87 protein-coding genes, 1 tRNA gene and 1 pseudogene (1 of these 89 running past the window's edge) are annotated in these 115,343 nt (G+C 71.7%); 33 read left to right on the forward strand and 56 right to left on the reverse strand.

The annotated features are described in order from the left end of the window. Window positions 1-83: 83 nt before the first annotated feature. The gene (locus AB0M08_RS16060) at window positions 84-1,265 is read right to left on the reverse strand and encodes an ROK family transcriptional regulator (RefSeq protein WP_364493190.1); all 1,182 of its coding nucleotides are present in this window, start codon (window positions 1,263-1,265) and stop codon (window positions 84-86) included. Between the two features lie 173 nt (window positions 1,266-1,438). Between AB0M08_RS16060 and AB0M08_RS16065 the strand changes: the two genes are divergently transcribed. Beyond that, a complete protein-coding gene (locus tag AB0M08_RS16065; RefSeq protein ID WP_364493192.1) occupies window positions 1,439-2,950 on the forward strand; it encodes a glycoside hydrolase family 3 N-terminal domain-containing protein in 1,512 nt (503 codons plus the stop codon). A 157-nt stretch (window positions 2,951-3,107) separates the two neighbouring features. On the opposite strand, the gene AB0M08_RS16070 is transcribed toward AB0M08_RS16065, so the two are convergent. Next, window positions 3,108-8,048 carry an NAD-glutamate dehydrogenase gene (locus AB0M08_RS16070; RefSeq protein ID WP_364493194.1) on the reverse strand — a complete coding sequence of 1,647 codons (4,941 nt, stop codon included), beginning with the start codon at window positions 8,046-8,048 and terminating at the stop codon, window positions 3,108-3,110. 214 nt (window positions 8,049-8,262) lie between these two features. Between AB0M08_RS16070 and AB0M08_RS16075 the strand changes: the two genes are divergently transcribed. After that, window positions 8,263-10,164, forward strand: a complete 1,902-nt coding sequence (locus tag AB0M08_RS16075) for a penicillin-binding transpeptidase domain-containing protein (RefSeq protein ID WP_364493196.1) — start codon at window positions 8,263-8,265, stop codon at window positions 10,162-10,164. Window positions 10,165-11,739: 1,575 nt separating this feature from the next. Here the strand turns inward: AB0M08_RS16075 and AB0M08_RS16080 are convergent. The 4 genes and pseudogenes from AB0M08_RS16080 to AB0M08_RS16095 all read right to left on the reverse strand — a co-directional run. Further along, a pseudogene (locus AB0M08_RS16080) lies at window positions 11,740-12,642 on the reverse strand (arginase family protein); the annotation flags it as partial. A gap of 65 nt (window positions 12,643-12,707) precedes the next feature. Then, window positions 12,708-13,640 (reverse strand): tetratricopeptide repeat protein, encoded by a 933-nt coding sequence (locus AB0M08_RS16085; RefSeq protein ID WP_364493198.1) that lies wholly within the window; start codon window positions 13,638-13,640, stop codon window positions 12,708-12,710. 74 nt (window positions 13,641-13,714) lie between these two features. Further along, window positions 13,715-15,388: a methylmalonyl-CoA mutase family protein gene (locus AB0M08_RS16090; protein WP_364493200.1), complete on the reverse strand. Its 1,674-nt coding sequence runs from the start codon at window positions 15,386-15,388 to the stop codon at window positions 13,715-13,717. A gap of 161 nt (window positions 15,389-15,549) precedes the next feature. Next, the gene (locus tag AB0M08_RS16095; protein ID WP_364493202.1) at window positions 15,550-16,737 is read right to left on the reverse strand and encodes an NAD(P)/FAD-dependent oxidoreductase; all 1,188 of its coding nucleotides are present in this window, start codon (window positions 16,735-16,737) and stop codon (window positions 15,550-15,552) included. Between the two features lie 56 nt (window positions 16,738-16,793). Here AB0M08_RS16095 and AB0M08_RS16100 point away from each other — a divergent pair, with 56 nt between their 5' ends. Beyond that, window positions 16,794-17,375, forward strand: coding sequence for a PadR family transcriptional regulator (locus AB0M08_RS16100; RefSeq protein ID WP_364493204.1), 582 nt, complete (start codon window positions 16,794-16,796; stop codon window positions 17,373-17,375). Here the strand turns inward: AB0M08_RS16100 and meaB are convergent. Together meaB and AB0M08_RS16110 are read right to left on the reverse strand one after the other, a co-directional pair. Beyond that, window positions 17,368-18,336 carry a methylmalonyl Co-A mutase-associated GTPase MeaB gene (gene meaB, locus AB0M08_RS16105; RefSeq protein ID WP_364493206.1) on the reverse strand — a complete coding sequence of 323 codons (969 nt, stop codon included), beginning with the start codon at window positions 18,334-18,336 and terminating at the stop codon, window positions 17,368-17,370. The genes AB0M08_RS16100 and meaB overlap by 8 nt on opposite strands. Before the next feature lie 82 nt (window positions 18,337-18,418). Next, the gene (locus tag AB0M08_RS16110) at window positions 18,419-19,600 is read right to left on the reverse strand and encodes an acetyl-CoA C-acetyltransferase (RefSeq protein WP_364493208.1); all 1,182 of its coding nucleotides are present in this window, start codon (window positions 19,598-19,600) and stop codon (window positions 18,419-18,421) included. Window positions 19,601-19,682: 82 nt separating this feature from the next. Here AB0M08_RS16110 and mce point away from each other — a divergent pair, with 82 nt between their 5' ends. The 5 genes from mce (at window position 19,683) to AB0M08_RS16135 (ending at window position 26,221) form a co-directional block, all read left to right on the forward strand. After that, window positions 19,683-20,192 carry a methylmalonyl-CoA epimerase gene (gene mce / locus AB0M08_RS16115; RefSeq protein WP_364493210.1) on the forward strand — a complete coding sequence of 170 codons (510 nt, stop codon included), beginning with the start codon at window positions 19,683-19,685 and terminating at the stop codon, window positions 20,190-20,192. A gap of 260 nt (window positions 20,193-20,452) precedes the next feature. Further along, entirely contained in the window at window positions 20,453-21,769 is a 1,317-nt protein-coding gene (locus AB0M08_RS16120) for a cell division protein DivIVA (protein WP_364493212.1), read from the forward strand. A 234-nt stretch (window positions 21,770-22,003) separates the two neighbouring features. Next, complete coding sequence (locus AB0M08_RS16125; protein ID WP_364493435.1) at window positions 22,004-23,650, forward strand: Laminin subunit beta-1; 1,647 nt, start codon at window positions 22,004-22,006, stop codon at window positions 23,648-23,650. Between the two features lie 125 nt (window positions 23,651-23,775). Then, a complete protein-coding gene (locus AB0M08_RS16130; protein ID WP_364493214.1) occupies window positions 23,776-25,071 on the forward strand; it encodes an AI-2E family transporter in 1,296 nt (431 codons plus the stop codon). Window positions 25,072-25,114: 43 nt separating this feature from the next. After that, window positions 25,115-26,221 (forward strand): alcohol dehydrogenase catalytic domain-containing protein, encoded by a 1,107-nt coding sequence (locus AB0M08_RS16135; RefSeq protein WP_364493216.1) that lies wholly within the window; start codon window positions 25,115-25,117, stop codon window positions 26,219-26,221. A 58-nt stretch (window positions 26,222-26,279) separates the two neighbouring features. Here AB0M08_RS16135 and AB0M08_RS16140 read toward each other — a convergent pair whose 3' ends face one another. Together AB0M08_RS16140 and AB0M08_RS16145 are read right to left on the reverse strand one after the other, a co-directional pair. Then, entirely contained in the window at window positions 26,280-27,074 is a 795-nt protein-coding gene (locus AB0M08_RS16140) for an alpha/beta hydrolase (protein WP_364493218.1), read from the reverse strand. A gap of 55 nt (window positions 27,075-27,129) precedes the next feature. Next, window positions 27,130-27,348: a hypothetical protein gene (locus tag AB0M08_RS16145; protein ID WP_364493437.1), complete on the reverse strand. Its 219-nt coding sequence runs from the start codon at window positions 27,346-27,348 to the stop codon at window positions 27,130-27,132. Window positions 27,349-27,510: 162 nt separating this feature from the next. On the opposite strand from AB0M08_RS16145, the gene AB0M08_RS16150 reads away from it, so the two are divergent. The 4 genes from AB0M08_RS16150 to AB0M08_RS16165 all read left to right on the forward strand — a co-directional run bounded on the left by AB0M08_RS16150 (window position 27,511) and on the right by AB0M08_RS16165 (window position 32,718). Then, window positions 27,511-29,004 carry an aldehyde dehydrogenase family protein gene (locus AB0M08_RS16150; protein WP_364493220.1) on the forward strand — a complete coding sequence of 498 codons (1,494 nt, stop codon included), beginning with the start codon at window positions 27,511-27,513 and terminating at the stop codon, window positions 29,002-29,004. Window positions 29,005-29,013: 9 nt separating this feature from the next. After that, window positions 29,014-29,652: an ATP-binding cassette domain-containing protein gene (locus tag AB0M08_RS16155; protein WP_364493222.1), complete on the forward strand. Its 639-nt coding sequence runs from the start codon at window positions 29,014-29,016 to the stop codon at window positions 29,650-29,652. After that, complete coding sequence (locus AB0M08_RS16160; RefSeq protein ID WP_364493224.1) at window positions 29,649-31,154, forward strand: DUF6297 family protein; 1,506 nt, start codon at window positions 29,649-29,651, stop codon at window positions 31,152-31,154. Before AB0M08_RS16155 ends, AB0M08_RS16160 begins: the two co-directional genes overlap by 4 nt. A gap of 226 nt (window positions 31,155-31,380) precedes the next feature. Next, the gene (locus tag AB0M08_RS16165; protein WP_364493226.1) at window positions 31,381-32,718 is read left to right on the forward strand and encodes a DUF3500 domain-containing protein; all 1,338 of its coding nucleotides are present in this window, start codon (window positions 31,381-31,383) and stop codon (window positions 32,716-32,718) included. A 322-nt stretch (window positions 32,719-33,040) separates the two neighbouring features. Here the strand turns inward: AB0M08_RS16165 and nucS are convergent, their stop codons facing one another. Beyond that, the gene (nucS, locus tag AB0M08_RS16170) at window positions 33,041-33,700 is read right to left on the reverse strand and encodes an endonuclease NucS (protein WP_364493228.1); all 660 of its coding nucleotides are present in this window, start codon (window positions 33,698-33,700) and stop codon (window positions 33,041-33,043) included. Between the two features lie 53 nt (window positions 33,701-33,753). Here nucS and AB0M08_RS16175 point away from each other — a divergent pair, with 53 nt between their 5' ends. The 4 genes from AB0M08_RS16175 to AB0M08_RS16190 are packed head-to-tail and all read left to right on the forward strand — an operon-like array spanning window position 33,754 to window position 39,117. Continuing rightward, window positions 33,754-34,374: a DUF4126 domain-containing protein gene (locus AB0M08_RS16175; RefSeq protein ID WP_364493230.1), complete on the forward strand. Its 621-nt coding sequence runs from the start codon at window positions 33,754-33,756 to the stop codon at window positions 34,372-34,374. A gap of 8 nt (window positions 34,375-34,382) precedes the next feature. Beyond that, window positions 34,383-35,741: a hypothetical protein gene (locus tag AB0M08_RS16180; protein WP_364493232.1), complete on the forward strand. Its 1,359-nt coding sequence runs from the start codon at window positions 34,383-34,385 to the stop codon at window positions 35,739-35,741. Between the two features lie 57 nt (window positions 35,742-35,798). Further along, window positions 35,799-38,378, forward strand: coding sequence for an FtsK/SpoIIIE domain-containing protein (locus AB0M08_RS16185; protein ID WP_364493234.1), 2,580 nt, complete (start codon window positions 35,799-35,801; stop codon window positions 38,376-38,378). Continuing rightward, on the forward strand, window positions 38,365-39,117 hold the full coding sequence (locus AB0M08_RS16190) for a hypothetical protein (protein ID WP_364493236.1): 753 nt from the start codon (window positions 38,365-38,367) through the stop codon (window positions 39,115-39,117). Before AB0M08_RS16185 ends, AB0M08_RS16190 begins: the two co-directional genes overlap by 14 nt. Before the next feature lie 47 nt (window positions 39,118-39,164). On the opposite strand, the gene AB0M08_RS16195 is transcribed toward AB0M08_RS16190, so the two are convergent. Next, window positions 39,165-40,013 carry a 3-hydroxyacyl-CoA dehydrogenase family protein gene (locus tag AB0M08_RS16195; RefSeq protein ID WP_364493238.1) on the reverse strand — a complete coding sequence of 283 codons (849 nt, stop codon included), beginning with the start codon at window positions 40,011-40,013 and terminating at the stop codon, window positions 39,165-39,167. Window positions 40,014-40,133: 120 nt separating this feature from the next. On the opposite strand from AB0M08_RS16195, the gene AB0M08_RS16200 reads away from it, so the two are divergent. After that, on the forward strand, window positions 40,134-40,484 hold the full coding sequence (locus tag AB0M08_RS16200) for a hypothetical protein (protein WP_364493240.1): 351 nt from the start codon (window positions 40,134-40,136) through the stop codon (window positions 40,482-40,484). A gap of 26 nt (window positions 40,485-40,510) precedes the next feature. Here the strand turns inward: AB0M08_RS16200 and murA are convergent, their stop codons facing one another. Beyond that, on the reverse strand, window positions 40,511-41,800 hold the full coding sequence (gene murA, locus AB0M08_RS16205) for a UDP-N-acetylglucosamine 1-carboxyvinyltransferase (RefSeq protein ID WP_364493242.1): 1,290 nt from the start codon (window positions 41,798-41,800) through the stop codon (window positions 40,511-40,513). Between the two features lie 110 nt (window positions 41,801-41,910). On the opposite strand from murA, the gene AB0M08_RS16210 reads away from it, so the two are divergent. After that, complete coding sequence (locus tag AB0M08_RS16210; RefSeq protein ID WP_364493244.1) at window positions 41,911-42,489, forward strand: cob(I)yrinic acid a,c-diamide adenosyltransferase; 579 nt, start codon at window positions 41,911-41,913, stop codon at window positions 42,487-42,489. Next, complete coding sequence (locus AB0M08_RS16215; RefSeq protein ID WP_364493246.1) at window positions 42,486-42,872, forward strand: VOC family protein; 387 nt, start codon at window positions 42,486-42,488, stop codon at window positions 42,870-42,872. Before AB0M08_RS16210 ends, AB0M08_RS16215 begins: the two co-directional genes overlap by 4 nt. A 110-nt stretch (window positions 42,873-42,982) precedes the next feature. Here AB0M08_RS16215 and AB0M08_RS16220 read toward each other — a convergent pair whose 3' ends face one another. The 14 genes from AB0M08_RS16220 to glyA all read right to left on the reverse strand — a co-directional run bounded on the left by AB0M08_RS16220 (window position 42,983) and on the right by glyA (window position 54,819). Beyond that, complete coding sequence (locus tag AB0M08_RS16220; RefSeq protein ID WP_364493248.1) at window positions 42,983-43,789, reverse strand: PhzF family phenazine biosynthesis protein; 807 nt, start codon at window positions 43,787-43,789, stop codon at window positions 42,983-42,985. Window positions 43,790-43,850: 61 nt separating this feature from the next. After that, a complete protein-coding gene (locus AB0M08_RS16225; protein WP_364493250.1) occupies window positions 43,851-44,318 on the reverse strand; it encodes a DUF2550 domain-containing protein in 468 nt (155 codons plus the stop codon). 10 nt (window positions 44,319-44,328) lie between these two features. Continuing rightward, window positions 44,329-44,610, reverse strand: a complete 282-nt coding sequence (locus tag AB0M08_RS16230; RefSeq protein WP_364493252.1) for a F0F1 ATP synthase subunit epsilon — start codon at window positions 44,608-44,610, stop codon at window positions 44,329-44,331. A 55-nt stretch (window positions 44,611-44,665) separates the two neighbouring features. Continuing rightward, window positions 44,666-45,721 (reverse strand): LCP family protein, encoded by a 1,056-nt coding sequence (locus tag AB0M08_RS16235; protein WP_364493439.1) that lies wholly within the window; start codon window positions 45,719-45,721, stop codon window positions 44,666-44,668. Between the two features lie 288 nt (window positions 45,722-46,009). Further along, on the reverse strand, window positions 46,010-47,455 hold the full coding sequence (atpD, locus tag AB0M08_RS16240) for a F0F1 ATP synthase subunit beta (RefSeq protein ID WP_364493254.1): 1,446 nt from the start codon (window positions 47,453-47,455) through the stop codon (window positions 46,010-46,012). Then, window positions 47,452-48,384 carry a F0F1 ATP synthase subunit gamma gene (locus AB0M08_RS16245; RefSeq protein ID WP_364493256.1) on the reverse strand — a complete coding sequence of 311 codons (933 nt, stop codon included), beginning with the start codon at window positions 48,382-48,384 and terminating at the stop codon, window positions 47,452-47,454. Before AB0M08_RS16245 ends, atpD begins: the two co-directional genes overlap by 4 nt. Window positions 48,385-48,386: 2 nt before the next feature. Further along, window positions 48,387-49,952: a F0F1 ATP synthase subunit alpha gene (atpA, locus tag AB0M08_RS16250; protein WP_364493258.1), complete on the reverse strand. Its 1,566-nt coding sequence runs from the start codon at window positions 49,950-49,952 to the stop codon at window positions 48,387-48,389. A gap of 95 nt (window positions 49,953-50,047) precedes the next feature. Then, complete coding sequence (locus AB0M08_RS16255) at window positions 50,048-50,866, reverse strand: F0F1 ATP synthase subunit delta (protein ID WP_364493260.1); 819 nt, start codon at window positions 50,864-50,866, stop codon at window positions 50,048-50,050. Beyond that, on the reverse strand, window positions 50,866-51,420 hold the full coding sequence (locus AB0M08_RS16260; protein ID WP_364493262.1) for a F0F1 ATP synthase subunit B: 555 nt from the start codon (window positions 51,418-51,420) through the stop codon (window positions 50,866-50,868). Before AB0M08_RS16260 ends, AB0M08_RS16255 begins: the two co-directional genes overlap by 1 nt. Before the next feature lie 30 nt (window positions 51,421-51,450). Then, window positions 51,451-51,675 (reverse strand): ATP synthase F0 subunit C, encoded by a 225-nt coding sequence (locus AB0M08_RS16265; RefSeq protein ID WP_364493264.1) that lies wholly within the window; start codon window positions 51,673-51,675, stop codon window positions 51,451-51,453. An 81-nt stretch (window positions 51,676-51,756) separates the two neighbouring features. Then, window positions 51,757-52,545: a F0F1 ATP synthase subunit A gene (gene atpB, locus AB0M08_RS16270; RefSeq protein ID WP_364493266.1), complete on the reverse strand. Its 789-nt coding sequence runs from the start codon at window positions 52,543-52,545 to the stop codon at window positions 51,757-51,759. A gap of 15 nt (window positions 52,546-52,560) precedes the next feature. Then, on the reverse strand, window positions 52,561-52,794 hold the full coding sequence (locus AB0M08_RS16275) for an AtpZ/AtpI family protein (protein WP_364493268.1): 234 nt from the start codon (window positions 52,792-52,794) through the stop codon (window positions 52,561-52,563). A gap of 204 nt (window positions 52,795-52,998) precedes the next feature. Beyond that, the gene (locus AB0M08_RS16280; protein ID WP_364493270.1) at window positions 52,999-53,502 is read right to left on the reverse strand and encodes a hypothetical protein; all 504 of its coding nucleotides are present in this window, start codon (window positions 53,500-53,502) and stop codon (window positions 52,999-53,001) included. Window positions 53,503-53,511: 9 nt separating this feature from the next. After that, entirely contained in the window at window positions 53,512-54,819 is a 1,308-nt protein-coding gene (gene glyA / locus AB0M08_RS16285; protein WP_364493272.1) for a serine hydroxymethyltransferase, read from the reverse strand. An 82-nt stretch (window positions 54,820-54,901) separates the two neighbouring features. On the opposite strand from glyA, the gene AB0M08_RS16290 reads away from it, so the two are divergent. Beyond that, window positions 54,902-56,350, forward strand: coding sequence for an SDR family oxidoreductase (locus AB0M08_RS16290; protein WP_364493274.1), 1,449 nt, complete (start codon window positions 54,902-54,904; stop codon window positions 56,348-56,350). Window positions 56,351-56,852: 502 nt separating this feature from the next. Here AB0M08_RS16290 and AB0M08_RS16295 read toward each other — a convergent pair. From AB0M08_RS16295 to prmC, 4 genes are read right to left on the reverse strand one after another with little or no spacing between them, the layout of a single operon-like run. Further along, window positions 56,853-57,842, reverse strand: coding sequence for an L-threonylcarbamoyladenylate synthase (locus AB0M08_RS16295; RefSeq protein WP_364493276.1), 990 nt, complete (start codon window positions 57,840-57,842; stop codon window positions 56,853-56,855). After that, window positions 57,839-58,435: a phosphotyrosine protein phosphatase gene (locus AB0M08_RS16300; RefSeq protein ID WP_364493277.1), complete on the reverse strand. Its 597-nt coding sequence runs from the start codon at window positions 58,433-58,435 to the stop codon at window positions 57,839-57,841. The genes AB0M08_RS16295 and AB0M08_RS16300 overlap by 4 nt, the downstream gene beginning before the upstream one ends. Window position 58,436: 1 nt before the next feature. Next, window positions 58,437-59,081, reverse strand: coding sequence for an L-threonylcarbamoyladenylate synthase (locus AB0M08_RS16305; protein WP_364493441.1), 645 nt, complete (start codon window positions 59,079-59,081; stop codon window positions 58,437-58,439). A gap of 24 nt (window positions 59,082-59,105) precedes the next feature. After that, window positions 59,106-59,978: a peptide chain release factor N(5)-glutamine methyltransferase gene (gene prmC, locus AB0M08_RS16310; protein ID WP_364493278.1), complete on the reverse strand. Its 873-nt coding sequence runs from the start codon at window positions 59,976-59,978 to the stop codon at window positions 59,106-59,108. An 83-nt stretch (window positions 59,979-60,061) separates the two neighbouring features. Between prmC and AB0M08_RS16315 the strand changes: the two genes are divergently transcribed. Both AB0M08_RS16315 and AB0M08_RS16320 read left to right on the forward strand, forming a co-directional pair. Next, window positions 60,062-61,558, forward strand: a complete 1,497-nt coding sequence (locus AB0M08_RS16315; RefSeq protein ID WP_364493279.1) for a GGDEF domain-containing protein — start codon at window positions 60,062-60,064, stop codon at window positions 61,556-61,558. 2 nt (window positions 61,559-61,560) lie between these two features. Further along, window positions 61,561-62,910: a PQQ-binding-like beta-propeller repeat protein gene (locus tag AB0M08_RS16320; RefSeq protein WP_364493281.1), complete on the forward strand. Its 1,350-nt coding sequence runs from the start codon at window positions 61,561-61,563 to the stop codon at window positions 62,908-62,910. 7 nt (window positions 62,911-62,917) lie between these two features. Here the strand turns inward: AB0M08_RS16320 and prfA are convergent, their stop codons facing one another. Next, entirely contained in the window at window positions 62,918-64,009 is a 1,092-nt protein-coding gene (gene prfA, locus AB0M08_RS16325; protein WP_364493283.1) for a peptide chain release factor 1, read from the reverse strand. A gap of 81 nt (window positions 64,010-64,090) precedes the next feature. Continuing rightward, window positions 64,091-64,315, reverse strand: a complete 225-nt coding sequence (rpmE, locus tag AB0M08_RS16330; protein ID WP_133874661.1) for a 50S ribosomal protein L31 — start codon at window positions 64,313-64,315, stop codon at window positions 64,091-64,093. Between the two features lie 211 nt (window positions 64,316-64,526). Between rpmE and AB0M08_RS16335 the strand changes: the two genes are divergently transcribed. From AB0M08_RS16335 to AB0M08_RS16345, 3 genes are read left to right on the forward strand one after another with little or no spacing between them, the layout of a single operon-like run. Next, a complete protein-coding gene (locus AB0M08_RS16335; RefSeq protein WP_364493285.1) occupies window positions 64,527-65,597 on the forward strand; it encodes an RNA ligase in 1,071 nt (356 codons plus the stop codon). Beyond that, entirely contained in the window at window positions 65,594-66,490 is an 897-nt protein-coding gene (locus AB0M08_RS16340; protein WP_364493287.1) for an AAA family ATPase, read from the forward strand. Before AB0M08_RS16335 ends, AB0M08_RS16340 begins: the two co-directional genes overlap by 4 nt. Continuing rightward, window positions 66,491-67,114 (forward strand): RNA ligase family protein, encoded by a 624-nt coding sequence (locus tag AB0M08_RS16345; protein WP_364493289.1) that lies wholly within the window; start codon window positions 66,491-66,493, stop codon window positions 67,112-67,114. Window positions 67,115-67,307: 193 nt separating this feature from the next. Here the strand turns inward: AB0M08_RS16345 and AB0M08_RS16350 are convergent, their stop codons facing one another. From AB0M08_RS16350 to AB0M08_RS16370, 5 genes are all read right to left on the reverse strand, one after another. Next, the gene (locus tag AB0M08_RS16350) at window positions 67,308-68,477 is read right to left on the reverse strand and encodes a nitric oxide synthase oxygenase (RefSeq protein ID WP_364493291.1); all 1,170 of its coding nucleotides are present in this window, start codon (window positions 68,475-68,477) and stop codon (window positions 67,308-67,310) included. Window positions 68,478-68,608: 131 nt separating this feature from the next. Beyond that, window positions 68,609-70,660, reverse strand: coding sequence for a transcription termination factor Rho (rho, locus tag AB0M08_RS16355; protein ID WP_364493293.1), 2,052 nt, complete (start codon window positions 70,658-70,660; stop codon window positions 68,609-68,611). A gap of 295 nt (window positions 70,661-70,955) precedes the next feature. Continuing rightward, on the reverse strand, window positions 70,956-71,900 hold the full coding sequence (gene thrB / locus AB0M08_RS16360) for a homoserine kinase (RefSeq protein ID WP_364493295.1): 945 nt from the start codon (window positions 71,898-71,900) through the stop codon (window positions 70,956-70,958). A gap of 20 nt (window positions 71,901-71,920) precedes the next feature. Then, a complete protein-coding gene (locus AB0M08_RS16365) occupies window positions 71,921-73,165 on the reverse strand; it encodes an MFS transporter (RefSeq protein WP_364493297.1) in 1,245 nt (414 codons plus the stop codon). A gap of 78 nt (window positions 73,166-73,243) precedes the next feature. Further along, complete coding sequence (locus AB0M08_RS16370; protein ID WP_364493299.1) at window positions 73,244-76,480, reverse strand: efflux RND transporter permease subunit; 3,237 nt, start codon at window positions 76,478-76,480, stop codon at window positions 73,244-73,246. 201 nt (window positions 76,481-76,681) lie between these two features. Between AB0M08_RS16370 and AB0M08_RS16375 the strand changes: the two genes are divergently transcribed. Next, window positions 76,682-77,065: a MarR family transcriptional regulator gene (locus tag AB0M08_RS16375; protein WP_364493301.1), complete on the forward strand. Its 384-nt coding sequence runs from the start codon at window positions 76,682-76,684 to the stop codon at window positions 77,063-77,065. Here the strand turns inward: AB0M08_RS16375 and thrC are convergent. Genes thrC through argS form a run of 5 tightly spaced genes read right to left on the reverse strand, consistent with a single transcriptional unit; the run spans window position 77,051 to window position 82,853 of the window. Next, window positions 77,051-78,100 (reverse strand): threonine synthase, encoded by a 1,050-nt coding sequence (gene thrC, locus AB0M08_RS16380; RefSeq protein ID WP_364493303.1) that lies wholly within the window; start codon window positions 78,098-78,100, stop codon window positions 77,051-77,053. The genes AB0M08_RS16375 and thrC overlap by 15 nt on opposite strands. 30 nt (window positions 78,101-78,130) lie before the next feature. Beyond that, complete coding sequence (locus tag AB0M08_RS16385) at window positions 78,131-78,508, reverse strand: VOC family protein (protein WP_364493305.1); 378 nt, start codon at window positions 78,506-78,508, stop codon at window positions 78,131-78,133. Further along, the gene (locus AB0M08_RS16390) at window positions 78,508-79,788 is read right to left on the reverse strand and encodes a homoserine dehydrogenase (protein ID WP_364493443.1); all 1,281 of its coding nucleotides are present in this window, start codon (window positions 79,786-79,788) and stop codon (window positions 78,508-78,510) included. Before AB0M08_RS16390 ends, AB0M08_RS16385 begins: the two co-directional genes overlap by 1 nt. 14 nt (window positions 79,789-79,802) lie before the next feature. After that, complete coding sequence (lysA, locus tag AB0M08_RS16395; RefSeq protein ID WP_364493307.1) at window positions 79,803-81,188, reverse strand: diaminopimelate decarboxylase; 1,386 nt, start codon at window positions 81,186-81,188, stop codon at window positions 79,803-79,805. Window positions 81,189-81,191: 3 nt separating this feature from the next. Then, complete coding sequence (argS, locus tag AB0M08_RS16400; RefSeq protein WP_364493309.1) at window positions 81,192-82,853, reverse strand: arginine--tRNA ligase; 1,662 nt, start codon at window positions 82,851-82,853, stop codon at window positions 81,192-81,194. Between the two features lie 76 nt (window positions 82,854-82,929). On the opposite strand from argS, the gene AB0M08_RS16405 reads away from it, so the two are divergent. The 3 genes from AB0M08_RS16405 to AB0M08_RS16415 all read left to right on the forward strand — a co-directional run bounded on the left by AB0M08_RS16405 (window position 82,930) and on the right by AB0M08_RS16415 (window position 84,547). Then, window positions 82,930-83,745 (forward strand): DUF3105 domain-containing protein, encoded by an 816-nt coding sequence (locus AB0M08_RS16405; protein WP_364493311.1) that lies wholly within the window; start codon window positions 82,930-82,932, stop codon window positions 83,743-83,745. Further along, complete coding sequence (locus tag AB0M08_RS16410; RefSeq protein ID WP_364493313.1) at window positions 83,745-84,410, forward strand: DUF305 domain-containing protein; 666 nt, start codon at window positions 83,745-83,747, stop codon at window positions 84,408-84,410. The genes AB0M08_RS16405 and AB0M08_RS16410 overlap by 1 nt, the downstream gene beginning before the upstream one ends. Window positions 84,411-84,475: 65 nt before the next feature. Then, a tRNA-Arg gene (locus AB0M08_RS16415) sits at window positions 84,476-84,547 on the forward strand. A gap of 283 nt (window positions 84,548-84,830) precedes the next feature. Here AB0M08_RS16415 and menC read toward each other — a convergent pair. The 6 genes from menC to AB0M08_RS16445 form a co-directional block, all read right to left on the reverse strand. Continuing rightward, the gene (gene menC / locus AB0M08_RS16420) at window positions 84,831-85,946 is read right to left on the reverse strand and encodes an o-succinylbenzoate synthase (RefSeq protein WP_364493315.1); all 1,116 of its coding nucleotides are present in this window, start codon (window positions 85,944-85,946) and stop codon (window positions 84,831-84,833) included. A 23-nt stretch (window positions 85,947-85,969) separates the two neighbouring features. Continuing rightward, window positions 85,970-86,776: a GNAT family N-acetyltransferase gene (locus AB0M08_RS16425; RefSeq protein ID WP_364493317.1), complete on the reverse strand. Its 807-nt coding sequence runs from the start codon at window positions 86,774-86,776 to the stop codon at window positions 85,970-85,972. 335 nt (window positions 86,777-87,111) lie between these two features. Then, on the reverse strand, window positions 87,112-88,056 hold the full coding sequence (locus AB0M08_RS16430; RefSeq protein WP_364493318.1) for an SCO2521 family protein: 945 nt from the start codon (window positions 88,054-88,056) through the stop codon (window positions 87,112-87,114). Further along, on the reverse strand, window positions 88,040-89,077 hold the full coding sequence (locus tag AB0M08_RS16435) for an SCO2522 family protein (RefSeq protein WP_364493320.1): 1,038 nt from the start codon (window positions 89,075-89,077) through the stop codon (window positions 88,040-88,042). The genes AB0M08_RS16430 and AB0M08_RS16435 overlap by 17 nt, the downstream gene beginning before the upstream one ends. Beyond that, window positions 89,074-90,009, reverse strand: coding sequence for an SCO2523 family variant P-loop protein (locus AB0M08_RS16440; RefSeq protein WP_364493322.1), 936 nt, complete (start codon window positions 90,007-90,009; stop codon window positions 89,074-89,076). The genes AB0M08_RS16435 and AB0M08_RS16440 overlap by 4 nt, the downstream gene beginning before the upstream one ends. A 2-nt stretch (window positions 90,010-90,011) precedes the next feature. After that, the gene (locus AB0M08_RS16445) at window positions 90,012-91,856 is read right to left on the reverse strand and encodes an SCO2524 family protein (protein ID WP_364493324.1); all 1,845 of its coding nucleotides are present in this window, start codon (window positions 91,854-91,856) and stop codon (window positions 90,012-90,014) included. 238 nt (window positions 91,857-92,094) lie between these two features. On the opposite strand from AB0M08_RS16445, the gene AB0M08_RS16450 reads away from it, so the two are divergent. Further along, window positions 92,095-97,068 carry a pentapeptide repeat-containing protein gene (locus AB0M08_RS16450; RefSeq protein ID WP_364493326.1) on the forward strand — a complete coding sequence of 1,658 codons (4,974 nt, stop codon included), beginning with the start codon at window positions 92,095-92,097 and terminating at the stop codon, window positions 97,066-97,068. Window positions 97,069-97,093: 25 nt separating this feature from the next. Here the strand turns inward: AB0M08_RS16450 and AB0M08_RS16455 are convergent, their stop codons facing one another. The 4 genes from AB0M08_RS16455 to AB0M08_RS16470 are packed head-to-tail and all read right to left on the reverse strand — an operon-like array spanning window position 97,094 to window position 104,294. Then, window positions 97,094-101,089, reverse strand: coding sequence for an SAV_2336 N-terminal domain-related protein (locus AB0M08_RS16455; RefSeq protein WP_364493328.1), 3,996 nt, complete (start codon window positions 101,087-101,089; stop codon window positions 97,094-97,096). Beyond that, complete coding sequence (locus tag AB0M08_RS16460) at window positions 101,086-102,105, reverse strand: MoxR family ATPase (protein WP_364493330.1); 1,020 nt, start codon at window positions 102,103-102,105, stop codon at window positions 101,086-101,088. The genes AB0M08_RS16455 and AB0M08_RS16460 overlap by 4 nt, the downstream gene beginning before the upstream one ends. Beyond that, on the reverse strand, window positions 102,092-103,960 hold the full coding sequence (locus tag AB0M08_RS16465; RefSeq protein WP_364493331.1) for a trypsin-like peptidase domain-containing protein: 1,869 nt from the start codon (window positions 103,958-103,960) through the stop codon (window positions 102,092-102,094). Before AB0M08_RS16465 ends, AB0M08_RS16460 begins: the two co-directional genes overlap by 14 nt. A gap of 4 nt (window positions 103,961-103,964) precedes the next feature. Then, on the reverse strand, window positions 103,965-104,294 hold the full coding sequence (locus tag AB0M08_RS16470) for a CU044_2847 family protein (RefSeq protein WP_364493333.1): 330 nt from the start codon (window positions 104,292-104,294) through the stop codon (window positions 103,965-103,967). 523 nt (window positions 104,295-104,817) lie between these two features. Between AB0M08_RS16470 and AB0M08_RS16475 the strand changes: the two genes are divergently transcribed. Genes AB0M08_RS16475 through AB0M08_RS16485 form a run of 3 tightly spaced genes read left to right on the forward strand, consistent with a single transcriptional unit; the run spans window position 104,818 to window position 109,374 of the window. Further along, window positions 104,818-105,177 (forward strand): hypothetical protein, encoded by a 360-nt coding sequence (locus AB0M08_RS16475; RefSeq protein ID WP_364493335.1) that lies wholly within the window; start codon window positions 104,818-104,820, stop codon window positions 105,175-105,177. Window positions 105,178-105,179: 2 nt separating this feature from the next. Continuing rightward, entirely contained in the window at window positions 105,180-108,908 is a 3,729-nt protein-coding gene (locus AB0M08_RS16480) for an AAA domain-containing protein (protein ID WP_364493337.1), read from the forward strand. Between the two features lie 4 nt (window positions 108,909-108,912). Further along, complete coding sequence (locus tag AB0M08_RS16485) at window positions 108,913-109,374, forward strand: hypothetical protein (RefSeq protein ID WP_364493339.1); 462 nt, start codon at window positions 108,913-108,915, stop codon at window positions 109,372-109,374. A 46-nt stretch (window positions 109,375-109,420) separates the two neighbouring features. Here the strand turns inward: AB0M08_RS16485 and valS are convergent, their stop codons facing one another. The 3 genes from valS to AB0M08_RS16500 form a co-directional block, all read right to left on the reverse strand. Then, window positions 109,421-111,991, reverse strand: coding sequence for a valine--tRNA ligase (gene valS, locus AB0M08_RS16490; protein ID WP_364493341.1), 2,571 nt, complete (start codon window positions 111,989-111,991; stop codon window positions 109,421-109,423). Window positions 111,992-112,030: 39 nt separating this feature from the next. Continuing rightward, entirely contained in the window at window positions 112,031-113,911 is a 1,881-nt protein-coding gene (gene glmS, locus AB0M08_RS16495; protein ID WP_364493343.1) for a glutamine--fructose-6-phosphate transaminase (isomerizing), read from the reverse strand. A 97-nt stretch (window positions 113,912-114,008) separates the two neighbouring features. Continuing rightward, window positions 114,009-115,343 carry the 3' portion of a bifunctional polysaccharide deacetylase/glycosyltransferase family 2 protein gene (locus tag AB0M08_RS16500; protein WP_364493345.1) on the reverse strand. 813 nt of this gene lie beyond the right edge of the window, so only the last 1,335 of its 2,148 coding nucleotides appear in the window; the start codon falls outside the window, past its right edge — the gene reads right to left on this strand; the stop codon is at window positions 114,009-114,011.

The raw sequence follows: 115,343 nt of genomic DNA on the forward strand, positions 1-115,343 counted from the left end.
GGGTGGGCATGCAGGGCATAATGGTTCACCGCCCTGCATGCCCACCCTCCGCCCCCAACCGTCTCAGGGTGAGTGCAGACGCTTCAGTCCGTAGTCGACCCAAAAACATCGTTGCGGACGGCGTCGAGGGCTGTGTGGAGGGCACCGTGGAGGACGGGCTCGGCGGAGACGCCGGTGACGACGACCTTCGGGGAGACCAGGGTGATGGCGGCGACCTCGCGCTCGACGCGTTCGGCGAGGGACGGGCCGGCGGCGCGGCCGACCTCGCCGGCCAGGACCACCAGGGGCGGGTCGAGGACCAGGCAGACGGCGGCCACACCGAGGGCCAGGCGGCGGGCCAGTTCGTCGAGGACGGGCTCGCCGGGTTCGCCGGCGGCCACGGCGGCGCGGATGACGTCGGCGGCCTCGGCGCCGCGGAAACCGTGCTCCCTGCCGATCGCCTTGACGGCCTCGGCGCCGGCCAGGGTCTGGAAGGCGCCCTTGACGCCGCGGCCGCGGGCCGCGTTGTGCGGGACCTCGGCGCCGGCCACCGGGAGGTAGCCGATCTCGCCGGCCGCGCCGGTGGCGCCCTGGTGGAGGCGGCCGTTGATGACGCTGGCCAGGCCGACGCCGCGGCCGATCCAGACGAGGGCGAAGTCGCTGACGCCGGTGGCGGCGCCGGTGGTCTGTTCGGCGACGGCGGCCAGGTTGACGTCGTTGCCGAAGACGACCGGGGTGCTCAGGTCGCGGCGCAGGTCGGCGAGGAGGCCCCGGTGCCAGCGCGGCAGGTCCCAGGCGAAGGAGATCTCGCCGGACTCGGGGTCGACCAGGCCGGGGGTGCCGAGCACGACGCGGCGTACCGAGGTGATGTCGGTGTCGGCGTCGGCGGCGGCCTGGATGACGGCGCGGTGCACGACGCCGACCGGGTCGTCGGTGTCCTTGGTGCTCAGTTCGACGCGGCCGGTGACCGTGCCGGTGATGTCGGCGCAGGCGGCGACCACGCAGTCCGGGCCGACGTCGACGCCGATCACGTGGGCGCTGGTCGGGGTGACCGCGTAGAGCTGGGCGTTGGGGCCGCGGCCACCGGCCTGCTCGCCGACCCGGCGGACCAGGCCGCGCTCCTCGAGACGCTCGACGAGCTGCGAGGCGGTGACCTTGCTCAGACCGGTGAGCTCGCCGAGCTGGGCGCGGGTCAGTGGGCCTCGCGCGAGCAGGAGGTCGAGCGCCGCGCGGTCGTTGAGGGCGCGCAGCAACCGGGGCGTGCCCGGAAGGCGGGTGGCGGCCATGGTGTTTGTCCCCTAAATGATTAGGAATCTTTCCTGTTACGGTGTCGGCGCTCGAAACGCAGCCGCAGCGTAACGGGGCGCAAGGGCACCCGTCCGTACGGTGGTCATCGACTCCGAGCGATCATGGCAGCTCGGCGCCCTCGGAGGCCAGCGGCCGTCAGCGGAAGGACACCATGAGTATCGACCCGGCGTTGCGGCGGCTCGCGCTGAACACCCTGCTCGCGGCCTTCCCCGGCACCACCGCGCCGGGCTGGGCACGGGACCTGCTCGCGGACGGATTGGCTGGTCACACTCTCTTCGGGAGCAATGTGGCGGACCCGGAGCAACTGGCCCGGCTCACCGCGGAGCTGCGCGCGGCCCGGCCGGACGCGGTGATCGCGATCGACGAGGAGGGCGGCGACGTCACACGGCTCGGGCACCGGACCGGGAGCGCGTACCCGGGGAACGCGGCGCTCGGGGCGGTCGACGATCCGGGGCTGACCCGGGAGGTGTACGCGGCGATCGGGCACGAGCTGGCCGCCGCCGGGGTCACCCTGAACCTGGCGCCGGACGTCGACGTGAACACCGCCGCGCGGAACCCGATCATCGGCACCCGGGCGTTCGGGGCGGAGACCGCGCTGGTCGCCCGGCACACCGGCGCCGCGGTCGAGGGGCTGCAGTCGGCCGGGGTGGCGGCGTGCGCCAAGCACTTCCCCGGGCACGGCGCCACGGTCACCGACTCGCACCTGGAGCTGCCCACCGTGGACGAGCCGCTGAGCGTGCTGCGGGAGCGGGACCTGCCGCCGTTCGCCGCGGCGATCGCGGCCGGCACCCGGGCGATCATGAGCGCGCACATCCGGGTGCCGGAGCTGACCGGGGACGCGCCGGCGACGTTCAGCCGGGCGGCGCTCACCGGCCTGCTCCGCGGCGAGTACGGCTTCACCGGCGTGATCGTCACCGACGCCCTGGAGATGCGCGGCGCGGCGGGCACAGCGGCGAGGGCGGGCGCGGCGGGGGCCGGCGGCGGGCGCGGAACAGAGGGCGCGGCGGGTGGGGGTGTGCCGCGAGCGGCCGTGGCGGCGCTGGCGGCCGGGGCGGATCTGCTCTGCGTCGGTGCCGTGGTCGATCGGGAGCTGGTGGAGGCGACGGCCGGGGAGATCGCCGAAGGCGTCCGGGACGGGCGTCTGCCTCTTGAGCGATTCGAGGACGCGGTCGAGCGTACGAGAGGAATGGCAGGAGAGAACGCGGCGCGGCAACCGGCGGGACGCGGACCGGAAGCCTGCGGTCTCGTCGCCGCGAGGCGCGCCCTTCTCGTGGAGGGTGACGTGACCGCGATGCGGAAAGCGCTGGTGGTACGGCTGGTGACGGGGCACTCGATCGCGGAGGGGCGGGTGCCGTGGGGGCTGCGGCCGTTCCTCGGTGGGCGGGAGCAGATCGACGCCGTCGCCGGTGAGGTCACGCCGGAGAGCCTGATCGCGCGGGCCGGGGGCAGGCCGATCCTGCTGGTCGGGCGGCGGGTGCACCAGGGGGAGGCGACCCGGGAGCTGGCGCGGGGGCTGGCCGCGGCGCACCCTACCGGCGTGCTGGAGATGGGGTGGCCGTCGGCGTGGCGGCCCGCCGGGGTGCGCGCCTTCCTGGTGACGCACGGGGCGAGTCTGGTCAGCGCCCGCGCCGCGGCGGAAGCCTTGTGGGGGCACCCAGAGTGAGGGCATGCCCGGAAAAATGGGCATAATGCGTCGGCCGAACGGACAGAACGATTACGCAGCGCTTCCACATGGAGATGTGGAAGCCTAGCGTCGTACGTCGAGTGGGACCGGGGAGACGTCGGGTTCGGGGGCTACGGGAGCAGCCCCCGAACCCGGCTCAGCCGGCTGCCGACGTCTTGACCAGCGTGCGGATCTGGCGCAGCAGCACCGAGAGCGCGGCCAGGTCGGCGGGCGATTCCCCGACGTCACCCATCGCGTTGGACGCGCGGGCGATCGTCGCCGCGTTCACCTGCTCCCACTCGGCGACCCGTTCCTCCGGCGTCGCGTCCGCCGGCGTCGACTGCAGCACCTCCGCGGTGAGTGCGGCGAGCGCGGCGTAGAGGTCGTACCGCAGCGCCATCCGGGCCAGCGTCTGCCAGCGGTCGTTCCGCGGCAGCTTGGAGATGTGCGAGAGCAACGCGTCCACGCCGAAGCGCTCGGAGAGGACGAAGTAGACCTCGGACACCTCGGTCGGCTCCCGGCCCACGGCGGTCGCCGTCTCCAGGATGTCGAGCAGGCCGAACCCGTAGAAGACCCGGCTCACCGCGTCCGCCAGGTGTGGCGGCATGCCCTGGCCGGCCAGGGTGGCGATCCGGTTCTCCAGCGCCCGCCGCTCGGCACCGACGATCACCCGGGGCAGCTGCGGCAGCAGGGTCGAGACGCCGGGGCCCAGCTTGGCGATCTCGCCGGCCACGTCGATCGGCGAGCGCCGGGTGCTGACCAGCCAGCGGACCGCGCGGTCGAGCAGCCGCCGGGTCTCCAGGAAGACCAGCGTCTGCGCGGGCGTCTCCACCCGGTTGTCCAGCGCCTCGGCCGCCGCCCAGATGCCGGGGAGGCCGTAGACGTCGCGGACCACCACGTAGGCCCGGATGACGTCGGCCGCCGACGCGCCGCTCTCCTCCATCGCGCGGAAGACGAACGACGTGCCGCCCCGGTTGACCACCTCGTTGACCAGCGCGGTCGAGATGATCTCGCGGCGCAGGCGGTGACCGGTCATCCGGCTCGCGAAGCGCTCCCGCAGCGGTGTGGGGAAGTACTTCGTGAGCACGGCGGTGGTCCAGGCCTCGTCGACGAGTTCGTCCGCGAGCACCTCCCGCTCCAGGGAGATCTTCACGTACGCCAGGAGAACCGCGAACTCGGGCGGCGTCAGGCCCTCGCCGGCCTCGTACCGAGCGGCCAGCTCCCGGTCGGTGGGCAGCGCCTCCAGCTCCCGGTTCAGCTCACCGCGCTGCTCCAGCGAGAGCAGCATCCGCCGGTGCACCGGGAGCAGCGAGTGGGCCTGCGCCCGCGCGTTGCCCAGCGCCGTCGCCTGCTCGTAGTTGTCCCGCAGCACCAGCGCGCCGACCTCGTCGGTCATCGCGGCCAGCAGCTCGTCCCGCTCGGCGAGGGTGAGCTCGCCGTCGACGACCGCGCCGCCGAGCAGGATCTTGATGTTGACCTCGTGGTCGGAGCAGTCCACCCCGGCCGAGTTGTCGATGAAGTCGGTGAAGACCCGTCCGCCGGCGCGGGCGAACTCGATCCGGCCGCGCTGGGTCAGGCCCAGGTTGCCGCCCTCGCCGACCACCTTGACCCGCAGGTCGGCGCCGTTGATCCGGATCGCGTCGTTGCCCTTGTCGCCGACGTCGGCGTGCGACTCGGAGCCGGCCTTGACGTAGGTGCCGATGCCGCCGTTGAAGTACAGGTCGACCGGCGCCCGCAGGATGGCCCGCATCAGGTCGGCCGGGCTGACCGCGCTCTTGGACGTGTCCATCCCGAGCACCGCGCGGACCTGCGGGCTGACCGGGATCGACTTCGCGGCCCGCGGGTAGACGCCGCCGCCCGCACTGATCAGGGACTTGTCGTAGTCGTCCCACGAGGAGCGCGGAAGATCGAAGAGCCTCTTGCGTTCCACGTACGACGACGCGGCGTCCGGGCTCGGGTCCAGGAAGATGTGCCGGTGGTCGAAGGCCGCGACCAGCCGGATGTGCTCGGAGAGCAGCATCCCGTTGCCGAAGACGTCGCCCGACATGTCACCGACGCCGACCACGGTGAAGTCCTGCGTCTGGGTGTCGGTGCCGAGGTCGCGGAAGTGCTTCTTGACCGACTCCCACGCGCCCCGGGCGGTGATGCCCATCTTCTTGTGGTCGTACCCGGCCGAACCACCGCTGGCGAACGCGTCGCCCATCCAGAAGTCCTTGCCGACCGAGATCTCGTTCGCGATGTCGCTGAACGTCGCGGTGCCCTTGTCCGCGGCGACCACCAGGTACGGGTCGTCGCCGTCGTGCCGGACCACGTCCACCGGCGGCACGATCTTGCCGCTGTGGATGTTGTCGGTGACGTCCAGCAGCGCGGTGATGAAGCGCTTGTAGCACTCCACCGCCTCGTCCCGGTCGCCCGGCTTCTGCTTGAGCACGAAGCCGCCCTTGGCGCCGACCGGCACGATCACCGAGTTCTTCACCATCTGCGCCTTGACCAGGCCGAGCACCTCGGTCCGGAAGTCCTCGCGCCGGTCCGACCAGCGCAGGCCGCCGCGGGCCACCGCACCGAAGCGCAGGTGCACCCCCTCGAAGCGGGGCGAGTAGACGAAGATCTCGTACTTCGGGCGGGGCTGCGGCAGGTCCGGGACGGCCAGCGGGTCCAGCTTCAACGCGATGTACGACTTGGGCCGCCCGTCCGCGCCGCGCTGGAAGAAGCTGGTCCGCAGGGTGGCCTGGATCAGCGTCAGGTACGAGCGCAGGATCCGGTCCTGGTCCAGGCTCTCCACCTGGTCGAGCAGCGCGGTGATCTCGCCGGCCAGATCGGCCGCGCGCCGGTCCCGCTCGGCCTCGCCGATCGGGATCTGCGGCGAGAACCGGGTCTCGAAGAGACGGACCAGCAGGCGGGCGATCTCCGGGTACGCGATGAAGGTCGACTCGACGTACCGCTGGGAGAAGACGTTCCCGGCCTGGCGCAGATACTTCGCGTACGCCCGGAGCACCACCACCTGACGCCAGGTCAGCCCGGCACGCAGGACCAGCTCGTTGAAGCCGTCCACCTCGGCCTCGCCCCGCCAGGTGGCCGCGAACGCGTTCTCCACCTGCGGGCGGACCTCGGCCAGCTCACGGTGCACCTTCGGGGGGCGCAGACCGAAGTCGTAGAGGTAGATCAGGCCGTCCTCACGGCGGATCTCGTACGGCCGCTCGTCGCTGACCTGGACGCCGAGCGAGTGCAGCACGGGCAGGACCGCGGAGAGCATCATCGGCTCGCCGTACCGGTAGACCTTGAAACGGATGTCGTGGTCGTCCGGCTCGGGCTCGCCGTCCGTACCGAGCCGGCGCCGGCGGTACAGGTGCATCTCCAGCTGGCCGGGCTCCTCCAGCAGCTCCAGCTTGGCCAGGTCCTGCATGCCCTCGTACGGCGTGTGCCCGTTCTTGTAGCTCTCCGGGTACGCCGTGGCGTACCGGTTGAAGAGGTCGCGGGCCGGCTCGTCGCCGAGTTTCCGCTCGAGCACCAGCGAGAAGTCGTCGTCCCACATCCGGGTGGCGTCGGCGAGCTGCTCGGCGAGCGCGTTCGGGTCCAGCGGCCCGGGGGGCGCCGCCGGATCCGTACGCACGATGAAGTGCACCCGCGCCAGCAGGCGCTCGGTGACCCGGGTGGTGTAGTCCACCCCGACGCCGTTCAGCTCGCGGAGCAGGATCTCCTGCATGCGCAGCCGGTTGCCGGTGGTGAACCGGTCGCGGGGCAGGTAGATCAGGCAGCTGATGAACCGGCCGTACCCGTCCCGGCGCAGGAAGAGGCGCAGCTGACGGCGGCCGGCCATCCGCAGCACCCCGATGACCGCCTCGTACAGGTCGTCGGTCTTGATCTGGAAGAGCTCGTCCCGCGGGTACGTCTCCAGTATCTGCAGCAGGTCCTTGCCGGAGTGGCCACGCGGCGACAGACCCGAGCGGTCCATCACCTCCATCACCTTGCGCTTGACCACCGGGAGCTCACGGACGCTGGTCCGGTACGCCGAGGAACTGAACAGGCCGAGGAAGCGGCGCTCACCGGTCACGTTGCCGGCGGCGTCGAAGCACTTGACGCCGATGTAGTCCAGGTACGCCGAGCGGTGCACGGTGGCCCGCGAGTTCGCCTTGGTTATCACCAGCAGGCGCTTCTCCATCGCCCGCTCGTACGCCTCCCGCGCCATGGTGTCGAGCCGCCGCGGCTGGCTCTCCCCGCGCAGGATGCCCAGGCCGCTGCCGTGCACCGCGGTGAGAACGCCCTCCGCCAGCCGGTACTCGCGGTAGCCGAGGAAGGTGAAGTGGTCGTGGGCGAGCCACTTGAGCAGCTCGATGGTGTCGGTGACGTCTTTCTCCGGCACCGGCGGACCCTGCTCGGAGCCCCGGGCGGTGGCCAGCTCGTCCGAGATGACCAGCGCGCGCTGACGCATCCGCTGCCAGTCCTCGACCGACTCGCGGACGTCGGTGAGCACCCGGCGCACCTCGTTGGTCAGCTGGTCGCGGGCGTCGCCCCGGCGGACCGGGTCGATCTCGATCCGGATCCAGCTCTCCACCACGTCGCCCTCGATGGCGTCGTCCGGCTCGACGTCCGCCTCCAGCTCGCTGAGCGCGCCCAGCGGCTCCCGGCGCACCACGATCAGCGGGTGCACCATCAGGTAGACCTGCAGGTTGTGGGCGGTCAGCAGCGCTATCACCGAGTCGACCAGGAACGGCATGTCATCGGTGACGATCTGCAGGACGGTGTGTCCCTGCGGCCCGCGCGGCTCGGTGACCGCCAGCTTCAGCTCGCCGGGTAGCCGGTTGCGGGCCAGCTCGCGGTGCTCCACCGCGGCGGCGAACATCTCGTCCGGCGTGTACCCGACCAGCTCCTCGTCGGGCGCGAACCGCCAGAACCGGTCGACGAGCGACGCGGTGGTGTGGTCCTCGCCGGCGCGCTCGACGGCCTGAGCGACGAGCCGCTCGGCGTTCGGAAGGGGCTCGTCGAGCTCCCCGTCGATGGACGCTCCCAGATGCCCGGTGAGGGCGAGTCCGGGGCCGGGCACGAGATCCTCGGGCACGGTCTGATCAGAATCGGTCGCTGCCTCGTCGGCGACAGCCATGGCCTGGCGCTCCCCTCACCCACCACACTGTGGGCTCGAACGTGTCGGGCACAGCCTAGAACGCCCGGGGTGCAGCCCTTCACACCCCGGGTGTGCCAGCCCAGCAGATGGGCAGTTATGCGCTGTTTGCCCCCTGCCGGGGCGGCGGCTACGTGCCCTTCCCTACTACGGTGCGTTCAAGCCGACCGATCACTTACCCACCGAGGGGACCCTCATGCGCCGCACGACAGCCGGCCTGACCGCGCTGCTCCTGCTCACCGCGGGCGGACTGGCGGGCTGTTCGAAGCCGGATCCCCAGGACAGCGCGCTCGCCTTCGTCAACGGCTGGAAGAACGGCGATCTCAACGACGTGGGCTTCGTCACGGCCGGGGGCGCCAAGGTCTCCGCCGACGAGGTGCTGACCGAGATCAAGAGCTACTACGGCGACCTCAAGGACCAGCCGCTCTCGGTCACCATCGCCGGCGACCCGAAGGTCCAGGGCGACATCGCGACCACCCCGCTGGACGTGGCGTGGACCCTGCCGGGCGGCGTCACGTGGAAGTACCAGACCAGCGTGCGCTCCATCCTCAAGGACGACGACTACCAGGTGATCTGGGAACCCGCGGTCCTCTCGGCCGATCTCGAGCAGGGCGAGAAGTTCCGGCTCAAGCGGGTCACCGCCGAGCGCGGCACCATCCTGGACGGCGCGGGCAAGGCGCTGATCAGCAAGCAGGACGTGGTCGTCGTCGGGGTCACCCCGCAGAAGATCAAGGACATCGCGGCGCTGACGAAGTCGCTCACCGCGGCGTTCAAGGAGGTCGACGTGGACATCGACCTCTCCGGCCTCAAGGACCAGGTGGCGAAGGCCGACGACGGCGCGTTCATCGACGTGGTCACGCTGCGGCGGGCGGCGTACGACAAGATCCGGGACGAGGTGCGGCCGCTCTCCGGCACCGTCTTCCGGGAGGAGAGCCGGCTGCTGGCGCCGACGTCGTACTTCGCCCGGGCACTGCTCGGCCAGGTCGGCGACGCCACCAAGGAGGACCTGGAGAAGCGGCCCGAGACACTCGCCCTCGGCGACCAGGTCGGGCACGGCGGGCTGCAGGAGAAGTACGACGACCAGTTGCGCGGCGCCCCCGGCCTCCAGGTGATGGTCTCCGCGGAGGCGGCCGACGAGTCGGTCTCCGAGGACCCGGTCTTCACCTCGGAACCGGTCACCGGCAAGGACATCACGATCAGCATCGACCGGACGGTCCAGACCGCGGCCGACGCGGCGGTCTCGACGGAGAAGCAGCCGAGCTCGCTGGTCGCGATCAAGGTGAGCGACGGGTCGATCCTGGCGGTCGCCAACGGGCCCGACGGGACCGGCGTCGACACGGCGCTCACCGGGCAGGTGCCACCCGGGTCGACCTTCAAGATGATCTCCGCGTACGGGTTGCTCCAGAAGGGAGCCGTCACGCCGGACACCGTGGTCGAATGCCCGAAGACCCGGACCGTCGAGGGCCGTACGTTCAAGAACTCGGACGGCGAGGTGCTGGGGAAGGTCCCGTTCCACGTGGACTTCGCGAAGTCGTGCAACACGGCGTTCGTGGGGCTGTCGTCGAAGCTGGGCGCGGACGGGCTGCAGTCGGCGTCGAGCGCCCTCGGCATCGGCGGGACCTGGGATCTCGGGATCACCGCGTACACCGGCAAGGTGTCGGACGGATCCTCGGCGACCGAACTGGCGGCGGCGACGTTCGGGCAGGGCAGCACGGCGGTCAGCCCGGTGGCGATGGCGGCGGCGACGGCCGCGGTCGCGAACGGGACGTTCCAGGCGCCGAAGCTGGTCCTCGATCCGGCCCCGCAGGCCGCGGCTGCCGGCCAGGCCCTCGACGCGGACGCGCTGACCGGGCTGCGATCGATGATGCGCGAAGTGGTCACCGGGGGGACCGGGACCGGGCTGAAGGGCGTTCCGGGCGGGGCGGTGTACGGCAAGACCGGCACGGCGGAGTTCGAGGACGGCAATGAGCAGACGCACTCGTGGTTCGTGGGGTACCAGGGGGATGTGGCCTTCGCGGTGATGGTGCAGAAGGGCGGGGCGGGGTCGGAAGCGGCGGTGCCGATCGTCAAACGGTTTCTCGCTTCCCTGAGTAAGTAGGGGTTGCTCGGCGTGGGACGGTTGGGGCAGTTGGGTGGACATACAGGGCTTTAAGAGCGTTTTTATGCCCTGTATGCCCACCCAACTGCCCCAACCTTGCGGGGTTTTAGGTCGCTCCTTCGTCGTGGATGCTCGGGGGGCGGGTGCGGGGCTGGGCTTGGCGGTCGCCTCGCGCGCCGGGGGAGGGCTGCCGCGCGGTGGGTGCGGGGAGGGAGTGGCTCACCCGGGCCGGGCTGGGTGGTGGGGCAAGCGGACGAACCGCGCCGCTCGCCCAGCCGCGTCCCCAGCCCCTGCGTCATCACAGGCCCTGCGCCACCCCAGGCCGTGTGTCATCCCAGGCCGTGTGTCATCCCAGGCCGTGTGTCATCGCTGGGCTGCGCGTGCACGTGGGCGGCGGCAGGTGGGCGGTGCGTGCACGCGGGCGGTGCGGGGTGGGCTGTGGGTGCGCACGATCAAGCCGGGGCAGGGGCGGCGGGTGCACACCGACCATGATCGTGTGCACGGGCTGCCGTCAGGAGGGCGGCAGAACGACACGGGCGCTGATCGTGGATCCCCGCCGCCTCCATAGAGCATGATCGTGGGCTCGGACCGCTCGCGGTTGCGCGACAGCCCTTCGATGATGTCTGGCCGTGCGGCCTGGAGTCAGGCGGCGCCGGGGGTGAAGCCTGGGCCCGGGGTGGGGAGGGTGAGACCGCCGGCTGCGGGTGGGTCGGCGGGCGGACGTGGGCGGAGCATGCCGGGGCGGGTCGCCGGGAGCGGCTCCGAGTCGAGCAGCGGGGCGGTACCGAGCGGGCGGGTCAGCAGCCGGATGTCACGGTCGGGCGCGGGAACGGTCTGCGGGGCCCCGATCGCAAAGGTCTCGACAGGCTCCCCCGATTCGTCCACCTCACCCGCACCCACGTCACCCGTGTCACTCGCCCCGACCGCGTCGCCGGCTTCGGCCGCGTCGCCGGCTTCGGTCACGTCGCCAAGTTCGGTGGCGTCGCCAAGTTCGGTCGTGTCGCCCGCTTCGGCGCCGTCGATTGGTTCGGCGCCGTCGATTGGTTCCGCCTCGGGTCCCTCTCGGTGGCGATCTTCCGCTTGCCTGCTCACCTCGGCCCGCGCCGTCTCCGTGCCTGCGGCGGCCTGTGGCGTTCCTGCCTCTACCTGCGTGTCGGCGTCAACCCGTGCCGCCTCCGTATTCGGGGCCGCTTCCGTCTCCGGCTCTGCGCCTGCCTCTTGTTCTCCCCCCGCAAGCTCTGCCTCTGCAAGCTCTGCCTCTGCAAGCTCTGCCTCTGCGGAGTCGGCGACCTCCAACTCAACGGACAAATCCGAAATTTCGGAAATGTCGAGGAGTGCTTCATGGTCGGGGGGCACTTCACCGCGGGGGCCGCTGAGAAGGTCCGCCGACGGGGCGCTCCCGGTGCTCCCGGCGGCAGCGCCGGCCGTGCCGGGGGTGGTGATGTCGATAGGGGTTGCCGGGGGGACGGAGAGCGGGACGGAGGGAGCCGTGGCCTCTGAGAGCGGGGGCGGAGTGGGGTGGGTGGCCAAGTCCTGGCGGGCGGCGATCAGGTCGGGGCGCGGGGTGGTGGCCTTGACCGGGGCCAGGCCGGCCACCACCGCGGAGGCGATCTCGGCGGCGTAGCGGCCGTCGGGGTCGTAGTCCGGGTCGAAGACCGTGAGCTCGACGCCGAGGCAGTGCGGGGACTCGACCAGGCCGGCCAGGAGGAGTTCGAGCTCGGGGAAGGCGATGCCGCCCGGGTCCGGGGCGTCGACCGCGGGCATCACGGCCGGGTCGAGGACGTCGACGTCGACGTGGACCCAGTAGCCGGCGCAGTCGACCAGCTGGTCACGTGCCCACTGGGCACTCCGCGCGGCGCCCTCGGCGCGCAGCATCGGGACCGGGCGGGTGATGATGCCGGCGGCCTGCAGGTCCAGGCGGTACTCGTCCTGGGCGCGGATGCCGAGGACCACCACGTCGATGTCGCGGAAGTACGGGCGGCGGCTCTCGATCGCGGCCAGGTCGGCCTGTCCGCGGCCGGTGACCAGGGCGAGGTCCTCGCCGGCCGCCGCGCCCACGTAGGAGGCGTTGCCGGGGTGGCGGAAGTCGGAGTGGCCGTCCACGAAGACCAGGCCGATGCGGCCGCCGACCGCCTCGCCCAGGCGGTGCATGGCCAGGCCGGAACCGATCAGTATCGAGCAGTCGCCGCCGAGGACCACCGGGAACTCGCCGCCGTCGATGATCGCGCCGATCCGGTCGGCGAGGGCACGGGAGTACGCCGCGATCTCCGGAGCGTGGGCCACGCCGTCGCCGGGGCGCCAGTCGCCGGGGTCGTACCGCGGCGGGGTGAGGCAGCCCGCGTCCCGGGCGCCGAGGCGGGGCAGCAGGCCGTGGTCACGCAGGGCGCCGGGGGCCTTGGCGCAGCCCGGCACCGACGTGGCGGTCGGCGGGCGGAGGCCGAGATTGGACGGCGCGTCCAGAACGGCGATGCGTCGCACGACGGCCTCCCCGGGTGTCGTGGTGCGGGTCCGCGCCGGCCGCGCGGACCCGTTTCAGTTGACGATCAGAACAGCGCGCTGGCGAGCGCACGGCGAGCGCCGGCCACCGCCGGGTCGTCCGGGCCGGCCACCGCGAAGAGCGAGAGCAGGTGCTTGCGTACGGCTTCCCGGTCGTCGCCCGCGCTCCGCTTGACGAGGGCGACCAGCCGCGCGTACGCCTGATCGGCCTGCCCGTTGAGCACCTCGACGTCGGCCGCGAGCCGCTGCGCCTCGACGTCCTCCGGGTCGGCGGCGGCCCTCGCCAGCACGGAGGCCGGGTCCTGCCCCTCGATCCGGCGGTAGAGCTCGACCTGGGCCAGCCCCGACTCGGCGGCGGCGTCCGCGGGCGACTCGGCCAGGATCTTCCGGTACGCCGCCTCGGCCGCGTCCAGGTCGCCGACCATCAGCGCGTCGTCGGCCGCGTCCAGCCGCGGGTCCTCGGGCGCCTCCACGGCGACCCCGGCGGCCTTGAGTACCGCGTCCACGTACTGCCGGATCTGGCTCTCCGGCAGCACCCCGGTGAAGCCCTCGACCGGCTGCCCGCCGATCACCGCGAGCACCATCGGGATGCCCTGCACCCGGAAGACCTGAGCGAGTCGCGGATTGGCGTCCACATCGACCTTGCCGAGCACCCAGGTGCCCTGCGCCTCGACCGCGAGCCGCTCCAGGATCGGGGAGAGCTGCTTGCACGGCTCGCACCAGTCGGCCCAGAAGTCCAGGAGCACCGGTGTGGTCACCGACCGCTCCAGCACCTCGGTCTGGAAGTTGGTCTCGGTGACGTCGATTATCGTCGTCGGCGCCAGGCCCGGAACAGTGCCGGGGACCCCGCCGGCCGGTGCCTCACCGGAGGCGGCGGGACGACTCGGCGCGGCCGGCTTGGCCGGCGCCGAGGGACGCAGCGCGCTGAGGTCGACCGCGCCGCGGGTGAAGATCGACGGAGTGGTCCGTGGGTCGCTCATGGTTACTTAGTCTCGCACGCTGTCCGCGCTGTTCGCGCCGCCGCCGGGCGGGCGATATCGGACGTCACAGAACGTCAGAAGCGGGCCGGTTCCCGGTAGACCCCCCACTCCTGTTTGAGCACCCCGCAGATCTCGCCGAGAGTGGCCTCCGCGCGGGCCGCCTCGAGCATCGCCGGAATCATGTTCCCGTCGCTCCGGGCGACCGCCACCAGCTGTTCCAGGGCGTCCTTCACGCGTACGTTATCCCTCGCCTCTTTGCGAAGACCCAGCTCGCGCCGCTGCACCACCTCGACCTCGTGCGAGACGCGAAGGATCTCCAGATCCTTCGCCACGGTGCCGGTGTGCGCGTTGATCCCGACGATCCGCTTGGCGCCGTTCTCCACCGCCTGCTGGTACGCGAACGCCGCCTCCGCGATGTGCGCGGTGAACCACCCGTCCTCGATCCCGCGCAGGATGCCCGCGGTGATGCTGCCGTCGTGGCCCAGCTCGCGGATCCGGGTGAAGATCTCCTCCGCCTCGGCCTCGATCCGGTCGGTGAGCGCCTCCACGTACCACGAACCGCCGAGTGGGTCGGCCACGTTGACCACACCCGTCTCCTCCATCAGCACCTGCTGGGTGCGCAGGGCGATCTCGGCGGACTCGTCGGTGGGCAGCGCGAGCGTCTCGTCGAGCGCGTTGGTGTGCAGCGAGTTGGTCCCGCCGAGCACCGCGGCGAGCGCCTCGACGGCGGTGCGGACCACGTTGTTGACAGGCTGCTGCGCGGTGAGCGAGACACCGGCGGTCTGCGTGTGGAAGCGTAGCCACTGGGCCTTCTCGCTGGTCGCGCCGTACTCGTCGCGCAGGTGCCGGGCCCAGATCCGGCGGGCGGCGCGGAACTTGGCGATCTCCTCGAAGAAGTCGACGTGCGCGTCGAAGAAGAAGCTCAGCCCGGGGGCGAACAGGTTGACGTCGAGCCCGCGGGAGAGCCCCAGCTCGACGTAGCCGAACCCGTCGGCGAGCGTGTACGCCAGCTCCTGCGCGGCGGTCGCCCCAGCCTCGCGGATGTGGTATCCGCTGACCGAGAGCGGCTTGTAGCGCGGGATCTCCCGGGCGCAGTACTCCATCAGGTCGCCGATCAGGCGCAGGTGCGGCTCGGGGGCGAAGAGCCACTCCTTCTGCGCGATGTACTCCTTGAAGATGTCGGTCTGCAGGGTGCCGTCGAGCCTGCTCGGGTCGGCGCCCTGCCGCTCGGCGGCCACCAGGTACATGCAGAAGACCGGGACGGCCGGGCCGGAGATGGTCATGCTGGTGGTGACGTCCTGCAGCGCGATGTCCCGGAAGAGCACCTCCATGTCGGCCGCCGAGTCGATCGCCACGCCGCAGTGGCCGACCTCGCCGAGCGAGAAGTCGTCGTCGGAGTCGCGGCCCATCAGCGTCGGCATGTCGAAGGCGACGCTCAGCCCGCCACCGCCGGCGGCCAGGATCATCTTGTACCGCTCGTTGGTCTGCTGCGCGTTGCCGAACCCGGCGAACTGCCGGATCGTCCAGGCCCGCCCGCGGTATCCGCTGGCGTGCAGACCGCGGGTGAACGGGAACTCGCCGGGCCAGCCGATCCGCTCGAAGCCGGGCCAGGAGACGCCCCCGGGCGGCCCGTAGACCGGCTCCACCGGATCCCCGGAGAGCGTGGTGAAGTCGGCGTCCCGCTTGCGGGCCGCGTCGTAACGCCGCTGCCAGCGTTCCCGGCCGGAGGCGATCTCGGCTGCGTCCATGCGGCAATCCTAGAGGCAAACTGAACGATCGCTAAGGGTCTGGAGAGACAAGGGTTTTCCCTCTACCGAGAAGTTCCGGTAAACGGAAGAGTCGGGGCAGAACCCTTCCATCCCCACCGGCCCCGGCGGAGCCCGCCACTCTGCCGGGGCCTCCGGGTCCCTCAGGCCGCGACCCGGTGATCGAGGATCCAGGCCTGCGGATTCCCGTCCCGGTGCAGCCGCCGCATGATCATCGGCAGCATCGCGTCCCGGATCGCCGAGCCCACCGGCCCCAGCGCCTTGCCGCCGCTGCCGCGCCGCCCCTCCGCGACCACCCGCTCCACCCGCCCCCGCCGCGCCCTCTCGTAGGCGGCCAGCGCCACACCGACGTCACCGTGCGCCCGCAACTCCGCGCCGAGCTGGGCCGCGTCCTCCAGCGCCATCGCCGCGCCCTGCCCGGCCGAGGGCGCCACCGCGTGCGCCGCGTCGCCGATCAGCACCGTCCGGCCGTCCTGCCAGACCGGGACCCGCCGCAGATCGTCGGTGTTCCACGGCCCGACGATCTCGTCGCTCGCCCGGATGATCTCCGCGGCCGGGCAGGACCGGTCACCCTCGAAGAGGTCGAGCAGGTAGGCGCGCCAGCCGTCCGGGGTGAACTCGCCGGGCGCGGCCGGGCGCCTGCGCGGCGGGTTCGCGAACCACCAGACCGAACCGTCCGGTGCCGTCGTCCAGCCGAAGAACGAGCGCCGCCCGAAGGCCATCCGCATCACCCCGGGCGGCGGCGCCAGGTCCGCCGCCACCGGCCCGGCCGTGAAACCCCCGGTGTTGAGCAGGCCGAGATAGGTCGGTTCCGGGCCGTCCCCGTTCAAGATCTTCCGAGTACGGCCACGGATTCCATCGGCGCCTATGAGAAGCCCGGTCTCCTTCCGGCTCCCGCCGGCGAACCGGGCCACGACCACGTCCCGGTCGCGCTCCGCCGACTCGAGCGCGGAGCCGTAGACGACCGGGATCCCGCAGTCCTCGACCACGTCCCGCAGCGCGCCGTACAGGTCGGCCCGCCGGATCGTGGTGGTGACCGTCCCGTCCGGCAGTGGCCCGCCGAGCGGCAGCGCGGCGAGCACCCGCCCGGACGCCCCGAGCAGCTCCAGCTCCGGCGTGGCGAACCCGCGGGCGAGCACCCGGTCCGGGTCGAGCCCGATCGCGCGCAGGGCGTTCAGCCCGTTGACCGCGACGGTGAGGTAGGCGCCCAGCTCATGGGCCGCCCGTTCGTGTCGTTCGTGGATCACCGGGTCGAACCCGGCGCGCTGGAGGGCGACGGCGGCCGCGGCACCGGCGATGCCGCCCCCGACGACGATCGCTTCCTTAGTCATAAGATGACTATCCATAGAATGACCACGACCCGTCAAGGGGTTCTAGGCTGACTGGCATGAAACGGTCCCCACTGGCGATGCTGCTGCTGGCGCTGCTCGTGGAGGAGCCGATGCACCCGTACCGGATGCAGCAGGTGATCAAGGAACGCGGGCAGGACCAACTGGTCAACGTCGCCCAGCGCAACAGCGTCTATCAGGCCCTCGACCGGCTGGTCCGGGAGGGAATGGCGCGGCCCGGCGGGACCAGCCGGGAGGCGGGACGGCCGGAGCGGACCGTCTACGAGGTCACCCCGGAGGGCTCGGCGACGCTGCGCCGCTGGCTGCTGGAGATGCTGCCGGCACCGGCCCGGGAGTTCCCCGAGTTCCCGGTGGCGCTCGCCTTCCTGCCGCTGCTCACCCCGGCCGAGGCCGCGGAGCTGCTGGAACGCCGGCTCGGGGCGGTGACCGAGCGACTGGCCGCGATCGACATGCAGGCGCCGCCCGGCCTTCCCCGGATCTTCCTGATCGAGGACGAGTACCGCGTGGCGCAGCTGCGGACCGAGGCCGACTGGCTGCGGCGGGTGGTGGCGGACCTCCGCGAGGGCGTCCTGAGCTGGGACCTCGCGATGATCCAGGAGACCAAGGCCCGGTTCAGCTGACGGCCGACTCCAGACCGGCCAGCAGTTCGGCCGCCGCCGCGTACGGATCGAGCTTGCCGTCGACGACCCGGGCGGCCAGGTCGTCCAGCGCCGTACCGCCGCGCAGGTCGCCGATCCGGGCCCGCAGCGTGCCCAGCGCCAGGGCCGCGACCTCGGCCGCCGCGCGGCGCTCCCGGCGCGCCCGCAGTTCGCCGGAGCCCTCCAGCCAGGCGCGGTGCTTCCCGATCGCGTCGACCACCTCGTCCAGGCCCTCGCCGCGGACCGCGACCGCACGGACCACCCGCGGCCGCCACTCCCCCGGCGCGCGCTCGCCCAGCGCCAGCATCCCGTTGATGTCCCGGTACGTGTTGTCCGCGCCCGGCCGGTCCGCCTTATTGATCACGAAGACGTCGGCGATCTCCAGCACGCCCGCCTTGACCGCCTGGATCGCGTCGCCCATCCCCGGCGCGAGCAGCACCAGCGTGGTGTCGGCGAGTGAGGCGATCTCCACCTCGGCCTGCCCGACGCCGACCGTCTCGACCAGGATCACGTCACAGCCGGCGCCCTCCAGGACGCGTACCGCCTGCGGGGTGGCCGCGGAGAGCCCGCCGAGCCGCCCCCGGCTGGACATCGAGCGGATGTAGACGCCCCGGTCCGCGGTGTGCTCCTGCATCCGGACCCGGTCGCCGAGGATCGCGCCGCCGGTGAACGGGCTGGACGGGTCGACCGCGAGCACGCCGACCCGCCGTCCGGCCGCGCGCAGCGCCCGGACCAGCTCGTTCGTGGTGGTCGACTTGCCCACCCCGGGCGCGCCGGTGAGGCCGACGACCTGGGCGTGCCCGGCGTACGGCGCCATCGCGGCGGCGACCTCGGGCAGCGCCGGGTCGCCGTTCTCCACCAGGCTGATCAGCCGGGCGACCGACCGCGGATCACCCTCCCGGGCCTTGGCGACCAGGGAGGGCACGTCGTGCACTCGCCTCACGCGGCCGGCACCCCCCGCCGCACACGGGCGGCACCCCGCATCAGGCGGCCGGCACCCTGCCGCGCGCCGACGGCGACCCGCCTCACGCAGCCGGCACCTTGATGATCAGCGCGTCGCCCTGCCCACCGCCGCCGCAGAGGGCCGCCGCGCCGGTGCCACCGCCGCGGCGCCGGAGCTCCATCGCCAGGGTGAGCACCAGACGGGCACCGGACATGCCGATCGGGTGACCGAGGGCGATCGCGCCGCCGTTCACGTTGACCCGCTCCTCCTCCACCTTGAGCTCGCGCATCGACTGGATCGCCACCTGCGCGAACGCCTCGTTGATCTCGATCAGGTCGAGGTCCTCGACGGCCAGGCCGGCCTTGGTCAGCGCGTGCCGGATGGCGTTGGCCGGCTGGGACTGCAGCGAGCTGTCCGGTCCCGCGACGTTGCCGTGCGCGCCGATCTCGGCGAGCCAGGTGAGCCCGAGCTCCTCGGCCTTGGCCCGGCTCATCACCACGACCGCGGCGGCGCCGTCCGAGATCGGCGACGCGCTGGCCGCCGTGATCGTGCCGTCGGCGGTGAACGCCGGGCGGAGCTTCGCCAGCGACTCGGCGGTGGTGCCCGGCCGGACGCCCTCGTCGGTGCCGACCGGCTCGGTGGCGCCCCTCACGCCGGACGGCACCGGCGCGATCTCCTCGGCGAAGCGGCCGGACTCCTGCGCGGCGGCGGCCCGGCGGTGGCTGAGCGCGGCGAACGCGTCCTGCTCCTCCCGGGTGATGCCCAGCCGGGCACCGCTGACCTCGGTCGACTCGCCCATCGAGACGCCGGCCCACGGGTCGGTCAGGCCGTCCAGGGCCATGTGGTCGCGGACCGTCACGTCGCCGAACTTGGTGCCCCGGCGCTGGTCGATCAGGTGCGGCGAGTGGGTCATCGACTCCATGCCGCCGGCCACCACGATGTCGTACTCACCGGCGCGGATGAGCTGGTCGGCGAGGGCGATCGCGTCGATCCCGGAGAGACAGACCTTGTTGATCGTCAAGGCCGGGACGGTCATCGGGATGCCCGCGGCGACCGCCGCCTGCCGGGCCGGGATCTGGCCGCAGCCGGCCTGCAGCACCTGGCCCATGATCACGTACTGGACCTGATCGGCGGCGACGCCGGAGCGCTCCAGGGCGGCGGCGATGGCGTGCCCGCCGAGGGCGGTGGCGGAGAGGTGCTTGAGGTTCCCGAGCAGACGCCCCATCGGGGTACGGGCGCCACTGACGATCACGGAACTGGTCATCGATATTGTCCGATCTGGGACGGCGGGGCACGGGGCGGTACCCTGAGAACCTTAACGATGGGTCAGGATCGAGACTAACCGCATGACGGACGACACATCGAGTAGCGCCGCACACGACGGCGACATTGTCACCGACAAACCTGGCACATTCGCGGACGTCGCATTGCTCCGCGTCGACCATGTCGGCGTGGCCGTGCCGGACCTCGACGAGGCCATCCGCTTTTACGGCGAAAACTTCGGTTTGCGTTGTGTGCACCAAGAGACCAATGACGAACAAGGCGTCCGCGAGGCGATGCTCGCGGTCGGCGACGGCACCGGCCCCCGGATCCAGCTGCTGGCCCCCGCCCGGCCCGACTCGGCGATCGCCAAGTTCCTCGACCGCAGCGGCCCCGGCCTGCAACAACTGGCGTACACGGTGGCCGACGTGGAGGCCGCCGCGGCCGCCCTGCGGTCCCGTGGGATGCGCCTGCTCTACGACACTCCCCGGCGCGGCACCGCCGGTTCCCGGATCAACTTCGTGCACCCCAAGGACGCCGGCGGGGTCCTGGTCGAGTTGGTGGAGCCGGCGCGGGCGGGTACCCCGCACGGGTGATTCACGCTGACGGCGCGTCGCGAGCCTGGCAGGATCAGGGGCATTGAGCAGGACCGACGACCGCTCCCACCGGGTCGCGTTCCTCCGGAGCCCCGACTTTCCAGGTGGGCGAGGGGAGGACGCCGGACCGGCCGGTGAGCCACCGGTGTCCTCCGAATGGCCCGGGGGTCGGCTGCGCTCCAGGTCAAAGCTGATCTACATTGGGTCTCCATAGGCATCTCGGCCTTGCATGTCCACCCCCTCTTCGCCAGGATGGCGCAATGCCCCAGCAGCAGGATCAGAACCTGGCCTTCTTCGAGACCGCGAACACACAGCACGACTTCACCGTCGTCCTCCGCGGTTATGACCGACACCAGGTCGACGGACACATCGGCCGGCTGCTCGCCGCGCTGAACCAGTCCGAGCAGGCGCGCGGCGAGGCCGAGCAGCGGATGAACGACGCACAGCGCCGCCTCCGCCAGGCCGAGCAGCGGCTGAACGCACTCGAGCAGAAACTGGCCGACAGCAACAAGCTGCTGGAGGAGAACAATCGGCCGACGCTCTCCGGGCTGGGCACCCGGGTCGAGCAGATCCTGCGACTCGCCGAGGAGCAGGCGAACGACCACCGCAGCGAGGCCAAGCGGGAGAGCGAGGGCATCCTCTCCGCCGCCAGGCTGGAAGCCCGCGAGATCACCGACAAGGCGCGCGCCGAGGCCGCCGCGATGAAGGCCACCGCCGAGCGCGAGGCCGGCCAGCTCCGCACGCACGCCGAGCGCGAGGCCGCGGAGACCCGGGTGCAGGCCCGTCGCGAGGCCGACACGCTGCGCTCCGACGCCGACCGCGAGACCAAGCAGTTGCGTACGGTCACCGCGCACGAGGTCGCCGAGCTCAAGTCCACCGTCGAGCGGGAGGTCGCCTCGCTGCGGGCCACCGCTGAGCGGGAGATCACACAGGCCCGCGCCAAGGCAGCCCGCGAGGCCGAGGAGAAGCGCGCCGAGGCCACCAAGCTGCTGACCGACGCCCGTGACAAGCGCGACAAGGACCTCCAGGCCCTGCAGCTCGAGATCGCCGAGCGCCGGGAGAAGGCCGAGACCGAGGAGTCGCAGCGGCACGCCGCCCAGGTCGCCGCCACCCAGAAGATGGTGGCCGAGGCCGAGCAGCGCGCCCGGGCCGCCGAGGAGCGGGCCAAGGAGATCTCGCAGAGCGCCGAGAACCGCCGGCTCGAGTCGGAGCGGAACGCCGCCGAGACCGTCGACAAGGCCCGCAACCTCGCCGAGAAGACCGTCACCGAGGCCCGGTCCGAGGCGAACCGCCTGCTCAGCGAGGCGCGTACCGAGGCCGAGCTGACCACCCAGGCGGCCCGCCGCGAGGTGGAGGACCTCACCCGTCAGAAGGACGCGGTCACCAGCCAGCTGGGGCAGATGCTCTCCGGCCTCTCCGGCCTGGTGCCCGGGAAGCCGGCCGCACCGGCCGCCGTGGCCGAGCCCGCGAAACCGGCTGCCGAGGCGCCCGCCCAGCGTGCCCCGGAGGCCGCGGCGGAGCCCGAGGAGGAGGCCGAGTCCGGCGACGAGCCGGTGGCTGCCAAGACCAACTCCTGAGTCAACCCGGACGGTTCTCAGGTTGCGGACTCCGCCGGAGTACGCGACGGTGAACCGACCGGTGGACCGCGTGCGAATCAGGCCGTACCGGAGCTTCTCCGGCACGGCCTGTTTTGTTTGCGCGCGTAGCCTGGGTTCTGCTCGCAGGCCAAGGTCTGACAAATCGCAATCAAACCGCATAGTCCCGTCAGCACGGTGTGTATCGACGCGCCACAGGACCATGCGTATGTGAGGATGGAAAGCATGTCGCACGGCGGTGAAATCTTCGGTCTCGGCGGAGACGCGGCAACCGAGCCGAGCTTCGAGACCGCCCTGCGGGGGTACGAGAAGAAGCAGGTCGAGCGGTATGTGGCCCGCGCGGAGAACGAGATCGCCGCACTGGCCGCCGAGCGGGAGCAGGCCTACTCGCAGATCCAGGCGATGGCCGCGCAGATCGAACGGCTGCAGCAGGAGATCGTTCAGGCCCGGCGGAACACCGGGATCACCGGCGAGGTCTCCTTCCGGCACCTCGGTCCCCGGGTCGAGCAGATCCTCGCGCTCGCCGAGGAGCAGGGCGAGGCGATCAAGGCGTCCGCCACCGACGACATCGCGAGCCGGCTCGCCGAGGCGGAGCGGATCCGGGCCGAGGCCGAGGCGCACGCCCACGACGTGATCCGGGACTTCGAGATCGCGCTGGCCGCCCGCCGCGCCGAGGAGGAGAAGGCCGACGCCGCCAAGCGGACCGCCACCGACCAGGCCGTGCAGGCCGCGCGCCGGCAGGCCGAGCAGGCCCTGGCCGCAGCGAAGCAGTCGGCCGAGCAGACCGTGACCAGCGCGAAGCAGTCCGCCGAGCAGACCGTCCAGGCCGCACAGCAGGCCGCCGAGCAGAGCCGCAAGGAGAGCGAGGCGCTGCTCCAGCGGTCCCGCGGCGAGGCCCAGCACCTGGCCGACAAGACCTCGCAGGAGACGCAGCGCGCCCGCGCCGAGGTCGAGGGCTACGTGCAGTCCACCCGGACCCAGGCCGAGCAGGAGATCAAGGCCCTGCGGGAGGCCGCGCACCAGGAGGTCACCGCCCAGCGCACCCAGGCCGACCGCGATCAGGCCGACCAGAAGGCCGCGGTGGAGCACGAGCTCGCCCTGCGCCGGCACTCGGTCATCGAGGAGCTCGCCGAGATGCGCGGCAGCGTCGAGAAGCAGTGCGCCGACCTGCGCAGCGAGGCGGACAAGTACGCGGAGGAGGTGCTGCGCCGCTCCGACGAGCAGGCCACCGCCACCCGCAAGGAGATGACCGCCCAGCAGGAGAGGATCGGCCAGGCCGGCCGCGAGCTGGACGCCACCCTGGGCAAGGTCGCCGAGGCCGAGCAGCGCCTCGCCGCCGCGCAGGAGCAGGCACAGTCCGGCGAGAAGGAGGCCGAGCGGATCGAGCAGCGCCTGGCCGAGACCAAGCGCGCTCTGGAGGCGGAGCTCGTCCGGGTGGCCGAGGCGCAGCGGGCCGGCGAGGCCGCCGAGCGGCACGCCGCCGAGGTTCGCCGTCAGGTGCAGAAGGAGGCCAAGCGGGTGGCCGAGCTGGCCGCCGCCGCGGTGCTCGCGGCCGCCGCCTCCCCGGAGGACCTGCAGCCGGAGCCGGTGCCCGCCCCCGAGACCGACGACAAGGCCACCCCCTCGGCACCGGCGGAGAAGGCCGTCGCCGCGGAGAAGGCCGTCCCGGTGGAGAAGGCCGTCCCGGTGGAGAAGGCCGTCCCGGTGGAGAAGGCCGTCCCGGTGGAGAAGGCCGTCCCGGTGGAGAAGGCCACGCCCCTGGAGAAGCCGGTTCCGGCGGAGAAGGCCGCCACCGGCAAGGTCAGCGCCTCGGCCAAGGTCGCGGTCCCGCAGGCCAGCCGGGTCTCCGCCGACGCGGAGTAACGGCGGCACCGGCGCCGTCCCCCGGCCCGGATGCCTTCCCCGGCCCGCCGATCGTCGTCCGCGGGCCGGTGGCGCGGATGGGATAGCCTCCGGGCACTTCCCGTCCGCAGTGGAGAGGTCACCCGATGTCGTCCGACCAGCACGCCGACCCGGCGGCCGAGGTCACCCCGCCGGTCCCGCAGCACCGCGAGCCGTCCGACGACGCCGCCGAGCCCCGCCGTCACGACGCCGCCCCACTTCCCGCCACGCCTTCCCGAGCCGCCACGCTCGCCGAGCACGCCGCTCCGGCTGAGCACGCCGCTCCTGCCGAGGGTGCCGCGCCTGCCACGGCTTCGCACGATGCCGAGGTGGAGCGGGGAGAGGTCGGGAAGGGGCGGTTCGGTGCACCGGGGCGGCCGCTGAACCGGCGCAGCCCGTTCCTGTTCGGCTTCCTGTTCGGGCTCGGCGCGATCGCGGCGTACGCGTTCTTCCTGGGCTTGCGGAACGCCGCCTCGATCCTGGTGCTGATCTTCATCGCGCTGTTCCTGGCGATCGGGCTGAACCCCGCCGTGGTCCGGCTCACCCGTTGGGGCGTCCCGCGCGGGCTCGCCGTGACGATCGTCTCACTGACCGTGGTGTCGCTCCTCGCCGGCGGGCTGATCGCGCTGATCCCGCCGCTGGTCACCCAGACCACCGAGCTGATCAACAACGCTCCCGAGACGATCGAGGAGCTGCGCCGCAGCGAGACGGTGAACGACCTGGTCCAGCGGTACGACATCGTCGGCAAGGTGCAGAACGCGGTGAACGCCGGCACGGTCGGCAACGCGCTCGGCGGGGTGGTCGGCGGGGCCAAGCTGCTCTTCGGGACGATCTTCAACATCCTGACCGTGCTGGTGCTGACCATCTACTTCATGGCCGCCTTCGAGCGGATCAAGAAGACCGGGTACTCGCTCGTCCCGGCCTCCCGGCGCGACCGGGTCCGCCTGCTCGCCGACGAGATCCTGGCGAAGGTGGGCGCGTACATGGTCGGCGCGCTGGCGATCGCGATCCTGGCCGGGGTGAGCACCTTCGTGGTGGCGCTGGCGCTGCACCTGCCGTACCCGTTCGCCCTCGCCGTGGTGGTCGCGGTCTGCGACCTGATCCCGCAGATCGGCGCCACCCTCGGCGCGGTGATCGTCAGCCTGGTCGGCCTGGCCTCCTCGGTCACCGACGGCGTCGTCTGCATCGTGTTCTTCATCATCTACCAGCAGGTGGAGAACTACCTGATCTACCCGGCCGTGATGCGCCGCTCGGTCAAGGTCAGCGACGTCGCGGCGGTGACCGCGGCCCTGCTCGGCGTGGCCCTCTTCGGCGTGGTCGGCGCCCTGATCGCCATCCCGATGGTCGCCGCGGTCCAGCTGATCACCCGCGAGGTCCTGGCCCCGAGCATGGACCAGCGCTAGCGCGGACCGGCCACCGGGCGCGGAGTGCTGGCAGGATGCGGAGATGCGTGCCATCGTTCTCGACGCCGCCCGTGCCCGCCCCGAGGTCCGGGAGGTGGCCGAACCCGTCGCGCCACCCGGTGGGGTGGTGGTGCGGGTGGCGGCGACCGGGCTGTGCCGCAGTGACTGGCACGGGTGGGCCGGGCACGACGACGACATCACGTTCCCGCACGTCCCCGGCCACGAACTCGCGGGCGTGGTGGCCGAGGTGGGCGCCGGCGTCGAGCGGTGGGCCGTCGGTGACCGGGTCACCGTCCCGTTCGTCTGCGGGTGCGGCCGGTGCGAGTGGTGCCGGACCGGGCAGGCACAGGTCTGCCCCGAGCAGCGGCAACCCGGTTTCACGCACTGGGGGTCGTTCGCCGAGAAGGTCGCACTGCACGCCGCCGACACCAACCTGATCGCCCTGCCGGAGTCGGTCGGCTTCGCCGCCGCGGCCGCGCTCGGATGCCGCTTCGCCACGGCGTTCCGGGCCCTGGCCGGCCGCGCCCGGATCGTCCCGGGCGAGTGGGTGACCGTGATCGGCGCGGGCGGCGTGGGCCTCAGCGCCGTGATGATCGCGCATGCCCTGGGCGCCCGGGTGATCGCCGTGGACCGGAACGCGGAGGCACTCGCCGCCGCCACCGCTCTCGGCGCGGCCCACACCCTGCTCACCGGCGGGCCGGCGGAGAAGAGCGGCACCGACGGCCGAGCGAAGGGGCACGCCGGCGGCGGACCGATCGTGGTCGGCGACGTCCCGGCGGCGGTCACCGAGCTCACCGGCGGGGGCAGTCACGTCTCGGTCGACGCGGTCGGCAGCGAGCGGGCCTGCGCCGACGCGATCCTGAGCCTCCGCCGCCGGGGCCGCCACGTCCAGGTGGGACTGCTGCCGCCGGTGGACGGGCATCCCCGCGTCCCGATGGCCCGGGTGATCGGCTGGGAGCTCGACGTGCTGGGCAGCCACGGCATGGCGGCGGCCGACTACCCGGCCATGACCGCGCTGATCGAAAACGGTTCGCTCCGGCCGGACCGGCTGATCGAGCGGACCGTCGGGCTCGCCGAAGCCGCCGACCTGCTGCCCGGTTTTGATCAGGCCACGGTGGCCGGGATGACGATGGTCGACCCGGCCCGCTGACCGCTGGCCCACTCCAGGCCCGGCCCGGCCGCGGGCCCACTCCCGGCCCGACCGCGGGCTACTCCGGGCGGGGGACCTCCACCTCGGAGAAGGCGGCCACCGTACGGTCCGCGTACGCCGTCGCGTCCCCGGTCTCCATCGGACCGTCCCAGGTACGCGGCAGCGGGGTCGCCACCCCCGGCGCCACCCGCTGGACGATCTCGTCGAGCACCTTCTCCGCGTCGCCGACCCAGAGGTGCTTGGCGCCGGTCATCGGCACCACCTCGGCCTGTGGGATCGCGGCGAACCGCTCCTTCGCCTCGACCGGCCGCAGGTAGTCGTCGAACTCCGGGATCAGCGCGGTCAGCGGCTTGCCGTCCGCGGCCCAGGCGGCCAGGTGCTCGGGACGGGAGAAGCGCAGCGGCGGGGAGAGCAGGATCGCGCCGGTCACCGCGGGCTCGAGGCCGTACATCAGGGTCAGGTCGGTGCCGAAGGACCAGCCGAGTAGCCAGATGTTCGGCAGGTCGGCGAACTCCGCGTACTCGACGGCGGCGGCCACGTCGAAACGCTCGTCCACGGCGGAGGAGAACGAACCGCCGCTGGTACCGCGTACCGAGGAAGTGCCTCTGGTGTTGAAACGCACCACGGCGAGCCCGGCCAGGGCCGGGAGCCGCCACGCGGCCTTGCGGAAGACGTGGCTGTCCATCATCCCGCCGTGCGTGGGCAGCGGATGCAGGCAGACGAGGGTGGCCACCGGCTCGCGGTCCAGGGGCCGGGCCAGCTCACCGACGAGGGTGACGCCGTCCGCGGTGTGCAGCTCGATCTCCTCCCGGTGCGCGGGCAGGATCGAGTTGGCACGGATCGGGTTACTCATATCAAGGACAGCCTTCAGTCGTTTCTCAGGGTGGTGGGTGGGGCGGTCGGATGGTTCACCCATAGCGCGGGGCGTTGCGCGAGCGCTCCACACCCGGGGTACGCCGGTCACGCGCGCGCCAGCATCCCGTGTGCCAGTGGCGGCGGTCGGCACCCTCGCCGTAGCCGTCGGCGGGCCAGGCCACCACGTGCGCCACGCCCGGCCGGATGTCCTGCATGCAACCCGGGCATTTGTACGTCTTCACCGCCGCCGCGCCGAAGATGTTCCGCACCATCCACTCGCCGTCCTGCCACTGCTGAACGCGCTGCTCGGTGATGCCGGGACGGTCCGGGCGCGGATCATCGGCGGCGCGCTGGCGGGAACGGTTGCGACGGGGGCTCACGAGTTCAAGAGTACGTAGTGACTCACCAGTAACAATCGACCTAGACTCCTGTCCATGACCGCGACGCGCGTGCCCGGCCTGCCGGTGATCGAGGACGGGCAGCTGATCTCCACGAACCCGGCGACCGGCGAGGAGGCCGGCCGGGTACCCGTGGCCGACGAGAAGGCGGTGATCGCCGCCGTCGAGCGCGCCCACGAGGCCGCCCTCTGGTGGCAGGGCCTCGGCTGGGAGGGGCGGAAGGTCCGGCTGCTGCGCTGGCGCTCGCTGCTGGTCGAGCGGATCCAGGAGCTCGCCGAACTGACCCACCGGGAGGCCGGTAAGCCGGTCACCGACGGGATCATCGAGATCACCGCCGCGGTCGAGCACCTGGACTGGGCGGCGAAGAACGCCAAGCGGGTCCTCGGCCCCCGCCGGGTCCGCACCCGCCTGCTCCTCGCCGAGCACTCCGGTCACCTGGAGTACCAGCCGTACGGCGTGGTCGGCGTGATCGGTCCGTGGAACTACCCGATCGTCACCCCGATCGGCCCGATCTCCGGCGCGCTGGCCGCCGGCAACGCGATCGTCTTCAAGCCGAGCGAGTACACCCCGGTGGTCGGTCAGTGGCTCGCCGACTCGTTCGCCGAGGTGGTCCCGGAGCACCCGGTGCTGCAGACGGTGCACGGCCTCGGCGACGTCGGCGGGGCGCTCTGCCGGGCCGGGGTGAACAAGGTCTCGTTCACCGGCTCCACCGCGACCGGCAAGAAGGTGATGGCCGCCTGCGCGGAGAACCTGGTGCCGGTGGTGATCGAGGCGGGCGGCAAGGACGCGCTGATCGTCGACGCGGACGCGGACGTCACGGCGGCCGCCGAGGCGGCGGTCTGGGGCTCGATGACCAACGCGGGGCAGACCTGCATCGGCATCGAGCGGGTGTACGCGGTCGCCCCGGTCTACGACCGGTTCGTCGACGCGGTGGTGGAGAAGGCCGGGAGGCTGCGTACCGGCGAGGAGATCGGCCCGATCACCATGCCGAAGCAGCTGGAGATCATCCGTGACCACATCGAGGACGCGCTCGCCAAGGGAGGCCGCGCGGTGCTGGGCGGGGCGGAGGCCGTGCAGGCCCCGTACGTCGCCCCGACGGTCCTGGTCGACGTGCCGGAGGACTCCTCGGAGATCCGCGAGGAGACGTTCGGCCCGACGCTGACCATCACGAAGGTGCGGGACGCCGACGAGGCGGTGCAGAAGGCGAACGACACCCCGTACGGCCTGGGCGGCGCGGTCTTCGGCAAGCGGAACGGCATCCGGATCGCCCGGCGGCTGCGCTCCGGCATGGTCGCGGTGAACGGCACGCTCACCTTCGTCGGCATGGGCAACCTGCCGTTCGGCGGCGTCGGCGAGTCCGGGTTCGGCCGCATCCACGGCGAGGACGGGCTGCGCGAGTTCGCCCGGCCCAAGGCGATCACGGTCCGCCGGGCGAGATCCCTGCTCCCGGCGATGACCTTCGAGCGCACCCCGGCCCAGGTCCAGCAGATCGTCAAGGCCCTGCGCCTGCTCTACGGCCGCAAACCGTAGGCTGAGCGGGTGGTCGATCACCCGGCGGTACAGGTCACGGATCTCTTCGTCAGCTACGGCGCGACGCCGGTGCTCGCCGGCGCCACGCTCACCGTGCCGGCCGGCACCGGGGTCTGCGTGACCGGTGAGAACGGCATCGGCAAGTCCACCCTGCTGCGCTGTGTGAGCAGCCTGCAGAAGCCGGACTCCGGCGAGATCCGGGTGCTCGGCGCCACGCCCGGCGACAGCCCGGAGTTCTGGCGCGCCGTGGTCACCACGGTCGAGCCGCCGACGTGGTACCCGGGTCTCACCACCCGCGAGCACGCCGAGCTGGTCTGCCGCGCCCACGGCCAGGACCCGGACGAGGCCGGCATCGACGAGGCGCTGGAGCGGTTCGGCCTGAGCACGCACGCCGACGCCATCCCGCCGTCGCTCTCCTCCGGCCAGAAGCAGCGGCTCACCCTGGTGATGGCCCTGGTCCGCCCCAGCTCCCTGCTCATCCTCGACGAGCCCGAGCAGCGCCTCGACCCGGACGGCCGGGCCGCCGTCGCCGAGATGCTCGCCGACTACGTCGCCACCGGCGGCTCGCTGCTGATGGCGAGCCACGACGACAAGTTCGCGGTGGCCTCCGGCGCCGAGCTGACCACGATGGAGTCGCTGCACCCATGACCGCGACGAGCGTCCCGCTGCGGCCGGTCCGCCGCTGGATCCACCGCCGGCAGGTGTCCCACCGGGAACGCGGCGCGACCCTGGGCAACGTCTACTTCGCCGTGCTCTTCGCCGCGGTGGTCGGCGGCATGGTGCACCAGCAGCTCGCCGCGGTCTTCTGGCCCGGCCACCCGAACCTCGGCGCCGCGCCCGCCCTCGCCCTGGCCCTGGTCGCCGCCGCGCTGCTGGTCCTCGCGCTGCGCCGGTTCGGCCCGGTCACGCTCAGCCGCCCGGCCTCGTCCTTCCTGCTCACCGCCCCGGTGAGCCGTCGCCGCCTGCTGCTGCCCTCGCTCTGGCTGGCCGCGATCGGCGCCGCGATCCCGGCCGCGCTGGCCACCGTCGCGCTGCTCGGTCACGCCGCGCCGCGCGATCTGCCCGCCGCGTCGCTCGCCGTCACCGTCGCGGGCGCCGGGATGGTGGGCATGGGCCTGCTGCTGCTCGCCGCCGCCGGTCAGCGGGGCCCGCGCTGGGCCGCGGTCACCGACCGGCTGGCCTCGCTCGCGGTGGCCGCCGGTCTCGCCGCGCTGGTCGCGCTCACCGCCGGCTGGGATCCGCCCGTCCCGTCGGCGTGGCCGCCGGTGCCGTCGCTGGTCACCGCCGTGGGCGCGGTCACCGCGGTGGTCGCCGGTGCCTTCCTGCTGACCGTACGCAGCCTCGCGCGCACCCCGAACGACCGCATCCTCGAGTCCGCCAAGACCGCCGGAACCCTCTTCGACGCGGCGTTCGGCATGGAACCCTCGTTCGTCACCGACATGATCGAGCGGCGGTACTGGGCGCACCGGCGTCTCACCTCGGCCCGCCCGCCCGCCTGGCTCCCGGTGCTGACCGGCCAGGACCTGATGCTCGCCCTGCGCCGCCGCTCCCGCCTGCTCTGGCTGGCCGGCACCACCACCCTCCCGCTGCTCCTGCGCTCCGCGCCGTCCTGGGTCACCGCGCTCGCCGTGCTGCTCGGCGCGATGATCGCCGGGACCACGTCGACCGGGAACATCCGCACCGACTCCGGCAACCCGGTGCTGAGCCGGATGCTCGGCATCACCTCGCGCCAGGCCCTGATCCAGCGCGCCGCCGTACCCGCCGTGCTGGCCACCCTCTGGGCGACGACCGCGCTGGTCCTGCTCCAGATCGCCGGCGACCTCCCGCCCGGCCAGTGGTGGATCCTCGGCTTCCCGGTCGGCCTGGCCGGCGCCACCGCGGCCGTCCGCAAGGCCCGGGTCGGCTTCGTCCGCAACGACATGCTGCCGCTCGACACCCCGATGGGCACCATGTCGACCGGCCCGCTGGCCAACGCGATCGCCGGCCCGGACGCCCTGGTCCTCGGCGTTCCGCTGGTCTTCGCCCTCGGTGCCGGCTCGGCCCTCTCCCCCGACCTGGTCCTGATCCAGGCCGCGCTGGCCCTGATCGGCGCCCGCGGCTACCTGGTCTGGACCACCGACACCGACCGGGTCGAGCTCACCACCCGCTGACCATTCCTATGTGAATACAGTGCGATTCCTTTCCCTTTTCTGTGCGCGCGATTCCCCGATGTTTTTCGAGTTCGGTATTGCCATCGATGAATATCGTTGTCAATGTTGTCGACGATGATGCAAGCGATCGACGGGTTCCGATCGCTCGCCGAATGGCGCCGCCTCACGGCCACGGGGACTGCGGGGTCACCGACAGCGGGGCGGCGGACTCGACAAGGAGCTCCGGGTGACCTCAGTACACTCCCGCGCCACGAGATGGCGCCGGATCGGTGCCGCCACCGCAGCGGCCACCGCCCTCCTGATCGGCGGTAGCGGGTACACCGCGGCGGCCGCTCCGGCCGACGGCCAGAACCCCATCCAGCCGTACAAGGGCGCTCCGGCGCGCAGGGGCGTACCGGCCGTGGTGGCGGCCGCCGGCGCGTTCCTCGCCACGCTCAGCGACGACCAGAAGGCCGAGGCGCTGCAGGACCTCACCGTGGAGAACGCCACGGCCTGGTCCAACCTGCCGTGCGCGGGTACCTGCCGCCCCGGCATCGGCTTCGGCACGCTCTCCACGGACCAGCTGGCCGCCGCGAACGCGGTGCTGGAGGTCGCCCTCGGTTCCGGCGGGCAGACCGGCGTCAGCCAGGTCACCCAGATCCTCAAGGCCGACGACGTGCTCGCCGCGAACGGCGGCAACGACGGCGGCCCCGGCGGCCCGCCCTCGACCGACCCGACCGCCACCGCCGACCCGACCGCCACGGCCACCGCCGACCCGACCGCCACCGCGGAGCCGACCGCGACCACGACGGCCGACCCGACCGAGACCACGACGGCGGACCCGACGGCCACGGCCACCGCGACGCCGACCGACCTGCCGACCGACCTGCCGACCGGCGGGCCCGGGGGTGGCGGCGGGCCCGGCGGTTTCGCGTACGGCAGCGGCTACTACTTCCTCGCGTTCCTCGGCACCCCGTCGCTGGACGGCACCTGGCAGCTCCACTTCGGCGGCCACCACCTCGCCGTGAACATCACCTACTCGCACGGCCGGGTCAGCGGCTCCAGCCCGTACTTCGTCGGTGTCGAGCCGACCAGCTGGACCGACGACGCCGGCACGGGCTACGCCCCGCTGGAGATCATGCGCTCCGGCATGGCCGACCTGCTGGCCAGCCTCACCACCGAGCAGTCCGCGGCCGCCGCGCTCACCGAGTCCTACGGCGACGTGCTGGTCGGTCCGGGCAAGGACGGCCAGTTCCCCGAGGTCAAGCAGGGTGTCGCGGTCAGGGACCTCACTTCCGCGCAGAAGCGGCTGGTGATGGCCGCGATCCTCCCGTGGGTCGCGGTGGTCGACGACGCCACCGGCCACAAGATCATGGACGTCTACCGGAGACAGCTGGACCAGACGTACGTCGCCTACTCCGGGAATACCGGCCTGAGTACGCACGGCGACTACGTCCGGATCGACGGCCCGGGCGTCTGGATCGAGTTCATCTGCCAGAACGGGGTGATCTTCCGGGACCAGATCCACTACCACACGGTCTACCGGGACCACACCCACGACTACGGCGGCGAGTTCACCTTCTGATGCCGGCGCCACGACTCGCGTACCTGGCCGGGCTCGTGGCGACGACCGCGGCGGCGCTCCTGTTCGGAGCCCCACCCCACAGCCCTGCTGATCGCCCTGTCGACGGCCTCAGCAGCCTCGCTGACCTGGACGATCGCAGAACGCCAGAGAGCGGAACGACGCGACGCGGAACGACGCGACGCGGAAGCGGAACCCGCCCCACAAACCGCGACCGGGCAAGGTCTTGGGCGGGGGATCGCTCACGCAGGGATCAAGCCTGACCTCCCGGAGTGAGCGATCCCCCGCCCAAGACCGCCCACATAGCGAGGGTGAGCGAAACGGATCAGAAGAGCGTGAGCTCATCCCGCTCCATGCCACGAAGCTTGTCGTAGTCCACCACGACACAGCGGATCCCCCGGTCGGTGGCGAGCACCCGGGCCTGCGGCTTGATCTCCTGCGCCGCGAACACACCCTTGACCGGCGCGAGCAGCGGATCCCGGTTCATCAGTTCGAGGTACCGGGTCAGCTGCTCCACGCCGTCGATCTCGCCGCGCCGCTTGACCTCCACCGCCACCGAGCCGCCCTCGGCGTCCTTGAGCAGCAGATCGACCGGCCCGATCGCGGTCATGAACTCGCGCCGGACCAGGGTGTGCCCCTCGCCGAACGTCTCCGGGTGCTCCGCGAGCAGTTCCTGGAGGTGGGCCTCGACGCCGTCCTTGACCAGCCCCGGGTCGACCCCGAGCTCGTACGAGGTGTCCTGGAAGATCTCCTCGAGGGTGATCCTCAACTCCTCGCCGGCCTTGTTGACGACCTTCCACACCCCCGGCGACTCCTGCAGCTTGCAGGGCGGGCTCATCCAGTTCAGCGGCTTGTACGCACGGTCGTCGGCATGGATCGAGACCGACCCGTCGGCCTTCACCATGAGCAGCCGCGTCGCGAGCGGCAGGTGAGCGGACAACCGTCCGACGTAGTCCACGGAGCATTTAGCGATGACGAGACGCACCCGAAGACCGTAGCCGACGAGCCGGACGAGCGTGCCGGTGCCATGCTGGCATCGTGCTAGAAGCATTGACCGGTACCGGACTGGCCGCATCAGCCGGCCTGAATGCCTACATCCCCCTGCTGACCATGGGCCTGCTCGCCCGGTACTCCGACTACATCGATCTCCCGTCCGGCTGGTCGTGGCTCGCCAACGGCTGGACGCTGATGATCCTGGCCGTGCTGCTCGCCATCGAGGTGGTGGCCGACAAGGTCCCGGTGGTCGACCACTTCAACGACGCCGTGCAGACCTTCGTCCGCCCGACCGCCGGTGGCCTGGCGTTCGGCGCCGGCTCCTCGTCCGAGACGGTGACCGTCGCCGACCCGGGCAGCTTCTTCTCCTCGCACCAGTGGGTGCCGATCGCCGCGGGTGTGGTGATCGCGCTCGGCGTACACGGCATGAAGGCCGCCTCTCGCCCAGTGGTCAACGTGGCCACGGCCGGTTTCGGCGCGCCGATCGCCAGCACCGCCGAGGACTTCTCCAGCGTGGTGCTGTCGCTGCTGGCCATCGTGCTGCCGGTGCTGGTGCTGGTCGGTCTCGGCGTGCTGGTCTGGGCGGCCGTCTGGGTGTTCCAGCGACGACGCCGGCGGAGGCAGGAACGCCTCGCCACTGCCGAAACCCGGCAACTCTTTGGTTGACTCTCCGGGTGCCCGCGATCGCCGTACCCTCCTTCGCCCTCGTCGTCTGGATGGCCGGCTATCTGGTCGGGCGTGATCCCGGCCGGCCCGGCCTCCGCTGGGCGGGTGCGGCGCTCGGTGCGTACGCGATAGGCATCGTGACCTGGACCGTCGCACCCGGCTCGGCCGTCGCCGAGGTCCTGGTCTGCCTCCCCGCGCTGGGCTGGGCCGCGGCGGTGGTGTCGCTGCTGCCGCTCTCGCCCCGGGAGCGGCGGCCGATCGACCGGGGCGCGCTGGTGCTCGGCGCGCTCTTCCTGGTCCTGATGGTCCTGCTGCCCGGCGCGGGCCGTCTCGTCGCGCTCACGCCGCTTCTCGGCGCTCTGGTCATGCTGCTCCGCCAGAGCGACGCGGTGGTTCCGCGCCGTCTCCCGCTCGCCCTCTCCGTCATGGCCTTCCTGTACGCCGTGGGCCTCGTGGTCCTGCTCGCCCCCGATCTGCCCGGCGCCCTCGGTGACCCCGTCGCGGCCGGCGGCTCCGTCGCGGCCGGCGACCCCACCCTGGCCCTGGCCGCCGTCGCGCTGGACCTGCTCGCCTTCGGCTATCTGATGGCGGTGGAGCACGCGCTGGCCACCGGCGAGCGGCTCCGTCCGCACCTGCGCCGCTCGCTGGCGACCGCTCTGGCCGTGACCGCGGTGGCCGGCGTCCCCGCGGTCCTGACCATCCTGTCCGCTCCTGATCAGCACCTCGTGGTGCTGCTCCAGTTCGTGCCGGTCGGCGTGCTGGCGGGCGCGGCGGGCCTGACCAACCGGGTGCGCCGCCTGCTGGACCGGCTGGCCCTGGCCGGTGACGGGCGGCTGCGCGGCGACCGGGCCGTGCTCTTCGTCAACGCGGACGCGCTGCTGCGCCGCCGGGACCAGCACCGGCTGACCGAGATCGGCGAGCCGGAGTTCCTGCGGCTGACCCGCCGTGCGCTCGCCGACTTCAACGACCTGGACCGGCTCTCCCGCAGCCCGCTGACCGATCTGCCGGTGGTGGCGCGCCGGCTGGCCGGGCGGGGCGACGACCAGCCACGGGCCCGGGCGCGCGAGTTGCGGGCGGTGCTCCGGGAGGCCGTGTCGGCGCTGCGCCCGCCGGGACCGTTCGACACCGGGGAGGATTGGCGGTACTACAACGCCCTGCAGTTCTGCGGTGTCCTCGGGCTGAACCCGTACGCGAGAAGGCTCCGCACCGACGGCCTGAACCGGGAGGGCCGGGTGGCGATGGACTGGTTCCGCCGGTACGTCGAACGGGACACCATGCGCCAGTGGCAGCGGGAGGCCGCGATGACCGTGGCCGGGCGCCTCTGGGCCGAGATGAACGGCGCCGACATCACGACACGCAGCAGCTAATCCCGCAAAACGGTCGAAAATCGCTAAAATCCCCCCACATGGATACCGGGGGGTCGCGTGGGTAGTCACCGCAACGCGCTGGTCGCCGCGGTCTCGCAGGAGCTCGCCGAGGCACGCGGAAGCGCCCGGGCTCTGCTCGCCGCCGCCGAGTCGGCGCGCGGCGAGGCGCAGAGCCGGCGCAGTTTGGTCCGTGACGCGTACGCCACGTGTCTCCATCAGCTCGCGGCGGCCCGGGAGTCGGCCCGCGACGACATCCAGCGGCGCTACCGCGGCGAGGCCACCCGCCTCGCCGGGCACCTGCGCGGGCTGGCCACGGTCAGCGCGGGCGGCGCCGCGGGCGCGCCGTGGCGGCTGTGGACGCCGAGCGAGCCGGAACCGGGCGTACGCCCCGGGCTGCTGCGGATCGGGGCGATCACGTTCGAGGAGACCGCGGCGCTGCCCGGTCTGGTGCCGCTGCTCGACGCGGCACACCTGCACGTCGGCGGCAGCCCGCCCGCGGTGGACGACCTGATCACCGGGGTGCTGCTGCGGGCGCTGGGCAGCACCCGGCCGGGCGACGTCCAGCTCACCGTCTACGACCCGGAGAACCTGGGCGGCACGCTGGCGCCGTTCGCCGCGATCAACCCGACCTTCGTGGGGCCCGGCGGGCTCGGCACGCTCCTGGACGACCTGGTCGAGCACATCTGCCGGATCAACGAGACGGTGCTGGCCGGGCGCCACCCGTCGATCGGCGACCTGGCCGCCACCTCGTCCGGCGGGCGTCCCGAGCCGTGGCGGCTGGTGGTGCTGCTCTGCGACCGGGCCACCTCGGTGGAGATCACCCCGGGGCAGCGCGCGCAGCTGGAGCGGATCGTGCGTACCGGGGTGGCCTGCGGGGTGCACCTGGTGATCCGGGGGCTGGCGATCGAGGACGACCCGACGGTGGAGCGGATCACCGTACGGGACCAGATCGCCACCTGCGACTCGCTCGGCCGGCTGGAGATCCGGCTGGACCCGCCGCCCCCGCCGGAGCGGATCGCCGCGTTCTGCCGGTCCGCCGCCGAGCGGCTGCGGACCGGCCCGCCGCCGGCCAGCCTGGCAGACCTGGAACCGGCCGAGCTCTGGGCCGGGTCCTCCCGGTTCGGGCTGGTCGCCCCGATCGGCGACAGCACCGACGGCAGCCTGGTCGAGGTACCGCTCGGCGACGACCCGCCGCACGCGCTGATCGGCGGCCCGTCCGGTTCCGGCAAGACCAACCTGATCTACGCGTGGCTCGGCTCGCTCGCCACCCGGTACGGCCCCGAGGAGCTCGCGCTCTACCTGCTCGACTTCAAGGAGGGCGTCTCCTTCGCCCGGTACGCCCCCGGGCCCCGCGACCCGAGCTGGCTGCCGCAGGTCCGCCTCGCCGGGATCAACGTGAACGGCGACCGGGAGTTCGGCCTGGCCATGCTCCGCCACCTCGGCGAACAGCTGCGGACCCGGGCGCAGGCCGCCAAGCGCCACGACGCCGGCAAGCTCTCCGAGCTGCGCGCCGAGGACCCGGACGGGCACTGGCCGCGGATCGTCGCGGTGATCGACGAGTTCCAGGTGCTGCTGGACGGCCGGGACGCGGTCGCCGACGAGGCGGTCACCCTGCTCGAGGACCTCGCCCGGCGGGGCCGCTCGCAGGGCATCCACCTGGTGCTCGCCTCCCAGGACGTGGCCGGCATCCAGGCGCTCTGGGGCCGGGCCGGGCTGATCGCCCAGTTCACCCTCCGGATCGCGCTGCCCAAGGCGCGCCGGGTGCTGGCCGACGACAACCTGGCCGCGGCGGTCATCCCGCGCTACCACGCGGTGGTCAACACCGAGTCCGGGCTCTCCGGCGCGAACCAGGTGGTCCGGCTGCCGGACGCCGGTGACCGCAACGCCTGGCGCGGGCTGCAGCGGCGGCTCTGGCGCAACCGGCCCGCCGGGTGCCCGGAACCACGGATCTTCGACGGCGACGCGGTGCCGCGGTTCGTCCCCGTCCGGGGCGGTGCCGAACCCGGCGCGGTCCTCGGCGAGCGCATCGACGTCCGGGCCCAGCCCGCGCTCCTCTCCCTCGGCCGGATGCCCGGGCGCAACCTGGCGGTGCTGGGGACGCGTACGCGGGAGGCCTGCGACGTGCTCGCCGCCGCCGCACTCAGCCTGGCCGCGCAGGGGCCCGCGCACTTCAGCGTGATCTGCCTGGAGCCGGAGGCGGAGCTCGCGGCCACCCGGCTGGTCGCCGAGCTCCCCTCGGCCGACTTCTACGACGCCACCGACCTGAGCCTCGACCTGCCGCCCCGGGACGACCCGCACTACGTGCTCGGGTACGCCCTGGACGCGGCCGGCGCCGACCACCGCCCGGCGCTGCGGAGCCTGCTGGCCGAGGGCCCGGAACGCCGCGTCCACGTGCTCGGCTGGTGGCGCTCGGTCCCCCGGCTCCGGGACGACCTGGGCGGGGTGACGGCCCGCTTCGACGCGATCGGTGCCTGGGTGGCGCTCGACGTGCAGGGGGCGGACCTGGCACCGCTCCACCCGCTGCCCGGCGGGCCGGTCTGGTACCCGCGAACCCGCCGGGCGCTGTTCTTCGACCGTTCGGTGCACCGCACTCCGGAAGTGATCATCCCGTACGAGGTGAACAGTGACCACACGTGACCGGCAGCCGCCCAGCCGCGACTACCAGCTGATGGTGAGCGCCCTGGCCGAGGTGACCAAGCGGCGCGACGCCGAGCTCGACGACGCCGAGCAGGCGTACCAGGACAGCGCCGCCCGGGCCGCGGGCGAGCTGTCCCGGGCCGAGAACGACGCGCTCGCCGCCGACCGGTGGGCGGGCGCCGCCGCCGCGCAGGTGCTCGACGTGGACCGGGAGGCGTCCCGGCTCTGGGGCCGGCTGCGCCGGGCGCGCGGGCTGCGGGTCCGGGCGCTCGGCGAGGTGCCGGACCCGGCGCCGGTGGAGGCGCTGCCCCGGGTGGCCCTGCAGCGCGGCCCGGACACCGGCGAGATCCCGGCCGGCGGGCGCCAGTCGCCGCGGATCCTGCTCGCCCGCGCGGCGGACCGGATCGACCACCGGGTACGCCCGGCCGGCCGCGGCCTCTTCCCGCGCTGGGCACTGCCGCTGCTGCCGATCACCGGCGCGGTGGTCGCGCTGATGGCCGGTCTGGTCGCCGCCGGACTGGTCACCTTCGGCGGCAGCGGCATCTGGGGCGGCACGGTCATCCGCGGGCTGGGGTGGATCACGTTCCTGATCGCGCCGTCGGCGGGTGTGCCGGTGGCCGCGTTCCTCGCCCACCGGCACCTGCGTGCCCGCCTGGACATCGGCGGCGTCGGCCTGACCCTGCTCGGCGGCATGATCGCCGCGACGATCCTCTCGCTGGCCTTCGCCGCCACCCGTTGACCCGGCCCGGCCGCTGAGCGGGACAGCCGCCGTACCGGAGGAGGGGGTCAGTAGCTGTAGAAGCCCTTGCCGGTCTTGCGGCCCAGGTCGCCGGCGGTCACCATGCGCTGCAGCAGCTCCGGCGGGAAGAACTTCTCGTCCTGGGTGTCGCGGTAGATGTTGCCCGCCGCGTTGAGCATGACGTCGAGGCCGGTCAGGTCGACGGTGGCGAGCGGGCCCATCGCGTGCCCGAAGCCGAGCTTCATCACCGTGTCCAGGTCGGCGGCGGAGACCACGCCGGACTCGACCAGCTGGATCGCCTCGACCAGCAGGGCGGAGAAGAGCCGGTTGGAGACGAACCCGGCGACGTCCCGCTTGACCTCGACGCAGGTCTTGCCGACGCCCTCGGCGAACTCGCGCGCGGCGGCCAGCGTCGCGTCCGAGGTCTGGTAACCGCGGACCAGCTCGACCAGCCTCATCATCGGGACCGGCGAGAAGAAGTGGATGCCGACCACCGACTCGGGGCGCGAGGTGACCGCGGCGATCTGGGTGATCGGGATGGCCGAGGTGTTGGTGCCGAGCACCGCGCCGGCCTTGCAGAGCTTGTCGAGCTGCCTGAAGACGTCGTGCTTCGCCTCGACCTTCTCGTAGATCGCCTCGACCACCACGTCGGCCTCGGCGACCGCGTCCATGTCGGTGGTGGCGGTGATCCGGCTGAGGGTGGCCTCGACGTCCTCCGCGGCGATCTTCCCCTTGCTCGCGAAACGGGTGAGCGAGTCACCGATGGCGGCGATGCCGCGCTTGAGCGAGGCGTCGTCGACGTCCCGCATGGTGACCTGCCAGCCGGCCTGTGCCGAGACCTGGGCGATGCCCGAGCCCATCAATCCGGAACCGATGACCGCGAGACGACCCGCCATGATCCACTCCCTCTCCGTAGGCGCCGCCAGTCTAGCGGGGTTACTGAACGGAAATTAAGGACGGTTCCCGATCGGGGTGAATCACCGGAATTGCGCGTCCGGCGGTGCCACACTGTGCCCATGCCCACGAGCGTCGGCTGGTACCTCATCGGACCGTTGATCGCCGTCGGTCTGGTCGGCTTCCTCGGCGCGGTCTTCTGGCGCATGGGCCTCTCGCCCACCGGCTTCCCGGACGACGAGCCACCCCGGGACGGATACGCGGACGGCCTGGCGATCTTCGGCGAACGGGAGGACTACGGCCTGCTCTCGCCCGCCGCGGTCACCGAGGCGCCGGAGGTCGCCGACGAGATCCGGCGGCTGCTCTCCGACGCGGGCATCCGCTCCACCAGCGCGACCCGGCGCGACGGCCGGGTCACCGTGCTGGTCTTCGCCGAGGAGGTGGAGGCGGCGCGCCGCCTCGTCGGCTCCTGACGGCGGTCGTCGGCTCCTGACGGCGGTCAGAAGTCGTACGTCGGCTCCGGGACGTCCACCCGCTCCACCTCGACACCCAGGCCGGCCAGGTCCGCGACGAAGTCCGGGTAGCCCCGGTCGATGTGGTGTACCTCGCCGACCTCGGTCACCCCGTCGGCGCAGAGGCCGGCGATGACCAGGCCCGCGCCGGCCCGGATGTCGGTGGCGCGCACCGGGGCACCGGAGAGCCGCTCCCGCCCGTTCACCACCGCGTGGTGCCCGTCGGTACGGATGTCCGCCCCGAGCCGCACCATCTCGTTCACGAACATGAACCGGCCGTCGAAGATGTTCTCGGTGATCAGCGAGGAGCCCTCGGCCACCGCGGCCAGACCGAGCGCCATCGGCAGCAGGTCGGTCGCGAAGCCCGGGTAGGGCAGGGTGACGATGTCGACGGACCTCGGGCGCTGGGTCATCCGGACCCGGAACCGGTTGTCGCCCGGCTCGACGACGGCGCCCGCGGTGACCAGCTTGTCCAGCGCGATGTCGAGGAACTCCGGCCGGACCCCGTGCACGGTCACGTCGCCCCGGGTCATCGCCGCGGCGTACGCCCACGTGCCGCCGACGATCCGGTCCCCGATCGTGGTGTGCCGGACCGGCTTGAGCGGCCCGTCCACCCCCTCGATGACCAGCGTCGACGTCCCCGCCCCGGCGATCTTCGCGCCCATCGCGTTGAGCATCTCGCAGATGTCGACGATCTCCGGCTCCCGTGCCGCGTTGTCGATCTCGGTCACCCCGCGGGCCAGCACCGCGGCCATCAGCAGGTTCTCGGTGGCGCCGACGCTCGGGAAGTCCAGCCAGATCTTGGTACCGCGCAGGCCGCGGGGCGCCGACGCGATCACGAAGCCGTGCTCGTTGCCGATCTCGGCGCCCATCCGGGCCAGGCCGGAGACGTGCATGTCGAGTCCCCGGGAGCCGATCATGTCGCCGCCGGGCAGCGCGACCCGCACGTAGCCCCGGCGGGCCAGCAGCGGGCCGAGTACGCAGATCGACGCGCGCAGGCGGCGGACCAGGTCGTAGTCGGCCTCCGCGCCCGGCTCGGCGGGCACGTCGATCCTCGCCTCGGTGCCCTCCAGCACCACGTCGCAGCCGAGCCGCCGGAGCACCTCGGCCATGATCGCTATGTCGGTGATCCGGGGGACGTTCGACACCACGCTGCGGCCCTCGGCCAGCAGTGCGACCGCCATCAGCTTGAGCGCGGAGTTCTTCGCCCCGCCGACGCTGACGTCACCGATGAGCGGAGCACCACCCTTAACCCTGATCACATCCACGCGGGCCATGGTATGGGCCGGAGGCCGCTTCCGCTTCGCCGGGTTGGTCCGTCCGGGTACACACTTCACACCCTCGTCGAGGGCGGCGGCCGGCCGAAGCAGCCGTTTAGGCTCGCCGTATGGCAGTGCATCTCACCCGTATCTACACCCGCACCGGCGATGCCGGACAGACCCGGCTCGTCAACAACGAGGTGGCCGCGAAGACCGATCCGCGGATCGCCGCCTATGCCGACGCGGACGAGTGCAACGCGGCCCTGGGTGCCGCGCTCGCCCTGGGTGCGCTCTCCGATGAGGTACGCACGGTGCTGAGCGTCATCCAGAACGACCTGTTCGACGTCGGCGCCGATCTGGGCAACCCGCTCGCCGAGGACCCGCCGTACCCGCCACTGCGGATCACCGAGGAGTACGTGACCCGCCTCGAGGGCTGGTGCGACACGTTCAACGAGGGACTCGCGCCGCTGGACAGCTTCATCCTCCCGGGTGGCACGCCGGGGGCGGCGCTGCTGCACGTGGCGCGTACCGTCGCCCGGCGCGCGGAACGCTCGGCGTGGGCGCTCATCGCGGCGGACCCGGACCGGACGTCCACGCTCCCCGCGAAGTACCTGAACCGCCTCTCCGACCTGCTCTTCATCCTCTCCCGGGTGGCGAACCCGGGCGGCGACGTCACGTGGGTCCCGGGATCGGCGCAGAAGCGGTGAACGGTGGCCTCCACCACGTCGAGCTCTGGGTGCCCGACCTGGCCGGGATGAGCGGACCGTGGGGCTGGCTGCTCGGCGAGCTGGGCTGGACCCCGTTCCAGGACTGGCCGGGCGGCCGGTCCTGGCGGCACGGCCCGGTCTACCTGGTGATGGAGCAGTCCCCGGCGCTCTCCGGGGACAGACACGACCGGCTCGCGCCCGGGCTCAACCACCTCGCCTTCGGCGTCGCGTCCCCGGCCGAGGTGGACCGGCTGACCGCGGCGGCACCGGCGCACGGCTGGTCGCTGATGTTCGCCGACCGGCACCCGCACGCCGGCGGCCCGGACTCCTACGCGGCGTACCTGGAGGACGCCTGGGGCTACGAGGCCGAGATCGCCACCTGAACCCGGCCGGTGCGGCCGAGATCGCCACCTGACCCCGGCCGGTGCTCTCCTGAGGGCCCGCCGGGGTGACGGGCAGGCCGGTACTCCGGTGCGTGTCGCGGTCCGCGGGGTCAGACGCGGAGGTCGCCGTCGATGGTGGTGACCGCGTGGCCGCCGAGCAGGGTCCGGTCGCCGCGGAGCGCCACCCTGACCAGGCCGCCGCGCGCCGAGGCCTGGTACCCGGTCAGCTCGTCGCGCCCCAGCCGGCCGGTCCAGAACGGCGTCAGCGAGGTGTGTGCGGAACCGGTCACCGGGTCCTCCGGCACACCGACCGCGGGCGCGAAGAAGCGCGAGACGAAGTCGTAGCCGGCCGCCGGGTCCTCCGCGGCCGCGGTCACCAGGACGCCGCGCCGGGTCATCCGGGCCAGGGCGCCCAGGTCCGGGGTGAGCGCGCGGACCGTCTTCTCGTCCGCCAGCTCGCAGAGCACGTCGTCGGTGATCGGCCCGGTCCAGTGGCAGGCCGCGATCCCGGCACCGAGGGCGACCGCGAGGGCCGGGTCGACGTCGAGCGGGCTCAGCGGCGAGGCCGGGAAGTTCAGGGTGATCAGGCCGTCCGGGGCCAGGTCGGCGCTGAGCACGCCGCTGCGGACCGTCCGGAAGCGCACCGTCCCCGGCGTGTTGAGCACGTGTGCGGCGGCGAGGGTGGCGTGCCCGCAGAGCGCGACCTCGACCGCCGGGGTGAACCATCGCAGCGCCCAGTCCGCCTCCGGGTCGCCGGTGCGGCGGTGCAGGAACGCGGTCTCGGAGAGGTTGACCTCGGCGGCGACCCGCTGCATCCAGTCGTCGTCCGGGAAGGCGTCGCCGTCCAGGACCACGACTCCTGCGGGATTCCCGGCGAAGGGGCGATCGGTGAAGGCGTCCACGATTCGTATCCGCATGACCCCGACGCTAGGCCGAACCGGAGCCGGAACCGACGGCCAATCCGGAAGAGGTGGCGGATCAGCCTTCGAGCGGGCGCGGGCCGAAGATCGAGCGGCCGGGGACGCTGCCCGGGTCACGCGGCGGGCCCGCCTCCAGCCAGGAGAGGAAGCCGGTCACCGTGGTCTCGGCCATGGCGATCTCGAGCTGCGAATCGCCGCTGGTGCAGCGCAGGATGACCCAGCTGCCGGGGATGGTGAGCCGCTCCGGCCCGGTGGGCAGCCGCCGCTCGGCGATGGTGAGCACCCGCCGGTCGAGCACCCGCTTGGGGCGGATGGCGAGACTGAACATCCGGTGGAAGCGAAGCTCGTCGCCGACGAACTGGCCGATCCCGGGCGACCAGCCCCGGCCCGGCACCATCGTGCTGGTGCGGACCTGGAGCCGGATCGTGCCGCCGCCGAGCATCAGCAGCCGGCGGCGGAAGAAGACCGCGAAGAAGAATGCGAGCAGCGCGACGAGGAAGATTCCGAGGACTTCCAGAATCCGCATCGCGCTGGTCTCAGTGCGACTCGGGCGTGGCGGGCTTGGCGCTCTCCGCGAGCACCGTCACGCCGTTCGCGTCGATGGAGAGGAACCCGCCGGCCACCTCGTAGGTGAGCTGCTCGCCGCCGGCGAGCTTGACCCGGACCTGGGAGGGCTCCTTCAGCAGGCCCAGCAGCGGGGAGTGACCCGGCAGCACACCGATCTCACCCTCGGTGGTGCGCGCGACGAGCATCTCGGCCTCGCCGGCCCAGACCTTCTCCTCGACGGCGACGACCTCGACGTGCAGCTGGTTGGCCACGCTGTCTCCCTCAGTGCTGCGGACCCGCGATGAAACTATTGGGGGAAAGTCTAGGCTAACTGTTCTTGTTCACGAACTCCGGGTGGGAGAGCAGGAACTCCGGCACCCGGTCCGCGCGGACCGCGGCGAAGAAATCCTGTGCCGACGGGTCGAGCTGCTCACCCAGGTATTTCGTACCCTCGAAGAGCCCACCGCCGGGCAGCTTGATCGACACCATGTTGTCGGTGTTCAGATCCTTGAGCGCCAGGCCCCAGTCGATCAGGCTGTGCCCCTGGCCGTCGAAGGTCACCGCGTCGCCGGCGGCGTCCAGGATCGAGAGCAGCTTGGTCGGGTTGGTCACCACGCCCTTGCTCATCGCCTGCTTCGCCATCGCCTTGATGAACTGCTGCTGGTGGCGCTGCCGGTCGTAGTCGCTGTTCGGCAGGCCGTACCGCTGGCGGACGTAGTCCAGGGCCTCCCAGGCCTCCAGGTGGTACGTCCCCGGCTTGTACGTCTTCTGCGGCCCGATGTACGGGTGGTCGCAGTTGTTGGCGGCGCACTCCGGCCGGCGGGGACGCGCCTTACCGTTCGGCTGCAGATGCTCCGACTTGACCGTCATGTCGATGGTCATCGTGACGCCGCCCATCGCCTCGACGATCTTCTTGAAGCCGCCGAAGTTGATGATCGCGCCGGACTTGAAGTCGTCGATCCCGGTGAGCTTGGTGACCGTCTTGGTGAGCAGCTGGAAGCCCTGCTTCACGTCGTGCTTGCCGTTGCCGACCGAGCTCCCGTACGACATCGCCGCGTTGATCTTCGAATGGGTGCCGGTGAATCCGGTCTTGGAGAACGCCGGGATCTCCACGTAGAGGTCACGCGGGATGGAGAAGAGGTAGATCTGGTCCATCGAGGCCGGGATGTGCGCCACGATGATCGAGTCGGAGAGCGGCGCGGTGTGGTCGTCGCGCGGGTCGATGCCGGCGAGCAGGATGTTGATCGGGCCCTTGATCTCCTCGGAGCCCTTGGTCGCCCCCGCCGCCGGATCGCCGATCAGGCTGCCGTCGGCGTCCACGTCCCCGGTGTACCGCGCGATCAGCGCCTGGCCGGTCACCAGCACACCGCCACTCGTCACCATCAGCACACAGCCGAAGACCGCGGCCAGACGTGCCCACAGTGGTGCCCGAAGCTTCGCCGACTTAGCCACCCGATCCCCAACTCTGCCGGTCCGTTGAATCAGTCCGTTCGACCCCGGAAAAGTCACAGGATCCCAAAGGCGCGGCCCAGCATACCCAAAGGAAAGACAAAGCTCCGTACCGCAGACGCCCTCATGGACGCCAGCCAAACTACGGACTTTCACCCCTTAGACGCAGAGAAACCGCCCCGTGACGTACCGGAGCGGTTTCTCGGAGAAACGGGGCTGAGATCAGCCCTTCATCAGCTCGTGCGCGTTCTTCTCGAGGTCCTCGAGGCCACCGCACATGAAGAAGGCCTGCTCCGGGTAGTTGTCGTACTCACCGTCACAGATCTTCTTGAAGGCCTCGATGGTCTCCTTCAGCGGGACCGTCGAGCCGGGGACGCCGGTGAACTGCTCCGCCGCGTAGGTGTTCTGCGACAGGAACCGCTCGATGCGGCGGGCCCGGGCGACCGTGACCTTGTCCTCTTCGGAGAGCTCGTCCATACCGAGGATGGCGATGATGTCCTGCAGGTCCTTGTACTTCTGCAGGATCCGCTGCACCTCGCGGGCGACCGCGTAGTGCTCGGCACCGACGAACTCCGGGGCGAGGATCCGCGAGCTGGAGGCCAGCGGGTCCACGGCCGGGTAGATGCCCTTGTCGGAGATCGACCGCTCGAGGTTGGTGGTCGCGTCCAGGTGGGCGAAGGTGGTGGCCGGCGCCGGGTCGGTGTAGTCGTCGGCGGGCACGTAGATCGCCTGGAGCGAGGTGATGGCCTTGCCCCGCACCGAGGTGATCCGCTCCTGCAGCTCACCCATCTCGTCCGCCAGGGTGGGCTGGTAACCCACGGCCGACGGCATACGGCCGAGCAGGGTGGAGACCTCGGAACCGGCCTGGGTGAACCGGAAGATGTTGTCGATGAAGAGCAGCACCTCCTGGTTCTGGACGTCCCGGAAGTACTCCGCCATGGTCAGCGCGGTCAGGGCGACCCGCAGACGGGTGCCCGGCGGCTCGTCCATCTGGCCGAAGACCAGGGCGGTCTTGTCCAGCACGCCACCCTCGTCCATCTCCAGGATGAGGTCGTTGCCCTCGCGGGTGCGCTCGCCGACGCCGGCGAACACCGAGGTGCCGCCGAAGTTACGGGCAACGCGGATGATCATCTCCTGGATGAGCACCGTCTTGCCCACGCCCGCGCCGCCGAACAGGCCGATCTTGCCACCGCGCACGTACGGCGCGAGCAGGTCGAGCACCTTGATGCCGGTCTCCAGCATCTCGGTCTTCGGCTCGAGGTCCGCGAACGCCGGGGGCTTGCGGTGGATCGACCAGCGCTCCTGGACGTCCAGCGTCGACGGGTCGACGTTGAGCACCTCGCCGAGGGCGTTGAACACGTGGCCCTTGGTCACGTCACCGACGGGCACCGAGATCGGCGCGCCGGTGTCGGCGACCTCGGCGCCGCGGACCAGGCCGTCGGTCGGCTGCATCGAGATCGCGCGGAGCAGGTTGTCACCCAGGTGCTGGGCGACCTCCATGGTCAGCCGCTTCTTACCCTCGGAGAGGGTGACCTCAACGTGCAGCGCGTTGAAGATCGCGGGCATGCCGTCACGGGGAAACTCGACGTCGACGACCGGGCCGATGACCCGGACGACGCGGCCGACAGCGGTCTCCGCCTTGGTGGGCTCAGCTACAGCAGTCATCACACATCACTTCCCGCCGCGGCCAGCGCGTTGGCGCCGCCGACGATCTCACTGATTTCCTGGGTGATCGCAGCCTGCCGCGCGGAGTTCATCTCGCGCGTGTACCGCTTGAGCAGATCGTCGGCGTTGTCCGACGCGCTCTTCATCGCCCGCCGCCGCGAAGCCGACTCACTGGCCGCCGAGTCCAGCAACGCCGCGTAGAGGCGGGTGTTGAGGTACTTCGGCAGCAGCGCGTCGAGCAACTCGTCGGCATCCGGCTCGAACTCGTACGCGGGACGCAGAGCGCCGGGCTCCGCGTCCTCCTGCTCGACCTGAACCGGCGCCAGCGGCTTCGCATTCGCGGTCTGGGTCATCAGGGACTTGAACTCGGTGCTCACGAGGTGCAGCTCGTCGACGCCCGCGATGCCCTCCGGACCGAAGGTGCCCTCGGTCGCGGAACCGGCCGCGAAGGCCTCGATCAGCGCGTCACCGATCCGCTTCGCGTCCGCGAACGACGGACGCTCGGAGAACCCGGTCCAGCTGGCGGCGACGTCCCGCCCGCGGAACCGGTAGTAGCCCAGGCCCTTGCGGCCCACCACGTACAGCGCCACCTCCTTGCCCTCCGAGCGGAGCTGAGCCATCAGCTGCTCGGCGGTCCGGATGGCGTTGGCGTTGTAGGCGCCGGCCAGGCCCCGGTCACTGGTGATCAGCACGACACCCGCCCGCTGGACGCGCTCCCGCGCGACCAGCAGCGGGTTGTCCACCGACGCGTTCGACGCCAGCGCGCCGAGCACCTTGGTGATCGCGACCGAGTACGGCCGGGAGGCGTTGACCCGTTCCTGGGCCTTCGCGATCCGGCTGGTGGCGACGAGCTCCTGCGCCTTGGTGATCTTCTTGGTCGACTTGACGGTGCGGATGCGCCGTCGCAGCGCCTGTACCTGACCGGCGGCCATGCCTAGCTACCGCTTTCGCCGGTCGCGCTGCCCTGGAAGACCTTCTTGAACTCGGTCACGCCGGCCTTCAGGCTCTCGGCGTTGTCGTCGCTCAGCAGGTTCGTCGACTCGATCGCGGTGTAGACGTCACTGTTGTGCTGCTTGAACCACTGCAGGAACTCCTGCTCGAAGCGGCGCACGTCAGCGACCGCGACGTCGTCGAGCTGCCCGGTGGTGCCGGCCCAGATCGCGATGACCTGGTCGACCGTCGAGTACGGCGAGTACTGCGGCTGCTTCAGCAGCTCGACCAGGCGGATGCCCTTCTCGAGCTGGGCACGCGACGCCCTGTCCAGGTCGGAGGCGAAGGCCGAGAAGGCCTCCAGCTCACGGAACTGGGCCAGGTCGAGACGCAGCCGGCCGGAGACCGAGCGCATCGCCTTGACCTGCGCCGAACCGCCGACCCGGGAGACCGAGGTACCGACGTTGATCGCCGGGCGGACACCCGAGGCGAACAGGTCGGACTCCAGGAAGATCTGGCCGTCGGTGATCGAGATGACGTTGGTCGGGATGAAGGCCGAGATGTCGTTGGCCTTCGTCTCGATGATCGGCAGACCCGTCATCGAACCGCCACCGAGCTCGTTGGAGAGCTTGGCGCAGCGCTCCAGCAGGCGGGAGTGCAGGTAGAAGACGTCACCCGGGTACGCCTCACGGCCCGGCGGGCGGCGCAGCAGCAGCGACACGGCGCGGTACGCCTCGGCCTGCTTGGTCAGGTCGTCGAAGACGATCAGGACGTGCTTGCCGTTGTACATCCAGTGCTGTCCGATGGACGAGCCGGTGTACGGGGCGATGTACTTGAAGCCGGCCGGGTCCGAAGCCGGAGCCGACACGATCGTCGTGTACTGCAGCGCGCCCTGCGCCTCCAGGGTGCCCCGGATGCTGGCGACGGTGGAGGCCTTCTGGCCGATCGCCACGTAGATGCAGCGGACCTGCTTCTCCGGGTCGCCGGAGTCCCAGTTCGCCTTCTGGTTGATGATCGTGTCCAGCGCGACCGTGGTCTTGCCGGTCTTACGGTCACCGATGATCAGCTGGCGCTGGCCGCGGCCGATCGGCGTCATGGCGTCGATCGCCTTGATGCCGGTCTGCAGCGGCTGCTTCACCGGCTGCCGGGCCATCACGTTCGGCGCCTGCAGCTCGAGCTCGCGGAAGCCTTCGTTCGCGATCTCGCCGAGGCCGTCGATCGGCTTGCCCAGGGCGTCGACGACGCGGCCCAGGAAGGCGTCGCCGACCGGCACCGAGAGGACGCGGCCGGTGCGCTTGACCGGCTGGCCCTCCTCGATGGCGGCGTAGTCGCCCAGGATCACGGTGCCGATCTCACGGACGTCGAGGTTCGCCGCGACACCCAGGGTGCCGTCGGCGAACTCCAGGAGCTCGTTCGCCATCGTCGAGGGCAGGCCCTCGACGTGCGCGATTCCGTCGCCCGCATCGGAGACGATGCCGACCTCCTCGCGGGAGACCTCGGGCGAATAGGACGAGACGTAGCGCTCTAGCGCCCCCCGGATCTCGTCCGAGGAGATGGTCAGCTCGGCCATCCTCTGCCTTCTCTGTCTAGCTCGGGACGTCGCCGCCACCGAGGGGCTTCTCGATAAGGAATCGAGGGGGAAAGGACTCTGGTAGGTGAACGCTGTTAAGCGAACGCCTGCTTGGCCGCGTTCAGCCGGCGCAGGATCGTGCCGTCGTAGAGATCGGAGCCGACGCGGACACTGACACCACCGATGAGCGCGGGGTCGACGTCCACCTTCAGCGAGACCTCACGGCCGTAGATCGTGGTCAGCTTCGCGGCCAGCGCGGTCTCCTCGGCGTCGCTCAGCGGCTTCGCCACCTTCACGTACGCGACCTCGCGGTCCCGCTTCGCGGCGGTCAGCTCGACCAGCCGGGACAGCGAGGACTCGAAGCCACGGCCACCGAGACCCTCCAGCGCGACCTGGACCAGGCGCACCGTGACCGGCAGGGCCTTGCCGTCGAGCAGATCCCCGACCAGCTTAACCCGCGGAGCGAGAGGAGCACTGATGTCACTGAGCGTGACCGCCAGTGTCGGCGTCCCCTCGGCGATCTGCCCGAAGCGGAACAGCTCGTCCTCGACCTCCGCCAGCGTGCCGTCCTTCTGCGCCGAGGTGAGCAGGGCGTCCGCGCCCAGCCGCTCGGTCGCGTCCAGCAGGTCGCTCGGCTTACCGAACCGGCCGGCCACCAGAGTGGCCAGCACGTCGACGGTCACCTCGGCGGCCTTGCCCGCGAGCAGGTCCCGGAAGAGACCGGACCGGTCCTCGGCGGGACGGGACGGGTCGGTCAGCGCCCGCCGCAGGCGGGGCTGACCACGGAGCAGACCGGCCACCGTGAGGATCTCATCGGCGATCACGGCCAGCTGCGCGCCCGTCGAGGCGGCGGTCTCCGCCGCCAGCTTCTCCGCCGCGTCGCCGTAGGCCTGGTTGGTCACGGCCGACGTCATCAGCGCCCGCCCGCCGTGCCGGCCGCGTCGAGGTCCGCGATGAAGCGCTCGACGGTGCCCCGGGTGCGGGCCTCGTCGGCGAGGGCCTCGCCGACGATCTTGCCGGCCAGGTCGACGGCGAGCGTGCCGACCTCGGAGCGGAGCTCCCGGACGATCGACTCGCGCTGCGCGGCGAGCTGCTCGTTGCCGGACGCGATGATCCGGTCCGACTCCTCGCGCGCCTTGGCCAGGACGTCCTGACGGATGCCCTCGGCGTCGGCCCGGGCCTCGTCGCGGATGCGAGCGGCCTCGGTGCGCGCCTCGGCGAGCTGAGCACGGTACTGCTCGAGCAGCTCGTTAGCCTCCGCCTGGGCGGCCTCCGCCCGCTTGATGCCACCCTCGATGGCGTCGACGCGAGCCTTGAACGTCTTCTCCATCTGCGGGAAGACGAACTTGATCAGGACGAAGCAGAGCACCGCGAAGGCGACCGACCCGACGACGATCTCCTGCCAGACAGGAAGGATCGGGTTGTGGGTCGTCTCTTCAACGGCCTCAGCGAATACCAACGTCTTCATTGAGACCTCCCAACGAGGCTGAGAGAGCTACTACTTGGCCCAGATGAAGCCGAACGCGATGCCCAGCAGGGCCAGCGCCTCGATGACGGCGAAGCCGATCCAGACGTACGGCAGGGTCAGGCGGGAGGACTCCGGCTGACGGGCGGTCGACTGGATGTAGGCCGAGAAGACCAGACCGACACCGATGCCGGGGCCGATCGCGGCGAGGCCGTAACCGATGGCGGCGGTGCTACCAGCAACTTCGGCGAAAGACATTCTCAGTTCCTCCTGAGATCTCGCGTGGGTGTCACGCGGGACGACAACGGGGTGTAACTCGTTCTTCGGATCGGGTAGTGCTCAGTGCTCGTCGGCGAGCGCGCCCTGGACGTAGCTCGCGGTCAGCACCGTGAAGACGTAGGCCTGGAGACAGATCACCAGGAACTCGAGGAAGGTCAGCCCGATGGTCAGCACCCAGGAGAGCACCGAGACCGGCGCGAGGGCCGGGTTAGCGCTGATCATCGCGAAACCGCCGAGCGTGAACACCAGCAGCAGCATGTGGCCGGCGAACATGTTGGCGAAGAGACGGACGGCCAGCGAGAACGGGCGGACCAGGAAGTTCGAGAAGAACTCGATCGGGATCAGCAGCGGCAGGATGAACCACGGCGCCGGCGGGATCAGGGCGTGCTTGAAGTACTTCAAGGGCCCGTGGTGCCGCATACCGATATAGATGAACATCACATAGCTGATGACCGCGAGAATGGCGGGGAAGGCGATGTGCGAGTTCGGCGAGATCTGCACGAATGGCACGATGCCGAAGAAGTTGTTCACCAGGATGAACAGGAACAGCGTCGTGAGGTACGGCGCGAACGCCACACCGCGCGGGCCGATCATGTCCACCGCGATGTTGTTCCGCACGAAGCCGTAGATGCTCTCGGCGAACCACTGCTTCTTGGTGGGGACCAGCTGCGGCTTCCGGTACGACGCCAGGAAGAACACGATGATCGCCGCGACCGCCACCCAGACCAACACCGTGATCTTGGTGAACCAGTAATTGTTCTCCGCGCCCCACGGCAGGATGCTGGGCAGGTAGAAGTCCTCGACGCTAGGCGGGAACTCCGCCGCGAGGACCGCCGATTGCACGATCACCTTGGCCCTTTCCTGTCAGGCGCCGAGTCGGCGCACGATGAGGTACACACCGCCCGCGATCCCGAGGACGGCGCCGATGCCGGCGAAGATGCCCTCGGTCCCGAAATGGCGGTCCACCAGCCAGCCGACACCACCCCAGACCAACATGCCCGCGATGAGGTAGGTGACCGCCGTCATGCCCGCGCCGGAATCGGGCGGGGTGGGGCCGTCGTCACCGCGGTTGTCGGGGGGAGGTTTCTGGCCGGTCATGACGGCCCGAACGATATCAGCAGGAAACACGAGGCTAAGCGGGACCCCCCGCACAACCGCAGTTGTCCAGGCGTCGGGGGTCTCGCGACTGGAGGACACGGTACTCCTGTCGCGCCGAAACGGAACACGACATAGGCGGGCAGGTCACCAGATCGTGGCAGTTGACCAGCCGCACCCCCGCTGAACAGGAGGGATACGGGTGCTCTAGATCACTTTCCGGCGTGTCCGGCGGGCGACCCACCAGACCTGGACACCCGTCCAGACCATGACACCGGCCACGATCCCCACCCCGAGCGCCTTCTTCCCTGGCCAATCGGTCGAGACGCCGTACGCCAGGATAACTCCGAGCAAAGAGTATTTGACGATATAAGTCAGTAAACCGAGCGGCATCAGCAACGCCGGCCGTACCGTGTCCGCCCAGGCCACCACCAGGGTCGACATGGTGTAGGTGAGCGTCACGATCAGCACCCCGGCGGCCGCGCCGAGCGCCGCATCGGCGCCGCCGGCGAGGAATCCGGCCGAGGCCGCGCAGGTCAGCAGCGCGAAGGAGACCGCGCTCAGGAACGGGAGATGCTCCACCCGCCAGCGCGGGTCCGCCGGCAGGGCGGGGAGGTCCGGCAGGGGAGTCTCGTCCTCTTCCCTCTCCCGTACGTCCCACGCGTCCTCGACGGCGGGTCCCTCAGGCTCCGCCGCTTTGAAGATAGCCATCTCTTCCCTTCAGACCAGGACCTGCTGTTCCGCGTCCTGCTCGGCGTCCGCGTAGAACCGGAAGCGCCGGGCCAGCTCGGTGGCCTCCAGCGCCACCTCGGCCAGCCGCGCCGAGCCGGACACCGTCTCCGGGTCGCTGCGCACCGCCGTCGCGACCAGACCGGCGATCCGCCGCATCTCCCCCTCCGCCATCCCCTGCGACGTCACGCTGGGCGTGCCGACCCGGATCCCGGACGCCACGGCCGGTTTCGCCGGGTCGTACGGGATGGCGTTCTTGTTGAGGGCGATACCGGCCTGAGCACAGCGCGCCTCCGCCTCCCGGCCGCTGACCCCCAGTTCCCGCAGATCGAGCAGGGCGAGGTGGGTGTCGGTGCCGCCGGTCACCGGACGCATGCCCTCGGCGGCCAGCTCGACGGTGAGCGCCTGGGCGTTGCGGACGGTCTGCTGAGCGTACCCGGCGAAGGCCGGGGAGGCCGCCTCACGGAGGGCGACCGCCTTCGCCGCGACCGCGTGCATCATCGGGCCGCCCTGCGCGAACGGGAAGACCGCCTTGTCGACGCGCTGGGCCAGTTCGGCCCGGCAGAGGATCATGCCGCCCCGGGGGCCGCGCAGCGCCTTGTGGGTGGTGCAGGCGACCACGTCCGCGTACGGCACCGGGGACGGGACGGCCCGCCCGGCGACCAGGCCGATGAAGTGCGCCGCGTCGACCAGTAGGTAGGCGCCCACCTCGTCGGCGATCTCGCGGAACCGGGCGAAGTCGATCCGGCGCGGGTACGAGGTCGCCCCACAGATGATCAGTTTCGGCCGGTGGGCGAGCGCCAGGTCGCGCACCTCGTCGTAGTCGATCAGCTCGGTCACCGGCGACACCCGGTACGCGATCGGATGGAACCACTTGCCGGAGAAGTTCGCCTTGCTGCCGTGGGTGAGGTGCCCGCCGTGCGGCAGCCCCATCGCCAGCACCGGATCGCCCGGCTCGGCCAGCGCCGCGTACGCCGCCAGCACCGCGGCCGCGCCGGAGTGCGGCTGCACGTTCGCGTGGTCGGCGCCGAAGAGCGAACGGGCCCGCGCGATGGCCAGCTCCTCGGCCCGGTCCGCCTGGTGGCACCCGCCGTAGTAGCGGTTGCCCGGATAGCCCTCGGCGTACTTGTTCGCCAGCGTCGAGCCGAGCGCGGTCAGCACCGCGGGCGAGGTGAAGCTCTCGCTCGCGATCAGCTGCAACGTGTCACGCTGGCGGTCCACCTCGTCGAGCAGGACACCGGCGATCTCCGGATCATCGCGCTCAAGTGCGGCGAAATCCGGCCCCCAGAAGGTGCTCACCCGGCCTCCCGAGCTCGGTGCGGAGATGCCTGGATCGAGCATATGGCTTCCGACCCCCCGGCCGAGGGCACAGTCTGCAGTTATGCGATGTCTGGTCACCGGCGCCACCGGATACATCGGCGGTCGCCTCGCACCCCGGCTGGCCGAGGCCGGCCACGTGGTGCGCTGCCTCTCCCGCAGTGCCGGGCGCCTGCGCGACGTGCCCTGGGCCGATCGGGTGGAGATCGTCGAGGGCGACCTCGTCGACCCCACCACGCTGCGGCCCGCCTTCGACGGGGTCGAGGTGGCGTACTTCCTGATGCACTCGCTCGGGCAGCGCGACTTCGAGCGGCGCGACCGGGAGGCGGCGGAGAACTTCGCGGCCGCGGCCCGCGCCGCCGGGGTACGCCGGATCGTCTACCTCGGTGGTCCCGAGCCGCCGCCCGGCGAGCGCTCCTCACCGCACCTGCGCTCCCGCGCCGAGGTGGCCCGGATCCTGCTGGACAGCGGGGTGCCGACCGCGGTGCTGCGGGCCCCGGTGATCATCGGCTCCGGCTCGGCCTCCTTCGAGATGCTGCGCTACCTCACCGAACGGCTGCCGGTGATGGTGGTGCCGCGCTGGGTGGGCAACCGGATCCAGCCGATCGCGGTCCGGGACGTGCTGCGGTACCTGATCGACGCCGCGGGCCTGCCGGCCGACGTACACCGGGCCTTCGACCTCGGCGGCCCGGACGTGCTCACCTACGCCGAGATGATGCACCGGTACGCCCGGGTCGCCGGCCTCCCCCGGCGCGTCGTCCTGCCCACCCGGGTGCTCTCCCCGTGGCTCTCCGCGCACTGGGTCGGCCTGGTCACCCCGGTACCGAACGCGATCGCCCGCCCGCTGGTGGCCAGCCTGATCCACGAGGCCGTGGCGCACGAGGACGACATCGCGGCGTTGCTCCCCGGCGACCCGCCGATCGGCTTCCGGGAGGCGGTCCGGCTCGCCCTGGGCCGGATCCGGGACGCGAACGTGGAGACCCGCTGGTCCTCCGCCGCCGGGATGGACGCCGCCGCCGAGCCGCTGCCCAGCGACCCCGACTGGTCCGGCGGCAGCATGTACGCCGACGAGCGGACCCGCGCCGTGCACGCACCGCCCGACCGGCTGTGGCGGGTCATCGAGGGGGTCGGCGGCGAGAACGGCTGGTACTCGTTCCCGCTCGCCTGGTCGGTCCGCGGCTGGCTGGACCGGCTGGCCGGCGGGGTGGGCCTGCGGCGCGGGCGCCGTGACCGGCACCGGCTGCGGGTCGGCGAGGCGCTGGACTGGTGGCGGGTCGAGGAGATCGTCCCGGGCTCGCTGCTCCGGCTGCGCGCCGAGATGCGGGTGCCCGGCCGGGCCTGGCTGGAGATGCGCTCCGAGCCGGCACCCGGCGGCGGCTCGGTCTATCACCAGCGCGCGGTGTTCCTCCCCCGCGGGCTGGCCGGCCACCTCTACTGGGCCGCCGTCCTGCCGTTCCACGGTTTCATCTTCGACGGCATGGCCCGCAACATCGCCCGCGGCGCCGAGACCTGAGCCGAACGGTTTTGGCTGGTGCTCAGGGGTGTCCCGCTCCGCTTGAGACACCCCTGAGCACCAGCCGAAACCGGGACGCGCGGCACTGCCGGAAGCCCTCACGGCGTCGCGGAACGGAACCTGGAGCGGAACGTGGACCGGCGGCGTCCCGAACCGGGACGCCGCCGGACACCGCCGTGGCGGGGACCGTCGTACGTGGGATTCCGCCGGTACGGCCACGGGGCGCTGCCGACGCACACCGGCTCCCGTGGGGGAGCACCGGAACCGGGGCGCGTCGGACATGATCATTTTCGCCGCCGCGCCCGGCTCCGGGCAAAGCAATTCAGGAGCACTTAAGGGGAGTCATAGGAACCACAGGAACGGCCGCCGACCGGTTCCGGCCCTTACCCGCCGAGATGGCCGCCGCCCCCGCCGAGATGGCCGCCGCTGAGATGGCCGCCGCCCCTGCCGGGATGCCACCACCCCGCATGGACCCCGCCGCTACCCCGCCGGGATGCCGCCGCTACCCCGCCGGGGCTGCCGCCCGGGACAGCCGGTCCCGGACGGCGAGCCAGTCCTCGGTCCGCGGCGGCTCCTGGACCAGGATCGTCGCCACTCCCGCGTCGTCCAGCCGGTGCAGGGCCGCGTAGAGGTCGGCCGCGTACTCCCGCGGGTTCGCGGAGAGCACCTCGGTACCGGGCGACCCGCTTCCCTCGTACGTCAGAATCCCCACCGGCAAGCGCAGCCCTGACTGATCAACATCGGCCACGTCGGGGGTGAGAATGACTGTAGCCCGGGGCGCGTAGTGCCGCTTGCTCATCCCCGGCGAGGGGCGGGACGCGCCGTCCTCGGTCTCCGCGTCCCGCAGCGCGATCGCACCGGTGGCGTCCCGCAGCGCCCGCAGCGCGAGGGCGCCCGGGCGCAGCAGCGTGGGCACCCCGGTGGTCAGGTCCAGCACGGTCGACTCGATGCCCCACGCACAGGGACCGCCGTCGAGCACCAGCGGCACGTCGGGCAGGCTGCGGATCACGTGCTCCGCGGTGGTCGGCGAGATCGACTCGGAGCGGTTGGCGCTGGGCGCGGCGAGCGGCAGGCCGGAGGCGGCGAGCAGGCGCAGCGCGACGTCGTGCGCGGGGACCCGGATCGCGATGGTGTCGTTGTCGGCGCCGACGCCGGCCAGGTGCGCGGCCCGGCGGACCACCAGCGTGAGCGGGCCCGGCCAGAAACGGCCGGCCAGCGCGTCGGCGTGCTCCGGCCACTCCGCGGCCAGCTCGCGGGCGGCCTCGACGGTGGCGACGTGCACGATCAGCGGGTTCCAGCCCGGCCGGTTCTTCAGGCGGTAGATCTCGCCGACGGCCCGCGGGGAGAAGGCGTTGGCGCCGAGCCCGTAGACCGTCTCGGTGGGGAAGGCGACGACCGAGTCGGCGCGCAGGATCTCGACCGCCCGCCGCAGCCCGTCCGCGTCGGGCCGGACGACCCTGCCGGAATCGGTCATGAGATCGGAATCGGTCATGGGAGGAGCAGGATGGCGAACGGGACCGTGGTGTCCTCGATCTCGTCGGCCACCCGTTGGAACGTCTGGTCGCCACGGCCCCACGGGTCGTCCAGGTCGTCGCTGATCAGCGGGGCCTCGCCGGCGCGCATCCGGGCCGCCGTCGCGACGATCGCCACGCCCCGGTCGTGCACGGCGTCCGGCTTCGGCTCGGCCGGCGGCAGCGCCGACGCGTCCAGGGTGTCGATCAGGCGGCCGAACTCGCCGAGCACGAACGTCCGGTCGGCGGCGTCCGGGCGCAGCGCCACCACGTAGTCGTACTGGTCGGCGGTGGCGGTGAGGATCAGGTCGGCACCGTCGATGAAGTCGCCGCGCAGCTTGCGGGCGAGGAAGCCGTCGGCAGAGCCGCGCCGGGCGCGCACCAGACGGGCCGCGGGCGGGTTCATCTCCTCGCCCTCGTGCCAGCCGCCGGTGCCCGCGCTGACGCTGCGCACCAGCTGATCGGGATCGGCCTCCCCGGAGCGCTCCCGTACCGCGCGGGCCAGCAGGCGCTCGGCCATCGGGGAGCGGCATATGTTGCCCATGCAGACGTGCAGGACGGTGAAGGGCGCCACCTCAGTCCTGCCCCTCGATCAGCTCGGGGACCACGTCCCGGAGCTTCTCCAGCGGGATCGCGCCGGCCCGCAGCACGCGCGGCACGTCACCGGTCACGTCGACGATGGTGCTCGGCGCGGGGTCGGCGGCGGGGCCGGCCTCCAGGTAGACGCGGACCGCGTACTCCAGCTGCTCGCGGGCCTCCTCGGCGGTGCCCGGGGCGGGCTGGCCCAGCTTGTTGGCGGTGGTCACCGCCATCGGGCCGACCTCGCGCAGCACCTCCAGCGCGACCGGGTGCAGCGGCATCCGGACGGCCACCGTGCCGCCGGTGTCGCCGAGGTCCCACTGCAGGCTGGGCGAGTGCTCGACGATGATGGTGAGCGCGCCCGGCCAGAACGCGTCGGCCAGATCACGCGCGGCCCGGGGCAGGGAGTAGACCAGCCCGTCCAGCGTGTGCCGGGAGCCGACCAGCACCGGTGGCGGCACCCGGCGGTCGGAGCCGCGGGCGCCGTGCAGCGCGGTGACGGCGTGCGGGGTGAAGGCGTCCGCACCCACGCCGTAGACCGTGTCGGTCGGCATCACCACGAGCTCGCCGCCCTTGGCGGCCTCGACGGCTGCGGCGATGCCGCGATCGCGATCGGCGGTGGTACCGCAGTCGTAGAGCATCACGAGATGCAGTGTGCCATGCCTTTACCGACGGCGAGCGGTCGCATATCGCGGGCGGCCGGTCAGGTCCTGGTGCGCCGTCACCTCGGTGAACCGGCCGTCGGCGGCGAGCAGCCCGGGCACCGCGGCGCCGTGCACGTCGTCGTGCTCGATGCCGAGCGCACCGCCGGGGCGCAGCAGCGCGGCGGCGAGCGCGATCACCGGGCGGATCACGGTCAGCCCGTCGGCACCTCCGAAGACCGCCTCGGCAGGGTCGTGATCGGACACCTCGGGCGGCACTACCGTGCCGTCGGGGACGTACGGTGGGTTGCAGAGCAGCACATCCACCTGACCATGCAGATCGGACAGGAGATCGGGATCGGTCACGTCCGCCTCGACCACCTCGACCGCCGGGAAGCCCGAGGCGTTGCGCCGCAACCACTCCAGCGCGGCCGTGGACCGCTCCACCGCGATCACCCGGCCGGCCGCCGACTCGTCCGCCACGGAGAGCGCGATCGCCCCGCTGCCGCTGCACAGGTCGACCACCGTGGCGCCCGGCGCGGTCCGCTCGATCCCCCAGCCGGCCAGCAGCTCGGTCTCCGGCCGCGGCGTGAAGACGCCGTCGCCGACCGCGAGCTCGAGATGGCGGAACGCCGCGGTGCCGAGAAGGTGCTGCAGCGGCACCCGCCCGGCGCGGCGGGCGACGAGCCCGCGGAGACGGTCGGCCTCGTCGGCGCGGAGCGAGTCGACGAGGAGCAGGCGCCCCCGCGAGATGCCGAGAACGTGTGCGGCGAGCCACTCGGCATCCACTCTCGGTGACGAAACGCCCGCCGCCGACAGTTCGGCGACCGCCGATGCGAGAACCGGCGCCAAACGTGTCCGATCGGCGTCGTTCCGGGGGTGTTCGTCACGCGGCATCACGGCATAATCATGGGACGTCGCGCACGCTGAGGGTCGGCCGGGTCACCCAGCGCCGCGCCGAGGCCCGTGGGAGGCGCCTGGTGGGTTGGTTGGACCAGCTCGCGGAGCATGTCGAGGATCTGCGCCGGGCCGGGCAACTGCAACAGAACGGCCGGTCGGCACAGGCGCTGCCGATCCTCGACCGGGTGCTCGACGTCTCCACCGATCCCACCACGCGGGCGTACGCACTCGTCCAGCGGTTCGGCGCGCTGATCAATCTCGGCCGGGTCGCCGAGCTCGCCGCCGCGATGTCCCGGGCGTTCGAGTCCGTCCGCGAGGTCCCCGACCCGTACCTGCGCGGCCAGATGCACGCGTTCGCCGCCCTCGGCGCCCACCTGCAGAGCAATCTGGACCGCGGGGTGACCCATCTGGTCCAGGCCTCCCGCGCGCTCGCCGCGGTGCCCGACCGGGACGAGGAGACCGCCTGGGGCTGGCACGACCTGGCCATGGCGTACTCGTACCTGGGCTTCCACGGCCAGGCGCTGACCGCGATCGAGCAGGCCCGCGAGGTCGGGGCGAGCGCCGGCCTGGTGCCCGAGATCTTCGCCGCCCCCGGCATCCGGCTGCGCAACGCGGTCGCCCTCGACCACCAGGGCGACACCGACGGCTGCCTGCGGGTGCTGCGCGACATCGACGCCGAGCTCTCCCGGTACATCGCGATCGAACAGCTGCGCCCGGGCAGCCGCGCCGTCTACGGATACGCCCTGGCCCGCCGTGCCGCCCTCGGCGAGCCGACCGGCGCCGGCGCCGCCCAGTGGCTGACCGGCGGCGGCGACAGCGTACGGACCCGGGACCTCCGCCACCTCGGCTCGGTCTGTCTCACCATCGCCGACGGCAAGCCGGAGCGCGCCCTGGCCATGCTGGACGCGGTGCCGGTCTCCGCCGAGGTGCTGGGCGCCCCCGAGCCGGCCCGGCTGCGCAGCATCTGCCACGCCAGCGCCGGTGACCACGCCGCCGCGCACGCCGCCGACCGGTACGCGTTCCGCCTCGCCGCCCAGCGCATCGACCAGCTCCGGGACGGCTACCTGGACGGCGTCGCCGCCCGGCTCGACGCCCAGGAGACCCAGCGCGACCCGCACCGGTACGGCGACGAGACCCTCACCGACCCGCTGACCGGCCTGCCCAACCGCCGCCAGCTGGAGCACTACGTGGACAGCCTGCTGGCCCGCGGCGAGATGGCCGCGATCGGCGTCTGCGACATCGTCGGCTTCACCACGGTCAACATGCGCCACGGCCGGCACGTCGGCGACCTGGTGCTGCAGCGGATCGCCGGCGTGCTGCACCGGGTGATGCGCCGCGGCGACTTCGTGGCCCGGTTCGCCGGCGACGAGTTCGTGCTGGTCCTGCCGGGCGCCGGGCCGCACCACGCGGCCGAGGTGGCCCGCCGGATCGCCGCCGCGGCCGCCGCCGAGAACTGGCAGGTGCTGGTCCCCGGCACCCCGATCGGGCTGGCCGCCGGCTGGTCCGAGGTGGGCACCAACGGCCGCGGGCTGAGCGCCGCGCTGGCCGCCGCCGCGGCGAGCCGGAAGCCGGCCTGAGCGTGACCGTGATCGAGCTGGGCGACGTCAGCGGCACCGGCCGGGACGGACCGGAGCCCGATCCCGCCGGCCGTCCGGCACCCCGCTCGATCCGGCGCCGGCTCGCCGTGGCGGTGGCGCTGGCCGGTGTCCTGCTCCTCGGCGCCGCCGCGCCACCCGGGGTGCCGCTGGTCCACGAGCTGTGGTGGGCGCCGTTCGACGACGAGAGCTCGATGACCGTCCGCAACGGCACCGTCTATGTGCAGAAGGCGACCACGGACGGCTCGGTGATGACCGCGTACGACCTGGTCACCGGGGACCGGCGGTGGAAACGGGCGACCACCGGGCAGGCCTCCTGGATGGCGGTCACCGGTGCCGGCGGCGTGCTGCTGATCGCCGGCGCGCCGGTCTCCACGAACGTCTCGTACGGCGACGGCTCGCTCGCCGTGCAGCTCTCCGCGAGCGAGCTGACCGCGCTGGACGAGGCGACCGGCGAGCCTCTCTGGCGGGCGGAGGGCGAGATGCAGGCGGTCTCCGGCGACACCGTTCTCCTCGGCGACCAGGACGAGGCGGGCCACCTGACGGCCCTGCGCTCGATCGGGCTCCGCACCGGATCACCGCGCTGGGAGCGGCGGATCACCCCGGCCGAGGTGATCGCGACCCCGGACGACGGCGGGGACGGCCCGGAACGCATCGTCACCGCGACCGCGGACGGCCGGGTCACCGTCTTCGACGCCGTGGACGGCACGCCGCTGCTGGCCCGCCGGGTCTCCTGGATCGAGCGGCAGCCGGGTGAGGGGCTCGGCACGATCCTGCGGATCGCCGGGGACAAGCTGCTGGTCACCCGGACCGACCGGCGGGGCGGGACGATCACCGCGTATCGGCTGGACACCCTGGACGAGCTCTGGAACACCTCGGCCAACCGGCAGGCCGTCGTGCAGCCCTGCGGGCCGGTGCTCTGCCTCTCGAACGGCGGCGAGGTCGACGGGATCGATCCGGCGACCGGGGCGCTGCGCTGGCGCGGGGCCGGGTGGGCCGGTGCCGAGTCGCTCGGCGGCGGGCGGCTGCTGGCGTACGACAACGGCCAGGAGCCGCACCAGACCCTGCTCGACGCGGCCACCGGACGGCCGATCGGCGCCGGCGACGGGGTCGGCTACCCGATCTGGCCGGACGCCGCGACCGGCGCGCTGCTGCTGGTCCGCGCGCTGGCCGAGCCGGGCGGGCGGACCGTGGTCACCCGGCTCGACCTGACCACCGGCCGGGCCGATCCGATGGGCACGGTCGGCACCGCCGAGGGCATCAACTGCCGGGGCACCGACCGCTACCTGGCCTGCCAGGACGACGACCGGCTGATCGTCACCGCTGTCGGCTGAGCCCCGATCACCGCTGGCGGGTCAACTCCGTGTCGCCGGCGAGGCGGGCCTCCCGGTCGGCCGCGGCCAGCGCGTCCAGCACGCCGTCCAGCTCGCCGCCGAGCACCAGGTCGAGGTTGTACGCCGTGTAGCCGATCCGATGGTCGGTGATCCGGTTCTGCGGGAAGTTGTAGGTGCGGACCCGCTCGGAGCGGTCCACCGTACGCACCTGGGCCTTGCGCGCGTCGCCGGCCGCCGCGTCCGCCGCCTCCTGAGCCTGGGCCAGCAGCCGGGAGCGCAGGATGCGCATCGCCGCCTCCTTGTTCTGCAGCTGGCTCTTCTCGTTCTGGCAGCTCGCCACGGTGCCGGTGGGCAGGTGGGTGATCCGTACCGCCGAGTCGGTGGTGTTGACCGACTGACCACCCGGGCCGGACGAGCGGTACACGTCGATCCGCAGGTCACCGGCCTCGATCTGGACGTCGACGTCCTCCGCCTCGGGCAGCACCAGCACGCCCGCGGCCGAGGTGTGGATCCGGCCCTGCGACTCGGTGACGGGCACCCGCTGCACGCGGTGCACGCCGCCCTCCCACTTCATCCGGGACCAGACGCCGTGGCCGCCCTCGGGCACGCCCCTCGTCTTCACCGCGACCGAGATGTCCTTGACCCCGCCGAGGTCAGACTCCTGCGAGTCGATCACCTCGACCACCCAGCCGCGGCGCTCCGCGTACCGGGTGTACATGCGCAGCAGATCACTGGCGAAGAGCGCCGACTCCTGGCCGCCCTCACCCGCCTTGATCTCGATGATCACGTCCTTGGCGTCGCTCGGGTCGCGCGGCATCAGCATCTCGCCGAGCTTCTCCTCCAGCGCCGGGAGGGTGGCGGCGACCGCCTCGACCTCACTGGCGAACGACGAGTCCTCGGCCGCCAGCTCCTTCGCCGCGGCCAGGTCGGCGCGCGCGGCCTCCAGCTCGGCGTGCGCCGCGTAGACCGGGGCGAGCTCGGCGAAACGCCGGCCGACCCGCCGGACCAGCGCCTGGTCGGCGTGGATGGACGGGTCCTCCATCCGCTTCTCCAGGTCCGCGTACTCGTCGAGAAGGGCGGTAAGACGGTCGGTGCTCATCGTTTCCCCCAAGGGCTCGCACGGCGGCTCGCACGCGAACGGCGCCCGCCCCGGAATCCGGGACGGGCGCCGTTGAAGCAGTTACTTCTTCTTCGCGGCGTTGACCTTGGCGTACTTCGCCTGGAACTTCGCGACCCGGCCCGCGGTGTCGAGGACGCGCTGCTTGCCGGTGTAGAACGGGTGGCAGGCGCTGCAGGTCTCGACGCGGATCTCGCCGCCCTTGGCGGTGCTGCGGGTGGTGAAGGTGCTGCCGCAGGAGCAGATGACCTCGGTGGTCGTGTACTCCGGGTGAATGCCGCTCTTCATGTCTTCTCGGTCCCTCTCGATGATCGGGTCGCCGGGTCGCCGTTCCTGATGAACGAAGGCGTGAACCGGAACCCCTACTGGCCGATGTACCAGTCTGCCATGCCTCCCCTACCGGCCGGAAATCAGGAGGTGCAACTGGTTTCGGTCCGCATAACGTGGGCCCTCCCTCCGGCATTCCCCCTCGCTCACCCCCTCCCGAAAAGGCCTCGCCATGACGCTGCTCCACGACGTCCTCGATCCGGTCGCGCTGACCGAAGCGATCGAAAACGGACTGATCCGGACGCAGCGCCACCCGAGCCTGCCGTTCACGATCTACAACTACACGGAGGCCTGTCAGTACTCGAGCGCCTGGACCCCGGTCACCCTCGCCTGCCGCGGGCTGGTGGTGGACGCCGCGGGGCGGATCGTGGCGCGGCCCTTCGCCAAGTTCTTCAACCACGACCAGTCGCAGGCGCCGGCGCTCGACCCGGCGGCGGCGGTCACGGTCACCGACAAGGCGGACGGCAGCCTCGGTGTGATCTATCACGACGGCTCCGGCTTCGCCGTCGCCACGCGCGGGTCCTTCGCCTCGGAACAGGCACGCCACGCCACCGAGCTTCTGCGTACGCGCTACGCCTGTTTCACGCCGCCGGAGGGGCTCACCGTCCTGGTCGAGATCATCTACCCGGGCAACCGGATCGTCGTGGACTACGACGGGCTCGACGACCTGGTCCTGCTCGGCGCCGTGGAGATCGCGACCGGGCGGACGCTGAGCCCCGCGGCGGTGCCGGGATGGCCGGGCCCGGTGGTCGAGACGTTCGCGTACGCGACGTTCGCCGAGGCGCTCGCCGCGCCGCCCCGGGACGGCCGGGAGGGGCTGGTCGTCCACTTCACCGAGGCCGACCAGCGCGTGAAGATCAAATACGCCGATTACGTACGCCTCCACCGCCTGGTGACCGGCCTCACCCCGCGTACGGTATGGGAGATCTTGGCCGACGGCGGCACGTTGGACGCGATGCTCGAACCCCTCCCGGACGAGTTCCACGTCTGGGCCCGGGGTGTCGCGGCGGCGCTCACCGCCGAGGTGGACACGCGCGCCGCGGCGGTCGAGGCGGCCTACGCCGAGATCGTCGCCGGGCTCGCCGAGGGCTGGGGCCGCAAGGAGTTCGCGGCCGCGGCCGTGCGCAGCCCGCACCGCGGCGAGTTGTTCAAACGTCTGGACGGCCACGACTACCGTCCCGGCCTGTGGCAGCGGGTCCGGCCGTCGGCCGACCGGGCCGGTGGAGGAAGCGAAGAAGAATGACGCGACTGTTGATCACGCGGGGACTGCCCGCCTCCGGCAAGACCACGTTCGCCCGCAAGCTGCAGCCGGACGTGGTCCGGGTGAACCGCGACGACCTGCGGCGCATGCTGCACGGCCGGCGGCTGTTCACCCAGCGGGCCGAGGCACAGGTCACGAGCGCCCAGCGGGCCTCGGTGGAGGCGTTGCTGCGCGCGCACGCCAGCGTGATCGTGGACGACACCAACCTGCGGGCCAAGACCGTCCGCGAGTGGGCCGAGCTGGCCGCGCGCTTCGACGCGAGCTTCGAGGTGCACGACTTCACCGACGTCCCGCTGGAGGAGTGCCTCCGGCGGGACGCCGAGCGCGCCGAGGACGACCGGGTCGGCGAGGACGCGATCCGCCGGATGCACCAGCGCTACCTCGCCGGCCGGAACCTGCCGCTGCCGGTCCCGTTCGTGGAGCCGGGCGGCCCCGGTCACGTCTACGAGGCCGACCCGGAGCTGCCGCCCGCGGTCCTGGTCGACATCGACGGCACGGTCGCGCTGATGGGGAACCGGAGCCCGTACGACTGGTCCCGGGTCGGTGAGGACGCCCCCAACCCGGCCGTGATCGCCGCGGTCCGGGCGATGCACGCGGCCGGCCACGCGATCGTCTTCTGCTCGGGACGGGACGCGGAGTGCCGCGCCGAGACCGAGGCGTGGCTGGAGCTCTTCGTCGGCGTGCCGTACGAGGGCCTCTTCATGCGCCCGGAGGGGGACAGCCGCAAGGACGCGATCGTCAAGCGGGAGATCTTCGACCGGATGGTTCGCGACCGCTGGCGGATCATCGGGGTTTTCGACGACCGCCAGCAGGTGGTACGCATGTGGCGGGCGCTCGGCCTGACCGTTTTCCAGGTCGCGGAGGGAGACTTCTAGGTGGCGGTGAAGTACCCGCGGACGTTCCACCTCCCCGGTTCCCCCGGCGCGACCGACGACGACCGGATCCAGCGCGATCTGTCGTGGTTGGACGGCGAACTCGTGGTGACCGAGAAGATGGACGGCGGGAACCTCACCTTCACCCGGGACGCCATGTACGCCCGCTCGGTCGACTCCGGCACCCAGCCCTGGGACCGTCCGGCGAAGGCCCTGTGGGCGATGACGGCGTACCGGATACCGGACGAGTGGCGGGTCTGCGGCGAGTCGATGTGGGCCCGCCGCAGCGTCGCGTACACCGATCTCCCCGGCGTCTTCCTGGTCTTCGGCATCTGGGACGAGACCGACACCCTGCTCGGCTGGGACGACACGGTCGACTGGGCACAGCGCCTGGAACTCCCCACGGTCCCGGTCCTGTACCGCGGCGGCAGCCTCTCCGAGGCCCTCGCGGCGTGGCCGGCCCAGCGCTCCCCGGGGACGTCCGAGGGTTTCGTGGTACGCGCGGCGGGCCGCATCCCGGCCACCGAGTTCCCCGTCAAGGTCCTGAAATGGGTCCGCCCCGACCACGTCCGCACCGACGCCGCCTGGCGCCACCGCGACGACTTCGCCGTCAACGAGTTCGCCTAGATCACCTCCCCGCCGACCAGCCACCCCCGCCGGTCGGGGTGGGCCCCTGTTCCGGCGGGTCGATCTTCGTGGCCAGCGATCAGGGGTCACTCAGAGGCCTCGGCAGACCCCTGAGCACCAGCCATCCCGTCGCGGCTGGTGCTGGGGAACGGGTGAACCGGTGGGGTGGAGCGGTGGCGTGAGCGGGATGGGGTCAGCGGTGGTGGGGGCAGGAGCGGATGCCGTCGCGGGCCAGGGTGGCCGCCTCCGTGTCGAGGTAGAAGTTGGGGCGCAGGTCGAGTTCGTCGTAGTACCGGTGGAAGACCGGGGTCAGCGACGCCGACATCGGCGGGACGATCCAGGTCCAGTCCGCCGGCACCGGGCGCCCGGCCTTCTCCTCGTTCCGCAGATGGGTCATGAAGCGACGGCTCTCCGTGTGATGGTCGCTCATCTTCACGCCCGCCTGCTCGAAGCTGTGCAGCACCGCGCGGTTCAGCTCGACCAGCGCGCGGTCCCGCCAGAGCGTGGACTCCCGGCTGCGGTCCAGGCCGAGCCGGGCGGCGATCTCGGGGAGCATGTCGTACCGGTCGGCGTCGGCGAAGTTGCGGGCGCCCAGCTCGGTGCCGAGGTACCAGCCGTTGAACGGGGCCAGCGGGTAGTGCACGCCGCCGATGCTGAGCCGCATGTTGGCGATCGCCGGTACGGCGTGCCAGCGCAGTCCCAGTTCGGCGAACCACGGGTGGTCCGGGTGCCCGATCGGCACCTCGCGGATCGCGCGTTCCGGGAGCTCGTAGAGCCGGATGCCCTCGGCCGGTGTCTCGATCACCAGGGGCAGCACGTCGAACGCCTCGCCCTTGCCCTGCCAGCCGAAGCCCCGGATCGACCGGGTGAACGACTCCAGCCGCGGATCGCCGACCACCCGGCCGTCCTCGGTGCGGTATCCGGCGTACCGGATCAGTTGTTCGTTCCAGACCCGGGCGTACGGCTGTCCGGGCTGTGCCGGGGCGAAGACGCTGATCACCGGGCGGATGGTGCCGTTGCCGGCGGTGTGCAGATGCTGGACGAGCAGCGAGTAGATCTCGTCGGCGGTCCGCGCCCGGCGCCGGTCCAGCACCATCAGGCTGCGCCAGTAGAGCCGTCCGACGCAGCGGCTGGAGTTGCGCCACGCCATCCGGGCGCCGTGCGCCAGTTCGTCGGGGGTGTGCATGTATGTGCCGGTCGCGGCGATCTGGGCGCGGACGATGGCGAGCCTCGGTTCGACCGGACCGAGCCGGGGGTTCTCCGTGTAACAGCGCCGCAGGAAATCCTCGGCCTCGCCCGGATCGGCGGGTGCGTGTGGGTCCCACGGCTCGGTCGGATGGTCCCGGTATCCGGGCACGAACATCGAGCGCCTCCGGTAATCGAACAACGTAGTACCGGAGGTTCGCACGACCCCGTACGGGGCGAATCAGACAAGGTGTGCGACAAAAACGACGCGGCCCGCCCGATGGGGCGGGCCGCGTCGTTTATAGGCGGTTACTCGCCAGGCGTCGACTTGGCGATCTGCATCAGGAACTCGATGTTGGTCCGGGTCTGCTTGAGCCGGTCCATCAGCAGGTCCAGGGCAGCGCCGGACTCCAGCGAGCTGAGCACCTTGCGCAGCTTGTGGATGATCGCCAGCTCCTCCTTGCCCAGAAGGATCTCTTCCTTACGGGTGCTGGAGGCGGAGACGTCCACGGCCGGGAAGATCCGCTTGTCCGCGATCTTGCGGTCGAGCTTGAGCTCGGCGTTACCCGTGCCCTTGAACTCCTCGAAGATCACCGTGTCCATCATCGACCCGGTCTCGACCAGCGCGGTGGCGAGAATGGTCAGCGAGCCGCCGTTCTCGATGTTGCGCGCCGCGCCGAGGAACCGCTTCGGCGGGTAGAGCGCGGTCGAGTCGATACCACCCGACATGATCCGGCCGGAGGCCGGCGCCGCGAGGTTGTACGACCGGCCCAGGCGGGTCACCGAGTCGAGCAGCACGACCACGTCGTGGCCGAGCTCGACCAGCCGCTTCGCCCGCTCGATGGCGAGCTCGGCGACCGTGGTGTGGTCCTGCGGCGGACGGTCGAACGTGGCCGCGATGACCTCGCCCTTCACCGTGCGCTGCATGTCGGTGACCTCTTCCGGCCGCTCGTCCACGAGCACGACCATCAGGTGGCACTCGGGGTTGTTGCGGGTGATGGCGTTGGCCAGGGCCTGCAGCACCATCGTCTTACCCGCCTTGGGCGGGGAGACGATCAGCGCGCGCTGACCCTTACCGATCGGCATCACGAGGTCGATGATGCGGGTGGTGAGGATGTGCGGCTCGGTCTCCAGCCGCAGGCGTTCCTGCGGGTAGAGCGGGGTGAGCTTGTAGAACTCGGGACGCCGGCGGGCCTCGTCGGGCTCCATCCCGTTGATGGTGTCCAGGCGGACCAGCGGGTTGTACTTGTCCCGCCGCTGCCCGTCGCCGTCGCGCGGGGCGGAGCGGACCGCACCGGTGACCGCGTCACCGCGGCGCAGGCCGTACTTCTTGACCTGCGACATCGAGACGTAGACGTCGTTCGGGCCGGAGAGGTAACCGGTGGTCCGGACGAACGCGTAGTTGTCCAGCACGTCCAGGATGCCGGCCACCGGGACGAGAACCTCGTCCTCGTTGACGTGCGGCTCCCGGCCCTCACGCTGCTGGCCGCCGCCGTCACGCTGGTCGCCGTCGCGGTCCCGGCCGCGGCGACGGTCCCGGAAGCGGCTGCGCCGGCTCCGGCGGCCGCCCTCGTCGTCACCGTCGTCGTCGTGGCCCTGGTCGGCGCGGGGAGCACCGCGGTCGCCCGCGGAGCGGTCGTTCGACCGGTCGTTGCGGTCGCCCCGGTCGTTGCGGTCACGCTCGCCGCGCTCGGGACGCTCGCCCCGGTCGGGACGCTCGCCCCGCTCGGGACGGTCGCCGCGCTGCTCGCCGTCGCGCTGGTTGCGCTGGCGGTCCCGGTTGCGCTCACCGCGCTCGGGACGCTCGCCCCGCTCGGGACGCTCGGTGGTGTCGGCCTGCGCGGGGGCGGCCTCGGTCACGGCGGGGGCGGCGGCCACCGGAGCGGCCTCCACGGTCTCCCGCGAAGTGGTCTCCCGCGGGGCGGTCTCGCGGGAGGCGCGCTCACGGCTGCGCCGGGACGGGCGCTCGGACACCGGGGCGGCCTCGGCGGCCGGCGCGGCCGTGGTCTCGGCCGGAGTGGCTGCGGTCTTCGGCGTCTCGGCCGGGGCGGACTGCACGGGGGCGGTCTGGGCCGGGGCCGGCTGCTGCGCCGGGGCGGCCTCGGTACGCGGCCGCGGGGCCGGCTCCGTCGTGGCGGCGGCACTGCCGCTCTGACGCTCGGTGATCGCGGTGATCAGCTCGCCCTTACGCATCCGGGCGGTGCCGGAGATGCCGAGGGAGGCGGCGAGGCTCTGCAACTCGGGCAGCAGCATCGCGGACAGCCCGGTGCCGCCTCGGCGGCGCTTCGTGGCGGTCGCGGTGGTGCCGGCGCCGTCAGCGACGTCAGAAACACCCGACGTCACGTCGGTGGTGTCGCTCAATGGATTCCTTCCGTCGGAAAAAACCCGAGATCACCCGGAACTGCAGCCTTGGGCCGGGTGCCCTCGGAACCCGCTTCGCAGCAGCGGCGCGGGAGGTTGTGCAGCACGGCCGCTCGACGGTATCCCTGCCCGCCAGGGCTTGACGGGTAGGTCTCGGCGAGTGCAGCGATCTATGGACTGCTGCCCGGCATATGCCTTGGTGAGAGTTGAGACGGGCCTGGAAGGCCCAGAAATCTCGGGGGTGCCGAACCGCAGAGATCACTTGCTTCGCGGCTGTGCTAGGTCTTGAGCGTAGTCAACTCGTGCGACCTGCGGCAACAGGACCCCGCTCGGCGTGTTCCACCATACCCCCTTTCACAACCGCACCGTCGGCGTCCACGCCCAGCACTTCTCCGCGCCATTCCGCACCAGGGTGGAAATCGCCCGGGACCTCGGACAATGCGAGCACGGTCGGCCCCGCGCCGCTGACCACCGCCGCGACGCCGACCGATCGGAGGGCGGCCACGAGCGACGCCGTGCCCGGCATCCCCGCGGACCGGTACGCCTGATGCAGCCGGTCCTCGGTGGCAGGGAAGAGCATCGACGGGTCGCTCGTCAGGGCGTGGGTCAGCAGCGCGGCCCGGCCGGCGTTGAAGGCCGCGTCCCGGTGCGGCACCTCGGACGGCAGGGCGGCCCGCGCGGAGGCGGTGTACCCACGTTCCGACGGGACGAAGACCGTGGGGCGTACGCCCTCCGCGGGCAGCAGGCGCACCGCCCGCGCGCCGGAGCCCTCGGTCCAGGCCACGGTGAAGCCGCCGAGCAGGCAGGGCGCCACGTTGTCGGGGTGGCCCTCCATCCTCGCCGCGATGCGCAGCGCCGCCGCGTCATCGATCAGCTCGGTGCCGCCCACCACCAGGGCCCGGGCGAGCTGCACGCCACCCACGATGGCCGCCGAGGAGCTGCCCAGGCCGCGCGCCTGCGGGATCCGGTTGACGCACTCCACGTGCAGGCCGGGCGGGCGCTCCCCCAGCTCGTCGAAGGTGGCGAGCATGGCCCGGATCACCAGATGCTCGGCGTCCTCCGGCAGCTCGCCGGCGCCCTGGCCGACGACGGTCACACGGAAGCCGTCGCCGGTCACCCGGGCGGTCAGGTCGTCGTAGAGGGTCAGCGCGAGGCCCAGCGAGTCGAAGCCGGGGCCCAGATTGGCGCTGGTCGCCGGAGTACGCACGGCAACCGGGTCGGGGACGAAGGTCAGGCCCATCGCCACATGCTAGATCTTGATCATCTCAGCGGATGTTCCGGTGTGTGAAGTTCCTGCTCGGTGAGGGAGAGCCGGCGCGTACCGATCCGCCAGGCGATCGCGTACGTAAGTGTGATCAGACCGCAACCGGCGAGCACCGCCCGCTGGTCCACGTGGTCGACGACGGCGCTGGTGCCGAGCTGGCTGATCGCGATGGCCAGGGTGGCCAGCATCAGATCGGTGGCGAAGATCCGGCCCCGCAGCCGGTCCGGCACCTCGGCCTGGAGGGCGAAGTTGGAGAGGATCCAGTTGGTACCGCCCGCGAAGTGCGCGACGAAGACCAGCACGAGCACCAGGGGGAACCAGGGGCTGAACGCGACACCGACGTAGCCGAGGCCGTAGAGGGCCATCGACAGCGCCAGACCGGGCAGCAGCCAGGACCGGTGAGTCAGCAGCGGCCGGGTCACGAACGGGCCGACCAGGGCGCCGGCACCGCGGACCGCGAAGAGCAGGCCGGCCCCGAGCGCCCCCGCGCCGTGCGCCGCGGCGATCAGCGGGAAGACGGTCAGCACGCCGTTGCCGAGCCCGACCGCGGACTTCACCGTGACCAGGGCGAGCAACCGGGGCCGGGCGGCGATGTGGCCGAGCGCCTCGCGCATCGCGTGGACCGGGTGCGCCGGCGCCGCGCCGGCCCCCTGCGGTGCCTGCAGCGGGCGGCGGACCAGCGCGGTCAGCAGACCACCGGCGAGCAGGCAGACCGCGGTCACCGAGAAGCAGACGTACGGGCCGAAGGCGTTGCTGACCACGCCGCCGAGGGAGGCGCCGAGCACCGTCATGGTGCCCCAGGCGGATCCGGCCACGGCGTTGGCGGCGGGGAGGTCCGCCGGGTCCACCACGTTCGGCAGGGCGGCCGAGGAGGCGGGTGAATAGAACGCCTTCGCCACCGCCATCGCGCCGACCGCGACCACGGCGAGCGGGGCGGTGGCTGCCGAGCGGACCGCGAAGAGCAGCAGGACCGCGACGAGGGAGGCCAGGTTCGCGAAGATCAGGATCTTGCGGCGGTCCACCCGGTCGGCGACCGTGCCGGTGTAGGGGAGCAGCATCGCGTTGATGCCGGTGTCGGCGGCGAGCACCAGGCCGCCCCAGAAGCCGCTGCCGGTGAGCTCGGGCAGCAGGACGAGCAGCGGGACCATGACGAACCAGTCGGCACCGAAGACCACCAGCTCGGCGGCGAACAGTCGGCGGAAGTCACGGTTGCGGGTAAGGACCGAGAGGGCAGGCGGCACGTACGTGAAGATAACTCGTACCCGAGAAGCGGCCGATGCCCGGCACTGAGGCCGGGCATCGGCGTCCTCGGGTGACCCTTACTCCTGGGTCTTGGGCTTGCGCGGCATCTTGAGCACCTCGAACTGGTCGGTGTACCCCCGCAGTGCCCCGCTCGGCGCCGACGGCTTCTCCTCCTCCGTCACCTCGGGTTCGGGCGACGGCGAGGACGACGGCGACGGCTCGGAGGACGGCTCGGGCAGACCGGCCTTGCGGGCCCGCCGGGCGTCGCGCTTGGCCCGCGAGCGCTCCTTCCGGTTCTCCACCAGGGTGTAGAGCGTCGGGACCAGCACCAGGGTGAGCAGCGTCGAGCTGACCAGGCCGCCGATCACCACGATGGCGAGCGGCTGCGAGATGAAGCCGCCCTCGCCGGTGAGGCCGAGCGCCATCGGGATGAGCGCGAAGATCGTCGCGATCGCCGTCATCAGGATCGGCCGGAGCCGGTGGCGACCGCCTTCGATCACCGCTTCCTGTACGCCCATGCCGGCCGCCCGGTAGTGGTTGATCAGGTCCATCAGCACGATCGCGTTGGTCACCACGATGCCGACCAGCATCAGCACACCGATCAGGGCCGGCACACCGAGCGGGGTACCGGTGGCCAGCAGCAGGACGATCGCGCCGGTCGCCGCGAACGGGATCGAGACCAGCAGGATCACCGGCTGCAGGATGCTCCGGAACGTCGCCACCATGATGATGAAGACGATCGCGATGGCGGCCAGCACGGCGAGACCGAGCTGCTGGAACGCCTCCTGCTGGTCGGCGCTGACGCCACCCACCGTGTACGACGCGCCGGGCGGCAGGTCGAGCGCGGAGAGCTTCGCGGTCAGGTCCTTGTTGACCGTGGTGAGACTGGATCCGGTGACGGTGCCGGTGACCGTGGCGGTCCGGTCGCCGTCCACCCGGGTCACCTGCTCCGGGCCGTCCACCTGCTTGACGTCGGCGACCTGGTCCAGCGGGACCACGCCCTTCGCCGTGGTGAGCGGCAGTGCCTTCAGTGCGTCCGGGTCGGCGGGCGCCGTACCGAACGAGATGACGACGTCCTCGCTGGTGCCGTCGACGGTGATCTGCCCCGCCGGGGCGGACCGGAACGCCGCGGCCACGCTCTGGCCGATCTGCGCCTCGGTGAGGCCCGCGTCCGCGGCGGCCTTCCGGTCCACCACCACGTCCAGCCGCGGCACGCTGGCCGCCAGGGTGGTGTCCACGTCGGTGACGCCGTCGATGCCGGACATCGCGGCACGGACCTGCTCGGTGGCGGTGGTCAGCACGCCGGTGTCGGCGGCCTGCACCTCGACGGAGAGCTCGCTGCTGCCCAGTCCGGAGCTCTCCTGACCGATCTTGATCTCTCCGGCGCCGGTCAGTCCGGCGAACTCGGCCCGCAGCGACTCGGTGACCTCGTCGGCGTCGGCGTCCTCGTCCAGCGCCACGTTGAAGGTGGCCGTGCCGGCGCCGCCCCCGCCCGCGAACGGGTTCGACGAGTTCCCGCCGACGGTGACCTGGTACGTCGTGACGTCGTCCCGCCCGGCCAGGATCGCCTCGACCTTGCGGGCCGCCGCGTCGGTCGCCGCGAGGTCGGTGCCGACCGGCATCTCCTGGCTGACGGTGATGCTGTCCTGGCCGGACTGGTCCAGGAAGTTGGTGTCCAGCCGGGTGAGCAGCCCGCCGGTACCCGCCAGGATGAACAGGCCGATCAGGATCGTGGTCCAGCGGCGGGTGGTGGCGAACCGGATGACCGGCAGGTAGCCGCGCTGCAGCGGGCTACGCAGCTCCTTCTCCTCGGCGGCCGCACGGATCGCCTCGGTGTCGGTGCCGTCGGCCGGCGGCTTGAGGAACCAGTACGCCAGGACCGGCACCACGGTGAGCGCCACCAGCAGCGAGGCGAGCAGGGCCACCGTGACGGTGATCGCGAACGACGAGAAGATCTGCCCGATCAGGCCACCGACCAGGGCGATCGGCGCGAAGACCGCGACCGTGGTGAGCGTCGAGGCGACGACCGCGCCGGAGACCTCCCGGACCGCGGCGAGAATGGCGTGCACCTTCTCCTCGCCGTACTCGAGATGTCGTTTGATGTTCTCCAGGACGACGATCGAGTCGTCGACCACCCGGCCCACCGCGATGGTCAGCGCGCCGAGGGTGAGCAGGTTGAGCGTGTAGTCGCCGATCCAGAGGGCGATCAGCGCGATCAGCACCGAGAGCGGGATGGAGACCGCGGTGACCAGCGTCGAGCGGACGCTGAGCAGGAAGATCAGGATGACCACCACGGCCATCACCAGGCCGAGCAGGCCCTCGGTGGTCAGGCTCTTGATCGAGCGTTCCACGTACGGCGCCTGGTCGGTGATCACCGTGAGCGTGGCACCGGAGTCCTTCTCCAGGTCGGCGAGCATGTCGCGGACCTGATGCGAGATCTCCACCGGGTTGCCGTCCGGGCGCGCGGTGACCGCGATGCCCAGGCTGTCCACCCCGTCGGTCCGGGTGTACGACTCCGCGGCCGGCAGCTTGCTCTCCACCGACGCGACGTCACCCAGCTTCACCGGGCCCCGGGCGCCGGTCACGTAGACGGCCCGCAACTCGTCGAGCGTGGTGATCGGGGTCCCGACCTGCACGGTCAGCGAGTTGTCCCCCTCGGTGACCGAACCGGCCGGGATGGAGACGCCGTTGGCCTGCAACACCGAGGTGAGCGACGCCGGGCTGACCCCGGCCGCACCCATCTTCGCCAGGTCCGGCGTGATCACGACCTGTTCGGCGCGGGCGCCGGTGACCTGGGTGTCGCGGACGCCGGCGATGCCGTTGAGCTCCGGCACCACGGTCTCGTTGAGCTTCGCCAGCAGGTCGCTCTCGCCGGAACCGCCGGAGGCGGCCAGCACGATCGCCGGGATGTCGTCGGTGCCGCCGGCGAAGACCGAGGGGTCGACGTCATCCGGCAGCTGGGACTGGATCCGGTTGATGGAGGTGGTGACCTGATTCACGGCCGACTCGATGTCGGTGCCGTAGTCGAAGAGCACCACCACGCTGGAGACGTTCTCGCGGGAGGTCGACGTCACACTGTCGACGCCGTCGATGCCCTTCACCGCGTCTTCGATGGGCTTGGTGACCTGAGTCTCGACCGCCTCCGGGGAGGCGCCCGGCAGCACCGCGCTGACGAACGCGGCGGGCAGCGTGATCGATGGGAACAACTGCTGTTTCAGGGACGGGATCGCGAAGAGGCCGAAGCCGCTGATCACGATGGCGATCAGGGCGACGAGACCTCGGTTGGCAAGGCTTAGCCGTGTCATGCCTGACATGGGCTCTCCCCCGAGTAAACTTCGTCCGACACTGATAGTTTGCCCCACGCGAACAAATGGTTTTTCGCCGGGGCCCGCTGGTACCGTGCGTCATCAGATGGCATCGTCACGGTCATCAGCGGGTAATCGAAGGAGCGGGCGCTGAGCGAGAAAGAGCAGCTCATCGCTGACATCATGGGCGCACAGATACGCCTGGAGCAGTTGTTCGCGGAGGAACGGTCTGAGCTTCTGTTCTCGTCGCACCTGACGATGGCGCAGCTCAAGATACTGATCCTGCTGGCCCGCAACGGCACCGTCGCCGGCGGCGAGCTGGCCCGGATGCTCGGGGTCGGCGCGGCCGCGCTGAGCGGCATGATCGACCGGCTCGTGGTGCAGGACCTGGTCACGCGCACGGAGGACGTGAACGATCGGCGGGTACGCCGGATCGGTCTGACGAAGGCGGGCGCCGAAATCATCGACGGCATCATGACCGCCGGGATGGCGAGACACCGCGAGCTTCTCAGCCGGCTCACAGCCGAGGAGCTCGCGGTGGTGAATCAGGCGATCGGCCTGCTGTTGCGCGAGGCCGCGTCAGGCCAGCTCTAGCGCCTTCGCCGCGAGCAGGGCGTCGTTCGCGATCACGGTCGGCGACGGAGCGGTCGAGATGGCCCACTCCGGGTCCTTCAGACCGTGCCCGGTGACCGTGCAGACCACGCGCGAACCCGCCGGGATCCTGCCCGCCCCGGCCTGCTGGAGCAGACCCGCCACGCTGGCCGCGCTGCCCAGCTCGACGAAGACACCGACCTCGCGGGCGAGCAGGCGGTACGCGTTCAGGATGTCCCGGTCGGTGACCGCCGAGATCAGGCCGCCGGAGGAGTCCCGGGCGTCCAGCGCCTTGGTCCAGCTCGCCGGGTTGCCGATCCGGATCGCGGTGGCGATCGTCGACGGCTGCTCGACCACCTTGCCGGTCACGATCGGGGCCGCGCCGGAGGCCTGGAAGCCGTACATCTTCGGCAGCCTCGTGCTGTTGCCGGCCGCCTGGTCCTCCTGGTAGCCCATCCAGTAGGCGGAGATGTTGCCGGCGTTGCCGACCGGGAGGCAGTGGATGTCCGGCGCGTCGCCGAGCGCCTCGATGATCTCGAAGGCGGCGGTCTTCTGCCCGTGCAGGCGGAAGATGTTCACCGAGTTGACCAGGGCGACCGGGTAGTCCTGGGAGAGCTTCGAGGCGAGCGACAGGCAGTCGTCGAAGTTGCCGTCCACCTGGAGCAGCCGGGCGCCGTGCACCAGGGCCTGGGCCAGCTTGCCCAGCGCGATCTTGCCCTGCGGCACCAGCACCGCGCAGGTGATCCCGGCGCGGGCGGCGTACGCGGCCGCGGACGCGCTGGTGTTGCCGGTCGAGGCGCAGATGATCGCCTTCGCGCCGTCCTCGACCGCCTTGGACACGGCCATGGTCATGCCGCGGTCCTTGAACGATCCGGTCGGGTTCGCGCCCTCCACCTTGAGGTAGACGTCGGCGCCGGTGCGCTGGGAGAGGACCGGTGCCGGCACGAGGGGTGTGTTCCCCTCGTGCAACGTGACCACCGGGGTGGTCTCGGACACCGGCAGACGGTCCCGGTACGCCTCGATCAAGCCCCGCCACATGGCCGTTCTCCTTCACTCAAGCCGAAAGTCTCACGCAGGACGATGACAGACGGCCTCGACGTTGTTGCCGTCCGGGTCCCGCACGAAGGCCCCGTAGTAGTGCTCGTGGTACTCAGGATGGAGCCGAGGCTCGTGCAGAACCTCGGCTCCCAACGCCACCGCCGCCTGGAAGAAGGCGTCGACCGCGGCCCGGTCGGGCGCCGCGAAGGCGATGTGCGACTCCCGGTTGTTGAGATCCTCACCGGCCGCGTCGGCATTGCCGATCCAGAAATCCGCGTGGTCGGTGCCGTAGCCGATGGCCACCGTGAAATCCATCAGGCGAGTTCCGCCCAACGGGGCCAGGACCGCGTCGTAGAACGCGGCGCTGGCCTGCAGGTCGGTGCACTGGAAACCCACGTGGTCGAGCACTAGCCGGCCCCGCCCTCGACGCGCAGCACACTCGCGATCGAGCGGACGATGTCCAGCGACCCCAGCGCCTCGACGGTGGCCGCCAGCGCGGCGTCCGGGGCGCTGTGGGTGACGATGACCAGCTTCGCGTCGTCCTCACGGCCGGACTGCCGGACCGTCGCGATGGAGACCTCGTGCTGGGCGAAGACGCCGGCCACGGTGGCCAGCACGCCCGGGCGCTCGGCCACGTCGAGCGAGATGTGGTACCGCGTCATCGACTCGCCGATCGGGCGTACCGCGAGCTGGGCGTAGTTGCTCTCGCTCGGCGCACGGGTGCCGGTGAGCTTGTTACGGGCCGCCGCGACGATGTCGCCCAGCACCGCGCTGGCGGTCGGGCGCCCGCCGGCACCGCGGCCGTAGAACATCAGCGGGCCGGCCCCCTCGGCCTCCACGAAGACCGCGTTGTAGGCGTCGCCGACGCCGGCCAGCGGATGCGTGAGCGGGATCATCGCCGGGTGGACCCGGACGGAGACCGTGTCCGCGCCGCGCTGCGCGATGCAGAGCAGCTTGATCGTGCAGCCCATCTCCTTGGCACTGGCCATGTCGCCGGCGGTGACCGAGGTCATGCCCTCGCGGAACACGTCCGCGGCGGTGACCCGGGTGTGGAACGCCAGCGAGGCGAGGATGGCGGCCTTGGCGGCGGCGTCGAAGCCCTCCACGTCGGCGGTCGGGTCCGCCTCCGCGTACCCGAGCTCGGTCGCCTCCTCCAGCGCCTCGTTGAAGCCCGCGCCTGTGGCGGCCATCGAGGAGAGGATGAAGTTGGTGGTGCCGTTCACGATGCCGGTGACCGCGGTGACCCTGTCCCCGTGCAGCGACTCGCGCAGCGGCCGCAACAGCGGGATCGCGCCCGCCACCGAGGCCTCGTAGTACAGGTCCGCGCCACCCTCGGCGGCCGCGTCGTGCAGGGTGCCGCCGTCCTCGGCGAGCAGCGCCTTGTTCGCGGTGACCACGCTCTTGCCCGCGCGCAGCGCCTCGACCAGCCAGGTCCGGGCCGGCTCGATGCCGCCGACGACCTCGATCACGACGTCCACGTCGTCGCGCTTGATCAGGCCGAGGGCGTCGGTGGTGAAGAGCGCGGGGTCGACCGGCAGGTCGCCACGGTCACGGCCGAGCCGCCGGACCGCGATCCCGGCGATCTCCAGCGGAGCGCCGATCCGGGCGGTCAGGTCGTCGGCCTGCTCGTGCAGGAGGCGTACCACTTCGGTGCCGACGGTGCCACAGCCGAGCAGGGCGAGGCGCAGTGCCGGTTTGCCGTTCATCCAACATCCAATGCAAGCAGGTCGTCCTCGGTCTCGCGCCGCACGATGACGCGGGCGGCGCCGTCGCGCACCGCCACCACGGGAGGCCGGGGAACGTGGTTGTAGTTGCTGGCCATGCTCCGGCAGTAAGCACCGGTACCCGGGACGGCAACAAGATCTCCTGGCTGCACGTCGGCGGGCAGGAATTCATCCTTCACGACGATGTCCCCGGACTCACAATGTTTTCCCACAACGCGGGCGAGCATCGGCTCCGCCACGCTGGCCCGGTTCGCCACCGTCGCCGAGTACGACGCGTCGTACAGGGCGGTCCGGATGTTGTCGCTCATCCCGCCGTCGACGCTCACGTACGTCCGGATCCCGTCGACGTCCTTGACCGTGCCCACCTCGTAGAGGGTGAAGACAGCCGGCCCGACGATCGCCCGGCCCGGCTCGATGGAGAGGTGCGGTACCCGCAGCGAGGCCAGCTCGCACTCCGACTCGACGATCTTGTTGATCCGCTTGGCCAGGTCGCCCGGCGTGGACGGGTCGTCCTGCGAGGTGTACGCGATGCCGAACCCGCCGCCCAGGTCAAGCTCGGGCAGCTCCACCCCGCGCGCGTCCCGGACCTGCGCCTGCAGCTCCAGGATCCGCCGGGCGGCCACCTCGAACCCGCTGGTGTCGAAGATCTGCGAGCCGATGTGCGAGTGCAGTCCGCGCAGGTCCAGCACGCCCTCGTCGAGGATCCGCGCGCAGGCGGTGAACGCCGCGCCGCCGGCGAGCGAGAAGCCGAACTTCTGGTCCTCGTGCGCGGTCGCGATGAACTCGTGGGTGTGTGCCTCGACACCGACGGTGACCCGGACGAGTACGCCCGGGCGGCGGCCCGTCTCCCGCGCCAGCGCGGTCAGCCGCTCGATCTCGTGGAACGAGTCCACGATGATCCGGCCCACCCCGGCGTCCAGCGCCCGGCGCAGCTCGGCGACCGACTTGTTGTTGCCGTGGAAGCCGATCCGCTCGGCCGGGAACCCTGCCGAGAGCGCGGTGGCGAGCTCGCCACCGGAGCAGACGTCGAGGAAGAGACCCTCCTCCTCGATCATCCGGACGACCGCCCGGCAGAGGAAGCTCTTGCCGGCGTAGTAGACGTCGGCGCCCTCGAACGCGGCGGCGAAGTCCCGGCAGCGGGCCCGCAGATCCTCCTCGTCCAGGAGGTACGCCGGGGTGCCGAACTCGGCCGCCAGCTCGGTGGCGTCGACGCCGCCGACCCGCAGGACCCCGGAGTCGCCCCGGCTCACCGTGCGGGACCAGAGCTGCGGGAGGAGGGCGTTCACGTCCTCCGGCGTCCGCAGCCAGACCGGCCCGTGACCACCGAGGTCGCCGTGGAGCGCCCCGGCCTCGTGTGCGCGCATGCCCTACATCCTCTCCGGCGCCGAGACCCCGAGGAGGCTCAACCCGTTCGCCAGTACCGTTCGGGTGGCCTCCACCAGCCAGAGCCGGGCCCTGGTCAGGTCGGTCGCCTCCTCGTCGCCCTGGGGCAGCACCCGGCAGGCGTCGTAGAACCGGTGGTAGTCGGTGGCGACCCGCTCCTCCAGGTACACCGCGATCCGGTGCGGCTCGCGCAGCTCGGCCGCGGTGGCGACCACGGCGGGGAACTCGCCGAGCGTCTTGAGCAGGTTGTTCTCCCGCTCGTGGGAGAGCAGGCCGGGGTCGAGGTCGTCGCCGCGGCCGATGCCCAGCTCGCCGGCGTTGCGCAGCAGCGAGGCGATCCGGGCGTGCGCGTACTGGACGTAGAAGACCGGGTTCTCGCTGGACTTGCGGGTGATCTCCTCGATGTCCAGGGTCAGCATCGAGTCGGTGGAGGAGCGGGCCAGCGAGTACCGCGCGGCGTCCGCGCCGACCGCCTCCAGCAGCTCGTCCAGCGTGATGATGTTGCCGGCCCGCTTGGAGAGGCGGACCGGCTGACCGGCCCGGACCAGGTTGACCAGCTGGCCGATCAGGATCTCGATGTTCTGCGCCGGGTCGTCGCCCGCACACGCCGCGATCGCCTTGAGCCGGCCGATGTAGCCGTGGTGGTCGGCGCCGAGCAGGTAGACGCAGCGGTCGAAGCCGCGCTCCCGCTTGTTGATGTAGTACGCCGCGTCCGCCGCGAAGTAGGTCTTCTCGCCGTTCGACCGGATCAGCACCCGGTCCTTGTCGTCGGTGAAGTCGGTGGTACGCAGCCAGATCGCGCCGCCGTCCTCGAAGATGTGCCCCTGCTTACGGAGCGTGTCGATGGCGTGCTCGACCGCACCGCCGTCGTGCAGCACCTTCTCCGAGAACCAGACGTCGAAGTGCACGCCGAAGCGCTCCAGGCTCTCCCGGATCTCCGTCAGCATCAGCGCGTACCCGCGGGACCAGAAGACCGGCAGCGCGGTCTCGGCGGGCTGCCCGGCCAGTCCCGGATCCTCGGCGAGGATCTGCTGGGCGATCTCCGCGATGTAGTCGCCGCCGTAGCCGTCCTCCGGGGCCGGCTCGCCGTTGGCCGCCGCGTAGAGCGAGCGGGCGAAGCGGTCCACCTGGGCGCCCGCGTCGTTGATGTAGTACTCGCTGGTCACCTCGGCGCCCGCGGCGGTCAGCACCCGGCGCAGCGAGTCGCCGACCGCGGCCCAGCGGGTGTGGCCCAGGTGGATCGGCCCGGTCGGGTTCGCCGAGACGAACTCCAGGTTGATCCGCTGGCCCTGCAGCGTGGTGTTCCGCCCGTACGCCTCCCCGGCCTCGACCACGGTGCGCGCGATCGTGCCGGTGACCGCGGCGTCCAGCCGGATGTTCAGGAAGCCGGGACCGGCGATCTCCACGGACGTGATGCCCGGGCGCCCGCTCAGCTCCTCGGCGAGCGCGGCGGCCAGTTCACGCGGCGCGACCCCGGCCTTCTTGCCCAGCTGCAGCGCGAGCGTCGACGCGTAGTCCCCGTGCTCGGGGTTCCTCGGTCGCTCCATCACCGTGGTGGTGGGCAGCACGGCCACATCGAGGCCACGCGTCTCGAAAACGGCACGAGCGGCTGAGAGAACGGTGTCAGCAAGGTTGGCGGGAGTCACCGACCCATGCTATCGGGGGTAGACTTCGGCGTTCGGCGGCCGCCCCTTCACCCATATATCGAATCGACGAGGCACGATGAGTATGAGCACGCCGGGTCCCGAACGGGTCCCGTCCACCGTCAAGGTCGGCAAGACGACCGGTCAGGGTAAGCCTCCCACAGGCAAGCCCGGCGCGGCCCGTCCCGGCGCGAACAAGCCCGGATCCGGCAAGGGTGGCAAGGGCCGTAAGGTCGTCACCCCGGTCAAGGTGAGCGGAGGCCGCAACTGGGGCCCGATCGCCGTCGCCGGTGTCGTGGTGCTCATCGCCGTCGGCATCATCGGCTACGGCGTCTTCGCCTCGGTCAAGGGCTCCCGCGACTGGACCGAGAAGATGGCCGACATCAGCGGCGTCGTCAACTACCGCGCGCAGAAGAACACGCTGATCGACGACCGGACCCACAAGGACGGCACTCTCACGTACGTGACCACCCCGCCGGTCGGTGGCGCGCACAACTCGGTCTGGCAGAACTGCATGGGTGACATCTACACCTCGCCGATCGCCAACGAGCACGCGGTGCACAGCCTCGAGCACGGCGCGGTCTGGGTGACGTACAAGGAGGGCCTCGCCGCCGACCAGGTCGCCGTCCTGCAGAAGGAGGTCGAGGGCACGGACTACATGTTCATGTCCCCGTACGCCGGGCTGGACCACAACGTGTCCGTGCAGGTGTGGGGCTACCAGCTCAAGGTCGACGACGTGAACGACCCGCGGATCGCCGAGTTCATCAAGGCCGCCCGGGTGAAGGCCTCGATGGAGCCGGGCGCGGCCTGCTCCGGCGGCAACACCAACTCCGACCCGGTCACCTCGGCCGCCTCGGACGGCTCCACCACGATGAACCCCTCCACCGGCAGCTGATGACCCCCACGACAGACGCCTCCTCCGACGCCGCCACGGCGTCGGAGGAGCTCTCCGGCACCCCCGCCCGGCGACGGTTCGGCTACACCGCCGTCGCCCTCCTGCTGCTGGGCCTCCTGCTCGGCGTCGGCGGCGGCCTGGTCATCCCCCATTTCCGTACGCCCGGCGAGAACTCCGTCGAGGCCGGCTTCCTCCGCGACATGTCCACCCACCACGCGCAGGCCGTGGAGATGTCGATGCTCGCCCACTCCGGCTCGGACACCCCCGGCATCGTCACGCTGGCGAACGACATCGCGCTCACCCAGCAGGCCCAGATCGGCTACATGCAGGCCTGGCTCCGCGACTGGAACCTGGACCCGACCGGCAGCCAGGAGCCGATGGCGTGGATGCCCGGCTCCGACGGCTCGGTCGTCGACGGCCTGATGCCCGGCATGGCCACCGCCGACCAGATGGCGTCCCTGCGCAAGGCCACCGGTAAGGAGCTCGACGTCCAGTTCCTCACCCTGATGCGCCAGCACCACCTCGGCGGCATCCACATGGCCCAGGAGGCCGAGAAGCTCTCCACCAACAAGAACGTCGACTGGATCGCCGACAGCATGGTCACCGCCCAGCAGGGCGAGATCCAGCTGATCGACACCCTGCTCAAGCAGGCCCAATCCAGCTGACCGCCGACACGGCGGAACCGATTGGCGGTGGTTCCCGGGAGCCTGCTAGGCTTCTGAACCACTGGGCCCCCGTAGCTCAGGGGATAGAGCGTCGCCCTCCGGAGGCGAAAGCGCAGGTTCGAATCCTGCCGGGGGCACGATGTGATTGGGCACCTGTGCCAGCGGAGAGCGCTGGCCGGTGCCCATCGTGCTTTCCTTCCTGAGGCCCGAGCCTCAGACTCCGCGCCGTGGGGCTCCGCCCCCGGATCCCCGATCGCCCCGGTGGTCACGCTTCGGCGGCTCGGCTCGCGGTCCTTCGCTCAGAAGCATGCTGGGACGGGCTGTATGACGTGCTGTGAAGCATTGTCGGCGCCGCATCGGGAATGACCGAGGCGTTGGCTCCCGGACTGTCGTCTGAGGGCCAACGCCTTCGGGGTGGGGCTACGGGATGGGGACGCGGGATCTGGTGTGGCTGGGGGCGGTCCACTCGTACTGGGGGATCGCCTCGGTCAGGGCGTCGGGGGTCGGATCGACGCCGATGCCGGGGGCCGTGGGGACCGGGATGGAGCCGTTCTCGATGAGGAAGGGCGGGGTGATGTCGTTCTTGAAGAAGCGGGTGGAGGCCGACAGGTCGCCGACCAGCTCGGCGAAGTCGGGGAGGGCGGCCAGGGCGATGTTGGCGGCGCGGCCGATGCCCGTCTCCAGCATGCCGCCGACCCAGACCGGGATGCCACGCTCCCGGCAGACATCGTGAATCTTGCGGGCCTCGAGGTAACCGCCGACGCGGCCCGGTTTGATGTTGATGATCTGTGCGGCGCCCTGCTCGATCGCCTGGACGGCCCGCTCCGGTGAGGTGATCGGCTCGTCCAGGCAGATCCGGGTCCTCAGGCGCCGTGCCAGTGCGGCGTGGCCCGCCATGTCGTGCTCGGCGAACGGCTGCTCGATCATCAGCAGGTCGTACTCGTCGAGCCGGGCCAGGTGGTCCGCGTCGGCCATCGTGTAGGCGCCGTTCGCGTCGACCTGCAACGGCACCTCGTCGCCCAGCTTCTCGCGGACGGCCCGGACCCGTTCCACGTCCCGGCCGGGTTCGATCTTCAGCTTGATGCGCTGGTAGTGCTCCTCGTTCCAGTACCGATCGACGGTCCGCAGCAGTTCGTCCATCGGCATGAGGCCGACCGAGACGCCCGCCTTGACCGAGGTGGACTCGGCACCGAGGAAGTCGGCGAGCGAGCGTTGATCCTCCCGCAGTTGAGCGTCGAGGATCGCGGTCTCCAGGGCGGCCTTGGCCATCGGATTGCCGGGAACCTTCCGGAACAGCTCGTTGGCCTGCTCCGCCGAGACCTCGCCCAGACTCGCGACCAGCGGGATGAGCTCGTCGCGAAGCATCGTGACGGCGCCGGCGATGCATTCGGCCGAGTAGATCGGCTCGGCCGTCGCGGCGCACTCGCCCCAGCCGATCGCGCCGTCCCGGGTGTGGACGCCGACCAGGAGCGCCTCGCGGTAGTACTCGGTGAACACCGAGGTCTGGAACGGCGTGACCAGGGGTAACGTGACCACGCACAGCTTGATCCGCTGGATTCTCAAGGCTCGTACACCGGCCTCACTGCCTCGGGAAGCAGCACGTACTCCCAGGCCTTGCTCATGCCGGCGACTCGGTAACCGTCCGCAATCAGGGACTGGAACCGCTCACGTACGGCTACCCGCTCGGCCTGGATGGCCGCGCGCGCCGTGCCGATGTCCTTAGGCACGACGATCAGCTCCGCCTCGGGGAGGACGGAGGCGTGCCGCCGCATCTCCCCCAGTTCCCCGGCCATCGCCTGGGTCACCCATTCGTTGCGGAGATCCCAGGTGACCAGCAGCCGATCGGTCTCCTGGCCGGTGTTGGCGCCATCGTCGATCCGGCCGTAGAAGTCCGGTTCGTAGGCATCGACGGAGACACCAAGCTTGCACAGATTGAAGTACGCGTTGCGGGATACCAATGGGTCAAAGGTCCACGTGATTGTTTCTATGTCACGCGTTAGAGCCCATCGGAGCTGATGCCGCTTCATCGCGTAGCCAATCCCGCGACTACTCAGCGCAGGCAGAACGCCGGCCATATACGAGTGGAGCTGATCCGGACGGCCATCAGTGAGGGAACCGAACATCCCCACCGTGCAGCCGAGCAGCTTGCCACCTCGATAGGCGCCCACCACGTAGTTCCCCGAGTGGGAGAGCGCACGCAGTAGGCTGGTACTCATCACCTCACCGCGAGCGGCTTCACTCCGCGCGCCCCAGACCTCGTGCAACAGCCCGGCCGCCTCGGCCAGTTGCTCATTGGACTTGAGAGCAACCAACTCAAGGTCGGGTACTGCCCCTTGTGCATCCGTGGTGGATTCCAGCTCCGCCACGGCACCTCCGGTCGTCACCACCGCTACCTCGCGATCTCAGCCCAGGTGCGAGCAGAGTCCATGTCAGGGCGAGGTCTTTGGTGCCCTTACCTTCGACATCGGAGCAGCCCTCAGGCTTGAGCCCTGCTCGCAGCCAAATTGAGGGGACCCTACAGCGAAATAAGGCCACTGGGAATTACCCCCAAGTACCCCACCTGTTGCGCCAGTCCGATTCTAGAACATTCCCCCTGATCAGCGACCGGAACACTTCGATCCACGGGGACACCGAGAGCGCCACGCGGCACGGGAATCTTCGCTCTAACGGATTAAGCCGATTCGGACGAATCACCCTCGCGTCAGCTGAACAGCGGTGTACCCTCTGCGGCCCTTTCCACCAGCGCGGCGGCCATCGCCATCTGATCGCGGATGCGCCGGACGGACGCGTCCCACTGGCGGGACAGGCCCGGCCGGCTCTCCAGTCCCTCCCAGATGGACAGCCCCGCCCCGCCCAGCCGGGCCGCCGGCATCCAGAGGTGCAGTAGGTGATCCACGGCCGGCCGCAGGCGCCGGACGCTCTGGGACGGCTCGTCCACCCCGATCTGACTCCCCTCGATCACCGTCATCAGCGCGGTCAGCAGCCAGTCGTGCAGTGCCAGATCCTCACAGAGCGCGATGATGTCGGGCATCGCCATCCGGCCCAGCACCAGGCGGACGGTTCGCAGGCCGTCGTCGTGGACCGAGAACCGGATGCGGGGGGTCTCGGTGGCCTCGTCGGTCAGGACGGCCCAGCGCAGCACCGTACGGCGGGCCCGGACCGGTGGCCGGCGGTCCAGTACCGGCGAGCCCTGGACCTCGGCGATCAGCCGGTTGCAGAGCGAACCCATGCCCATCGTCGACTGCGAACGGTCCGCGACGAGGTGGGCCGCCGCCGACCCGGGCAGGTCGATCCGGCCCAGCGACTCGACCACCCCGGGCCGGGCGAGATAGTGGCCCCAGGACTGGCGGTGCCCGCCGATGACCGGGTCGATCTGCGCGACGACCGAGCCCTGCAGGACACGGCCGCCGGTCAGGCACACCCGGCCCGAGAGCGTGCCGACGCCGCGCACCTTGGCACCGGAGCGGGCGGCGATCCGGCAGTCCACCCCGGTGAACGTCTGCGGGCTGACGGCGTAGCTGATCGGCCGCTCCGAGACGCGTACCCGCTCGCCCGCCATCAGAGCCAGCGCGTTCTCCGCCAGGTCTCGCGGCACGCTGCCGGAGTGCCGCAGAGCGGCGGTCTGCACCTCACCGAGGATCAGCACCGCGCACCGCTCCCGTGTCCACGAAGAGGTACTCGATCCGGTCGACGACCGAGGCGGCCGGATCGATCCCCTCGTCGGCACCGCGCGCGCCGATCTGGGCGAGCACCGCGGGATCGACCGCGACCTGCTGCAGGATGGTCCGGACCGCGTTCTCGATCGGGAGGAACAACGGTGCGCAGACGGTCATCGTCCGGTAGGCGTTGAAGGGCGCCGGCCGCTTGGTGACCTGCATGACCATGGGCAGGTCCGTCCAGTGCTGGGGCAGTTCCTCGGGCATCGGGACGGGCACGGCCACCCGGCGTCCGTTGTCCCGGAGCACGCCCAGGCGCAGCAGTTGCCAGGTGGCCGCCAGCATCGAACAGGACCAGAGCCGGCGGCCCCGGCCCTCGTCCCGCCACAGCTCGATGTCGGCGAAGATCGAATGGTTCAGCGCGGCGTTCTCGGCGGGCGGTACCCAGGTCACCGGGCTCTTCATCGCCTCGTGCTGCTCGGTCGCCGGCGACCGCTGGCCGTTGCACAGCCAGCCGGTCTGGCGTACCGGCGGGCGGGCCGCGGTAGTGTCCGGCGGTGGGTCCTCGACCAGGCGGGCCTCCACCAGACCGGCCGGGGAGAGCGAGGCCGGCAGGCGTTCGGGCTCGGCCTGATCGGCGACGCCGGCCGGGACCCCGCTGTCGGCGCAGCCCGACTCGCGGGCCAGATAGTCGATCTCCAGATCGCTGGCGTGGGCGGCCTTGAGCAGTTTCGGGATCAGGGTGCGGGGCGTCTCCGGCACCGCGAAGTAGTCGTCGATCAGCACGCAGGTGCTGATCCGTGGGGTACGGCCGGGGAAGAGGTCACCGCAGGCCTCCCGGGCGGCCTGCGCCCACCGGGCGATCCGGCGGAAGTGACCGATGAAGAACTCCTCGTCCTGTCGCAGGTCCGGGGCGTAGAAGTGACCCAGCTCGATGGAGAGGTGGGCGAGCGGCACCGACTCGACCCGGCTGTCCGCCGTCGACTCGAAGAACTCGGCGTCGGCTCTCATGCGCCGGCCCACATGTCGTCGCTCGCCAGGTTGACGGCGAGCTCGTCGAAGGCGGCCACCGTCGAGCCGTTGGCGATGTCCCGGGCGACCACGTCGTTGTCGGAGAGCAACTGCTCCCGCCACTGCAGGACCGGGTCGAGCGGCACCGAGCCGAGCAGCGCCCGGCGGCCCACCCCGTGCTGCCCGGCGAGACGGCGCAGGTCCTGGTCACAGTCGCGCAGCCAGGCCACCTGTGCCGGGCGCAGGCCGCGCAGCTCGGCCGAGTCCGGGTCGACCACGGCGGTCCGGACGAAGCGGATCGCCGCGGCCAGCCGCTTGCGGTCGTGGCCGGCGCGCTCACCGGTGTCCAGGATGCCGTCCCGGCCGTGCACCAGGCCGCCGGCCGCCGGGATGTGCTGCCGGGTCCAGCGATGGAAGACCAGCCAACGGGCCACCACGCCGCGCAGCGCGACGTCGGCGGTCGCCTCCAGCACCATCTGGGTCGCGTACGACCGGCCGGCGCTCAGATCGATGAGGCACATGTCGAACTCCTCGTCCAGCGCGAGGAGCAGCCGGATGCACCGGCGCAGTGCCTCCTTGTCCGGCCGGAACTCGCCGCCGTCCTGATCGCCCGGGAAGAGCATCAGCTGACCGGCGCCGGGCGGCCGGTTGCGCAGGCTGGCCCGGGCCGACCGGTTCCAGATGTCGATCCGCCGGGGTTCCTCGACGGCCGCCTGGTGGTCCTGCTCCATGAGGTAGGAGTGCATGCCACCGCCCTGGGTGACGCCCCGGGTCGCCTCGTTGATCTGGAAGATGGATCCGGCCGTGGGAGAGCCGAAGTCGAAGTCGAGGTAGCAGACCTCGGCGCCGGCCAGCGCACGCCGGTAGACGACGTTGCAGCTGGTTACCGACCGACCGGTGCCACCCTTGTCGGACGCCGCGAAGACCAGCACCGTTATTCCCCGACCTCGAACTCCCGGGCCGCGGCTAGTTTGTCCAGCTCGCGTAAGACCTCCAGGGTCAGCGCGGCGGAGGTGCCGGGACGGGTCGCCATCAGGCGGCGGGCCCGGCGCAGTCCGATCGACTGCCGGGTGAGGCTTTCGCGCAGCGCCGGACCGCCCGAGCCGGAACCGCGGAGCTGCTCCTCGTCGAAGACGTCCTCGGCCTCGATCAGCAGCTCGGCGGCGACGTCGGCGAGCACCACACCGGAGGGTGGCGTGCCCTGCACCAACTCGGCCGCGGTGGCCATGCACTGCACCACCCGGTTCGTGTGGTACCAGCTCGGCTCGGTGCGCTCCGGGAGCGTGGGATAGACGTTGGCCGGGTTGTCCCACAGGCCCGCGCCCTTGCCGTTTCGCAGCCGCCGTTGCTCCAGGTGCCCCCAGATCCGGTCGGTCAGGTCCAGCAACCGGGCGCGCAGCCGGTGGTCGTTGACCCGCTGAGCGACCGATAGTGATCGGCCCAGCAGCAGCGTGCCCAGCTCGCCCATCCGCCAGCCGACCCGGGGCGACTCCGGGCCGCCCAGGCTCTCGGCCCCGTTGAACTGGATCCAGGTCCCGGGGTGGTGCAGCAGCAGCGCGGGGTCGTCGGCGAGCGGGCGCCGCCGGATCCGGCCCCGGTCGGCCAGGTCCTCCAGGATCCGGGTGAGCCGTTCCAGGTCGGAGTCGGGAGCACCGCGGTCGGCCAGCGCGTGCCGGACCAGGGAGAGCACCAGGAGGCTGTAGTAGTCGCTCTCCTCCTCGTCCGTCGTCCGCCAGGGCAGGTCCTCGATCGGCCAGCGCTCCTCGCCGAGGGTGGCGACCGTCGACCAGTACCGCTGGGCGAGGTCCCACTGCAGGTTGAGCGTACGAGCGAGCAGCTGCTGCTCGTCGTCGAGCAGGCCGACCCGCCGGGTCGCCGGGTCGAAGAGCTCGCGGATGCCGTCCACCGCGACGACGGTGAAGTAGAGGTAGGGCGCCGACTCGGCGTGGCCCACCTGGGAGTAGACGGTGCTCCCGGTCTTCACCGGCTCGGAGTCCCTGACGATCCCCCACGACCAGCCGCACTCGAAGAGGAGATCCCGGTTCTCCAGCAGGTCGGCCACCGTGGCGTCGTTCGGGCTCAGCTCGCGGAGGCCGGCCATCACGTCGCTCAGTCCCTCGCGGATCCGGTTGACCACCGCCGGCGAGTATCCGTCCGGGCTGGCCTTCTCGCAGAGCACCCGGCCCTCCGAACTGTCGGCCCGGAAGATGTTGACGGTGAAGCTGCGCTGCAGGCCGGCCATCGCCGCGGTGAGCCGATCCCGGGCGAGGCGTTCGACGTTGTCGACCTCGGCACGGTTGCTCGCGCGCTGTACCTGGTTGCGGTAACTGCGGGCGAACCGGATGACCGCGGTGGCGAGCACGACCGAGACGGCGAAGGCGTCCACCACCTCGACCGCCTTCTGCTCCTCCGTGGCCGGGCGCTGCTCGCCGATCGGAGTACTCACGTAGGTGCCGACGGAGAAGACCGGCAGCTTGCTCTCCGCGTCCGTGTAGGTCTCGAAGTACTGCGCGAGCAGGCGGATGATCCGCTGGGGGATCTCCACCGCGCTGCCGAAGGCGGAGAGCGCGGCGCAGACGTCGGGCCGGGTCTCATCCGGCCGGTCGAAGCGGATGTCGTCCAGCCGGATCGGCGGCAGCAACAGACAGAGCAGCATCTCGGCGTCGCTGATCGAGTTACGGCCGGACCGGTCGTCCCAGGTGAACTCCGTGCCCGCCCCGCACCATTTGGACAGGGATTTCCACACCGACAACAATTCCTGGCGGGGCTGAAGTCTCATTGGCCGGAACCCACCGTTCGTCCACTATTAGAAATACGACCGATTCCACCCTAGCTCCGCGACTAGAGGCGCACCGCGAATCCCGTGGAAAGACCAGCCTTCCATCAACCGTCCCACTATCGCAACATTGATCTTCGACAATTGGTAGTGTCGTTTCCGGCATGACCATCCGAGCAACGCCCGGTGCCGAAATGCCAGCACATTGCCCCATTCTGGCGGGAGGATGCCGGTTTTCACCATGCCGCCTATCACCATCCTGCACTGCCGCGACCTCCTGACCGTCACGCGCTCCCTTCCGGACGGAACGCACTCCCTTCCCGGCCCGAAGAAGTCGATCAATGATCGATTGCGGACAATTGTCGGCGACAATGCCCCGCAACTCGTCATCGTCACCGGCAATCTCGCCGAGCGCGCCACCTCCGCCGAGTACGACCTCGCATACCAGGCGCTGGAGGCGTTACGGGACACTCTGGGCCTTCCGCCGGAACGCGTCGTCCTGGTGCCCGGGAGCAGCGACGTCAACCGGCTCAAATGCCAGGCGTACTTCCTGCAGTGCGCGGCGGACGAGGCCGAGCCCGCGGCGCCGTACTGGGAGAAGTGGCAGCCGTTCTCCACGCTGCTGCGCCGTTTCCACGGCGCCGACCTGCCCAAGGACCAGCCGTGGACCATCAGCGACCACCCCGGGCCACGGGTGGTCGTCGCCGGCCTGAACTCCACGATGGCCCTGACCCACCGGCCCGGCGACGAGAACGGCTGCCTCGGCGCGGAGCAGCTCGCCTGGTTCGCCGAGCAGCTCTCCACCCCCGAGCGCCGGGACTGGCTGCGGATCGGGGTACTGCACCACCGGCCGGACGGCGACGTCCACCAGCTGACCGACGGCGAGCACCTGGCCGGCGTACTCGGACCGCACCTGGACCTGCTGGTGCACGGCCAGCAGAGCGGGCCGGAGGTGGCGCTGCTCGGGCCGGACGAGGTACCGGTGCTCGGCACGGCGCACGACTGGCAGCTGATCGAGGCGTACCCGGATCGGATCCGGACCCGCCGGCTGCCACCGGCGGAGCCCACGGTGACCGGGCCGATCCTGCTGCCGCATCCGCCGCCGCGGAGCCCGGCTCCCCGGTCGATCCCGCCGGAGCCGCCCTCGGAGCTGCGCCGGCTGGCGGAACGGGTGGCGGAGGTGTGCCGGCTGCGGCAGCACGGCGCGGACGTCGCGCTGATCATGCCGCCGGACGCCACCCCCGCGATGGCGTACCTGCGCATCTCACCGGATCCCAGCCGGGGCGACCGAGGGCCGGCCGAGCAGCACCCGGTCGGCGTCTGCGCCGGCACCCCGGCGCGGGCGGACGTCGACTGGTTCGTCACGGTGCTGGCCCGGTTCCGGACCAACGGGTCCGGCCGGACCGCGAACCTGGTGCACGCCGGCGAGCCCGCCGGCGACGAGCTGCGCGCGTGGGCCCACGCGCGGGACGTCGATCTGATCACCTTCTCCGACTTCCAGCTCGGCCCGGATCTCGACCGGTTCGCCGAGCACCAGGCCGCGCTGCTGGACGGTGACCCCGTCTACCCGTCGGCCTCGTACGTCCCGCAGCGCTACACCGAGTTCCTGAGCGAGACGTCCACACCGTCCGAGGCCGCCCCCTCCACCGACCTGCTCGCCTGGCTGCGCGGCTGGGTCGACGCCCCGAGCGGCCGGCTGGTCGTGGTGCTGGGCACTTTCGGGCACGGCAAGACGTTCCTGCTGCGCGAGCTGGCCCAGCGGATGGCCGCCGACGGCTCCCGGGCGGTGCCGGTCCTGATCGACCTGCGCAACTTCGAGAAGGCGTACAGCCTGGACGAACTGGTGGCGGTCCAGCTGTCCCGGCACGGTCAGCGGCAGATCGACCTGGACGCCTTCCGCTATCTGCGCCGTGAGGGCCGGGTGGCGCTCTTCTTCGACGGCTTCGACGAGCTGGCCACCCGGGTCAGCTACGACCGGGCCACCAACCACCTGGACACCATCGTGCAGGCCGCCGAGGAGCATGCCAAGGTCATCGTCACCAGCCGGGACCAGCACTTCCTGACCGACGCCGACGTGCTGAACACCCTCGGGGCACAACTCGGCGCGGACCGCCGGGTGATCCGGCTGGCCGACTTCGACGACCACCAGATCCTCGTGTACCTGACCCATCAGCTGCGCGACCCGGAGAGCGCCCGGGCCCGTCTCGACCTGCTGCGCGACATCAAGGATCTGCTCGGGCTCTCCCGCAACCCGCGGATGCTCGGCTTCATCACCGACCTGGGCGAGGAGCAGTTGCTCATCGCCGGTCAGGCGGGCAGCCGGATCACCGCCGCGGACCTGTACCGGCAGGTGCTCGACCGCTGGCTCGGGCACGAGACCCGGCGACTGCGCCGGCTCGGCCCGGGCGCACCGGACGAGGAGGACCTGCTCGACGCCGTCACCCATCTCGCCCTGCGACTCTGGGACTCGCCGGACGACAGCCTCAGCCTGGACGACCTGGGCGCCGCGGCCGCCACGCTGACCCAGCTCACCGCCACCACCGTCGGGCGGGCGGCCACCCTGGAGCCGCAGGAGAGCGCTCATCTGCTCGGCTCCAGCACGCTGCTGGTCCGCTCCGGGAATCAGCGCTTCACCTTCGTCCACCACTCGGTCCGCGAATGGCTGATCGCGAATCACCTGGCCGCGCAGCTGGCGGCGGGCAGCACCGGCGTGCCCGGCCTGGTCGGGCGCTCGATGTCGCCACTCATGATCGACTTTCTGTGCGGTCTGGCCGGGTCGGACACCATGCGGAGCTGGGCCGAGCAGATCCTGGCCGGTCAGCAGCCGATCGCCCGGGGCGCCGGCCGCAACGCCGTCGAGGTGCTCCGGCACCTACGGATGACCACCTCGTCGCCGCTGCACATGCCCGGTTTTGATCTGCGCGGCCAGGACTTCTCGGCCCGCTTCCTGACCGGCGCCGACCTCAGCCGGGCCGACCTGACCGGGGCGAACCTGAACGACACCGACCTGACCAACGCCAAGCTGACCGGGGCCAACCTGACCGGCGCCCGGATGCACCGGGCCAGCCTGCTCGGCGCCGACCTCAGCGGGGCCGAGATGAGCGGCGCCCGGCTGCTCGGCACCGACCTGACCGGGGCCACGCTCACCGGGGTACGGATGCGGCGTACCGCGCTGGTCGCCACCACCGGCGTGGACGCGGCGGCGCTGCGCGAGATCGACACGCTCGGGGCGGCGCTACCCGGGAACACCACCGCCGAACCGCAGATCGCCTCGGCCACCGTGGTGCACGCCGTCACCGTGGCGTCCGGCGTCCGGTTGCTCGCCGGCGCCTGCGCGGACGGCACGGTCCGGATCTGGGACGCGGTGAACGGCACACCGCTGCGGGCGATGACCGGGCACACCGGGCCGCTGCGGGCCGCCGCGTACACCGCCGACGGACGGTACCTGGCGAGCGCCGGCGACGACGAGGTCGTCCGGATCTGGGACACCGCCACCGGGCACGCGGCGCAGACGCTCACCGAGCACACCGGCCGGATCCGGGCCGTCGCCTATGGCCCGGACGGGCGGCACCTCGCCAGCGCCGGCGACGACGAGACCGTACGGATCTGGGACACCACCACCGGCCAGACCGTCCACCTGCTCACCGAGCACGCCGGCCGGCTGCGCGCCCTCGCCTACAGCCCGGACGGGCGGCACCTCGCCAGCGCCGGCGACGACGAGACCGTACGGATCTGGGACACCACCACCGGCCAGACCGTCCACCTGCTCATCGGGCACACCGGCGCCGTCCACGCGCTCAGCTTCGGCCCCTCCGGCGACCTGATCGCCAGCGCCAGCGACGACCGCAAGGTGTACGTGTGGAACGTGGCGGACCAGGCCATCGTGCACCGGCTCACCGGGCACACCGGCTGGATCCGGGCGGTCGCCTTCTCCCCGGAGGGCCGCCGGCTGGCCAGCGCGGGCGACGACGGCACGGTCCGGATCTGGGACAGCGCCACCGGGCAGAACCTGTACACCCTCACCGGGCACACCGGGACCGTGCATTCGCTCGCCTACTACCGGGACGGCCGTCAGCTGGCCAGTACCGGCGACGACCGTACGATCCGGGTCTGGGACACCGGCGACGGCCGGCTGAACCGCACACTGCGCGGCGGTGGCGGCGCGTCCCGGGCGGTCAGCTTCTCGGCGCAGCGAGACGATCCGTGGCTGGCGGTCGGCGCGGAGGACGGCTCCGTCCAGATCTGGAACGCCGTGATCGGCACGCCGCCGCAGGTGCTCAGCGAGCCCACCGGCCCGGACGCCGCGATCACCGCCCTGGTCGTCGCCCGCGGCGGTCACCACCTCGCCGCCGCCTCCCGGGACGGCGTGATCCGGGTCTGGAACCCGGCCACCACGGCGCTCGAGCTGACCCTGACCGGGCACATCGGCCGGGTGAACACGCTCGCCTTGGACCCGGAGGGCCGGATCCTCGCCAGCGGCGGGACCGACGGCACGGTCCGGATCTGGGACATCACCAGCAAGTCCCCACCGCGGACCCTGGTCGGCCAGCACGGCTCGGTCACCACCGTCTCCTTCACCCCGGAGGGCGGCCACCTGGCGGCCGGCGGCACCGACGGCACGATCCGGGTCTGGCACCTCGCCACCGAGCGACGGCAGACCATGGCCGGGCACACCAACACCATCCGGGCGCTCGCCGTCTCCCCGGACGGACGCCACCTGGCCAGCGCCGACGACGACGGGACGATCCAGATCCGGAGCACCGGCGGCCGCCCGCCACGGGTACTCGCCGGGCACGGCAGCGCGATCACCGCCCTCGCGTTCGCACCGGACGGCGAGCATCTGGCGAGCGCGGGCACCGCCGGGGTGATCCACATCTGGGCCACCGCCACCGGGCGCCTGGAGAACACCCTCGCCGGAGACTCCGGCTGGATCCGGTCGCTGAGCTGGACACCGGACGGCGTGCGGCTGGCCAGCGCGGGAGGCGACCGGGGCGTACGCATCTGGGAACCGGCGCATCCGTCGCCGCGAGCGGTCCTGGTGCCGCTCTCGGTCGGTGGCTCGGCCGTCCTCTTCGACGATCAGCGGTACGTCCTGCAGGGCCGGCCGGAGGGGGAGTACTGGTACGCGATGGGGATGTGCCGGTTCGAGCCGGGCGAGCTCGATCCCCACCTCACCGCGTCACGGCCGGTCCCGCCCGGAGGCCGGCTCTGGTGAGCACGGCCCGATCAGGACGGCCCGATCAGGACGGCCCCGGGTACGCCGTCAGCAGGCGGGCCGCCGACCGGGCCTCCTCGGGCGCGTCCGGGCTCTCCAGCACGGCGCGGGCCCACCCCGCGACGGCCGCCGGCCCGGCAAGCTCGGCGACGAACGCCGTCATCAGCGGCGACATCTCCCGGCGCAGCAGTCCGACCGGCGCGCCCGACGCATCGAGCCGCCCGGCGATACGCCGGGCGACCAGCCACTCCTGCACCGACGGGTGGAGGAAGCGGTACCGGTGCCGGTCGTCGCCGATCAGCAGGGTGCCCAGGCTGAGCAGTTGGACGGGCTCCCAGCGGAAACCGGGGAGACCACTCTCGTCGGCCGCGCGGGCGATGGCGTCGGCGTCGAGAGCGGTCTCCCCGGACTCCCAGAGCCGGCAGGCCAGGGACGTGAGGGCCTGCCACAGATCGCCGGTGACCGCCCGGCCGGTGCCCTCCACCGCGGCCCTCAGCCACGACTCGAGCAGCCGCTGATAGATCGCCGCGGTCCCCTCGCCGGGGACCGGGAGGCGCCGGCCACGGCCGGCGATCAGCGTGAGCATCCGCGGATTGGCGGCCAGTTCGAGCAGCCCACCGGTCCGGCCCAGCGACTCCAGCAGCGCTCCGGCCCGGTCACCGTGCTCGTGCTCGACGAACTCCCGGACCCGGCTCCGGTCCAGCCCGGTCAGGCGCACCCACCGGCCGGGCCCGGTGCCCGACGCCTCGGCGAGCAGCTCCAGGTTCCGGCTGGCCAGGACCACCTTGCCCGCGGAGCCGGCCTTCCCGTGCAGCAGCCGCTCGTAGGCCTCGCGGCCCGCCGGATGGTCCACCCCGTCGCAGAGCCAGACCACCCGGCCCGCGTCCCGCAGGTGACCGCCGTGATCGAGGTCGAGGCGGCGGAAGCCGTCCCGGGTCAGTCCCCGGGCCAGCAGCAGGTCGAGGTCGTCCCGCGGATCGGTGTCCCGCAGGTCCAGCATGACCGGGACGACCGGCTCCGGCGCCGTGTACAGCCGGTGGGCCAGCCGCCCCAGCAGCGTGGTCTTGCCCGAGCCGGCGACGCCGTGCACCGCGATCGTCCGCGGTCCGTCCCCGGAGAGCTCGCCGGCCAGTTCGTCGAGGATCCTCGACTCGTCCGGGAGCGCGTCGACGTGCCACTCCGCCGGGAACCTGGCGCGGCCCTCCAGGTGGTGCGTCAGGTCCTCACCGAGCTGGAACTCGGCCAGGCCGGAGAGGCGTACGCCACGGCCCCGGGCCCGGTCGCGCAGATCCGCCGCCGGGGTGGCCCGGCAGACCAGGACGGCGTCCCGCCCGGGGCCCTCACGCAGGAACACCTCGCGCGGGAAGCCGTCCACCACCTCGGCGGCGGGAACACCGTCGTAGACCCCGATCCCGGCGGCACGGCCCGGCGACCGGGCGGTGAGGTAGCCACCGGCGGGCGGGTGCCAGGGGTGCTCGGTGAGGACGGCCTCCGGGACACGCGCCCGGTACGCGCGGGCCACCCGGGCCACCAGGTCGTCACGTCCGGCGCCGATCGGCTCGTCCGGGTCGCCGGCCGGGTCCGGCTCCGTGGTGACGGACGGCCACCAGTGGTCGCCGTACGCGTGCGTCACCTCCCGCCCGCCGGACGAGATCCGCAGTGACCCCGGCCGGATCCCGACCGTCTGGTGCCGGTCCGTGCCGTCCAGGCCGGCCGCGGGCACTCCGCTCGTGCCGATCTCCCGGACGCCGCCGGGCCCGCCGTGCAGCACCACGTCCAGCCGGGGCGCGAGCACCCGGGCGAACTCCTCCGCGTCCCGCAGCGACGCCGGGTCGTGGTGCATCAGGCCGAGCCGCAGCCAGCCGCGCCGCTCGTACTCCCGCAGACGGGCGGCGAACCACTCCAGCTGCCCGGAGCCGAGGAAGGCGTACTGCTCCTCCGGGCGATGACTCATGGCGATCGTCGAGTTGAGCGCCGCGACCACGGTGCGGGCCTCCGGGACCGGCACGAGCTGCCAGGGCTGCTGCGGCATGAAGGCGGCCGTGGCACCGGGCAGGCGTTCGGTCAGCTCGGCGAACGGCGCCCACTTCGGCCAGTACGGCGGCACCGGCTCGGCCTCCTCGGCGGCCTGGTCGTCGAAGTACGACTCGCAGAGCAGCCGGTTGACGTCGGTGGTCCCCGGCACGACCACGACCCGCCCGGACGACGGGACGAGCCCCTCGCGCAACAGCTCCAGCCGGTCGTACACGGTCCGGTACTCCTTGCGCGTCGCACGTTCGGCCAGCCCGCCGGCGACCACGACGAGGTCCACCGGCTCGCCGGGCGCGGGTGTCCCGGCGCCGACCGGGCCGCCCAGGTGCTGCACGGTGAGGCTCCCGGCGTTCTCCGCCGGCCACCCGGCGGGCGCCCACGCCGTACCGTCCCCCTCCGTGCCGGGCGTACCGCCGAGCCGGCGCCACACCTCGGCCCGGACCTCGGCGATCGGACGGCGCAGCGCCGGGCGCCCGGTCAGATCGGTGACCGGCGCCGAGCCCATCGCGAGGAACGACGCGCCGGCCCTCGCCAGGTTGCGGTCCAGGAAGCCGGAGACCTCGGCGAAGACCCGCTGGGCCTCGGCGCGCTGGAGGGTGTCCTCCAGGACCTCGCGGACGCCGGCCCGGAACTCGAACGGCTGGTCGTCGGGTGTCCCGCCGTACACCGGCACCCGTTCGAGCAGCCCGCTGTAAAGCACCTCGGCCAGGTCGGACGGCCGCGAGCCGGGCAGCATCACGGCCTGGACCATGCGCATCACGGCCAGGTTCAGCGGCGCCGCCGCGGCCAGGTACCGGGCGAGCCGGTAGGCGGGCCCGGACGCGCCGGCCCGGAAGTCGCGGACCCGGCGCTCGGCGGTGGGCACCGCCGCGAGGCCCGGAACGGGGCCGGCCGGCGGCGCGGCGGGCTCCGGCCCGGTGGGGAGGGCCGGCATCACGGTCGCGTCGATGCCGCCCGCCGCCCGGCCCGCCACCAGCCCCGCCCACGGGCGCAGCCAGTCCGGCTCGATCTCCAGGATCGGCACCGGGACGGCCCCGGCGGGCAGGCCACGCCGGCGCAGGCCCGAGACGAACCGGTAGTCGGCCGGTGGGGCACCGGGCCGTGGCGCCGACAGCCGTCCGGGCAACGGCCGCAGGCCGGTCCGGGGCCAGAGCCGCTGCGGCAGCGGCTGGAGGATCGCCACCGGCGCCCGCGTCGCCCAGCGGCCGAGGATCCGCGCCATCTCGCCGTCGTGCCACGGTCCGCTGACACCGTCGCTGAGCACCAGCAGCAGCTGATCCTCGAACCCGTCGGCCAGCCGGGCCGGGGAGCGGCGCGCCCGGCCCGCGAGCCGGATCCGGCCGTCCGGCCCGAGATCGAGATGGGCCACCCGAAGCGTACGGAAGGTGCCCAGGCGCTCGAGCAGCATGCGTACCTCGTGGCCCAGCCGCGACCAGACGCCGCCGACCGAGCTGTGGTCCAGCACCAGCGTGAGATGCAGCCAGCGGTTGCTCTCCGGACGCCAGACCGGGGTCCACAACCGGCGCTCGGCGATCCGCAGGGCGGTCGCCTCCTCATCGAGGACGACCTGACGGCCGGTCCGGACCCGTCGTTTCAGCGGGCGCAGCGCGCGCGTCACCCGGGTGCCGCGGGGCAGCGCTCCGACGGTCCGGGCCGGCATCGGCCAGCCGGTGACCGGGTCCGTATCCCGGTCGGCGCCGAGCGGGACCGGCTCCGGACGGGGCGGCGGCGACCCGGACGGGGGCTCCGGGCGGGGCAGGCGCAGGTCCACCCTTCCGTCCGGTTCCGGATCGGTCTCCGGTACCGCCGTCGTGGCCGGATCCGCGCCGGTGGGCGGCGGCGACCCGGCCGGCGGGACGGGGACACCGTTCGCCGGTGCGGCCAGGTCCACCCGCAGGGCGAGCCAGAACGCCTCGGCGACCTCGGCCGGCGTCAGGCGTACGCCGGCCGCCTCCAGGACCGCGAGCAGGCGGTCGGCCGGTCCGGTCACTCCGGGCCACTCAGCTCGCGCAACACCACCTCGACCAGTTCGTCGCGATCCGCCCGGCCCGCGCCGCCGGCCAGATGCAGCAGGTAGACCGCGTTCAGCAACTGGTCGGTGGCGAGGGCGCCGAGCTCCCGCCGGGCCAGGAAGTCCTCGATCAGCGGGGTGGCCGCCGCCATCACGTCGTCGCCCAGGTGGGCCTGGACGATCGCGGTGACCCGCCGGCGATCGGGCTGGGCCAGGTCGAGCTGCACGCAGCGGCGCAGGAACGCCGGCGGGAAGTCGCGCTCGCCGTTGCTGGTCATCACGATGAAGGGGAACTCGTGGCACCGGACCCGGCCGTCGCCGACGGGTACCGGATCGCCGCCGTCGGCCGGGCGGACCCGGACCGACGGGGCGATGTCCGCGATCCGCCGCAGCTCGGGGATCTCGTACTCGCCCTCCTCGAGCGCGTCGAGGAGCTCGTTGGGCAGGTCGATGTCGCTCTTGTCGATCTCGTCGATCAGCAGCACGCGCGGGAGGTCCCAGGCGGCCAGGGCGGTGCCGAGCGGCCCCAGCCGGATGAACCGGCCGATGCCGGCCGGCCCGTCGCCGGGTCCGGGGGCGGCGGCCCGGGCGTTGCCCTCCTCGATCCGGCCCACGGCGTCGTAGTTGTAGAGGCCCGAGGTGAGCGACGACCGGCTGGTGATCGGCCACCGGAGCACCGGCCCGAGCCGCAGCTCGTGCGCCACCGCGTACGCCAGGGTGGACTTGCCGGTGCCGGGGTACCCGGTGACCAGAAGCGGACGGCGCAGGTGCAGGGCGACGTTGACCAGCCGGACCGTGTCGGCGTCGGCCCGGTACGGCACCGCGCTGGTCCGGTAGCCCATGCCCCGTCCCACCGGGGCGTCCCGGTCCACCCGCATCGCCGGTGCGCCGTCGAACACCCGCCACGGCGGCGGCGCGGCACGGCGGCCGATCCGGTCCACCGCCGGATCCGGGTGCCCGGCACCCCGGTAGATCTGGAACTCACCCTCCGGCATGCCGGTCCCCCATCGGTGACGTCATCGGCGTCCGCGGCAACCGGCGGTCCGGGTCGTCCCAGAGCAGCACGACGTCGTCCCCGCACTCCAGGTCGTCCTCGGCGACCGCCCGATTGCGCAACCGCTTGATCCGGTCCGGGATGTCGCCCCGTCCGGCCCTGCTCAGTTCGGCGACGACCGCCGCCGACAGCCGCCCACCCGGGCAGTCCCGGCTCCCCGGCTCGTGACCGCCGGTACACCCGTTACGCCGCCACACCATGACCGGGATGCCGGTGTGGAGGCCGACCTCGAGAACCGCGCGCAGCGGCGCCTGCCGGGGCGAGTCCGGCAGCACCAGGGTGGCCATCTCCGGTGCCAGCTGGAACCAGGCCTGGAGCTTCCCGTGCGCCCGGCCCTCCGCGCAGTCGACCACGGTCAGCGCGTTCCCGGCGTCCTGCCCGTCGAGCGCGCCCCAGCGGTGCCGCCAGTCCAGCAGATACCGGTCCTCGTCGTCGAAGCGCTCCTGGTCGCGCACCACCACGGCGTTGGTCCGGCCGAGCACCGACCAGGGCTTGTCCGGCGCCTCGGGCAGGTGTTCGAGGTCCTCGTCGAGCAGTTCGGCGGGCAGTACGAACTCGAACATCGGACGGCGGCCGTCCCCCGGGCGGCCGGGCGCGAGGCCCGGGAGCCGGGCGCGCAGATGGTCGAGCAGTTCCTCGAGGGAACGGTCCCGGTCGTCGACCTCGATCGGGGTGATGTCGCCGGGCGAGACGAAGCGCCACAGTTCACATCGGTACCGCTTCCGGTTCTGCCCGGCCCGGCGGACGCAGACCAGCACCGAGGGGATCGTGGCACCGCCCGTCGCGGCCGCCTCCGGCGGATCGACGACGCCGAGCCGGCGGTCCACCTCGTCCCGGACCGCCGCGTCGTCGCCGGCGCTCATCCGGGCCCAGACCAGCAACGCCTCGGCGATCGGGGCCCCGGCGGCGCGAGACAGGTCGATCACGTACGCCAGCACCGGAGGAAAGGGCGCGCGCATCCGGTCGGCCAGTTCGACGACGACGTCGCCGTACTCGTGCATCGGATGCGAGGGCGGATCCGCCAGGTCGCTCGTGACCGCCAGGTACGCCGTCAGGTGCTCCTCCCCGCCGAGCACCGGCAGCCGGTCGAGGATGTCCCGCAGCTCCCGTTCGGAGCGGCGCTCGGCCGCGCCCGGCAGGCGGTCCGCCAGACCGGTCCAGACGCGGTTGCGCCGGTGGTACCCGGCGTTACCGCGCCGCAGTTCGCGGTAGGCCGCCGCGTCCATGATCCCGCGAAGCGCCCGCACCGGCACCGCGGCGCCGCCCGCCTGCTGCCCGGTGTGCCGGGCTGCCTTGACGAACGCGCAGACCCCTCCGGTCGACGTGTTCAGGACCGGGCCGCCGGACATGCCCGGTTCGATCTCGCCGCCGGTCAGCCGGATCATGTCGCCGGAGACGCCGTGGGCGAACGTGCCCGAGGTGATCTCCGGCTCCGGCCCGTACGCACCCCGGGCCCAGCCGACCACGACCAGCTCGGCCGAGGCCGCCGGAAGATGCTCGTCCAGCAGCACCGTCTCGTGGCCGGACGGCGGCGGGGTGAACACGACGACCGCCATGTCCGGGTAGGGCGCCACGCGGGCCCGGGTCAGGGCGGAGGCATGACCGACCACACCGGTCAGCTCGGTGCCCCGCCACCGGATCGTCACCTCGTCGCCCACCCGGCCCGCGACGTGGGCACAGGTCGCGATCATGCCCGGCGCGATCAGGAAGCCGCTGCCCTTCTCCCGCCCGGAGAGCAGGACGAGACAGCGTTTCACGCGCTCGATCAGCTGATCGACGGGTTCGGCGCCGGCCACCGGTTCACCCGGCCTCCGCGGCCGGGCCGGCGTCCGGCCCACCCCAGGTCATCGAGACCTTGACGGTGGCCTTGCCGCCGACTCCGGCGAGCGCCGCGACCAGGCCGTGCTCACCGGCCGCGATCTCGACGCCGAACTCCGCGGTGACCGTGCCGGGGCGAGCGCGGGTCAGCCCGGCGGACACCCCGGAGCTCACCCATTCGACGATGGCGGCGAGCCCGGGAAGATTGGTGAACTTCTCTCCGAACCCGACGTCCCGCGCCTCCTGGCCGGATTCGAGCGTGACCCACATGGTGTCCCCGGACGACAGCCCGACCTCGACGAGCTCCCCCACTCGGCACCCCTCCCCGTCATTGAGGTAACCCTTGGTGACAAGGTAATCGCATCGACAGCCATCAGGAAGCCATCGCACGGTTTTCCGGGCACGGCCGAACGTAGAAGGAGAGTGGGGTCCCGAGTCGTGCTACCTGCCGGCGGGGACGGGAACGACGTGCGGGTCGGCGTCTTCGAGCGCAACGGGGCACGATTCGGCTTCGCCGGGACCGAGGACGAGGCCTGCGCTTTCCTTTTTCCGGGAACCGGTCTTCGAGGGTACGGAGCCCGTCGTGTTCGGCGCAGCGGACGAGGCCGTCGCGGCCGGGCGCAGCGGGCGCCTGACCGAGCTGGACGAGGCCGCCCGGCACGGCACGGTGATATGGCCCTGACTTTTCGACCGAACGCGTCTCGTGCGCACAGTCGGATAGTCGACAACCATCGATCGAAGCCATCGACGCGTAGACAGTCACCGTAGGCTCCTGTTCTCGCCTGTACGTTCGGGGATTTCGGGGGGTTCGGTGGAAGACGGTCCACTTGTCCAGGTGGAAGTTCTCGCAGATGGCGACGTGTTGAGGGGAGAGCGGCTCACCCGATCCCTGCACACCGCTCTGGTCTCCGCCGAAGGCCTTCAGGTACGACTGCCGACCGCTCTGGGTCCGATGACCGGCGGCGGGGCCAAGGGCGCCGAGATCATCGCCGATGCATCGATGTGGGTTTTCCTGACGGCGGGGGCACAGGCCGGCGCCAGGATTCTGGTGACCGCCATTCAGGCATGGGCGGAACAGGGGAAGCACCGAACCGTGCGAGTGACGCGGGGCGATCACAGCATCGAGATCCCCTCCGTGGTCACTCCGGCGCAGGAACGCGCCATCGAGGCGTTTCTGCGCGACGACGAGCGCTAGCCGTGTCGACCACAGCCCGAAGGGCACTGCTGGTCGGAACGGAACGGTACGACGACAGCCGTTTCACCGCATTACCATCCTGTCGGGCCGATGCATGGGCGATGGAACAGGTACTACGCCATCCCGCCATCGGCAGCTTCGACACGGTCAGCACGGTCCATGACCCGAGCGCCGCGGAGTTGAGACAGCACATCGGTGAGTTCCTGGACGAGTGCGGCCCGGACGATCTGGCGCTTCTCTACCTGAGCGGGCACGGCATGCGGCTCCCGTTCAGCTCGGGCGAGTTCTTCTTCATCACGCGTGACACCGATGCTGACCGGCTACAGGAGACTGCGGTCTCCGCCGGGTTCGTCAACGAGCAGCTCGAAGCGTGCCGGGCACCCCAGAAGGTCACGATCATCGACGCTTGCGAAAGCGGTGGCTTCGCCCTGGGTCTGCGAACCCGGGACGCCAAGAGCGCCGCCACCGAACAGCAGTCGGCAGCGCCGCTGCAGAGCCGTGGCGTTTATGTGCTGTCGTCGTCCGGTGCCGGTGAGGCCTCGTACAGCGGCCCGGTGGTCGACGGCAGGCCGACGCCCTCGATCTTCACCGGCGAGATCGTCCAATCGCTGCAGGACGGAACGGCCGATCACGATGGCGACGGCAAAGTATCCGTCGTTGATCTGTTCCATCACGTGTCCGGACGGATCCGGAATCAGGAACGCTCGACCCGCCAGGCACCCGTGTACTCCGCCGTCGGCGTCAACTCGAAGATCGTCATCGCCAACGTGGTCGCCGGCGGATCGATCCGCCTCGAAGCACCGCCCGACACGATCTCCTCGACTCGGAGCACCGGCTTGGCCGGCCGCAAGGACGCCGTCCCGGCACCGCACACACCGACCGCCCAGTGGCAGCGCCTCCTGGACTACTACCGACGATGTCTGCAGGTCGAGACGCGTGAGGCGCCACTGCTGCGACTCAGCGAAGAGGGCGAGCGGTTCGTCTACCTTCCCGGCCGCGAACGGCTCCTCTCCGGCGGCTCGAACGACGACGATCACCTCCCGCTCGACGAGGCGACTGCCGCCTGGACCCGCCGCGTGTCCGAGTCGGGGGACGAGTTGTGGGCCGGCTATCCCGCCGTGCTGCTCTACGGATCACGAGACCGAGCCGAACGCGATCCGCGATTCGCGCCACTGGTCGTTCGCCGGGTGGAGGTGGCCGACGACGGCACAGGCCTCCGGATCTCTCCTGCCGGACCGGCTGAGCCGCATCCGGGACTCGCGCGGGAATGCCTGGGAGAGGAACAGGCCCAGCACTTGGCGGCGACCTACTACGCCAGCTGGCATGCGGGCGGATACGCCCAGATGACCAAGGATCTCCGGGAACTGCTGCGCACCGAGTACGAACTCCCCATGGTCGAGGAGTTGCGCCCCGAACTCCTCGAGAGCTCGGTGAACCTTCGAACCCCGACCACAGGGGCTCGCAACGTGGCGCTGTTGTATCGGGTGTCCCGCCGCGACGGGGCCGTCGCCAAGCTACTGGACGATCTGGCCGATCTTCGTAGCCGTGTCTCCGACGTCGACAAGACCGCCATGGCGGCCCTGCTCACACAGAATCCGACCTCATCGGACCCCATCGACTCGACGGGCAACGTGTTGCCCGCTCTGCCACTCATGTGCAACGACTCCCAGCGAGCGGTCATCACCGCATCGATGACCGCTCGCCTCACCACTGCGACCGGCCCACCCGGCACCGGCAAGAGCCAGCTGGTCGCTAACGCCGTGGCCACCGCAGTCGCCAGTGGTGAGTCCGTTCTGGTCGCATCGACCAACAACGCTGCGGTGGACGAGGTCTGGCGCCGCTGCCGTGATCTGCTTCCCGGGCTGTTGGTTCGCACCGGCAGCCGCTCTGGGCCGATCAACTACGCGGAGAACGAAACCAGCGAGCTGACCGAGTTGGCCGGCCTCGAACGGCCCCGGCTCAATACCGTGACCGCACGTGCCGCCTTGACGAGGGCCACCCGACAGGTGGCGCAGTCACGAGGGCGCCTGGCCGAGGTCGCGGAGCTCGAGCGGGAACTACTGGAGCTGGCACAGCGACGACAGCACCTCGCCGAGACTCTCCGCTGCACGGCCGGCGATCTCGCCGGCCGTCTCGGCGACGGCAAGCGGCTCATCCGCTGGCAGCAACGTGCCCGGCGCTGCGCCGGAGCCCGTCTCTTTCATCGCCGGCGACAGGCTCGCCTACTTCGTGCCCTGCTCCTCTCCGTCGAACCAACCGTGGCGTCCTGCCGGGCGCTCTCGGAGTTCGCCGCCGCGGAACAGAGCTGGGCGACCCTACGAAGCCGGGCCGCCACCGTGCCCACCGACCGGGTACTGGCCGACGAAGCCGACGAGACGGAGACCAGAGCCGGCGGCGCGGCACTCACGCTGGTGGACGCGGTCATCCGTTCCAACGCTCTCGCCGGCCGACAGCGCATCCTCGATCTGTTGCAGGCCAAGCAGGAGCCCGGTAGCGACTGGGGTGCCGTCAAGCGAGCCCTGTCCAGGAAGTCGACTGGCGCGCCCGCCGCCGGTGGTTGGGCCGTCAGCAGTCTGTCGGCCCGCCGGTTCCCGCCCGATCCGGCGCTCTTCGACCTGGTCATCGTCGACGAGGCCAGCCAATGCTCGATCCCTCAGTTGCTGCCGTTGCTGTTCCGGGCCCGACGGGCGCTAGTCATCGGGGACCCCATGCAGCTGCGTCATATCGCGGCGATCTCTCCTCAGCGCGAGGCCGAGGCCCGGCGCGACGCGGGGATGTCGGCGGACTGGGTCGAGGAACATCGGCTCGCCTATCGCCGGAACTCCGCGTTTCACACCTCCGAACGCGCTACCGGGGGTAGCCTCCTGCTCGACGAGCACTACCGATGCCATCCGCAGATCGCAGACCTGGTCAACCGCCAGTTCTACGGTGGACAGCTCACGGTGCTCACCGACGTCCGGGACCAACGACGACTCGACCGCGATCCGATCGTCTGGTCACCCGTCGAGGGCCGTCCGGCACGACCATCTCACGGTGGGTCGTGGATCAACACGGACGAGGTCCGAAAGGTCAATGACTGCGTCAGATACGTGGTCCAGAAGTTGCCTGACGCCACCATCGGTGTGGTCACCCCGTACAAGGCCCAGGCAGAGCTGATCGCCCGCTCCTGGCGGGATGAGCCGCGCGTCCGTGTCGGCACCGTACACACCTTTCAGGGCGGCCAACGCGATGTCATCGTCTTCGGCCTCGTCGCGGGAGCCGAGATGCCCACCGGCAGCGTGGCTTGGCTGGAATCCGAGCGGAATCTGTGGAATGTGGCGATCAGTCGTGCCCGCTCCCACCTCATCGTGGTGGGGAATCGAGGATTCTGGAGCACCCGTCGCGGTATCGGCGCAGCAGTCGCTGCGGAGCCGGCGGAGCCGGTGAAGGAGTCACCGGATGACCCTCTGCGCGACCGGCTCTACGATCTGCTGAGCCGTGCCCCCGGCGCCGCGGTGGAGTTGGCGGCGACCGTACACGGACATGGCGTCGACGCACTCGTCCACGCCGACGGCCGCTCGGAAGCCGTGCTGCTGGACCGTGGAACACCACCGACGGTGGATGCCGCCGGACATTTGCGCCTGCAGTACCGGCGGATGGCGCTTCTGACATCGGAGGACCAGCCCGGAGGGGCGACCCGTCTGCCCGCCTGGCGGCTGTACGACGACGAGCCCCGAACGGGCGGCGAGTAGCCGCATGTCCGCGATCTCCTCGGCCACCACCGGATCGAGCGCCGCTCTCGGCGACCTGCTGTGCCTCCTCGTGATCTGCGCAATCGTCGCGGTGATCGTGCGGGGAACACGATCGGCGAACCGAAAACGGGATGCGCGGGCCGCGGCGGCGTGGCAAACGCTCGTTCTTGCTGCTCATCACCGGCCCGGCACCCATATCTGCTACGTGGTACACGTGTATCAGAGTGCACGTCGGGGTACGAAAGCCGTGATCGCCTGGGCGGACACCGGGGCACGGCAGGACGCATGGTTCTGGTACTTCTGGCCGGCCGCCGGCAGCGCACTCCTGGTCATCGGCGCCGTCGGCTTCGGGCCCCACAACCGGGATCCCGCTGTCTTCTTCGTCGATTCCGGTGGTGTACTCGCTCTCGCTCCACCGGGAGCACAGGCGGCCTGGCACCGCCTGCAGGCGGCCGGGCACCACTGAAACGGAGAGGCCCGACCGTGGCCGGGCCTCTCCGTTTCAACGACTCTCAGGAGACCGGGGCGAGCACGATCTCGGCGGACAGGGGCGAAGTGGTGCTCTCCGTGGTCAGGTCGCGGACCGTGCCCGCGGAGCGGATGTCGCTGCTGATCAGGGTGAAGGCGGCGACCTCCGCCGGGGTGCCGCGGAGGGTCAGGTGGGCCACCTCGCTGCGCATGGACTGCTTCGCCTCGGACTTGGACTTGCGGACCAGGCCGAGGACCGTGCTCGCCAGGGTGAGCAGGCCGGCCGGGGCGGCCGGGTCGAGGGCGGCGGCGAACTCGGTGCGGGACGGCCAGGCCGACCGGTGGATCGAGCCCTCCCGCCACCAGGACCAGGCCTCCTCGGTGACGAACGGCATCATCGGGGCGAAGAGCCGCAGGAGCGTGCCGAGTGCGATGCCCAGCGCCGCGTGTGCCGAGCGGACGGCGGGGGTGGCCGGGTCGCCGTACGCCCGCTCCTTGACCAGCTCCAGGTAGTCGTCGCAGAAGGTCCAGAAGAACTGCTCGGTACGCTCCAGCGCCCGGGTGTAGTCGTACCCGGCCAGCGCGGTGGTGGCGTCGTCGAGCACGGAGGCCAGCCCGGCGAGCACGGCCCGGTCGAGCGGCTCGGTGACGTCGGTGGCGGCGGCGGGGTCCGGGCCGACGCCGAAGCGCAGCACGAACTTCGTGGCGTTGAGGATCTTGATGGCCAGCCGGCGGCCGACCTTCATCTGGCCGGTGTCGAAGGCGGTGTCGGTGCCGGGGCGGCCGCTGACCGCCCAGTAGCGGACCGCGTCCGAGCCGTACTCCTCCAGCAGGGCCATCGGGGTGACCGTGTTGCCCTTGGACTTCGACATCTTCTTGCGGTCCGGGTCGAGGATCCAGCCGGAGAGCAGCGCGGTGTGCCAGGGCAGCGTGCCGAACTCCTGGTGGGCGCGGAGGACCGTGGCGAAGAGCCAGGTCCGGATGATCTCGTGGGCCTGCGGGCGCAGGTCCATCGGGAAGACCCGGGCGAACAGGTCGTCGTCGCGGCCCCAGCCGCCGGCGATCTCCGGGGTCAGCGACGAGGTGGCCCAGGTGTCCATGACGTCCGGGTCGGCGGTGAAGCCACCGGGACGGTCCCGCTGGTCGCTGGTGTAGCCGGGCGGGGTGTCGCTGCTCGGGTCGACCGGGAGCGTGGCCTCGTCCGCCGTGATCGGGGCGGAGTGGTCCGGTTCGCCGGCGGCGTCCAGCGGGTACCAGACCGGGAAAGGGACGCCGAAGAACCGCTGGCGGCTGATGATCCAGTCGCCGGCCAGGCCCTCGACCCAGTTCTCGTAGCGCGCCCGCATGAAGGCCGGTGACCAGGTCATCGCGCGGCCCCGCCCGACCAGCGCGGAGCGGAGCGCGGCGTCCCGGCCGCCGTTGCGGATGTACCACTGCCGGGTGGTGACGATCTCGAGCGGCCGGTCGCCCTTCTCGAAGAACTTGACCTGCTGCGAGGTCGGCCGGGGCTCCCCGTCCAGGGCGCCGGCGGCGCGGAGCAGCTCCAGCGTCCGCTCCTTGGCGGAGAAGACCGTCTTACCCCCGACCTCGGCGTACGCCTCGACCCCGGCGGCGGAGAGGCCGGCCGGCGCCTGGCGCAGCAGACGGCCGTCGCGGCCCATCACCGGCCGGGTCGGCAGGTCGAGCTCGCGCCACCAGACGACGTCGGTGAGGTCGCCGAACGTGCAGACCATGACCAGGCCGGAGCCCTTGTCCGGCTGGGCCAGCGGATGCGGGTGGATCGGGACCTCGGCGCCGAAGACCGGGGTGGTCGCGACCGCGCCGAAGAGCGGCCGGTACCGCTCGTCGTCCGGGTGGGCGACCAGCGCGACGCAGGCCGGCAGCAGCTCCGGGCGGGTGGTCTCGACGTACGCCGGATCGCCGCCGGGCAGCGTGAACGCGATCCGGTGGAACGCGCCCTCGCGGGGGCGGTCCTCCAACTCGGCCTGGGCGACCGCGGTCCGGAACGAGACGTCCCAGAGGGTCGGCGCGTCCGCGAGGTACGCCTCCCCGCGCGCCAGGTTCCGCAGGAAGGCCCGCTGCGACGCGGCCCGGCTCCCCGCGTCGATCGTCGTGTACTGATGCGCCCAGTCGACCGAGAGGCCGAGCTGGCGCCAGAGGTCCTCGTACGCCTGCTCGTCGATCGCGGTCAGCCGCTCGCACAGCTCGACGAAGTTCCGCCGTGAGATCGGCAGCGGACGGCTCGGCGGGGTCTCCGGTGGGGTGAACCCGGGATCGTACGGCAGGGAGGGGTCGCACTGGACGCCGTAGTGGTTCTGCACCCGGCGCTCGGTGGGCAGCCCGTTGTCGTCCCACCCCATCGGGTAGAAGACCTCGCGGCCGGTCATCCGCTGGTACCGGGCGATCGCGTCGGCGTGCGTATACGAGAAGACGTGCCCGACGTGCAGCGATCCGCTGACCGTCGGCGGCGGGGTGTCGATCGAGAAGACCTGCGCACGGGTCTTCGACCGGTCGAACGCGTACGTCCCCTGCTCGTCCCATACCGCGCGCCACTTCCGCTCGACGCCGTCCAAGGTGGGCCGGTCGGGCACGGAGAAACGCGGGGTATCGGTCACGCGGCGACTGTACAACCGCCGCGTGACCAGGGCATCCGGTTATTCCACGGTGACCGACTTGGCCAGGTTGCGCGGCTGGTCCACGTCGTGGCCCCGGGCGGCGGCGATCTCGCAGGCCAGGATCTGCAGCGGCACCGTGGTCATCAGCGGCGCGAGCAGGGCCGGGGTGGCCGGCACGTAGATCACGTCGTCGGCGTACGGGAGGACCGCCTCGTCGCCCTCCTCGGCGATCACGATGGTCCGCGCGCCCCTCGCCCGTACCTCCTGGATGTTGGAGACGATCTTGTCGTGCATCAGGGCGCCGGACCGCGGCGACGGCACCACGCAGACCACCGGGGTGCCCTGGTCGATCAGCGCGATCGGGCCGTGCTTGAGCTCGCCCGCGGCGAAGCCCTCGGCGTGCATGTACGCCAGCTCCTTGAGCTTCAGCGCGCCCTCGAGAGCGACCGGGAAGCCGACGTGCCGGCCGATGAAGAGCATCTGACGGGCGGTGGCCAGGTCGTGGGCGAGCCGCTTCAGCTCGTCCATCGAGCCGAGCAGCTTCTCCAGCCGGGCCGGGATCAGGTCCAGCTCGGCGGTGATCGCCGCGACATCCGCGTAGCCGGAGCCCCGGACCTGGGCCAGGTGCAGGCCGACCAGGTAGCAGGCGACCAGCTGGGTCAGGAACGCCTTGGTCGAGGCGACGGCGATCTCCGGGCCGCCGTGGGTGTAGAGCACGGCGTCGGACTCGCGCGGGATCGTCGAGCCGTTGGTGTTGCAGATGGCGAGCACCCGTGCGTTCTGCTCCTTGGCGTGCCGCAGGGCCATCAGGGTGTCCATGGTCTCGCCAGACTGACTGATCGCGATCACCAGCGTCGAGCGGTCCAGGATCGGGTCGCGGTACCGGAACTCGCTGGCCATCTCGACCTCGACGGGCAGCCGGGTCCAGTGCTCGATGGCGTACTTGGCGACCATGCCGGCGTGGTACGCCGTACCGCAGGCCACGATGATCACTTTGTCCACGTCGCGCAGGTCCTGGTCGCTGAGGCGGACCTCGTCCAGGGCGATCTCGCCGCGCTCGGTCAGCCGGCCGAGCAGGGTGTCGGCGACCGCCTGGGGCTGCTCGGCGATCTCCTTGAGCATGAAGTACTCGTAGCCGCCCTTCTCCGCGGCGGAGAGGTCCCAGTCGACGTGGAACGCGGTGCCGGTGGCGGGCGTACCGTCGAAGCCGGTGATCTCGATCGTCGAGGCGGTGATCAGGACGACCTGGTCCTGACCGAGTTCGATCGCCTCACGGGTGTGCTCGATGAACGCCGACACATCGCTGGCCAGGAAGTTCTCCCCGTCGCCGCGGCCGACCACCAGCGGCGAGTTGCGCCGGGCGGCGACCACCGCGCCGGGCATCTCGGCGGAGACCGCGAGCAGGGTGAAGGCCCCTTCCAGGCGGCGTACGGTCCGGCGCATCGCCTCGGCGAGCAGCGCCGGGCTGTTCACCGCGCCCGCGGCCCGGAGCCCGTCCAGTTCGAGGGCGATCAGGTGCGCCGTGACCTCGGTGTCGGTGTCGCTGCGGAACTCGATGCCCTGGGCCTCGAGATCGGCGCGGAGCCGGGCGAAGTTCTCGATGATGCCGTTGTGGATGACCGCGACCCGGCCGTCCAGCGACACGTGCGGGTGGGCGTTCCGGTCGGTCGGCCCGCCGTGGGTGGCCCAGCGGGTGTGCCCGATGCCGGTGCACCCCTCGGCGATCGGGTCACCCGGGCGCTCGGCGAGCGCCTTCTCCAGGTTGACCAGCTTGCCGGACCTCTTCTCGGTGAACATCGCGCCGCCCTCGACGACGGCCACACCGGCCGAGTCGTAGCCGCGGTACTCGAGCCGCTGAAGGCCGTCCATCACGATGCCGAGCGCCGACTTTGCCCCGGTGTATCCCACGATTCCGCACATGTCAGTAAGGTAGCGAGCCCGACTCTAGCTCCGGCTGTGCGAAGTCTTTGCGTTTGCCCAGCTCACCGGCCGAGTCTGTGGACCGGCCATGACAAGATCACGCGTCGCCGGTGGGTAGCCTGGCGCCCATCAATGCGTTCAGGCCACCGGTACGCCGCAGCTTCTGCCACCCCAGCCGGATGCCGCCGAGCGCCGCCAGCACCGACTGGATCAGCACCAGGTACATCAGCTGGCGGTACACGAACTGCTGCAACGGCACCCGCCACAGCGGCTTCATCGACTCCTTGTCCAGGCGGAACGCGTAGATCGTGCTGAACAGCTGGACCGCGAGCATGCCGAGCCAGGCGATCGCCGTCTTCATCGGGTTCAGGAAGAAGAGGCCGTAGATCAGGAAGACGTCGATCAGCGGCGAGAGCAGCGGCAGCAGCGTCTGGAACAGCGCCAGGTTGAGCAGCCCGCGCCGCCCGAACCGGCCGCCGGGCCCCTTCTCGAAGAGCGCCCGCCGGTGCTTCCACATCGCCTGCATGGTCCCGTACGACCAGCGGTAGCGCTGCCGCCAGAGCTGGCCCATGGTCGACGGCGCCTCGGTCCACGCCCGGGAACGCTCCTCGTAGACCACCCGCCACCCGGCCCGGATGATCGCGATGGTCAGGTCGGTGTCCTCCGCCAGGGTGTCCTCGGAGAGGCCGTTGACCTGCTGCAGCGCCTCCTTGCGGAAGGCACCGATCGCGCCCGGCACGGTCGCCATGCAGCGCATCACGTCGTACGCCCGGCGGTCGATGCTGAAACCGACCACGTACTCGATGTGCTGCCAGATCGGGATCATGCCCTTGCGGTTGGCCACCTTCGCGTTGCCGGCCACCCCGCCGATCTCCGCCGTGCTGAACGGCTGGACCAGCTTCTCCACGGTGTCCGGCTCGAACACCGTGTCGCCGTCCATCATCACCACGACCTCGGTGCCGGCGTGCGCGATGCCGTTGTTCAGCGCCGTCGACTTGCCGGCGTTCTCCTGTCGCAGGATGGTGACGTTCGGGTACCCGAGCCCCTCGGCGATCTCCGCCGTGCCGTCGGACGAGCCGTCGTCCACCAGGATGATCTCGATGGGGTGCGTGCTCGCCACCAGCGACCCGAGGGTGTCGGCGATGATCTCCTTCTCGTTGTACGCCGGCACGATCACCGTGACCGGCTCGGTATACGGATCCCCCCAGGGATGCGGGTTCTTCCGGTACCGCGTGGCGTGCCGCCGGCCCAGCACCAGGAAGAGCAGCATCCGCACCACGGTCAGCACGCCGAGCACCCAGAGCAGGTAGGTGAAGCCGACCGAGGTGCCCTTGGCCAGCTGGACCGCGCCGACCACGCCGAGCCCGAGCAGCCAGTCCCTGGTGTCGGCCGTCGGGTTGACCGTGCTCATCCCGGTCAGCGAGGCGACCGT

Origin of the sequence: Actinoplanes sp. NPDC051851 (assembly GCF_040681165.1) — a bacterium.
Taxonomy (GTDB): domain Bacteria; phylum Actinomycetota; class Actinomycetes; order Mycobacteriales; family Micromonosporaceae; genus Actinoplanes.

What these genes read in the sequence shown, in the direction of transcription:
- AB0M08_RS16265 (WP_364493264.1), bottom strand. Translation starts at nt 51,675, where the DNA reads ATGTCTTTCGCCGAAGTTGCTGGTAGCACCGCCGCCATCGGTTACGGC.
- atpA (WP_364493258.1), bottom strand. Translation starts at nt 49,952, where the DNA reads ATGGCCGAGCTGACCATCTCCTCGGACGAGATCCGGGGGGCGCTAGAG.
- AB0M08_RS16340 (WP_364493287.1), top strand. Translation starts at nt 65,594, where the DNA reads ATGACGCGACTGTTGATCACGCGGGGACTGCCCGCCTCCGGCAAGACC.
- AB0M08_RS16280 (WP_364493270.1), bottom strand. Translation starts at nt 53,502, where the DNA reads ATGGCTATCTTCAAAGCGGCGGAGCCTGAGGGACCCGCCGTCGAGGAC.
- AB0M08_RS16140 (WP_364493218.1), bottom strand. Translation starts at nt 27,074, where the DNA reads ATGAGTAACCCGATCCGTGCCAACTCGATCCTGCCCGCGCACCGGGAG.
- AB0M08_RS16060 (WP_364493190.1), bottom strand. Translation starts at nt 1,265, where the DNA reads ATGGCCGCCACCCGCCTTCCGGGCACGCCCCGGTTGCTGCGCGCCCTC.
- murA (WP_364493242.1), bottom strand. Translation starts at nt 41,800, where the DNA reads ATGGCCCGCGTGGATGTGATCAGGGTTAAGGGTGGTGCTCCGCTCATC.
- AB0M08_RS16200 (WP_364493240.1), top strand. Translation starts at nt 40,134, where the DNA reads ATGCCCACGAGCGTCGGCTGGTACCTCATCGGACCGTTGATCGCCGTC.
- AB0M08_RS16460 (WP_364493330.1), bottom strand. Translation starts at nt 102,105, where the DNA reads ATGCCGGAGGGTGAGTTCCAGATCTACCGGGGTGCCGGGCACCCGGAT.
- thrB (WP_364493295.1), bottom strand. Translation starts at nt 71,900, where the DNA reads ATGGGCCTGACCTTCGTCCCCGACCCGGTTGCCGTGCGTACTCCGGCG.
- mce (WP_364493210.1), top strand. Translation starts at nt 19,683, where the DNA reads ATGACGGACGACACATCGAGTAGCGCCGCACACGACGGCGACATTGTC.
- AB0M08_RS16145 (WP_364493437.1), bottom strand. Translation starts at nt 27,348, where the DNA reads ATGGTGCGGAACATCTTCGGCGCGGCGGCGGTGAAGACGTACAAATGC.
- AB0M08_RS16210 (WP_364493244.1), top strand. Translation starts at nt 41,911, where the DNA reads ATGGCAGTGCATCTCACCCGTATCTACACCCGCACCGGCGATGCCGGA.
- AB0M08_RS16070 (WP_364493194.1), bottom strand. Translation starts at nt 8,048, where the DNA reads ATGGCTGTCGCCGACGAGGCAGCGACCGATTCTGATCAGACCGTGCCC.
- AB0M08_RS16405 (WP_364493311.1), top strand. Translation starts at nt 82,930, where the DNA reads ATGAGTATGAGCACGCCGGGTCCCGAACGGGTCCCGTCCACCGTCAAG.
- AB0M08_RS16260 (WP_364493262.1), bottom strand. Translation starts at nt 51,420, where the DNA reads ATGAAGACGTTGGTATTCGCTGAGGCCGTTGAAGAGACGACCCACAAC.
- AB0M08_RS16370 (WP_364493299.1), bottom strand. Translation starts at nt 76,480, where the DNA reads ATGTCAGGCATGACACGGCTAAGCCTTGCCAACCGAGGTCTCGTCGCC.
- AB0M08_RS16125 (WP_364493435.1), top strand. Translation starts at nt 22,004, where the DNA reads ATGGAAAGCATGTCGCACGGCGGTGAAATCTTCGGTCTCGGCGGAGAC.
- AB0M08_RS16235 (WP_364493439.1), bottom strand. Translation starts at nt 45,721, where the DNA reads ATGGTGACGAGTGGCGGTGTGCTGGTGACCGGCCAGGCGCTGATCGCG.
- AB0M08_RS16135 (WP_364493216.1), top strand. Translation starts at nt 25,115, where the DNA reads ATGCGTGCCATCGTTCTCGACGCCGCCCGTGCCCGCCCCGAGGTCCGG.
- rpmE (WP_133874661.1), bottom strand. Translation starts at nt 64,315, where the DNA reads ATGAAGAGCGGCATTCACCCGGAGTACACGACCACCGAGGTCATCTGC.
- AB0M08_RS16245 (WP_364493256.1), bottom strand. Translation starts at nt 48,384, where the DNA reads ATGGCCGCCGGTCAGGTACAGGCGCTGCGACGGCGCATCCGCACCGTC.
- AB0M08_RS16255 (WP_364493260.1), bottom strand. Translation starts at nt 50,866, where the DNA reads ATGACGTCGGCCGTGACCAACCAGGCCTACGGCGACGCGGCGGAGAAG.
- AB0M08_RS16290 (WP_364493274.1), top strand. Translation starts at nt 54,902, where the DNA reads ATGCGATGTCTGGTCACCGGCGCCACCGGATACATCGGCGGTCGCCTC.
- AB0M08_RS16305 (WP_364493441.1), bottom strand. Translation starts at nt 59,081, where the DNA reads ATGCTCTACGACTGCGGTACCACCGCCGATCGCGATCGCGGCATCGCC.
- AB0M08_RS16450 (WP_364493326.1), top strand. Translation starts at nt 92,095, where the DNA reads ATGCCGCCTATCACCATCCTGCACTGCCGCGACCTCCTGACCGTCACG.
- AB0M08_RS16275 (WP_364493268.1), bottom strand. Translation starts at nt 52,794, where the DNA reads ATGACCGGCCAGAAACCTCCCCCCGACAACCGCGGTGACGACGGCCCC.
- AB0M08_RS16130 (WP_364493214.1), top strand. Translation starts at nt 23,776, where the DNA reads ATGTCGTCCGACCAGCACGCCGACCCGGCGGCCGAGGTCACCCCGCCG.
- AB0M08_RS16445 (WP_364493324.1), bottom strand. Translation starts at nt 91,856, where the DNA reads ATGAGACTTCAGCCCCGCCAGGAATTGTTGTCGGTGTGGAAATCCCTG.
- AB0M08_RS16120 (WP_364493212.1), top strand. Translation starts at nt 20,453, where the DNA reads ATGCCCCAGCAGCAGGATCAGAACCTGGCCTTCTTCGAGACCGCGAAC.
- thrC (WP_364493303.1), bottom strand. Translation starts at nt 78,100, where the DNA reads ATGTGGCGGGGCTTGATCGAGGCGTACCGGGACCGTCTGCCGGTGTCC.
- AB0M08_RS16195 (WP_364493238.1), bottom strand. Translation starts at nt 40,013, where the DNA reads ATGGCGGGTCGTCTCGCGGTCATCGGTTCCGGATTGATGGGCTCGGGC.
- AB0M08_RS16335 (WP_364493285.1), top strand. Translation starts at nt 64,527, where the DNA reads ATGACGCTGCTCCACGACGTCCTCGATCCGGTCGCGCTGACCGAAGCG.
- AB0M08_RS16095 (WP_364493202.1), bottom strand. Translation starts at nt 16,737, where the DNA reads ATGACTAAGGAAGCGATCGTCGTCGGGGGCGGCATCGCCGGTGCCGCG.
- AB0M08_RS16160 (WP_364493224.1), top strand. Translation starts at nt 29,649, where the DNA reads ATGACCGCGACGAGCGTCCCGCTGCGGCCGGTCCGCCGCTGGATCCAC.
- AB0M08_RS16065 (WP_364493192.1), top strand. Translation starts at nt 1,439, where the DNA reads ATGAGTATCGACCCGGCGTTGCGGCGGCTCGCGCTGAACACCCTGCTC.
- AB0M08_RS16075 (WP_364493196.1), top strand. Translation starts at nt 8,263, where the DNA reads ATGCGCCGCACGACAGCCGGCCTGACCGCGCTGCTCCTGCTCACCGCG.
- AB0M08_RS16485 (WP_364493339.1), top strand. Translation starts at nt 108,913, where the DNA reads ATGTCCGCGATCTCCTCGGCCACCACCGGATCGAGCGCCGCTCTCGGC.
- lysA (WP_364493307.1), bottom strand. Translation starts at nt 81,188, where the DNA reads ATGCGCGCACACGAGGCCGGGGCGCTCCACGGCGACCTCGGTGGTCAC.
- AB0M08_RS16350 (WP_364493291.1), bottom strand. Translation starts at nt 68,477, where the DNA reads ATGTTCGTGCCCGGATACCGGGACCATCCGACCGAGCCGTGGGACCCA.
- AB0M08_RS16295 (WP_364493276.1), bottom strand. Translation starts at nt 57,842, where the DNA reads ATGACCGATTCCGATCTCATGACCGATTCCGGCAGGGTCGTCCGGCCC.
- AB0M08_RS16110 (WP_364493208.1), bottom strand. Translation starts at nt 19,600, where the DNA reads ATGACCAGTTCCGTGATCGTCAGTGGCGCCCGTACCCCGATGGGGCGT.
- AB0M08_RS16410 (WP_364493313.1), top strand. Translation starts at nt 83,745, where the DNA reads ATGACCCCCACGACAGACGCCTCCTCCGACGCCGCCACGGCGTCGGAG.
- AB0M08_RS16090 (WP_364493200.1), bottom strand. Translation starts at nt 15,388, where the DNA reads ATGGACGCAGCCGAGATCGCCTCCGGCCGGGAACGCTGGCAGCGGCGT.
- AB0M08_RS16085 (WP_364493198.1), bottom strand. Translation starts at nt 13,640, where the DNA reads ATGAGCGACCCACGGACCACTCCGTCGATCTTCACCCGCGGCGCGGTC.
- prfA (WP_364493283.1), bottom strand. Translation starts at nt 64,009, where the DNA reads ATGAGCACCGACCGTCTTACCGCCCTTCTCGACGAGTACGCGGACCTG.
- AB0M08_RS16225 (WP_364493250.1), bottom strand. Translation starts at nt 44,318, where the DNA reads ATGCGGATTCTGGAAGTCCTCGGAATCTTCCTCGTCGCGCTGCTCGCA.
- AB0M08_RS16220 (WP_364493248.1), bottom strand. Translation starts at nt 43,789, where the DNA reads ATGCGGATACGAATCGTGGACGCCTTCACCGATCGCCCCTTCGCCGGG.
- AB0M08_RS16150 (WP_364493220.1), top strand. Translation starts at nt 27,511, where the DNA reads ATGACCGCGACGCGCGTGCCCGGCCTGCCGGTGATCGAGGACGGGCAG.
- AB0M08_RS16435 (WP_364493320.1), bottom strand. Translation starts at nt 89,077, where the DNA reads ATGAGAGCCGACGCCGAGTTCTTCGAGTCGACGGCGGACAGCCGGGTC.
- AB0M08_RS16100 (WP_364493204.1), top strand. Translation starts at nt 16,794, where the DNA reads ATGAAACGGTCCCCACTGGCGATGCTGCTGCTGGCGCTGCTCGTGGAG.
- glmS (WP_364493343.1), bottom strand. Translation starts at nt 113,911, where the DNA reads ATGTGCGGAATCGTGGGATACACCGGGGCAAAGTCGGCGCTCGGCATC.
- prmC (WP_364493278.1), bottom strand. Translation starts at nt 59,978, where the DNA reads ATGCCGCGTGACGAACACCCCCGGAACGACGCCGATCGGACACGTTTG.